Consider the following 108,812-nt stretch of genomic DNA (forward strand, 5'->3'; position numbering starts at 1 on the left):
TTCCCGCGTCAGGCAAGCCTAGGCAAACCGGTAACCGCCGCCAATCCAGTTGCTGACAAGCCTTGCATAGGTCGTCGACGCGTCTTCCCAGACAAAGTGCCCTGCTTCGACCACTTCGGCCTTGCAGTGCGGCAGGTTGTCCCTAAGGAACTCGCCGTTCGACGGTGGAACGAACGGGTCGTCGCTGCCCGAGATGGCAAGCACCGGCGTCTTGATGCCGGACAAGGCTGCAGCGAGGCGCGGCAGTTCGGCCGGATAGGCGCGCACAAATTCTGCCGCGTCGTTCCAGCGCTGGCCCTTCGACGCTGCCCGATAGTCTTCAAGCACCTCAGGGGCAATCGGAACGCGGGCGGTCGCCGACACCAGTGCTACAACCTGGTCACCGCCGTCGCCACCTTCAAAGTCGCTGTGTCTGGACGCGACAATCTGCGCGAGCGGGTCGCCCAGCAAATCCATGCTCACCGCCCCGCTACCGGCAACGATGCTCTCGAACAGGTCCGGGCGCTTGGATGCGGCAAAGAGCACAGCAAGCGTTCCCACGTCCGGGGCGACTACATGGGCGCGGGTCAGGCCGATCGCCGGCATGAGTTCCATGACAAAGTCGCCCATGGCTTCCGGCGACATCAGTGCCTTGCTGGCCTCCGATTGACCAAAGCCCGGGAGGTCGACAGCAATCACCGGGCCGAGGCGACACATGTCTGCCCAGATGAAATTGAACGCGAAAATACTCTCGGGCCACGGGCAGGTCAGAAGAAGCGGAATGCCGTCCCCCTGCCGTGATGCAATGAACCGCACTCGCACGCCTGCGACTTCGAGAAACGAGACTTCTTCTTTGAGCAGTACCTTGACCATGTCGTTCAAACTCGTTTGATGGGCCGGCACAAATGGCATGCCGGTCCCGTTTTCAATGTTCCGGAGACCAGACAGACCGTGGAGCCGGCCCGACGATGCGGCCTTGAAGGATGCGTGTCACACCTGCTGGAGGAACTCGCGAACGTGCGCAACGTACGTCGATGCGTACTGGTAAATCGCACCGTGCCCCGAATTGGGATAGACGATCAGCGTCGCGTTGGGCAAACCGGCTGCCAGCACAAACGAATTTTTCGTCGGAATCATCGTGTCGTTGTCGCCATTGGTCACGAGGACGCGGTGCGGAATGCGGGCAAGCTTGCCCGCAACGTCACCTTTCCAGTTCGCCCATGCAATCATGGCGCTGAGCTGTGCGGGGGCGACGTCGGGGCCGGCCGGCGGATCGATGTCTGCCGTGCGCATCCCGAGCCGTGCGACAAAGGCATCCGCTGCGGCCTGTCCTGCGGATGTTGCCGGGAAGAAGAGATGCTTGAGCTTTTCGCTCATGGGCATGGTTGCGTCGACATAGATGGCCACGAGCTCCGGCCGGTCCATGCCAGCACCTTCGCCGCCTTCCGGCGCGCTGCCTGAGATGACCATCCGGTCGATGAGGTCAGGCCGGGCAATAGCCATGTTCTGGGCGAGGAAGCCACCGAGCGAGAAACCCAGAATGTGGAGCTTTGGGAGACCGAGGGCATCGACAAACCTCAGCGCATGCTGGGTCATGCCGTCGATGGACGTCGGAACCGCACCACTGGATCCGCCGATGCCCGCGTTTTCAAACAGGATGACCTCGCGGTCTTTGGCCAGTTCATCAATGATGGCCGGGTCCCAGTTGTCGAGCGTGCCAGTGAAGTGCTGCAGGCAGACCATGGGCGTGCTGCCAGTGGCACCAAAGCGTCGGTACGCATAGCGGTTGCCGTCGACGTCGAGGTGCTGCGTCGGCGCGGTGGCCGAAGTATGAGCGGTGGAAGTCATGGTCTGTCCTTGGTGGAAGTCGTCGGGCGATTGCGCCCTTCAGGTAAACCGGATGTCGAACAGGTCCACGCCGACGATGAGCGGCTCGGCAAGGGACGTGTTGTCGGCAGTGCGGGGGAAAATGCGAAACCGCGTCGGCATCTTCAGGCCCTGGACTTCGACGTAGTCGGAGATGTAGCGCGCCGCCTGGTTCTTGCCCTGGATATCGACTTCGTAATCGTGGCGACGGCAAAGACCATCGGCATCGAAGTAAAACGTCTGCACCGCGCTGTGGGTGGCGAATGCTTCCGGGAACGTCGCCCGCAGCCGACGCCAGGGCTGCCCGTCGACCACCCAGGGCTCGATTTCCTCGATGAGGATGCCGTCGCCCGCAAGCACAAACGGCGCGCGGAGATACGTCGACATCGTGTAGCCGGCAAAATAGGCGAGCTGCGGGTTCGACCATGGCGTCTCGAGCTCATAGCCTTCAAACGAGGCCCTCGGGTTGTCGAGAACTTCGACGACCGCGTTGTCGGGGGCGACAATCTCCACCCGCTTTGGTGTGAACGACGAGCGATTGGGGGTCGGAGCAAACGGCGAGTGGGAGACGTGCTGCGTTTTGAGGTCGACGGAGACTTCAGAGTCGGTAAGCACACCGATCCGCTGCTTGAGTGCCCAGAGCACGCCTGTGTGGTGGAGCTTCGCAGAGACTTTGGAGAACGCATCAAAGCGCTCCAGGCCACCTGCAGCGTCCATCGCAAGTCGGAGAAGGTCGTTCATGGCGTCGCTGTTCCATTCGTCATGCTGTCAAACCAGCCTTGTCCTGAGCGTGGCGGATGGGCGTGGTTTGTTCTTGGACCGCACCACTTTCGGACCGCGGGTTTGAGTCAAAAAAACGGACACGGCAAGCCGCCGTCTGGTTTCAGCCGGTCTGGTTCTGTGATGCTTGCGCGGTTGTGGTTGAGTGCGCGCTGGTAGCCGACCGAGCCATCGGCATGCGGGCGGATGCGACCCATGCGGCCACGAGCACGCGCATTGCCAACGCATCCGTCTTTGATGCCATCCTGACCCTCTCCCGCGTTTACCCCCTTGCAATATCAGGCAAGAAAAAGAGAAGGGCCGCTCCCGCCTGGACGCGGCCTTTTTTTCGCAGCCGGAAAACCGGAGGGCATCAGCCCCGGGGAATGGGATTGTCCACAAGGGCCTGGTTGCGACTGGCGATGCGCTCGTATTCCTCACTCCGCGGCACCTTGAGCATGTCTCGGACACGCTCAACGTAAATGCCGGTGCTGCCGGTCGCCAGCTGCGCCATCGTGTCTTTGATGTAGACATCGAGCGGCATCGCACGCGGGTCATCGCTCTTGTGGATGAGGTCGGTGTTGACCCAGGGCGGCGCAATCTCGATGTCCTGAAAGGGAAGAAGAGCCCTGGCTCTGGTTGCCAGACCCCGCATCAATGGGGGCCGTGGGCGCGTCATCGATGACCAACTGGCTGCAAATCCGGACATCGTGGTGCTGGAAGACCAGGTAGTCCGACCGGACAGGGTGTCCGGTCGGCCACCGGGACTCGCTCAGGCTGCCGGGAAGTCCGCGTCGAGCACGACGCGGTAGTTGGCCTTGCCGGATTTCAGATGTGCAATGGCGTCGTTGATGCGGCTCATCGGGAAATGCTCGGTCCGTGGTGCGATACCGTGGTGTTCGGCAAAGCGCAGCATCCTCGCCATGGACCCGCGAGCACCGGCCGGCGACGACGAGACCGACGCCTGGGGCAGCAGGAGTGACATGACATGTAGCGGGATCGGTTCGGCCGGAATGCCCACAATGTGCAGGCGCCCCTTCGGACCCAGCAACTGCAAGATGGCGTCCCACTCAAGGGTTGCACCCACCGTTACGATGATGAGGTCAAAGGTACCCCGGATGGCGTCCCACTCAGCCCCTGGGTGGGTGGTGACCACGTGGTCGGCACCGAGCGACAGAATGTCCTTGCGCTTGTCGGCGTTCGACGAAAAAGCCGTGACTTCACAGCCCCAGGCATGCAGGAACTGGAGCGCCAGATGGCCGAGGCCGCCGATCCCGATGACACCGACCTTGTCGGTCGGTCGCACATCAAATTCGACGAGTGGCGAAAAAACCGTGATGCCCGCACAAAACAGCGGCCCGGAGGACGCGGGGTCGAGGCCTTCGGGAAGCGGGATAGTCCACAGCCAATGGACTTTCATCCGGCTGGCAAAGCCGCCGTGGTGGCCGATGATGGTCCCCTCGAGCTCGCGGCAGAGGTGATTGGCCCCGTCCAGGCATGGGTCGCAGTGCAGGCAGCTTGCCCGGTTCCAACCCACGCCAACCCACTGGCCTTCCTCCAGGCCCTTGCTTTTGGCCGTTTCGCCAAGCCGCACAACCCGTCCCACCACTTCGTGGCCGGCAACGAGGGGAAACGTGACAAAACCCGGTTCGTTGTCGATGAACGATAGGTCGGTGTGGCACAGACCGCAGTAGACGACCTCAACCTCGACTTCCTCAAGGCCCAATTTGCCGAGCTCATAGCGGAACGGCTCAAGGGCCTGACCGGCTTCGTTTGCGACCCATGCGTTTACTTGTGACATGACAATCTCCAGGTGCCAGGCGAGTCTCTGGTTGAAGCCGCCGGAAAAATGGGAGCAGCAACACCGCCTGCGCCCATCAGGCGTCGGTCAGACGCCGCGATAGACAAGGGTTGTAAAAAGAGCGGGGCTGATGACCGCCTGGCCCCACCGGGCGTCAAACGCCTGGGTGGGTTTGGCGGCGATGACCTGCTCGAGCGAGAGTCCCTGCTTTTTCAAGCCGGCGACCTTGTCACGGATGGAAACGAGCATGTCGCGGTACGCGATGAGGTCGGCCTTCGTTCCTTCCGGTCCGTGGCCCGGAACAACGATGGTATGCGCCGTCACCAGACTGACGTTTTCGTCGGCGGCGGCAATCATGCCGTTGATGCCACCGCCTTCGGCGTAGTCAATGAACGGATAAAGACCGTTCCACCATGTGTCACCGGTAAAGAGCACATCCGCCTGTTTGAAATAGACCGACAAGTCGCCGTCCGTGTGGGAAGCCACGTAGGGCCGGATGAGGACGCTTTCGCCATCGAACGGCATGGTCTTGTCACCTTTGACAATCAGCGTCGGCCGGGCGTCCTTCTCCACCGGCTCGAAGGTATGCCCCCATTCTTCTACGCGAATGCTTTCGCCGAGGTGCTTTGCCGTCTGCGCGCTTGCGATGATGGTCGCGCCATCCTGGTGGACCCAGCCGTTGCCGTCCGCATGGTCCCAGTGCCAGTGGGTGTTGACCATGTAGCGCAAAGGCCCTTTTGACAGCTTTTTGAGCACGTACTCGATTTTCGGGCGCGACACGGCGATGCCAGCGTCGACCATGAAAATGCCGTCCTGGCCAACGAGTGCCCCGATGTTGCCGCCCGAACCGTAAAGGGCGCTGACGCCACCACGAAGTTCCTTGACGGTAACCGGGGCTGTCGCGGTTGCCTCGTTGATTTTCGCATACGGGGTGTCATCGCTCGCCGCCGCGCCCATGGCGGCCAGGGAGAGAAACAGTGCCGCGGCAAGCGCGCGCATGTCGATGGTTGCCTTCGGTTTCATGAACCCTCCTCGCAGGAATAAAAAAGAACAGGTGTTGCCAGCCTTGCGGTCGGAACGCCCCTGTCGGCCGATCCGCACCTCCTCGAAAAAATCGTCCGTCCTGGTCCGCCGCCCTCTGGCCGCGCCGCACGGGATGGTGATGCGCTCATCACCCAGTGACGTGCACGTTCGACCCGGCGCCATCCGACTCTTTAGCCGAGCGTGATGTGCGACAGCTCGATGGAGACCACGAGGGGCTCTGCCATGCGCTGACCGTCCGGCTGGCGCGGGTAGATGGCACGCTTGGTCGGGAACTTGATGCCTTCGACCGTCGTGTAGTCGGAAACGTAATGGGCGCCGGGGGTGTTGCCGGCAATTTCCACGTCGTAATCCAGGCGGCGCACGAGACCGTCGGGCCCGATGTAGAGCGCCTGGGCCTTGCTGAATACCTCGAGGGAATCGGGGTACCGCACGTTGACCTTGCGCCACGTTTCGCCGTTTTCCTCCCAGGGACCAGCGTCCTCGCATTCGACGCCGTCCCACGCAAGAACGAACGGCGTGTTGAGGTACGTCCACATCGCGCACCCTGCAAAGAAGGCGAGCTGCAGGTCATCCCACGGGGTATCGAGCGCGTGGCCGGCGAACGATTCGCGTGGATTGTCCAACGCGGTGATGACCTCGTCGTTCCCATCGAGCAGTGCAATGCGATGGGTCGCGAAATCGCTGCGGGCCGCAATGCTGCCAAAGGGCGCATGCGACGCCCACTGGATGTCGGTTGCGACCGTCACGGTCGTGTGGTCGAGAATGCCGCCCTTGCCCTTCAGGCCCCACAGCGCCCCGCCCTGGTCGAGCGTTGCACTGACCTGACGAAACTTGAGCCACGTGTGGAGACCACCGTGCGCGTTGATGATGTCTTCGGAAATCTTGTTCATGGAACACCTCAAAAGTGAGAAACCGGCCCTGGCGAAATGGATGCCGGCCGTGTCAGACCGGGCGTGACTCAAGCGTGTTCGGAGAGGACAAAGGCGGCAATGTGGCGCGCGGCCTCATGCGGGTACTGGTGCTGCGGTGCGTGACCTGCGCTGGGAAACGTGACCAGGCAAAGCGTCGGAAGCTGGGCATTGAGCGCGTACCAGTTCTCGACGGGGAAGGCGATATCGTGGTCTGCGCCGAGGTGGAGCACAGGCACCGCCGTGTTCTTGAGCACGTGGAGGACGGCATCGACCGGGAACATGGGATTGCGAGGGGCACCACCGAGTTGCTCAGCCGCCCATTCATGCGGCACGTCGGGGCTGGATCCTGTAGTCCTCAGTGCAAGCCGGGCAAGTGAGCGGTGCCCAGCATTGACGCTTGCTGGCGCACCCGGTTCGAAAAAGAGCCGGATGGCATCGTCGGCATCGTTCTGCCGACGGGCAAGGTCGTAAAACAGCTGCTCGCTGCTCTTGACCAGATGCCCGGGTGGCGTCGTGGCCATAAGGACAACATGGCTTACCAGCGCCGGTGCCTGGGCGAGGACGATTTGCGCAGCGATGCCACCGAGCGACCATCCCCCCATGGCCACGTCGCGCAGCTGGAGGGCGCTGATGAGTTCGATGGCATCTTTGGCGAGTGAAGCAGGGTTGTAGGTTGGCGTGCCTGTCGACTGGCCGAGGCCGGTGTAATCGAACACCGTGACCTGAAAACCCTGAGCGGCGAGCGCGTCAAGAAACAACGGGTCCCAAGAATCCATTGTCCCGCGAAAACGCACGGCGAGGACCAACGGCTTGCCACTGCCGATGGTGCGGTAGGCAAGGCGCCGGTCGGCGAGTTCGACAAACTTCGTTTCCGATGTGACGCTCTGGAATGACTGTGTCATTGGGGGCCTCTTTGTTGTCAGGGGTGAGAGCACTGCTTGCGTGGCAGCGGGGGCCGAGGCCGTGGCCGACACGTGAGAGCCGTTGACCGGACAAAGACGTTGGCCCGCCACCTTTTCCCAAACCGTAGCGCGGGCGCACGCACAGCTCTTGAAGCGGGCGGTGGAAATTGACCAATGCCATACAGAAAGTGCGCAACCGGATTGGTCGGCCCATCCGACCACCTTGGGGGTTTCGACAAAACACGTCTTCGACGCGCGTCATTTGCGGCTCCGACAGACCACATGCACTGGCGATGTCGCCAACGACGATGCTCCGCCCCGCTTGCCGGTCCATGTAGGCCAGCGCGCGCCGTTTTCGGCTGCATCGATACCCTCCAGAGACTTAGTGTGCGGAGACTACCGAAGGCGTTCACATTTCGAAGGTCGAAAATCCATCAAATACGGACAAGGATTCGTGGAGACCGGTCGAAAGGTGCGTGCCATGACCCGGCAAACGCGGTCCGGATGGTAATGTTGAGGGTTTCACGAGAGAGGTGTTGTGATGCGGCGGGTTGGCATGATTGTTTACCCTGATTTCCAGGTCCTCTGCTTTGCTGCCTTTTCCGTGTTTGAAGTGGCCAACCGCGAGGCCGGCAAGCGCCTTTACGATCTGGAGGTCCTCGGCAACGGTGGCGGAGCGGTCCGCAGCTCGTTTGGCCAGGATGTCACTTGCGCCCCTCTTGTCGACACCGGCTTTGACACGATGCTGGTGGGCGTGGGCATCGACGTTCCCGACCACGACCCCGCAGTCTCCGAGTTTCTCGTCGACACCAGCGCGCGAACGCGACGCATCGCCTCCATCTGCCTTGGCAGCTTTGTCCTCGGGGACGCGGGCCTGCTCGACGGGCACAAGGCGACAACGCACTGGAACTTCGGCGACCGGATGCGGGCGCGCTTTCCCAGGTGCACCGTGGACCTCGACCGCATCTACGTGCAGAGCGGCCGCATCTGGTCGTCTGCGGGCATGTCGGCCGGCATCGACCTCGCACTGGGTCTTGTCGAGGAAGACCACGGCCGAGAACTGACGGCGATGATTGCCAAAGGCATGGTGCTCCATCACCGGCGTGCCCCAGGCCAGTCCCAGCACTCAACCCTGCTGGACATCGATGCACGCTCCGACCGTATCCAGGCAAGCCTTGCGCATGCCAGGCGGAACCTGCGGAACGAGCTCAGCGTCGCGGAACTTGCCGCGATCGCGCACCTGAGTCCCCGGCACTTTGCGCGGGCATTCCGTGCCGAAACCGGCCGGACGCCGGCCCAGGCGGTCGCCGCGTTGCGCATGGAACAGGCCCGCATGCTCATCGCCCAGGGAACCTTGTCGATGGAGACCATCGCCCGCGACACGGGTTTTGGCGACACCGAGCGGATGCGACGCGCATTCGTGCGAGGACAGGGCACAGCCCCGACCGAATTGCGTCGGCGTTTGCGCATGGATCGCGAGACCGAGGGCGAATAGACCGGAGACAGGGCCGGGAACATGCGGCATGCCGCCAGCTCGGGACCGACGAAGACGAACTCATCGCGTCACTGGGGCGCGGGCCGCGTCACAGGCCAGCCGTTACCCGCTGCCAAGGGTGGCAACGTCACCGCAAACCGGGTCGACCACGCGGCGGGAGCGAGCTCAAGTGCGATGGTTCCCCCATGCGCTTCGATGAGCGAGCGGCAAATGGGAAGACCAATGCCGAGTCCGCCTTCCTTGGTGGTAAAGAAGCTGTCGAACAGGCGCTTTGCCTGCCGGGCGGTAACACCCGCGCCCATGTCATCGACCACCACGCACACGCCACCCTCCCGCTCCAGGGTCGTGATGCGGATGTTCCTTAGCCGCTCCGGGGTATGCTTCATTGCCTGTGCGGCATTGAGAGACAGGTTGATGACGACCTGCTGGAGCTGGACATCATCGCCAATGACCAGTGGAAGCCCCTCCGCCAGAACCGTCTCGATTTCCGTACCCATGCGGCGGCACTCGTCCCTGACCACCGCTACCGCGTCGAGCACCGTCCGGTTGATGCCTAGGGGCTGATAGATCGGTTCGGCGCGCTTGGCCATGCTGTGGATGCGGGCGAGGATTTCCGTTGCCCGGATGGCCTGGGCTGACGAGCGGGACGCGAGCTCGCGCAGCTCGGCATGGTCGGGGGCCGGATGGTTGAGCGTTCGCAGCACGGTCTGTGAGTCGAGCATGATGGCGGTCAGCGGCTGGCTCACCTCGTGGACAATCGACGCGGCAAGTTCGCCAAGAACCGCCACGCGTCCTGCATGAGCAAGGTCCGAGCGCGTCCTCGCGAGCACCTGCCGCGCTCGTGACATTTCACTGACGTCGGCCAGGCTCGCAATCATTACCCCTGGACGGGATGTCATGGGTTGGTACACCGACGACACCAGGCAGTTGAACGTCGTTCCCCCAGGCCGCGTCATCAGCACCTGGGACTCGTACGTCGTGAGACCTGAAAACCGCGCCAAAAGGAACTGACGGTATGCCGGCAGCGCCCGTGCCCAATAGCGACGAAGGCTGATGAATGCGTCTTCCCGGGTCGCCACGCGCATCAGGTGCACGAAGCTCGCGTTGACGGCGACGACGGTGCAGCTGTCGAGCGCCTCTTCGACAAAATCCGGATGGGCGTCCATGTAGGCGCCAAGGTCGTCGACGCCGGAAAGGCGCAGCCGGGCGAGAACGTTATCAAGCTGCGAGCAGTCAATTTCGACGTTGGCCGCGGGACTGGAATTGAAAAGCTCGAGGTAGCGTTGCTCGCTCGCTTCTGCCTCTTTTCGGGCGCGTCGGGTCTCCGAGATGTCGACAACGCCAACGAGAACCTGGCCGCGCTGCACTTCCGGCCACGGCATGCTCGCGGTAAACAGTGCGTCGAAACGGGCGCCGGACAGGGTCAAGAAAGTGCATTCGGCGCTGTAGGTCTCGTGACGATTCAACGCCGCAAGCACGCTTGAAGCGAACACATGCAGGCTTTCGTCGGGCCAGACCTGATTGAGGTCTTCAAACAACGCGTCTCGCCGGCCTTCCCCGAAAAGCTCAACGGTGCGTTCGTTGAACGAGAGGATTTTCATCTGTCCGATGAGTGTGCGGACCGCAGCCGGGTTTCCTGCAAGGTACCCATGTAAGTCGACAATGCCCTCTTCCCGCCATTGGCTGACGATAGCTGTCGCGCCGAGCAACTCAAGATGCCAGAACGATGCCGGCATGGCGTTGAAGAGATTTTCGTAGCGGTGGCTGACCTTCTCGAGCACGCGCGAGGGCTGAATGTTCTGCGTGATATCGCGCCCAAACTCCACAATCCCGCTCGGCGTTTCTCCCGTGGCGCCATAGGGCATGCGAAAGACGTCGACGCGGCGCATCGACCCGTCGCGGGCAAAACGCCGGAAGACGCCGCGAAAGGGATCGAACAAGGGCGGAGGCGAATCGGCGGGAATGCCTTCAATGGTGCAGCGCAGACGGTCACGCATGTTGCTGCCGACGACATCATCGCTCGACCAGCCGTAGAGGCGTTCGCTCGCTGCATTCCATGCGAGAACCTCGCCCTTTGCGCCGAGCAGAACAATGCTCTCCGGGGAAAGCTGGAGCATGTCGTCATTTTTCGGCATCTGGAACCTCAGATCGTGCTGGTCATCAAGCGGTCAGAACGTGCTGGCGCCGGCGCCAGGCGCCCGGCGGGACGCCTACAAGGCGGGAGAACTGTCTGGTGAAATGGCACTGTTCGCTGAAGCCGCAGGCAGCGGCAACCGTCTCGAGACTGGCCGAATCATTGGTCAGCATCCTCTGGGCGAGCTCGACACGACGCTGGATGACCCACTGGCGTATCGACGCGCCGAAGCTCAGGCGAAATGCGATGGAAAATCGTGCCGAAGACATCCCGCACTGTGCAGCGACGTCCGCCGTGGTAAATCCTTCCTGCATTCTTGCATCCATGAAGGCCACGGCTTGCTCGCTTTGCCACGTGGCGAGCTTGCGGACGTCTGCGCCTGCGGATGTCCCCTTTGCGTGCTCCCCGTGTGCGAGCCTGATTGCAAGGGCCACTTCCACCAGTGCCGGGGCCGGAAAAGGACGCTGTTCAAGCATCCGGACCAGGATGGCGGCAAGGCGTGCTGCCACGGACATGCCCTCTGCCGGCGCGTCAACGGGACGCAGCACAAGGCCCAGATCCACGTTGCCCAACGCATCATTGAACGCGATGAGGATGGGCCGGTCGATGACACCCGGAAAGTGCACGGCGCCGAGCGCCTGACGGGACCACAGTGCATCGATGGTTCGCTCCAGCGGCAAACCCGAGTGGTCGGCTACGCTGGAGTGAAGGGCGTCGACCACGACTCCCGCGAGGGGGAGCGGCATGAACTGGGCTGACATGTCTTCTCGCACGGTATTCTCCTGCATGTTGCGTCTCACGACTCACGTCTGGTCGTCGGCGGTCCTGCCATTGAGGTCTGGAGCCAGCCAAACACAGCGGGCGCGGCCCCTTTGGGCCACATCCGAGAGTCGCTCTACGTTACGTCTGGCCATGGAAGACACCTGTCGGGAATGTCCCGCGTCTACGCCCACACCCTCACACTGCCCCGGCTCACGGTTTGCGAGCATTTGCCTGACGTTGACGCGTCGGCGGTCCGACGCTCAGTCATTCGTGGATGCATCCGGGCTGCACAGGCCGAGGTCATGCCGCTAGAACTACGGCGCCACCCTTGGTTGTCATTAGACCGAACCCTTCACACAGTCGATACCCTCGATATGGGCAAAAACGGCGGCGTGTCCGTTTTTGCCCTGCTTATGACCGTCGAGGCGTCCGCTACATCAGGCATCCACTGCAGGCAGCGAAAAACTGTCAACTTTCTTTGCGTATTTCACCCTTTCGAGCGTTGCGCTGCCGATTTCGCTTCCCGCATCATGCAGGTCGTTTGCCTCCGGCAAGCCAGCCCGGGGCTGCTCTCCGCGATTAGGAAGACGCTGTGACCAGGCCATCAACGATTCGCGTGCTTATTGCCGATGACCATCCCGCCATGCGGGAAGGCCTGGCCCATGCGGTCTCGCAGGAAGCCGACATGGCCGTGGTCGCGGAAGCCGGCGACGGTGTGGAGGCGGTCGACCAGTTCCGGGCAACGCGCCCGCACGTGGCATTGATTGATTTGCAAATGCCGCGCATGAACGGACTTGAGGCTATTGCGGCCATCCGTGAAATTGACCACGACGCCATCGTCGTTGTGCTGACCACTTATCCCGGGGACGCCCGCGTCGTGCGCGCGCTCACCCTCGGGGCCACTTCGTATCTGCTGAAGTCGTCGTCGACCGCCGAGATTCTGTCCGCCATCCGCTCGGCCATCGACGGTCGCCAGGTGCTCGGCGCCGATGTGCGGCAGGACATGGCGACGCACGCCGGCTCGGAAAGCCTGACCAAGCGCGAGCTCAGTGTGTTGAAGCTGGCTGCCATGGGTTATGGCAACCGCGATATCGGCGAAGCGCTCGGTGTGTCTGAGGAAACCATCAAGTCCCGCATCCGCAGCATCCTTGGCAAGCTCGACGCCAGTGACCGGACCCATGCCGTAACCCTCGCCATCCAGCGCGGCTTCCTGGAAATCTGAGTTCGAATCGCGTCGCGTGGCGGTGCGGCCATTGACCGAAAAGCGTCGCACCCGCAGGGCACACCTGCAAGACGCTGGGGTCGACTGTCCATAGCATCGTCCCTGCGTCGTTCCGGAACGCTCTCGACCTCACCGAATTCGCTTCGACGAATGTCGCGGACGACTCCGGCTGTTCGGATTTCAGGCGATCGAGGCGCCTGGACTGAAGAAGAGCCGGCTAAGCGTTCAAGCGCCGCCGGACTTGCGCAACCCTATCCCTGTCGCCGACGGCCACTGGACCGAGGCCCAACCAACCGGAGCAATCCATGAACACCACACTGAAAAGCGCACTGACCGCTTTCGTCAAGACCGAGCGACTCGGACCGAACCTGATGCGCATCGCCATCGCCGTCGTCTTCATGTGGATTGGCGCGCTGAAATTCGTCCCCTATGAGGCCGACAGCATCACGCCGTTCGTCGCCAACAGCCCGGTCATGTCGTTTTTTTACAACCACCCTACCGAATACAAGGCCCATCTGACCCATGAAGGCCAGCTGGTCCCCGAGCAGCGCGAGTGGCAGACCGCCAACAACACGTATGGTTTTTCGACCGGCCTTGGCATCGTCGAGTGGACCATTGCCCTGCTTGTCCTGGCGTACCCCGTGTCCAAGCGGGCTGCGCTCCTCGGTGCATTCCTGTCGTTTGCGACCACGTTGGTGACGCTGTCTTTTCTGTTCACCACGCCGGAAGCGTGGGTGCCCGCGCTCGGTGACGCCCAGCACGGCTTTCCGTATCTGTCAGGCGCAGGACGACTCGTTTTGAAAGACACCATGATGCTTGCCGGCGCCTGGATCATCGGCATCGATGCGGCCAAGGCCATCCTTGCGCGCCGTGAGTCGTCCATTCGCGAAGCCCGGTCTGTCGACGTTTCCGCTGTGCGCGTCGGCGGGGCTTAACCGCCCGCCCGTTTCTGACAACCCATCCCTCCGACGGCCCCGCCGTCCAAACCAAGGTGAACGTCATGCTTGACTGGATTGCTTACAAGAAAGAGCTCGGCCCGCGCATTGGTGAAATCGGCGCTTTGAGCCCCGATACATTGAAAGGCTACCAGACGCTGTCGGGTGCAGGAGCAAAGACAGGGCACCTGGATGCCAAGACCCGTGAGCTCATCGCCCTTGCGGTGTCGGTGACCACGCGGTGCGACGGCTGTATTACCGTGCACACGGCTGAAGCCATCAAGTTTGGTGCGACGAAGGAAGAAATCACCGAGGCACTCGGTGTTGCCATCGCCCTCAACGCCGGCTCTGCCATGGTTTATTCGGCACGCGTCATGGACGCGTTTGCGGCGCACAGCAAGGCCTGATCCATCGAAACGGGCCAACCTAAAGGGATCTACCCATGACGATGCATCCCGCACGACCTCCCGTGCACTACTCGATCGCCTCATCGAGAAGGCGGCAGCGCAGGGGGACGGCTAACCCACGCGCGCGATGTCGGACGACCTTTCCGGAACGGAGCCTGTCGGCGCTCACGAACCCGCCTCGTCCTTGCCGACACACCGCGTCGTAGGTCGAGCTCTTGCAACACAATGTCGCTGTTGCATGGCTGGACGCTACATGTGTAGCATGCCTTTCCCGCCCGTGTGAACGCCCATGCAACTTTCCGATAGCGAACTGGAAGTCCTCAAAGCCTTGTGGGAAAAGAATCCCTTGAGCGCCCGGGAGCTTCACGACGAACTCGCCGCCCGTACCGGGTGGGCCGTGTCGACGACGCGCACCGTGCTCGAGCGTATGCGCGCAAAGGAGCTGGTCACACGAAGCGAGGCGCACGGTCTTGCCGTCTTCACCCCGGCGACGACCAAGGTCGAAGTACTGGGAAATTCGCTGTCGCATCTCTTCCGTCACGTGCTTGAAGTTCCCGGCAGTCTGCCTGTCTCGGCGTTGACGGGTAGTGCCATCCTCAACGCGGACGAACTCGCCGAGCTCGACCGCATGCTCAACGGGCGCAAGCGCAAGTCGTGAACCCGATTGCGACGGTGATCGCCTTCTCGGCATCGCTGCTGGCGGGAGCCGGCATGCTCGTGGCGTTGAGGTGCGTCCAGGATGGCTTGCAAGCGGCAACGCGTTACCGCCTGACGACCGTAGCCTTCTGGCTGACGGCGGTGCTGCCTGCGGCGCTGCTCATCGTGAACGGCTTTCCAGGAATCATGGCGGAGCAGTTGAGTACGCAGGCGATGACTTACCTCACCGCACTCCTGCCGGACGCACTGTCGGCACAGACCTGGTTGCTGTGGGTTGCCAACGGCCTGCTGATGGCGTCGTCACTTTGGGGAATGCGCGCCATCGCGCATCTCGTCCGTGCCCTGCGTAGGACACGGACGCTCAGGCGGGCAGCCGTACCGTCGATGCAGGACGATATTCCGGTGTTGGTGGCGGAAGTACCTTCTCCACTCCTGATCGGTTACCGCGATCCCGCCGTAATCGTTCCCGCATCGGTGCTCGCATACCCACCGGCGGTGATCGCCGCGCTCGTTCGCCACGAACGCGCCCACGCGCACAGGCGCGACAACTGGCATCTCCTGCTCGAATCGTGGGCCATGGCGCTGATGCCCTGGTGCCTGCCACTGCGTTCTCTGCATCAAGCTTTGCTGGCCGCGCGGGAAGAGTTATGCGACGAGGCCGCTCTGCTCGGTACCGACGACGCGACGCGACGTGGATACGGCCAGGCGTTGATCGATGCTCTGCGGCAGTCGCAGATCCCGTCCGCAATGGGATCGACCGTCGCTGGCCCGCTGCCCGCCTTGCGCAGAAGGATGGCCGCCATCCTCGATCCCGGGCAGTCGTACCGCGCGCCTGACTTTCGTCACTGGATTGCCGCCCTGCTCGCTGTCGCCCTGGGATGGGCAACGGCAGTCTCGGCGTGGCGCGTCCATGCCGGTATCGAAACGGTGGCTGGCCTTCACGGCATGACATTGCGATTCCTTCCCTTGAGCAGCAGCGCTACGAATCGGTTCCACGTCACGACGCTGGGGGCGCCAGTGACGCCTGATTTCCAGCCTTTTCATCCGGGCGACTACCGCGTCTCGTTCACGCGCGCGCAGGATGGGAGCTGGGTCGTGGCGACGTCGCAGCCATAAAACGACGCTTCAAGGCTACCGTTGTAACTTGCACGCTACATGTGTAGCGTAAGAGCTCCCGAAGCAGCTCCCTGGAAGCCGTCGTGGCAAAATTTCTTTGTGTCTTCGCTCTTTGCTGTCTGAGCAGCCTCTCCATGGCCGACACCCGGTCCGATCTCGCAAAGGACTTGCTGCCTAAGCCCTTCCTCGATCAGCTTGGTATCCCGGGCGATTACCGGACTTCTTTCGAAGACGAGGCGGGGAACCCGATCTCGTACGAACGCTTTCAGGCCGCCATGGCCAAGCGGCCGTTCGATCTTGAGAAGGACGCTACCGGTCACCGGGTGACGTTCAAGCTCGAGAATGACGCAAAGATCGCCAGGCAGGCCGCGGCAAAGACGAAGCCGAAAGCGCTCGCCATTCAGGACCATCCCTTCCCGACCTTCCACGCGACCACGCTGGACGGGGCGCCGGTGTCAACCGCAGTGCTGCGCGGAAAGCCCTTCCTGGCCAGCTTCTTTTTTGCGCAATGCGGTCCATGTATCGCTGAAACCCCCGTGCTTTCCGCTTTTCACCAGGCACATCCGGACATGGCGGTCGTGGCATTTACGTTCGACGATCCGGCTACGGCACGAGACTTCGTGATCACCCGCAAGCTCAACTGGGCCGTCGTGGCGGATCAGGCCGAACTGGCCGACCGTGCAGGCGTGAAGGTCTACCCGACACTCATGCTGGTCGATGAGAAAGGGGTGGTACGCAAAGCGGTGCACACGGACGATATCGCGCCTGGTGGGAAGCCACTGGACCTGCCCTCGCTGAGTGCATGGGCCATGGACACGCACTGAGGCGGGGAAATGTTACGTACGGCCGGCGCGAACCGCCGTTTCAGAGGCTTGGGGATTGTCCGCCGTCGACGCGCAGATTGACGCCAGTGATGTACCCCGCCATGTCGCTGACCAGAAAAGCTGCCGCTGCGGCGATCTCATCCAGTCGGCCCACACGCCGCATCGGGACTTCGGCAAACAACGGAAGCGCAGCGCGTTCGATCGCCTCCCACGGGGCGCCCTCGTCGACAAGTCCTTGCTCGAGCGCCACCTCCCGAAACCTGGCCTCGAGCGCATCGCTCTTGACCGTGCCAGGAGAGATGGCATTCACTGTGATGCCCTCTTCGGCGACTTCCTTGGCCAGCGACGCCACCATGGCGTTCATTGCTGCCTTGCTCGCGGAATAGTCCGGCGTGCGCGCCGGCGGCATCGTCGCCGCGGTGCTCGACACGAAGATGATACGACCCCATCGCGCCGCGCGCATCGCCGGAAGCACCGCCGTGGTCACACGAAGTGCGGCCAGCACGTTCCGGTCAAAGGCTTCTGTCCATGCACCGGCATGTGTGTTGCTCCACCGCTGCGTCGACTTCGCCGATCCGCCTGCGTTATTGACGAGGATGTCGATGCTTCCCACGGCGCGCAGGCCGTGGTCCAGCATCCGGCTGACGTCCTCATCCCTGGTCAGGTCGCCCACGATCGCCGTCGCCCTTCCGCCGGACGCAACGATCGACGCCGCCACCGCGTCAGCCCGGGCGCGCTGCCGCCCATGTACAAGCACGTGGGCACCCTCGGGCGCCAGCGTCCGTGCGATGGCCTCGCCGATACCCCTGCTGCTGCCCGTGACGAGTGCGGTCTTGCCTTCCAGTTGCAGATGCATGTCGGTATGGTCGCCTCTGTCTTGTGAACCACAAGGGTGGCGGGCGATGTCGAAAGTAACAACTACGCACTTAAAAGTGCCCACCACGCGACGCGACGAGTGTCTCGGCCCCGACGGCTCCGCCGCGCACGTCGGGCGAGTATTTCGCATGCTCCAGGGACGCTGGAAACTACCCATCCTGTTTCGTCTTTATGCGGACACGACCCTGCGCACGCTCGAACTGAAGCGTTCGCTTGCCGGCATCTCGCAGAAAATGTTGACCCAGCATCTGCGCGAGCTTCAGGCGGACGGTCTTATTCATCGGATGGAGCTTCCGGGAACGGTACGCGGAGTCGCTTATGCCCTTACAGAGATGGGCCAGGGCCTCGTGCCCGTCCTCACCTCCGCCCGCGAGTTTTCAATACGATTCGCCGCCAGGCACGCTACGGTCACCCGATCAGCCCGTTCCGAAGCAGGCTCTCGCCAGCATCGATAACCGAGGTAACTGCCGGACGGGTCTTCCACCCCAACACACGTGCCACCTTCGAGGTGTCCACCGTTTGTCCACACCCAGATTGGTCGCGGTAGCAGCCGGCTGGGTGCTCCGTACCGGAAAGCCTCAGACGCAAACGCGCCTCAGTACTTCGCACCAGGGATGAGTGCAATGCCCGATGCATGCAATACCTCTGTTCGCATCGCCGCGAATGCCTCACCTTCGCGCTGGAGCCAGTCACAGATCAGGTCCACCTGCACCGTATGCGCCGGCGTGGTGATGAAGTGATAGGACGCCGGGGAGCGGACCGCGAAGGGAAAGGGAGCCACCAGCGTCCCACGTTGCAGCTCTTCCATCACCATCGCGGTACGCCCCATCGCGATGCCCTCGCCTGCGACGGCGGCGCCCACGGCCAACATGGCCAGATTGAAGCGCTTTCCAGCTATCAGATCGGCGCAGCGCAGGCCGGTCTCGTCAAGCCACGACTGCCACTCTTGGAGCTCCGACGCTCCCACCCATGGGCGCGCGTCGTGCAAAAGCCACTCGCCGGCAAGGAGTCCCTTCGCCCCGATATCCGGATGTGCGTCCATGAACGCAGGACTGGCAACGGGGATGAGGTATTCGTCGAGGAACCCGCGCGCGGTGAGATTTTCGTAGTCGCCAGGGTCGTAACGAATGGCGGCCTGAAGTTGTTCACTGGCCATCCCCGCCATGTCCAGCCGGTGGAACTCGCCGAAGACGCGAATGTCGACCCGGGGGCGACCGCGGCGCAATCCGCTGAGGCGCGGTGTGAGCCATTGCATCGCAAACGACGGCGAGCAACTCAGCGTGATCGGCGTGGCGCCGCCGGGCGCGGCGATATCGGCGAGCGCATGGCGGATCTGCGCAAACGATGCTTCGACCACGGACGCGAGGCGCTCCCCTTCACCGGTAAGGCCAAGCGGCCGCGTGCCCCGCTCGATCAGGCGGAAGCCAAGCGCTTGTTCCAGGCGCTGGATTTGCTGACTGGTGGCGCCCTGGGTGATGTGCAACTCGTCGGCCGCACGGGTGAAGTTGCCATGCCTGGCCACCGCTTCGAAGGCGCGAAGCCAGGTGAGCATCGAGGATGAAAGCGACCGGGGCATGGCGTGTTCGGAGGGCACGAGCGCTTCCAGAAGGTCAGGGTCGGGGGACAGGAGAACGGGCTCACGGGGCATTAGTCTAACTAATGATGCATCCGCGAAGCTGATTTCCCCACAGTCGATGCAATCGGAACAATGGCCACATCCCCTCAGTGGACCTCACCGATGACTGGCCAATGGATTCACGACGGAAACGAGGCGGCGCACTCGCTTTCGGCCCGCAAGCCCACCTTTTTCCGAAACGTATCCCGCGATGGCGTGGTGTTGCCGGCGCAGCGAGCCGCTATCGCCGGGGCGGAGGCGCGGATGGAGCGCTTCGCCCCGGTGGCGGCAAAAAAGTTCTTTGCCCTCCAGGGCACCGATGGACGCATCCGCTCGCCCCTGCTCAACGCCGATGCGTTGGCCGCGCCATCCGGGTTCAGCGGGCATCCCTCCTCGCTCTTCGTCAAAGCGGACCACGTCTTGCCGGTGGCAGGATCCATCAAGGCACGCGGGGGTGCTCATGCCGTCGTTGAGATCGCTGAATCCGCCGCAGGCGGCCCGCTCACCGTAGGGTCGAGCGCTCACGAGGCCCGGGTGCACGCGCAAGAAATTTCGGTCGGCTCGACGGGCAACCTCGGGCTGAGCATCGGTACGTTCGCCACGGCACTGGGATTTCGCGCGACCGTGCACATGTCGTCGCAAGCAAAGGCATGGAAAAAAGACCGCCTGCGCGCCCAGGGGGTGACGGTGGTGGAGCACGAGGGCGACTACCTCGACGCCCTGGCGGAGGCCCGTCGTTCCGCGCTGAAACGTCCTCACCACCATTTTATCGATGACGAATCGTCGGAAGCCCTGCTGTATGGCTATGCGGCAGGAGCACGGGAGCTGGCCGGGCAACTCACGCGTGCCGGACGCACTGTCGACGCGGATCGCCCGCTCTTCGTCCACGTGCCTTGCGGCGTCGGCGGAGCACCCGCAGGCATCGCGCTGGGGCTGCATGCGATCTACGGCCCCGACGTGCACTGCTTTTACGCCGAACCCACGGAAGCCCCTAGCGTGCTCCTGGCGCTGGCCACGGGTGAGGCCATGCGTTCGGTGTACGAGCTGGGCTTGACTGGCGTCACACAGGCCGACGGGCTGGCGGTCCCGCGCGCGTCGCCACTGGCGGTCGGGTTATCGCGCCATGTTGCCGCCGGGGTCCTTACCGTGACCGATGCCCAGCTGCTGCGCGCGCTGCGTTGCGCCCACGACGCGATGAACCTGCGTCTGGAGCCCTCCGCGGCGGCCGGCTTCGCAGGCGCACAGGCACTCTCGGGACGCCTGGGCGAAGACTACCTTTCGAGCATCGGCTCGTCCGCCCGCCTCAACGCGGTGACCCACGTCGTGTGGACCACCGGCGGCGCATTGGTACCCGATGACGAGTTCGAGCGTTACCTGCAGCACCCATCGATCCATTCTTAGGAGAACGATATGCCACTCGCACGCATCACTTTGCTCAAGGGGCGCTCACCGGAAACGCTCCGAGCCATCGCGGATGGAGTCCATGCCGCACTCGTCGACACGTACTCGGTGCCTCACGACGACCGCTTTCAGATCATCGAGCAACGTGAACCCGGAGAGATCATTTACAGCCCGACCTATCTGGGCATTGAACGTACCGACGACCTCGTGATCGTCCACATCGTTGCAGGCCACTGGCGTGATGAATCGGCCAAGCGCGCCTTGTATCGCGCCATCGCCGATCGCCTGACGGTTAAGGCAGGCCTTCGACGGGAGGACATCCAGGTGATCATCACCTCGAACGATAAGCCGGACTGGTCGTTCGGCAACGGCGTGGCTTCCTACCTCCCGGCTTGAACCGTGATCGACAGCATCTGGAGAACGCAATGATTGTTCTTGTAACTGGCGCGACCTCGGGGTTCGGCGCCGCGATGGCACGGCGATTCGCGACAACAGGCCATCAGGTGATCGCAGCGGGCCGTCGACGTGACCGACTGGAGTCGCTGATTAATGAGCCGGGTATGGACACGATTCATCCGCTCCAGCTGGACGTGCGTGACCGGGCGGGCATCGACGCGGCCCTGGCCAGCCTCCCCGATGCGCTGACCGACATCGATCTGCTCGTCAACAACGCCGGCCTGGCGATGGGCCTCGACCCTGCACAGTCCGCCGACATGGCCGACTGGGAATCCATGGTCGACACCAACATCAAAGGCGTCATGTACATGACCCGGGCCGTGCTTCCCGGCATGGTGGAGCGAGGTCGTGGGCACGTCGTCAACATTGGTTCCATCGCCGCGACCTACCCTTACCCGGGCGGAAATGTTTACGGCGCAAGCAAAGCCTTCGTCCGGCAATTCTCGCTGAATCTGCGCGCCGATCTGGCGGGCACGGGCGTTCGGGTCACCGACATCGAACCAGGCCTCGCAGGTGGGTCGGAGTTCTCGGTGGTGCGCTTCGGCGGCGACCGCGATCGCGCGGAGAAGCTGTATGCCGGAACCGACCCGCTCACCCCGGAGGACGTCGCGGAGGCCGTGTTCTGGGCCGCGAGCTTGCCACGTCACGTCAACATCAATGCCATTGAGCTGATGCCCGTCACCCAGTCCTTCGGCGCATTGCCGATCCATCGAACCCCTTGAGGTCATACCATGAAGGCATTCTCTACGACCCTGCTGCTTGCAGCCTCCGCCGTCTCGGCCCATGCGGCCACCTTCCCGCCACTCGAGCGCAAATCCGTGCTCGAAGCGACACTCCCGGATGCCAATCCTCCGGTGCGCCTCGTGCGCGGTGCGAGCATCCGCTTTGCGCCAGGCCAACCGACCGGCGTGCACCTGCACCCGGCATCCACGGTAGGCGTGGTCACGGAAGGCAGCTTCGTGTTTCAGCCGGACGGCGAGCCGTCCCGCATCCTGCATACCGGTGACTCATTCTTCGAGCCTGCGGGCCACCGGATCACGCATTTCGATAACGCGTCCTCGACGGAGTCAGCGGCCATCACCGTCTTTTACCTGACGGACACGGCGGACCGCCCGCTCATCAAGGCGCTAGGCGGCCAATGACGCCGGGCGCTCCCTGCAACCGAACGCGACGTCAGCTCATAGGCTGGGCTGCGCACCTGCCGCTGCTGGCTTTTCTACACGCCGCGCCGCCCATCGCCCGCGGAGCCAACCCTTGGAAAGAGACTATGCCGAACCGTTCAAACACCGATGCCACACTGCCTGAAGGAATACGGCGGCGATCGCTGGCGGGCATCAATGGACTGACGGTCGGTTTGCTTGAGGCAGGTTACGAGCAGGCGAACCGCCCGTTGGTGTTGCTGCTCCACGGATTCCCGGAGCTTGCATACAGCTGGCGGGCGACGATGCTGCCGCTGGCTGCCGCGGGGTATCACGTCGTCGCCCCCGACCAGAGGGGGTTTGGTTCGACGACGGGATGGGACGCCCGTTACGACGGTGACGTGGCCTCGTTTCGGACGCACAACTACGCAAGGGACGCACTGGGCGTGGTCGAAGCGCTTGGGTACCGCGCCGTCCACGCCGTGGTGGGCCATGATTTCGGCGCCATGGTGGCGGCGTATTGCACATTGGTCCGTCCGGATATTTTCAAGTCGCTCGTGCTGATGAGTTTTCCATTCGATGGGCCGCCGCCCATCCCGTTCGATATGACCCGGTCGCCGCCGGTGCGGCATACATCGTCACCCGCGGAGCAGCTCGCCCAGCTGTCGCCGCCGCGGGAAGACAGCATGGCCTGGTTCGGCTCGTCCGGGGCGAATGCCGACATGCTGCACGCACCGCAAGGCCTGCACGATTTCCTGCGCGCGTACTTTCACGTGAAGAGCGCGGACTGGGCGGGCAATCACCCGCACCCTCTAAGCGGGTCGATAGCCGAGCTGGCGACCCTGCCGACGTACTACATCATGGAGAAAGACGTCGGCATGGCAGCGACGGTGGCTCCCCTCATGCCGACGCCGAGCCAGGTCGCCAGCAATCGCTGGTTTACCGAACACGATCTCGATGTCTACACCGCGGCGTTCCAGCGCACGGGGTTTCAGGGCGGGCTCAACTGGTTCCGATGCCACGCGGGTCCGATCGGGCGTTCCGAACTCGAGTTGTTCACCGGGCGCACCATCGATGTACCCTCCGCTTTCGTTTCCGGGGAGTCCGACTGGGGTGCCTACCGAAAGCCCGGGGCACTCGAGCGCATGCAAACCAGCGCGTTCACACGTATGGAAGGCGTGCATTTCATCGAGGGCGCGGGGCACTGGGTCCAGCAAGAACAACCCGACCGCTTCAATGCCCTGTTGCTTGAGCTGCTGGAACGCAACGGTCGCTCATAAGGCGCGTTGCGCGGATGGTGTCTGAGGCGCTGCGCAACGCTTCGATCAAAAAGGACGGATCGGTCGGCCGCTTGCCCGAGACAGGGCCTCCGGTTTGAATTCCTTCGTTTCGATGGAACTGGAAGAGATGGAAGTAGAATAGTCGGAACCATTTCGAGGACACACGGCCCGTGCACACCGATCTGCCCCATCTGGATCTGGATCACCTGTCTGCGCCCGACGGGGCGCAGCTGCGCCATCCGGATGACCTCGGCCACGCACCGCGGATCCTTATCCTCTACGGGTCGCTGCGGCCCCAGTCGTTCAGTCGCAAGCTCGCCCTGGAAGCCGAGCGCATTCTCAGGCATCTGGGTGCGGAGACGAGGGTATTCGACCCGCACGAGCTGCCCATGCTTGACGCCGTGCCGGCGAGCCATCCCGAGGTGCAGCGTCTGCGCGAATGGTCCACCTGGTCGGAAGGCCAGGTCTGGGTGAGCCCCGAACGGCACGGATCGGTCACGGGCGTATTCAAGAACCAGATCGACTGGCTGCCACTCGAAGACGGCAGCGTTCGCCCGACACAGGGCCGGACGCTGGCTGTCATGCAGGTGTCGGGCGGTTCGCAAAGCTTCAATGTCGTCAACGCGCTTCGCGTGCTCGGCCGCTGGATGCGCATGGTCACCATCCCCAACCAGTCATCGGTAGCGAAGGCATGGCAGGAGTTCGAGGCAGACGGACGCATGAAACCGTCAGCCTTTTATGACCGCGTCGTCGATGTCATGGAGGAACTGATGAAGTTCACTCTCATGGTTCGAGGTCGCAGCGACTATCTGGTCGACCGTTACAGCGAACGCAAAGGCGATGCGCAACAGCGGGCGCTGGTGCAGGCGGCGGGTGCGGTCGAAAAAGAGAGCTGACGGTTCGGCTGGGCGCCAAAAGGAAACGACACGCTGACGAGCACCGCAATTTCTTGCGCAAACTTTACGGGTACAGGGCCACAGCGGCCACCGTCTTTACGGCGCCGTCCCTATTGTCTTCGGTTCCGCTCCATGGCCACAGCTGGCAGGAGCCGCATCTGGAACCACTGTGAAGACACCTGCGTTCATTGCCGCCTTCGTCGCGCTCTCCCTGTCTGGCCTTGCGCACGCACAGACCACCGACGACAGCCCTCTGTGTACCGACCGCCCGACCAAAGCCAATGCCACCTGCCCCGTTCCCCAAGGCCATTGGCAGCTGGAAACGGACATTGGGAACACCGTTCATGACGCTCAAGGGGCGAACAAAACGGATACGTCGTATCCACTCAATCCGACGCTGAAATACGGCCTTGGGGGCGCCACCGACCTGGAAGCCACATGGGCGCCCGACGTGCGGGTCCACACTCGTGCAGATGGCAACCACCAGCGTCGACACGGTCAGGGGGACCTGGTCGTTCGCCTGAAAACCCGGCTCTACAGTTCCGACCAGGCCTCGGTGGCGATCATCCCTTTCGTGAAAGCACCTACCGCGCGCTCCGGACTGGGGAACGATCGGTGGGAGGGCGGGTTAGCGGTACCCGTCGGCGTCACGCTACCGGCCGGCTTTTCGCTCACGCTGGGTCCGGAGGTCGACTACCTTGCGGACGCCGACGGGGATGGGCACCACACGGCGCTGAGCAATCTGGTGAACGTGGCGCACGCCCTCTCGGACCGGCTGACACTGGCCGTGGAGTATTGGGAGCAGCGTAACTGGGACCCCGCCGGGACGATCAAGCAGCAATCGGCTGATGTGGCTTTGAGCTTCGCGATCGCGCCTCGCTTCCAGATGGATGTGGGCGCGAATTTCGGACTGAACGATCAGACGCCAGACCAGCAGTTTTACCTGGGCTTTGCGCATCGGTGGTGACCCATGGTGCTGGATCACCCAGTCGACGCCTGAGCGTCACGCACCACACGTGCATCGACGTGTCGGAATGCGTGGCCGCGGTTCGTTGAGGGGTCGTCCCCAACGAGCCGTCGCGTCAAGCCAAAGGTGCCACGAGACTCTGCAGGCCCGAAGCTTAGTCGCTTGATGCCCGGGATACCGTGTGGTCCTTCGCTGCAGCTACGGCTTTGGGGGCGTCGCCAGGAGGAGCGCTCACGGCTAACTTAATTTGGTCTTTTGGAACCGTGATCGCATGGCCACCTCCGAATAACGCACAGAAGTCTGCACCGCACTCGACGAGCTTGAATGACGATGCAGCTTTACCATCCAGGACCAACGCTACGTCCGGCTGTCCCGAGAATCCATCCTTGGCATCACGTGAAGCGGCATCTTCGCCCGCGTGCTGAAAAGGCAATACCAGCGCGACGAATACAAGACCTACGAGAACGAGAAAAACATAGGCGCCGTAGAGACCTAACATCGCTTGGTAAAAGCGCTCGACCAGCCGAAACTTTTCCTTAGGTGGAGCGATCCATCTGAGGAATGCGAGCACCATGCGCCCGGGGCCACGCAAAAGCGCAATTAGCCCCGTCATCCGCCTTCTCTTGCCGGCGGGTGACACTTTGCGCCAGATCGTCCATCGTGGCGCGTCGCGAATGACTGCCAGGGTCACGACGAATAGAAGAAGACCCAGCGTTGGCCCGAGGACCATTCCCAAATGGTGCCGGGCGACCGTTCGGGATATCAGCGATATGAGGGAAGTGACCACGTCACCCCAGGCGATAACGGCGTCGAACGACCGCGCCTGCGCGTCATCGGGGAAAACAGACCCATTCAGATGCAAATGTGCGTAATAGCTCAGGCGATACGCGCGGCCCGTAAAGAGGAAACCGCCCGCAAGTATCGCGAGGCCGAACGCTCCTACCGAAACGCGTAACCTTTTCGGCGGATCGGAACCATTCGGACCGTTTACCGTGTCCCTGGCGCTTTCATCCATATCACTGAACCAATCGCTTTCATCTGAGTTGTTTTGCGCCTCCCGCACTACGTCGCCGAGAGGCCTGTCATCTAGGCTATATCGGCCGTTCGAAGTAGTTCTGGACGCATGGGCTGGTTGAATCGATACGCAAATTCGGCGAGTAAAAGCAGTGGCGACCCGCAATTTCTTCAGTGGCACGTCGGTTGCTTCGGAGCGGATTGCGGGCTTCTCCGCATGACAGGCACTGCGCATGATCCGCCAGATTTCCTTCTCGCTCCTCGCCTTGCTGCTGCTCGCTCCCCATTTAGCGAATAGCGAGGCTGCGACTCAACCGCGGGAGCCCAAGACCGGCACTCCAGTACCTGCAACGCTGGTCGAAGACGGGTATTACACAAGCCGAAGCGGCGTCCAAGTCCATCGTCCGGCGCACACGACAGATAACCATGCGCCGGCGGGCGCATCAGCCCAATGTCGCGACGGAACATTTAGTTTCAGCGTTAACCGGAGAGGCACTTGTTCGAGGCACGGAGGAGTCGCGTCCTGGCTTTAGCCGAGACGCGCAACGTCACTATCTGTCGCGCTGCGGCTTCAGTGCGAAAGTTGGCCGGCATGAGCATTTGTATGCGCTACTCACTACTATTGCGCCAGAGACAACTAGCAAGGCCCCAGTCAACTTGCAAATGAGGTCGAAAAGGTGAACGGCATCAAGTGGTCAAGTATCCTGAACGACCGTGAATACATCGGGTTTCGAATTACGATGAGCGGGGTGACCATAGGATTCATCGGATTTGTCATCGCAATTTTCGGCTTCATGGATCTGGGTGTCTCGGTGTTCGTTGTCGGGCTCTCGACGGCTGTGACAGGCATCTTGGTCAATGTGTCACATGTAAATCGCCGGAAAGGACGGTGACATGCCTGCCTGTCTAAACTGGACCGCGCAACTCTTCGTAGGCACTCAGGAGTCGGTTTGCGCGTAACGCCGTTCGTCAATACCTGTGAACTGCGCGTACCGACACGGCTCGTTTACGGCTTCGTTGCTTCAGGATCCTGGTCAAACCACGCAGGACCAAACAGTTCTCGCTGCGGACGGACATCAGTGAGATACGTGCATCACAGTGAGGGCCCTTCGATTCCGCGCGATGGCTTCCGGCATTCCGGACAACGTGTTTATTCAAAGCAGCCAGAATAATTCAGGGCGACGAAACTTCCCTGTTCATCACTATCTAGCTTTTTGGCAACTGCGTTCCGGCGAACCACTCCGCGTAGGCCGTGTTCTTCACCATGTGCCGGTTGAGGTCTTCGGCGCCATCGGTCCACCACACCGGGCCCCGCTCCCCCAATCCAACCTTAGCGTCGTTCACGGCGCGGCGTGCGGCGGCGAGACCCTTCGCGTCCTGATTGGCCTTTGCCACTTTGACGGCACGCCGGGCGTCCATCAGTTCGTTGACCAAGCACCCCCGTTGCTGCTCATCCAGGCCTGGATTGGACGTGCGCCAGAGCCGTCCTCTCACGATCAGATATCGGCCGTCTGGGGTTATTAGTGTATTCATTGGCTATCGTGGAGTTAGCGCGTCAGTAATGGTGCTTGCTGCTGGCCCTTTCCATAGTATGCGGCCACTGCGCACTGCTCCGAGCGATCGAGGTATTAGCCGAGTCCGACAGAGCGCTTAGCCCCGGCCCCGGTAGAGGTAACCCTCGCCCAGCCCATTGCTTTCATTGCCGCCATACATGAGTTCCGCCAGTGGCTTCGAATCGCCATTCATGGCCGCTCGCTGTGCGGCCGGGCCTTCGGGACTCGCGCGCGCGGAGCGGACCGGAACGGTATCGACGCCCCGAGGGTAACGAAAGCCCTCCCCCAGATGGGTCACGCCACCCGACTCCTGGGTCACCTGGGCCATCAAGTTGGCCAGTTCCTTAGGGGAGGTCATGCCGGCGCGTAGGCAGCGGCAAGCAGATCGGCTTCGCGTTGAGTCGTCATGGGGCCGTCATTTGATGGAGAGTGTTACAGGGCGTCGGGTACAAACTTCGCCAAACACTCATGCTTGGCCCGCTTGGCCTTCGGAATGGGCACTGCAGCAGTCATGCCATACGGATCGCCCGTCCGCTGGTCCAGCAGATCGAGGAAGGCACCGGCGTGGTAGTCCACGTCACAGTGCTCGTATTTGTCGCAAACCTTCAACTTCGTACAGATGACTTTCCCATCCCGCTCGTAGACGTAATAGGTGGCTTCCGAATACGGCGGTCGGGGATAGGACTGGGTACGGATGGTCACGGCCGGCGACTGGGCGGCACAAGCCGAGCTGGACAACGCAACGGCGAACAGAAGGAGCCAAGTGGTCCCGTGCGCGCGTGAAGGCATGGCATGGTCCTTGAGTGGAAAATCCAAGGGTCCGATGGTGCCGCATGCTCGGGCCGCCGCCAACTCGGCACGACATGCCAAATCGCAGACAAAATATCCGAGCCCACCGCTATGCGTGGTTCGGCCGCGGCGCCAGCCCGCACGACGGGCAGTCTGAGCCTCCTCAAGAGCACTCGAGTGCCACGGCGACATGCCGGGGTAGCGGACGGATATTCGCGCCAGCGAAGCCGCCACAGCAAAGACAACAAGTTTTCGTTCCTGCACGGAAGCGCCACTGTTGATGCCATGTGGAAAAGTCAGGCGGGTGACTGCAACCCCAAGGACTGCACCATCCTCGTGCAAGAACAGGACGGCTGTATTTCGCTAGTACGCGACGCGTCTTCGCGCCCGTTCGGGGCCGCCACACCTGATCCGAAAGACGAGGACGCCGCTACGACCCAGGCGATGAGGGCTTCAATTGCCTCCGTCTATGCGTATCCCTGTCGTATTAGCGGGTCGGCCATATATCGGATGAGTGTCGTATGATTTTCGACACCCTGGGAACGGAAGCGAATTTAAGCATGGACGGCATTTCACTGATACGAAAAGGTAGTCTACGAGCCATCACCCTGGCTTGTATGTTCGCCTGCACACCCACTCTGGCCTCCTCGGCTCCGGCTGCAAGCAGGCTGCCTGTGGCTGAGCAACCATGGCCAACCAACGGCCCCGCCCAACGCGATTTTCCTACTGCCCAGTTCTATCTCGACAAGACTTCAAGGCCTGCTCGCATCTGGCTGATCTCCGCTCCCCTGGGTGGCGTGGCGCGCGCCGTCGAGTTCTTCAGCGGTGAACAGGTAGATACCGTGAGTGTCACCACCGATGGAAAACGCGTCACATTCTTCGACTCGCATGGGTATCGATATAGTGAAGTCAAGACCTTTGCCTATACCGTCAATCTTGATCAACCGTCCACTTATGCTGCATGGCAGAGCGGAGACGCGGGTCACGACGTCGTTTTCGGTGCCGCATTGGGGGTCGGCTATGTCAGCAACGGTGAACGCGCTTTACTAGACGCATCACCCGGCAAGGAGAAGAAGTATTTCTCGGGGCAAGCATCGTGCGAGCCCCAGCCATACGTCGTCGAGACCCGCGGGACGAGGTATCAAGATACCGAGAAGGACTTCATCGAACGAGCCAAAATCCTCGCCGACTTCGACCGCACGCGAGCCTGCTGGACGAGTAAACCTCTCCAGGTAGTAGACCTGGAGGACAACACGTTCCTACTGTCGACTCAGGACCGGGTCTTTCGAATCAACAGCAAAGATGTTACTCCATCCGGACTTGCGCCCGACCTTAAGATTGTTGACGTGCCAACTGGCGATTTGAGCACGTCATTCTATGCATGCGTCGAAGCGTCGAACGGTGTGACCGCAGCGCTGAACGATTGCATCGGCACCGAACACGATGCGCAGGACAAACGCTTGAATGTCGCCTACCGACGGCTACGCGATTCACTCGCGCCTGAGCTTCGCACTTCGTTGCGTGACGAGGAACGAGGATGGATTGTGGCACGCGATCGCGATTGCGCAGCCGATGGCGGTGGGACAGGCAGCTTGCTCGATGCGAACCAGTGCGTATTGAATCAGACAGCGAGGCGGGCATCCGTGCTTGAGGCACGGCTGGCTCGTTAGGACCAGTCATCCCCGGGGCTAGATTCGGTGAATCCAGGACCCCGCCAATGAAGTCACTGAGTAAACCGCAGACCTCAAGCAGCGATGACGCGAACCTCTCTCCAGGCCAGCCTCTGCCTCCCCACGTCTGTCGCCGGAAGGCCGGACTGGGACACGGACGCGCCGTCAGGCAGCCAGGGCGCGAAGGATTTGCCCATCGCCAACTTCGAGTACGAAGACGGCGGGCTCCGCATGATCAAAGGTCAACCTGTCCAAGTGGTAGCCGGGCTTTTTGGGTGGAGTGGCCACGTGGGTCGCGACCGCGGTCGCGGACCTGCCTCTGCGGATGGGTGCCCCCACCTCCCCGTTAGCCGACGCTCCCTTGGTGGTCATGGGGCTGGGGACGGTGATCACGGCCGGCCTGGTCGCTTGGCAAGGGTGGCGCATCCGCCAGTGGATGAACGGCGAGGGCCCTACCTGCCCGCATTGCGGTTGCCTCATGGGGGAGGCGAAACAGCGTCGGTGGAGCATCTGCCACAGATGCCTCGGGTGCGGCCGATACACCCGGCCCAACTGAAAGGGCCCGGTTTCCCGGGCCCTTGGGTTTACTTCTTCTTTTTATCGGGCCGCTGGGTCATCGCCGACGCTGCTGCGGTCTTCGCATCCTTCGATGCTGAAGAACTCTTCAACGTCTTGCTCGCGGCGGTGCCCGCTTTCTTACCCGTGGTTTCGTTCTTGGCCATGACCTGTTCCCGAAACACGCCGCCCATCGCGGCACCTGACGATGCTCCTGATCGAGCCTGCGCCGCAAGGTCCTGGATCGCCCGGCCTGGCCGCTCGTTGCCGTTCCTTCATTCGGGAATCTCGGACGGCGGAGCCCAATAGTGGCTCGCGATCAGCAGTCGCGGCAAGCCTCCACCGCCGATGCTGCGCTCGTTATCGGCCCCGGAGCCGTGCGCCGGTGAACATGGCTGGCGGCATATGCTGCAGCGCTCGCCAGGAGCAGGATAACGAACGCCCCCACGAACGTGGCAATGGCCCCCCTCGAATCGAACACCATTCCCCCCGCCGTCGCCCCCACCGTGATGCCCAACTGGATGATGGCGACCATCAAGCCGCCCCCGGCTTCGGCATCGTCAGGCACGGTCCTGGTGAGCCATGTGGACCACGCGACAGGACCGGCTGCCGCGAGCACGCCCCAAGCGGCCAGCAAGACAGCCATACCTCCAAGGAAGTGGCCCGCCCAGGCCATGGCCAAGGCCGTCACGGCCATGCCCAAAGGGACCGCCGCCAAGGTGGCATTCAACCGGCCATCGAGGAATCGGCCCACCATCGAGGTGCCGACGAAGCCAGCAACGCCCACCACCAAGAGCAACCCCGACAGCATCGAAACACCGACGCCGGTGACCTGCTCCAGGAAGGGGCGCAGATACGTGAACAGCGTGAACTGACCCATGAAGGCCAACATGACAGCCACCATGCCGATACTGAAGTGGCGGTTGCGGAACAACGCCCACATGCCCCCGGCCGTAGCCTTCTCCTTCACCGGCAACCGCGGCAGCGTGACCGCCTGCCAGATGAGGGTGACAAAGGCCAACGGCACCACGCTGAAGAATGCTCCCCGCCAACCGATCAGGCCGCCCACGAAACTGCCCAAAGGCGCGGCGACGGCCGAGGCGACCGCATTGCCGCCGTAGATGATGGCGAGGCCCCGTGGCACCGACTCGGCGGGCACCAGGCGCATCACCGTCGCGGCCGACATGGACCAGAACCCGCCGATCGCGATGCCGACCAGGGCGCGGCCAATCATCAGAATCAGGTAGTTCGGTGCCAAGGCCACGGTGGTGCCGGATACGATCATGACCGCCGTAAGCCCAAGCAAGACCACGCGCCGGTCCAGCCGCCCAATGAGCACCGTCATGAACAGGCTAGTGAGCACCGCGAAGATGCCCGAGATGGCAATGGCCTGGCCGGCTTGGCCCTCGGTAAGACCCAGATCGTGCGCGATGGGGCTAAGCAGGCTCACCGGCATGAACTCCGACGCGATGAGCACCGCCACGCACAGGGCCATCGCGAAGACGGCGCCCCAGCGGGGCTCGTCTTGAAACGGCGTGAGTTGGCGGGGGGAAGACGGGGACCGCATGACTGCTCCAACGATGATTCGGCTGACCGATTCATCATAGGGACGCCGATTGGGCCCGATAACCCGCCTCCTATCACTTGCTTGACTGAAATAGGCTCATCAATCCCGAATACCCGGGCGGAGCGCTTGGCCGTGATCGCCGGCCTACCCTCGGAAGCGGATGGCTTCCACGAACCGAGCAAAGGCCGGAGATGGGTTACGCCGGTTCGGGTAGTAGAGATGGAACCCCTCGAACATCGGGGACCAGTCGGCGAGCACTTCCATCAAGCGACCGGCAGCAATGTGCGGGGCGGCCATCGGCTCGGGCACATAGGCCAACCCGATCCCATCGAGCGCACCATTTAGCACGTGAACACTGCTGTTGAAGACCAGCGGGCCCTCCGCTTTCACAGTAAACGCGCGCCCGTCCCGTTCGAACTCCCAGGCGTATATGGGTCCCGAGGCTCGGTGACGGATGTTGACGCACGTGTGCTGGGGAATGTCGTGAGGCGTCGCCGGCGGTGGGTGGCGCGCGAAGTAGCCGGGTGAGGCGACCAAGGCCATCCGCCAGTCGGGACCGATGCGCACCGCGATCATGTCTTTGCTGATGGCCTCACCCAGGCGGACGCCCGCGTCAAACCGCTCTTCGATGAGGTCGGTGAACCCGTAGTCCACAAACAGTTCAACCGTAACTTCCGGATACGCCGCCAGGAAGTTGGCCAGCATGGGTCGGATACACAGCTCGATCGAGTCATCCGTGCCAGTGATCCGCAGGGTGCCCCGGGGCTTGTCGAGCAGGTCGCCCAAAGCCTCGACCTCGGCGGTGATCTGGTCGAACAGCGGGGCAATCGCTGCGGCGAGTCGCTCACCCGCCTCGGTGGCCGAGACATTGCGCGTGGTGCGTGCCAGAAGCCGAACGCCCAGGCCCTCCTCCAGGCGGCGGATCGTATGACTTAGCGCCGACGAGGTGACCCCTAGCCGCACGGAGGCTTTCTTAAAACTCCGGTCGCGCGCAACGGCCAGGAAGGCCTGGAGGTCGGCGGATTTCGGCGCGCTCATGAACAGACCTCGCCGAATGGATGGGTGCCCGACTGCTGAATGAGTTCCATGGATGGCATGGCTGGAGCGTGACGCATCTGGCAAAAGTGTCAACCGCCTCGCCTGCGCACCGGCGCTTCCGTGCCCGCGCGCCGCCCTTGGGAGCGATGCGCGGGCCGCTGATCAGGTCCGCAGGAGGACCTTGATGGCCTCACGCTGGTCCATCGCGCGGTAACCGTCGGCCGCGTCTGCCAAGGGCAACTCCAGGTCAAACACGCGCCCAGGATTGATCTTGCGGACCAGCACCAGGTCCAACAGGTCGGGCAGAAAACGGCGCACCGGCGCGGGACCACCCAGCAGGCCCTTTTGGTCGAAGAACATCTGGGCCCCGTCGAACTGGACCCCATGGGGCACACCGACATACCCGATCATCGAACCCGGCCGGGCACAGGCGATCGCCTGGGCCATGGATTCTTGGGTACCCACACACTCCAGAACCGCATCGGCGCCCACATTGCGGGTCAGGACCTTGAGAGCGGCCACGCCCGCATCGCCGCGCTCGGCGATGATGTCGGTGGCGCCGAACTCCAACGCTAAGTCCTGGCGGGTTTTGTGACGACTCATAGCAACGATCCGCGCAGCACCCATCTGCTTGGCCGCCAAAACGCCCATGAGTCCCACGGCGCCATCCCCCACGACCACCACGGTCGAGCCAGACTGGACGCGCGCCGCATCGGCCGCATACCAGCCAGTGCCTAGCACGTCGGACACCGCCAACAGACTCGGGATCAGATCGTCGGCCGGCTTCTCGTCTAGGGCAACCAGCGTGCCGTCGGCCAAGGGAACCCGCGCAAGCGTGGCTTGCGCCCCGCTCATAAACTCACGCTGCTCGCACGACGATTGAAATCCGTATTGGCAGTGGGGGCAGGTGTTGTCCGAGATACAGAACGAGCCCACGACGAACTGGCCCGGCTTCACGGTAGTGACGGCGTCACCCACCGCAACCACCTCACCGCAGTATTCGTGCCCCATGGCTTTGGCGCCGTCGAAGGGCTCATGCCCGCGATAGGGCCACAGGTCAGATCCGCAAATACAGGTCGCGGCTAGGCGAATGATGGCGTCCGTCGGCTTGAGGATTTGAGGCTCGGCTATGTCCTCTACACGCACATCGCCGGGGGCATACATCAAGGTGGCAAGCATGGAGGTCTCCAAAGAAAAATGAGTGGGCGCGTGCCTGCGTTACATGAGGTTGGTGCGGAAGAACGCGGTCACCCGCTCCATCGTGACCTTGTCGCTCTTAAAAAAGTTGTCTGCCCCTGTTGGGGACTTGGCCGCGATGGTCGTGGAGGTACCGGCGAGTAGGCCCGCCATCTAAAGAACCTTGCGCATGGGAATCACCACTGGAACAAGTTGAAGGACGCCGTTGCCATTCCCGTTGCTGCTCGAATGGCGCGCGTTCCAGTGTTGCCCCATGCCCACGGATTGATAAGGCCGCCAATTGTGAATGCGTCAATGATCTGCCTTCAGCAATCGTCCGCAGATCTGACCGGCTTACGCCCATATCAACGGCCTTTCAAGAAGGTTTCCCTTGCCTTGGCGATGGCCGACATGGCATTGGGCCAGCCACTGTAAAACGCCATGTGCGTGATCACTTCGACCAGTTCCTCGGACGTCACCCCGTTCTCGATCGCACGAGGAAAATGGAAGCCGAGTTGTTCGGACTTGCCGGTGGCGATCAATGCCGCGCAGGTGATCAGGCTGCGATCGCGCTTAGAGAGTTCGGGGCGCTCCCAGACATCATCAAAAAGAACCTCATCGCTCAACTGGGCGAGTTTGGGCGCAATGTCACCGAAGCCTTTGCGGGCGGCCGTCGTAGGAGTTTTCGCAGTCATGTGTGAGCCTTCGCTAAGTAGGGGTATGGGCAGCCGAGGGCCTAGTCGCTTTCGACCGGCGCGGTGTAATCCTCATCGCTGACCGGTTCCAGCCAGGTCACGTTGGACCCGTCCAGCGCTTCGGTAATCGCCAAGTGAGTCATGGCCGTCGTCTCGGCCGCGCCATGCCAGTGGCGCTTGTTACACCCGCAGACCACGATGTCCCCCGCGCGAATTTCCTTCTTTGGGCCGCCCTCGCACTGCGTCCAGCCGAGCCCGGCGACGACGACCAAGGCTTGGCCCAGAGGGTGGGTGTGCCAGTTGCTCCGGGCGCCTGGGGCAAAGGTCACCACGCCGACGCTCGCTCGGCTCGGTTCAGGGATCTGGGCGATGGCATCAATCCGGACTTGACCGGTGAAGAAGTCGGCAGAGCCTTGGACGGCGGGTTTGGATCCGTTGCGAATGATCTGCTGCATGGCTGGGGCCGCTCTGAACGTGGGATGTCGACTATAGGCCGCCGCCAATCCTTGAATAAGACGGCCTTTACTTCATGGAATATTGAGATAGCCTCAATAATCTCCGTCGCTTGACGCTCAACCATGCCCCTCCCCAACCTCAACGATCTGGCCGCCTTTGTCGCCGTAGGCGCCGAACAGAGTTTCACCCGCGCGGCGGCCAAACTGGGCGTGACTCCTTCGGCACTTAGCCATACGGTGCGCGGGCTAGAGGAACGGCTCGGCGTCCGCTTACTGGCCCGAACCACCCGCTCGGTGGCCCCCACGGAGGCCGGGCAGCGGCTCCTCGCTTCCCTGGCGCCGATGCTCGATGAAATCCAGGCGCAGATCGCCGCCCTAAGCGACCTGCGCGATCGGCCCTCTGGAACGGTGCGGATCACGGCCGATGAGCACGCCCAAGAAACCTTGCTTTGGCCGAGGTTGCGCCCGGTCCTCCGCGATTACCCCGACATACAACTGGAGTTGATCACCGATTACGGCCTCTCGGACATCGTGGCCGAACGCTATGACGCGGGGGTGCGCCTGGGAGAACTGGTGGCCAAGGACATGATTGCGGTCCCGATAGGGCCATCCATGCGCATGGCCGTTGTGGCTTCACCCGGCTACCTGGAAGCCCACGGGACGCCCGCCGCTCCGAGCGATCTGACCCGGCATCGGTGTATCAACCTGCGTCTGCCCACCCACGGCGGGCTGTATGCCTGGGAGTTTGAGGACGGCGGCCGAGACATCCAGGTGCGTGTAGCCGGGCAAGTGACCTTCAACAGCATCCATCCGATGCTTGAGGCGGCGCTGGACGGCTTCGGCTTGGCCTACCTCACCGCCACGATGGTTCAACCTCTCGTGGACCAGGGCCGATTGGTCTCGGTGTTGTCCGAGTGGCTCCCGCCCTTCTCGGGTTATCACTTGTATTACCCGAGCCGACGCCAGATGACACCGGCATTCCGGCTGGTCGTGGACACCCTTCGTTATTCAGGGCAGTCCGTTTTCTAACCCGCGATCGTCCGACACCAGGGCAAAGTGCCACGAGTAACGCGTCCGCATCAGAACCTCACCACGGACTCGATGGCTCAAGACAGGCCCCGAAACGATGGGACCGCCGTGGAAGGTCACAGGTGATTCAACTAATCTGCTTCCATCAGGATGGGGAGCCAGGATGGCGCTGACCGATGAATATGTTCGATTTCGGCAATGGCTGGATGCGCAGAAGCCAGCCGCCGATGTGCGCACCGTGTGTGCCGTCGTGGAGCAGAACATGGGCGATATCGCCCAAACCACTCACCACAGTGGCCAGCGGTCCAAGCGGCAGCGGCAAGAGCAGTCTGTGCGAGGCGCTGGAGTTCGCGCTGCTGGGAAGCGTTCAAGAGGAGGACGAACGGAGCGTCAGGCGTTACTTGGACAATGTCCATGAAGGCAGGCACGTCCTCCCCCGGCTGATCTGCGAGGTCAACGGAAAGGAACACGAGATGTTCCCCGATGAAGAACTCCACCGCTTCATCATCGTCGAACGAAACCGCATCGAGGGCTTCGCCCGCATGGGGGCCCGGTCTTCCTCCGCGGCCACGAAGATGTTGGCCATGCTGTTCGGCATCGCTCCCTTCAACGACTTTGTCTCCAACTTTGGCGCGTCGTTGGAAACCTATCTCGACTTGGCCTTGCCCAAGGCCACCGAACTCAAACTTAAGCAAGCCGGAACCGTCGAAGATCAGTTCAAGATTGCCTCCGTCAAGGAAGCGCACGAAGGCTTTGACGAACGGCGCGGGCGTGTTGTGGAAGGGTTCGAGCCGGGACTTTCCTATGCCGATCTGCGAGCCAAAATCGGGACCAAGGAGGCGCCGGGCCGGCCGTTCATTCCCGGATGGGCTGGCAGGCTCGGATAACGACGTCATCGCGCGCAAAACGGCGACACGCCATCCGTGATCCCGTGGAGTATGCACCGGGCAGACAGTTCGAGGTCTGGAGGCGAACACGTTGCCCAGGAGCGCTTCGTTTTGCACCTTCAGGACACGGCGCAGTTCCCGGACGCTTTGCGCCGCACTGTCCCAGGCTCACTGCCGTCACATCCCCTCCCGACATGGTGTGTCAATCGGTCAACAGGCCGTCGAATCGCGAATGGCCAGGTGATGAATCGGCCATCGCCAGACGCGATACGAACCCTCCGTTTCCGTTCATCGCCGTTGCATGGCGCGCCGGGTCAAAGGCGCAGCGGCCTCCCCGCCGGCGACTGAGCCGCCGCAACTCATGAAGCGGCGATGGAGCGGTATATCCAGAGCGATCCGATTGGACTTGGAGGCGGTGCTGCGACCTACGCCTACGTGGGAGACGCTCTACTTTGGTGGATCGACTGGTTGGCGCTGTTCGACCCCAGCGCCTACGCACACGTCATGGATCAACACGCAAGAGGCAGGTCTCAGGGCCATGCGCCCGTTACGTGCGGCAAGGCCTGGAAGCAGACACGAACGGACATCCTGTCGATGCGAAAGACTTTGGGCCTACACTCGTCAACAGTGGATTCACCCCGGTTGCTGATGATGGCTACACGCCCCAAGTTGGCGATACTGCTGTCTTCCAGCCGCCAGGCGGCGGCAGTGCGGCCGGTCACATCGAAACCTGGGACAGGGGCGACTGGGTTTCTGACTTTAACCAGCACAGTTTTTATGCAAATCACGGCTACAAGACTGAATCCCACCAGGTCTACCGTCCGCCGGCAGAGCGACAACATCGAGAGAAAGTGAGAATGACGAAACCGACCCGATTTTGGATGTTGATGCTTCTTTTCGGAGCCGGCTCCATGTCTTCTGATGACGTGTTCGCCGTCGAAAGAAAATCTGGGCCAGGCGCCGTCCAGGCGGTCGCCCACCTGTATCGGGACCACGCGTGGGAGGCGATGGCATCGTCCTCAGGTCCGACCGACACTAGCTTTGGCCCACCCATCGCTCAGGCACCACGGCGGGTACTTGAGCAATATTTCGAGAAACACCTTGTGGATCTTCTCGAACTTGATTCACGTTGCGTGGATAAACACAAGGGGGACGTATGTAACCTCGACTTCAACATCCTCTTTTCCTCGCAAGACCCAGCTGCTACCGACTTGACCGTCGAGGCAACCGGAACGAACCACGTAATGGTGTCGTTCACTTACCCGAGCAACAGCGAAAAAATTCGCATCGAATACCTGACTGTGGAGACACCGTACGGCTGGAGAATAAAGGACATTATTTTCCATAACCGGAATGACTCGAGCCTCGCCACCATCCTGGCTCGACCGACGGCTCTTTGACCAAGCGCCACTCCAAGACCCGAGTGGCACATCTGCCAATTGTGAGCAGTACAGCTGAGACAGGTCTGCGGGTCCGGCAAACGGCAAGTCCGGAGCGTTCAAGCCCTTGCGGTCGTAGCCGCTGGTCGCTTGGACCCCCAAGGCCTTAAGCTGGCCTCTGGTCACACCAGTCCATGTATGAGCAAGCTCACTCCGGCAGCCGAAATTGCCTCTCTCCTCGAACGCACTGAAGCGTTCGAGGCCGCACTTCTCGCTCCGATCAACCGCGTGCCGTTCCAGGACACGGACCGTGCAAAGCTCAGCATGGTTTTTCTCGGCCTTGCCCACGAGCACTGGGTCGCGATTCGCAGCCTTGCCGGCGTGGGACTCAACCATTCGGCCATCGCACTCATCCGCCTTCAGTTTGAAGCGACACTGAAAGCTTTCTGGGTCTGGCACGCGGCGACGGACCACTGGATACAGCTGTGTGCGCAGGTAAACAAACGTCCCGACGGGTCGGTCATCGAGCCGCCCCGGCAGAATACGAGTGATTATTTCAAGGACATCGAGCGCACGGCACCACCTGGCATCCATGCCTTGCTCACGCAGTTCAAGCAGGTTGCCTGGAATGAACTCAATTCTTATGTTCACGGCGGCGTTCACGCATTGGCCAACGTCGGGCGCGAGCAGCCGCCTTTGTTCATCGTCGAGCTCGTCTGCAACTCGAACGGTGTGGCAGGCCTTGGCGCGATGCTTGCTGCGAGCCTGACCGGAGACGCGAACCGCGTTGACGCGGTCCTGGCCGCCCAGTACGCGCACATCGACGTTTTGCCGAAGGGACCGCCAACGGGCCAGACCGGCGTTGATGCCATCAGCGGGCCGCACTGACAACACCAGCGGGATACACAAGAATCGGGGCTCCCCATGGTTACCCAACATGTCTCCGCTTCCGACTGACAGGCAGAGGTCGTCGGCCGGATGGCGCACGTCAAAGTCGCCGCCTTGGCAAGGCGAGCCTGATGGCATCGCCGGGCCCTTGGGAGCACGGACGGAAGACGACGGGGCTGCCAAGTTCGGGAGCGGGCACTGGCGCCAGCCAGCTCGAAGAATCCGGCCGCCCAGCCGAGCAACACAAGCCGATTGGCGCCGTCATTGAAATGACTCATTTTGAAATGAACAACGGTTACAGACACGACACTGGACGAGCCCATTCTCCAGAGACACACAACCGGAAGGACTCCGCACATGAAAGCGACCCGCCCTTTGCACCCACTCTTGATGTTGCTCGTTCCGTTCGCAGCTCAAGCGCAGGGCGGCTTGTCACCGTGTCTGCAGCGAGCCCCATCTTCAACACGAGCTGTGCCGCCGACGTCTATGCCAAGCCGATTTCCGGCCTGCCCGCCGTCAGCCACGGCACGTCGACGGTGTCTCGTGTCGGGTACAACAGCGGTCGGGGAATCTCCAACAACTGCAGCGTCTCCTGGGTCGGCACGACGGATGTCGCGGTGGGTGCGGAGCCTTACGGCGGACACGTCGTCGTCGCCTTCGCTTGTCAGGCGCTCAAGCCCGGGAGTATCGGCACGGCCATGTCCCTTCGCTATGCCGATGCGACGTATTCGCAGTGGGCCACATCCCAAAGTGACGTTGCCAGCGCAATCGGATAACCATCCAGTGATTCGTATGCCAAACGCTTTCCTGGCAGATCTCGGGGCCCTGGTTCTTGGCGGATGTGCCGGCGAGGCACGGCCGCCTTCGCTGCCGGCCAATGTTCCGCAAGTTCGGCTGACCTGCCAGAGCGACCATCCCGAAATCGAGCCCTGCATCTCGTAGGCCCGCCGCACGTGCCCGGCTCCCGGATTCGCGAAGCGCGTTACCAGGTGACGCCCTACACCACGTCGGTGGACGGTTACGGCAAGACGCTTTACCAGTACGACACCGTTTACGTCTGCCCGGCCAAACAGGCGGCCGGCTGACGAAGCATGGCGCTCGGCCAACAGGCCGGGCGCCAACCGGTTGCCCGGGCTCGCCTACTTGCCCAGATGGCGCTTGACGGCTGCCGTGCCGTGGCCCACGGCCTTGACGGCAGCGCGAAGCGCCGCCTCCGTGACACCGAGGGCCTTGCACCAGTAGCGGATTTCCCACGGTTCGGTGAGGCTGATTTTCGTTGCGTCTTGCGGCCGACGCTTGTCGAGATCGTCTGACATCGCTTGCTCCTGTGGTACCGGAATTGTCCGGCAGCAGACCACCCCTGGCGGCCGACGCCATGGTGCCATCCGTCCCGTTTCACCGCCGATTAGACGATAAGTCGAATCGGCACCTACGGTGTCAAAGTACTTTTGAGGACATTCCGAGGATAAACAGCCAGCGTTGACTCACCATGATTTCCCACCATGTCCCCGCCCCCGACCGACAGGCAGAGATCATCAGCCGGGTGGCGCAGGTCATAGTCGCCGCCTTGCTCAGGAGACCCAGGTGGCATTACCGGACCCTTCGGAACACGGACAGGGACGTACGTGTGGTAGCGGAAGACAATGGGGCTTCCCGGCTGGCGGGCAGGAACCGGCGCAAGCCGGCTCGAAGCGGTGACACGCCCATCGTCGCCAAACAGCCTGGCGGTGGTGAGCTCTCGCCCGGCCTTTCCTTTTCCGCACCAGCGAAGCCGGACGTAAACATTCAATTCCCGCCGCCGGACGAGCCGGGCGTAGTCGATGTCGGAGTCAAAATCGAACCGCATCCACTCGCCCTGGACGTTGTGCAAAGAGCGGACGTCCGGTACCGGCATAGCCTTGCCATCGATTCCAGCGACAGAAACGTGGCGCAACGTGCCCATCGGCACCGTGCAACCGGACAGTGCTCCCGCCAGCGCGGCGACGAGGACAAGCATTCTCGTGGGCGTGTTGCACGCTGGTTCCAATGCTGCCGCTCATGTGGCCGGTATCGAGAGGCCACGATGCCTGATTCAACCGGCGTTCAATGGACGAATCCGGCGACAGTCGAGCCTCGCCAGTACCCTGTTGCTTTCAATCGTTTCCTGAGGGTCCGGCCGAACCGCTCCATAGACGAGGCACACGCCTGCAGCCAGTCTTCCAGTTGCAGGGGGTAGAGCCGTATGAGACCGCTTTCGACTTGCGACACGTAAGGCTGCGACACACCCGCAGCGCCGGCGAACCCACTTTGCGTCAGCTTCGCTTTCTGCCGTGTCTCGACAAGCAAGTCGAGCAGGATCCCCAAGCGCCTGACGTTGAGATGCAACTCATCATACGCACGCCACCAGCGGAGGGCGAGGTCACGCGCTCACCGGAGTTCGCGGGTTGAAAGAGACTTCGCGACCACGGTCCGGCCAACGAGGGGAATGAGACATGCGGGAATGCGCTGGCGGTAATGCCAGACACCACTGGGGGCAAGTTGGAGGTAGTGCGGGATGCGCATCGAGGACCTTTTGTGTCCCGATGAGTGTCCTGACGCAGATTTTTCCTAAATTACCCAATTGATTGATTTTTAATCATAAAAACCAGCTTGGCGGAGAGAGTGGGAGACCGTACGACGCTCCACCCTACCCCGCAAAACAAGCCTTTTTCGGTGGCGACCGCCCGCGGTTGAGTGCCTTGGGGAAGTGTCCAAAGCGGAACGTAGCACATAGCGAAAACCATGGGCATGGTGGCTCGGGCCCAAGTCCTGATGTCAGTTAACGTTAAAGGCGGTAAACGTCAGGACCGAAGGGACGGCGACGAGGCTGGTCCGCTTCGGAAAAAGCCTGTTCCGGTACAATGAGTGGGTCGCAGCATGACGGCTCCCGCTCACTCGACATCCTGGATGGGTAGCCTCGGATGTCGGTAAGGAAATCCTCATAACCAGGGGCGACGGCTCCGAACAGCTCGGCGTCAGCCACAGGCTTTTTGCCTCCCCTCTTCCGCAAACGTGTAGGCGAACCCCTACAGACCCTCCCGAATTCGACTGGCATCATTTACTTCAGATTATGGGTCTTCAGGGGGAGACAATGGCTACGCGTAAACTGGCGAAGAAAAAACCTCGGCCGAAAGCCGCGTCGACTGACCAGCTAGGTGACCGATCGATTCCCGTAAGTCGTCTGCACTTGCATTTAGAAAATCCCAGGCATGAACCCGTCGAAAGCGAAGCCGAAGCCATCGCGCAGCTATGCGACGAGGAAATGGTCACCGAACTGGCCAAGGACATCGCCCAACGGGGTGCATTGAGCCCTCTGGAGGTGCTCGGCGTCATGCCCATGCCGGGGAATCCTGGACACTTCATTTCTCTAGAAGGCAATCGAAGGACATGTGCCCTCATTGTCGCTAACGACCCCCAGCGTGCACCCGCCGCCTTCCGCGAGCAACTTAAGCGCATCCCAGGGCTGGACCAAGTTCCAAGACTGGTCAAAGCGCATGTGTTCAAAGGCACCAGCGATGCCAAACAGTGGATTGAGTTGCGCCATCTCGGATTGCAAGGCGGAGCCGGCACGAAGGACTGGGATACCACCCAAAAGCAGCGTGCGGCCGGCGAGAATGTCAAAACAAGTGCCCGGGATAACACCTTGGCCGTGCTAGTCCTCGACCGCCTAGTCGCTCGCGGGCTCTTGAGTGCCGAGGACCGCCGTCGAGTGAGCGTCACGACCCTGACCCGTTATCTCGGCTCGCCCGGCGTGCGCGCTATAGTGGGCTTGGGCAGCGCCAAGGACCTGATTTATACCCATGAGGTCGACGAAGTAGACCAAGCACTGCTGCACCTTGTGCTGGACAGCCTCAACCCACAGGCAGACGGCACCTACGCGGTCCATTCCCGAAGCGACGCCAAGGAGCGCGTTCAATATGCAAACGACCTGAAGGCCACGGGCCACGCGCCGTCCACCCCACTCGCCAAGGCCACTCCAGCCCCCGAGCCGACACTGATGCGCAGCGCGGGTGCCGAAGCAAAAAAACCTACCGCTAGCAAGCGAAGCGCCAATCATCCCGACACGCGCAAGTTTCTTATTCCCACGGATTTCAAGGTTGCCCTCAAAGACCCAGTGCTGCTCCATCTTCGTAAGGAGGGCACGGAGTTGGAGCTGGAGCGCTTTTCCTTCTCTGGGAATTACCTGCTGCGTGCGTTCGTAGAACAAATCATGACCCTGTTTGCTAAGAAGAACGGGCGTCACAATGCTGGGATGTCCGACAGTAAGCTGACGCAGGCATGCGCCGATTTACTTCGGACAAAGGGTCTGACGGGCAAGGTCGTCACCAACGTAGAGAAGGCGGCGGGAGACCAAAACACCGGTCACGGCCTTCACAGCCTGGGCCACGCCGTGCACGGTGGCACTATCCCGACCCCTATTGACCTGAAGCGTCATTTCGACACATGGCGTCCTTCGCTCGAGGCCATGCTCAACGACCTGGCTCAACCGAAAAATTAAGTAACCGCTTCCATCGGTTGACATCCACGCGACGCAAGGCAAGAGTGCACGATGCCTACGACCTATTCCCCTCTGCGCTATCCCGGCGGGAAAACGCAGCTGACACCCTTCGTCACCGAGCTGGCGAAAAAAAATAATCTCTACGGAGGCGTCTACGCGGAGCCATTCGCCGGAGGCGCTGGTGTCGCATGGCGGCTCTTGCTCAACGGCGACATGACGGAGGTGTGGCTCAACGACATTGACCCTGCCATCTTTGCGTTCTGGGATGCCGTGCTCAACACCCCTGATGCTCTATGCGAGCGGATGTTGCGGACGAAGGTCACCATGCGCCAGTGGAATATCCAGCGCAAAGTCCTCCAAGATGAGAATTCTTCAGGTCTCGATTTGGCCTTTGCTACGTTGTTCTTAAACCGAACCAATCGGTCAGGAATTTTGAAAGGTGGCGTCATCGGTGGAAAGCAGCAGGACGGCGATTACAAGCTGGATTGCCGCTTCAACAAAGAAGGCCTCATCCAGAAAATTCAGCGTATCCATCGCTATCGCGAGGTGGTGACGCTGACGCGCTTGGACGCCGAGACCTGCCTTAGGCGATGGGCGAAGAGGCTGCCGAACCGAGGGCTGATTAATATTGACCCGCCTTATTACCGGCAAGGCAGAGATCTGTATCTGAGCTTCTACGAGCCGAGAGACCACGCACGCTTGGCCAAACTGGTCCGCGGACTGACAGTGCCGTGGATGCTCACCTACGACGACGTGCCAGAGATTGAAGCGCTCTACGCAGGCATGCCTACATACCGGAAGGGCCTAACCTACTATGCACAGGTGAAGCGTCGTGCATCTGAATTGTTAGTGCTGTCACCGACGTTGACGCCACCCGACGGTCTTGTCCTCCCTGTGGCAGCTTAGAGTAGTTGAACGGAGCGGCTTGCTGCTAAGCCTAACGTCCGCTAATCGTGCTCCATCAACCACCGTCTACGACGAGGCGCTCCCTTGGCCATCACTTCCACAGCCTACACCGCGCTACTTCAGTATTGCGCGGAGGCCAAGGCGCTTTCTTCGCCTCACCGCGCGACGATTCGCGGTGCTGTGGTGCTGACCGGAAGCCAACAACAGTGCATTGCGCAAGTGCTTTCTGCCCTTTGGGGCAAAGCCATGCCATGCCCACTCGTGCTCGACCTCAAACCCCAGCATGGATACCAAAGCCGCGTGCACAAGGACGGCTTCGGTGGCGAACAATATGCAGAATGGCTCGCCGTGGGCTGCGCCGACGTGGCAGTAGTAGGGACCGATAAACGGGGGCGCCCACACTTGATTGTCAACGGCATTAACGACGGCCGCGGGACGATTTACGACATCATGGTGCCTGTGCGCTCGACCACGGAGGGAGTGGTCTACATCGATGATGTCATCCCGCTTGGCCTGCCTGCCAAAAAACGGGCATAAAAAAACAGCCCTCTCGGCTTTCCCCTAGACCGCCGAACTAGTCGACGCTGAACTATGGGGCGCTGTTGGGCTGCCTAGTAATTATCGGGTCGGACAGTAAGGATGTCAACGCCTGTCAACGCGAACTTTTCACGCGTTGACTCCATCCTGCCCAGGAACACCGGCTTGAGTAGCTGCAACTCGGCCGCGGATAGGTCCAGGGCTTCGCCTGTGGCTCAAGGTTAGCGGCATCTGCGCTGTCTCGTCCAGGGTGACGTCGCCCGGACTCGGCCCATTACTGCCCAGGAACCACGCTCACCAGTGCATCCACGGCGCTGCCGAAATCCCCCAGCGAGTGACCGCAGACCCTACTCCAGTCAAGCAACTGAAGCCCATCCAGCCGCTTTTGCCCCGTTTCGGCCTGCGACACATAGTTCTGCGACCGCCCCAACCGGTCCGCCAGGTCTACCTGCGTCAGCCCCGCCTCAACTCGAAAAGCACGCAGCGTTTGACCGATGACCGCGTATTCCGGCCGGGCGTGCGACTTCTTGGCAGTCGTCCTGGGCGCTTTGGGGGTGAGACGTGGCATGGCTAGAGACCCGCGAGGTGGCGGGCTCTAAAGCTATACACCGAGTCACGATACGCCCACTCGGTTTATCGCTATTTCGACTATTTGAACTGACTATACGTTACGGTCACATCATACCGCCCACCGGCTGGCCCGGCGCTCAACGCCAATCCAAACAAACAGCGGTTTGTCCATGGAAGCACGTTTTCCTCGCCGCCCTGCTAGCACTCGCGCCGTCCGCAACAGGCTGCGCCACGACCGCCGGCCGGCCCTATAACGCCGAGGCGGCAAGTCAGTTCGGTGACGGCAAGACCACTCAAGGCGAGGTGCGCGCTGCCTTGGGTGAGCCCGAAACCGTGCAGGACCGGGGGGATGGCACAACTATGTGGGTCTACAGCAGTAGCAAAAGCGGAAGTGACTGGCGCACTCATGTGCCTTTTGCCGCGCTCGGCACCCATGGCTCGTCGCAGCTGCAGGCGCTTAGCCTGGTTTTCGACCGGCGCGGGGTATTGGAGTCGCACACCGCCATGCAGTCGCGCTGACGGCCTGCGACTGATTCTTCGGCAACGCCGACCGTGCGTCGACGTTGTGCATGTATCGAGTTCATTGGCCAAGGAGCCGCCATCCATGATTGGACTTATCTTGCTACTGGCGACCCTCGTCGCCGTTGTTGCCACCCGCCGGTCCCCATCGCTGTGGGTTGGCGGGGCACTGCTAGGCACCGCCATTGGTGTCGTTGCCGTTCTGACAGGGATTGTCGGGCTTGCGGGGCTACTTAACCTTGCCGGCATTTGTGCACTCATCAGCACCGTTGTCGACTTGGCAACGCCTCGACTGAAGCAAAAACTACCCTTCGAGTCGACCCACTCTCACGACCACCTCGCACTCAATGAACACACCGGGCAGCTATGGGTCCGCGACGTCAGTGGGCGCGAGGTCATTCTACGCTAGAACGAGGTGCAAGAATGGCTATACCGGTATGTAGCAAACGGCCAATACAAAGCCCGCAATGCACTGGAGCTTCGCTTGTCGTCGCTCGACTTGCCGACGGTCACAGCAAAGTTCAATCGGCACCCGGATACGGTATGGGGCGCTCCGAGGAACGCGGCGGAAGCACAGGAATGGTTTGCACGGCTCAATACCTTTCTGCGTTAGTCTCGTCAGCCACGACCATGTAACAGTTCGGCGCTGGCAGGCTCTTCCGATAGTCGACGCATTTGAAGGGCTGGCACGTCTCGGTAACAGGGAAAAACGACCATGGAAGATACGCTGGCTGCAATTGCTGACGACACGGCTTCACTCGTGCAGACCTGGCACCAGGGCGACCTGCTCGCATCGGTCCAGCTCTGTCGGCGGGTGGTCGATTTAGCCGGACTGGAATACCCCGCCATCGCCGCAGCAGCGGACCACTGGGAACGCCTGACGACGACTTCTTCATCGGAAGACGCGGTGCGGTGCGAAGCAGCACTCGCGCTGTTGGTCAGTGCCGTCCGTCGGGCCAGGACCGTCGCAAACGCTTAAGCCTCTTATTGCAGGATTTGACCGCGACTGGAATGGTGCAGGCCGGGCGGCCGCTTCCCGACGGCTTGCTGCATATTTATTTATATCACCCGCACTGCGCCCAGCGACACGCGGTGCGGCATCTAAAACGTGCCGCGATAGACGGGTGGGCCGTAAAGGTCCGAACGCAGAAGTGGAACCTCCGGCAGCAGCGCTCGCACCCGTCTCTCGATATCATCGCGAGCGTCACTTTGCACTCGCGGTCCCGTCATCACGCTGTCTACGCAGGACCAGTCAATAGGGAGCCTGATAAATTGAGGTAGTTGCTCGCTACGGTTCGAGATGACGTAGTCTTTCATCATATCTAATGAAAGCAATTCGGCCTCTCCAACCTCTTTCGCCTGTTCGGAAACAAAAGTCTCACTTTGAAAGAGTAAGCGGACTTCTGCCTCATGGCTAAACGGCGTGCGCTTCAAAAGAAACGTCGAAGCAATGTCTTTCCCCGATGTCGCCAGCTTGCTCTGGACCTCGACCTCCATCGCGGTGCGAAAGTCCGTCTCATTTAAATAGTCGACCGTCCCTATAAAGAGCGTATTGCTCGCCCACGGCCGATAGGCGGGATGACGCCGCACCCGGCAATCAAATAAAGACTGCATCAACTTCCGCGGAGTCGTTTCAATCCGCACGGACATCCCGTCAGGATTGTAGATGCGCCACATCGCGTCGGACTCGGCAAGCACTGACCAGCATTGGCCAAACCAAGTCCGCGAAATCGATTCAAGATTTACAGAGGCCGTTTCACCCGGAAGAGCTACGGAACGACGAAAATAAGCGGCTTCGTGTGTGTCCTCCCATCCGATGACGCGGTTCAGCGTAGTGTGGGCATTGGCCACGTCTGCCTCGAAGTGTTCGACCTTTAGAATCCGGTAAATCGGCTCGTCAAGAGCTACTTCGAACGAGTTTGCCTCGATGGAGTAAGCGTTGTCCGTCATATTGATGTCTGGAGGATAGAGGTCTCCATCGTCGCGTAGCGGGGAACCAACTGGCAAGTGGTGCCCGCACCATCATCGCCCACGCCCTCAAAGCACGAATGATTTCTTCGCCGAGCTGCCGCTTTCTATAGTCGTGCCAGGTGTCCGTGCGTTTGTCGTAGAGCCGCAACCCGAGGCGGTAAGCCACGCCCGCGACGGCGGAGTGCCCAGCAGAGCGGGAGTGGGTTTCCAGATGAGGGCGAGCGTGTCGAGACATCAATCCTCCTTGAAGTAGCCACCGCGCCCAGCGCGATGGCAAAGCGGTCATCCTGACCTAACAACAGCAGCGTGCCCCCGGCCCGCCGGACAGCTCGCCCCCTTACCGACATAAAAGCACAAAGCGACAACATGTCAAGTAAACTTGACATTCCCTTTCCAACACAGATGAGGAAGAGATTTGGGCATAGCTCATGCTCGGCTTGGACGCTTAGCGTTGGCTCCGCAGGACGCGTTGCAATCGTAGAATGCTAAGACGCGCTCTGCCGTTTGCTCCTTATCCAAGCTGCTCATTCGATACCCGTGGGAGAAACACTCGGCGCTCCTTGCAAAGCAGGCCGTGCAGATGGAGGGTTCATCGCGGCAAAGGCCTGGATTCCTGCTGCAACGGCAGATATGAACGCGACGATGATTAGAAATACTTGAATACGGGTAGCAGAACGGTGCCTTTGCTGATCAATATCCAGTTGTTCCAGAGTATGGATAATTTGAGGCTGCACGGTATACCGCAAGCCATCCTTCTCGCGCTCGAGGTCCTTCGTCGCTACCAGTGACTCCAGCAGAGCGTGCTCGCGGTTCAACATGATGCGCCATTTGGGGTGTCGGCTTAAGTTCCTACGGGGTTCTGCCTTCAAGCGGGTGAACGGATAGAGCAGGAAATCTCTATCTTTCAGCCACTGCTCGACAATGAAACGAACCATGTGATGACGTTGGATAGACGGGAGACTTCGCTTGTTCGCTAACCACTGCATCAACTCGAGCCGCCAGAAACTGACCATATGCCTCCCGGTAGCAATGAACCGGTGCATTTCCCGAACTGATGTAAAGGTATATTCGTAATGCCCGTGGTAATACTTGCATTGGATAGACAGGCCGACCGCCCTTTCCACGGTCAGAATCGCGGGGTGGACATATCGCCGCTCCGAGTCGTCAAACACCAGAATCTCCGCGCGTCCGTCGGTCAGCTGCCGAAATAGGAAGTCTTCCCCGTCGGCCCCGCGGAGATAGAGGGAGAAGTAGTCTCGGTTCTCTAGCCCTGATGACAGCGGTATCTCTTCCGGGGAGTGCTTGCGATTGACCAACTGAAACAACCACAACATCAATCGTGCATCGTTGTCCATATTTGTTCTTCCTCTCCCAGGCAGGCATGCGCAAATGTTGGGCGGCTGTTCACCGAGCGCCGCGCTCGGCACGAGGTTCAGCAATCATCGGCTTCCCGGCCATCATCAGCATACAGTCGTCCAAAGGCGCTTCGGGCCAACGTTGCGGCGGAACCGCCTGAAGGTCGATGATCAACGCAGCGCTATCGTCGTTGCTTAGCCGGCGATAGCGGGCCAAGTCCTGCATCCGAAAATTCCAGGTCGGCACGTCCCGCTCCCATGTCAGCATGAACGACAGCGGATAGAATTTCAGCAGTTTGAAGAACAGCGGTGGATGACCGCCCAGTCGGCCCAGGGACACATCCCGAAGAATGACCTGGTCGCTGAATGGATAGGGCCAATAGAAGCATTCCATCTGCCGCGGCGGCGGGAGCCGGGTGTCTAGAAAGAACTCCACCATGGCCTCTTCCATCGGCCCCAACGGCCCTCGCCCGGACTGGGTAGCAAGCGTGTGGCCCACAATGGACCGCAAGACGCGCATCGGGCGCACCTCGACCGTGAAGCTCGGTGGGAGTGCCAGTGGCGAGCGCATTACCGTGCTGGCGTGGTTGCACAACTTCAGCAGCTCGGGGTCGCACTCGGCGCCCAGCCGCTCGTTATTGCAGCGTGGACAGAGGGACCGGAACTTCACCCCATCCTGGGATAGCTGAAATTTTCCCTGGACCTTATCGGTGGAAAGGCGGTCCATCAGGTCACGCATTTCCATAGCTGTGCCTTTGGCGATGCCCTTCGGCGGCACATGGTCCACCGTGAGCTGGGCCGGAGTGCCACAGATGGAACAAGGGCCGCGTAGTGGGCCATGAACGAGGAATGGGTCTTTCATATGAAGACGTTCGGCATTAAAAATATTACATGTAATGGATAAAAGACGAAACCGTCAGCACAGACGGTTGACGAAGTGCGCGACACTGTTAACGTCCGTTACCACATACGGAAGACCGGAGAGCAACGCTGTGAAAACCGAGCTGAAGTTGGCCAAGCTTTGGCTCGCAATTCTTTGCGCATCGGTCGTATTGTCGGCAATCTATGCTGAATTCTTTCGGTTCAAGTAAATTTACGTTGTGCAGTAATGCACGCCTTGCACCGAAAAATAGAACGCTTTCCAATACAACATAAAAAACACGATACCAACGATCGCTATTGCCGAAAACATAAACAACAGGAAGCCACCGATATACGAGTTCCGTGACATGTCGGCAATCACTCTGACGCCGAAAAAAATCAAGGTGACGATGAATGCAGCGACGGCGATCGTTACAATTGCAGGTTTGGCGCATCGATGTGTAAGGATGTAACAAACAAGCCCTGCAAGCAGCAGCAACACGGAAAACAAGTAAAACAGCTTCTCAGCTGAAAAGACTATACGGTCAGACGCTCTTTCAAGAACCACATCTTTTGCTTTTCCGAAATATAGTCCTGCTCCTGCACAAACACCTGCTGCGCAAGGCAGCTCATAAGACAAAAAGTCCCAAAAATCTTTGAGCTCCAGAGAACCAGAAACATAAATGATCGGGAGTATTGTTAGGGTTGCAGCTAACGTCCAAAGAAGTAAACGTATTGATGTATCGGCTTTCATTTCTCAAAACCGTTAGGAAATTAGAAGTCGAAGCTAACAGCTGCGTGCGCCTTGTTCGCCAACTCAAGCATGGAATACCGCCTGGAATAGGCAGCATGGTGCTCATCGCCTAGCTCGTGCCCAACGAACTGTGCGCGATACTCCGACGGCACTCCCGCGCTTTGCATGGTCTGCACCACCGTCTTTCTTAAGCTGTGAAACCCGACCTTGCCTACTCGTGGCTCAATACCAACAGACTTGATGTAACGACCAAACGCGGCAGACAAGAAATTGCCGTGTCCATTGACCGAGCCAACTTTGGTTCGGGGGAACAACCTCGTTTGTCCATCCTTCCGAAGAGACTCTACATGGCGCAACACGCCCCACTCGATAAGCCTAGGATGCAACGGGACCGAGCGCTCACTTGCATCCGTTTTGAGGCTCTGGCCTAAACCCTCGGCAGAAATTCGGATGCACGGCAATCCGTCTTGGAAGACAAAATCATCCAAGCGAAGTTGGCCGAGTTCTGACACGCGGGCACCGGTGTAAAGCCCGAGCAGCGCGCCCAACTGAATGTCCTTTCTAAGCGTTGCGAACGCAGGACCATAGATGACGGCCAACTGCTCCGGATTGAACGCTTCAAAGCCCAGCTTTCGCCGTAGCCGTTTCTCACGCACGCCATATTTGACCTGCCCCTGCGCGGGGTTATCCCCGACAGGCACATGTCCGGCCGTCTGCGCCCACGCAAAAAAGGCTTTGAGATAGGACGTTTTGTTGGCGAGTGTCGGGGTTGCCAGTTGTGCCGCCCGAAGGCTCTGCACCCATTCCGACACATCGGTGCGCGTGCAGTCCGCCAATGGCGACTTGAGCCCTTTCCATGTCGCAAAGCCGTTGACCGCGGCCCTCTTCTGACTGCGGGTCTTATCCGGCAGCAGCGCGGAATCGAGCGTCAACAGATATTTCCGTGCGGCTTCGCCAACCGTGATGCCTGCCACGGTGCGCAACACTCGGCCTTTCGGTCGATGGGTGCGCCGACCATCGATGGCGACACCGCCATGGCCTGGTTGCCCATCAACACACGCAGGACCTCGACGGCCTGGGCATGTTCTTCGTCCGAGTTGTTCTCGGTCGCCAGAGTGAATCCAGTGCGGGTGTGTTCGAGCTTCCAAGGCTCGATATGCAGCGGGTGTCCGGGGTCGTCCACATCGAGCAGGAATGCGTCGTTGGGTGCCAGTTGCTTCATCCCTTTGAGCCTCCTTGCCTGGTCGAACAACGCCGCGTAGCGCGCGGACAAGGCATACGCGTGCACCTGCGCCATCCGCGGGTCCCTTGTCCCAAGACTACGCTTAATGACGCGTTGGCGGAGCGTCACCTGAAGGTCTAACGCCACCTTCTGCCGAAAATGAAGCATGCCGGTCGACGACCGAACCAAGTGATGAGGTAACCGCATTGAAGTGTCCAAGCGGGCGTCCACACACCGAAACTGGTGATCGCAAGGAAAGTACTTGCGTATCAGTTGCTTGGCTTATGCTGGCGGAGAGAGTGGGATTCGAACCCACGGTAGGCTCACACCTACGGCAGTTTTCAAGACTGCTGCCTTAAACCACTCGGCCATCTCTCCGTATTTTTACCGCGCGCCACCAAGGCATTGCACCCCAGCGGCGCGCCATTGTACCCGACCAACCCCCGATCAGGTCACGCAATCGCTTCCAAACCCGCCATATAAGGCCTAAGCACCTCAGGCACCTCAATCGACCCATCCTTCCGCTGGAAATTCTCCATAACAGCAACCAGCGTCCGCCCCACAGCCAACCCCGACCCATTCAGCGTATGCACCAGCTCCGGCTTCCCGGTAGCCGGATTCCGCCACCGGGCCTGCATCCGCCGTGCCTGGAAGTCCGTGCAGTTCGAGCAGCTGCTGATCTCGCGGTACGTGTTCTGCGACGGCAGCCAGACCTCGAGGTCATACGTCTTTGCCGCCGCGAAGCCCATGTCCCCCGTGCACAGCTGCACCTTCCGGTACGGCAGGCCCAGCTTCTGCAGGACCGTCTCGGCGTGCCCCACCATCTCCTCCAGCTGAGCCATGCTGGTCTCGGCGGTGGCGATCTGCACCATTTCGACCTTTTCGAACTGATGCTGGCGGATCATGCCGCGGGTGTCGCGGCCGTAGCTGCCGGCTTCGGCGCGGAAGCACATGGAATGGGCGGTCAGGCGCATGGGCAGCTCGTCGGCTTCGACGATGCTCTCGCGGACCAGGTTGGTCAGGGTCACTTCCGAGGTCGGGATGAGGTAGCGCTTCGCGTCGCCGATCTGGGTCGCGAACAGATCCTCCTCGAACTTCGGCAGCTGGCTGGTGCCCTCCATCGCGGCCGGGTTCACGATCAGCGGCACGTTGTGCTCGAGGTATCCGTGCTGCGTGGTGTGCAGGTCGAGCATGAACTGGGCGAGCGCGCGGTGCAGGTGCGCGAGCTGGCCGCGCAGGACGGTGAAGCGCGCGCCGCTGAGCTTGGAACCGGCGTCGCCGTCCAGCCAGCCGTGGCGGACGCCCAGGTCGACATGATCCTTGACCTCGAAGTCGAACGCACGGGCGTGGCCCCAACGGAGAATCTCGAGGTTGTCGTTCTCGTCCTTGCCGATGGGAACGGAATCGTCCGGCAGGTTGGGCAGGCCCAGCGAGATGTCGGCCAGCTTGGCCTGGACGTCGGCCAGGGCCTGTTCGTTGGCCTTGAGCTTGTCGCCAATACCGGCTACCTCGGCCATCAGCGGGGCGACGTCTTCGCCCTTGCTCTTGGCCTGGCCGATCGCCTTGGAACGCGTGTTGCGCAGGTTCTGCAGCTCCTGGGTCTCGGTGGCGAGGGCCTTGCGCTCGGATTCGAGGCGCTCGATCGTGGCGACGTCGAGGTCGAAGTTCCGGGCGGCGCGCAGGCGTTCCGCCGTTTCGGCGAGTTTGCCGCGCAGGAGAGCAGGATCCAGCATGGGTCGGGTTCCGTGGGTGTTCGAGCGGAGGATTATCGCAAATTCGGGGGGTCTCATGCCCGCCCGATGCCAGATCCTCGTCGAACCCCACCACGGGCGCCTTAGGGAAGGCGCCATCAGCCCGTCGATGACACGGGATACCTCCGTCCCGTGTCAGGGTATCAGGCGGCCTTCTCAGCCCGCATCTGCTTCGACAACTGCTCGGACAATAGCGTCAGCTTCTCGTCGGCCGCCTTCTCCTCAGCCAGCGTCGCGACGAGCAGCGGCACGGCATCGGTGTAGCCAAGCTGCTTGGCGAGCGCGATGAGAGTGCCGTAAGAGGCGATCTCATAATGCTCCACCTTGTTTCCGCCGCCGATCAGGGCGGCATCACGCAGCGGGCCTTCTTCGACGCCGTCGATCACTTCCTTGCCCTCTTCCACCAGCCCTTCCATCGCGGCGCACTTGATGCGCTTCAGACGGATACCCAGAAGCTCGACAACCTGATCGATGCGCTCGACCTGGCCCTGCGTTTCCTCAAGGTGAGACGTGAATGCTTCTTTGAGCTCCGGAGCCGTCGATGCACGTGCCAGTCGCGGCAGCGACTTGGTGAGTTGCTTCTCGGCGCTGTAGATATCGGATAGCTCGTGGATGAAGAGATCTTCGATGGTTTTGATAGTCATGGCGCTGTCTCCCGGATAAGACTTCCGAAACTAGCGCTATGGATGTTTGCGCGCACCGCAACGCGGGTGAAGAGAGCGAACACCTGAGTGAACGCGGCTCCCGAAAGCTACTTAGGTATCCACCCGTTGCCCGCAATGCTTACCAGGCCGATTCCGGAAACGCATCCAGCGGAATCCGCAGGTAGCGCCGACCGTTAGCCTCAGGCTCCGGCAACCGCCCACCGCGCAGATTTACCTGCAACGCAGGCAACAGCAGCTTCGGCATGGGCAGCACCCTGTCCCGCCCATGGCGCAACGCGATGAACCGAGCTTCATCCAGGCCGACCACATGCGTATTGGTGGCCAGTTGCTCGGCCACCGTACTTTCCCAGCGTGGCTCGCGACCGCCAGGCTGGTAATCGTGTCCGGTGAACAACCGCGTCTCCGGCGGCAGCGACAGGATCCGCTGGATCGAATGCCACAGCACGCTCGCATCGCCGCCGGGAAAATCCGCGCGGGCACTGCCGCTGTCCGGCATGAACAACGTATCCGCGACGATCGCCGCGTCGCCGATCACGTACGTCACCGATGGGGCGGTATGACCCGGCGACGAGATCACGCGGACTTCCAGCGAGCCGATGGAAAACGTATCGCCTTCATTGAACAACCGGTCCCAGTAACGCCCGTCCAGCTGATCCAGTGGCAACCCGTAGATCTCGCCCCAGATGCGCTGCATGTCCAGCACGCCGGCGCCCATCGCCATCGGCGCACCGGTCTTCGACGACAGATACGCCGTGGCGGAGAAATGGTCCGCATGCGGATGCGTGTCGAGAATCCACGCGACCGTGAGCCCCTGCGACACCACCGCATCGAGCAAGGCGTCGGCGGACGTCGTCGCGACGGAGCCCGACTTCTCGTCGAAGTCGAGCACCGGATCGATGATGGCGCAGTGCTTCGTGACCGGGTCGGCGACGATGTATTGCACCGTGCCCGTCCGCGGCTCCCAGAACCCCTGGACGTGCGGCCCGGATGTGTCGGTGTTCATGGATCACTCCTTGCGTGCGACGCCCTCGCGCTGCAGAGGAGTCCATTGTAGACGACGACCGACCGAGCGCCAGAACGTCGCGCCGAGCATCACCGCGAGGCCGATGTTGACCACGACCTCGCCCGGCCAGACGTTGCCGTAGCTGATGTCCTGAAAACCGATCCGGTCCGCCACGATGCCAAGGATGTTGGCAAAGGCACCGGCGGCGATACAGGCGTGACACGTGCGGTTGATGCGCCGCAGGCTGAGATCGGTCAGCAGCCAGCAGGCCGAGACCATGATGACCGCACTGCAGGCAAGGTCGGTGTAAAGAAAGAAAAGTGCGTTCACGGGTTATCGCCTCCAGCGATACGGTCGATGACGCGATTGGCCAGTGTTTCACCGCGCGAGTCGATCAGTCGCTGCACGATCATCGTCAGGCGTAAACCGAAACAACCGATGAGAAAAGAGACGCCAGCGTGTACCTCCGCCGGCGAGTCGGGAAGAAAACGCCGCTCCAGCGCAGGCCCCAGGAAGATCGCCATCATCGCCCCGCATACCACCTGGACGACGGCCCGCTTGCGCGATGCCTCGTTGCCAAGCGCCACAGGCAGGATGGCGCCGCCCACGGCCGCCAGCAGCAGCCAGAAACGGGTGAAGAGAACCACGGAATCCATGATGGCGACCTCGCTGTGGTCAGGGGGACGTGACCGGAGCCAGACGGCCGTGCCATGTCGAGCGCGGACCGTCGAAGACCAGATCCAGCTCACGTTTCGGCTCGGCGGCTACCTTGATCCGAAGATCGTGATTCAACACGCCGTCGCAGAACCTGCCGCCGTTGACGGACGGGGCGAAGCGATAGATCAACGTGTCGCCGTCGGCCTTCAGGAATCGGGCCGGCACGTCGCACGACAGCGGCTCGTTGAAATGCAGCCTGACCAGCTGCGGTGCGAACGTCAGCCGCAATGCGACATCGGAGTTTGCCTGCTGGATAAGGCCTTGCCATACCCCCTGCGGCTCGGCGGCGACGGCCAGGGTCGGCAGCGCCGCGATGAGAGCGGCAAGGCTCAGGCACTTCATGGTGTTCAGATGCATCGTGATCTCCTTACATGTTGGGTGGTGGGCTCACGCTACCGAGCAAGCCACACCGCGAAGCCGGCTAAGCCGGCAAGAAACAGTACGTGTGCCGTGATCCGTACGGCGCTGCGGCCGCGACGCGACCGTGGAGGAACCTCGGTACTGGCGATCAGGGCGCTTTGCCAGGCAGTCGACACGCGCAGGCCGGAGAGTCTGTCCATCAGGACGCTCCCGCCTGGGACACGACGACCGGACGTCCATCGAGCGACACGTCGGCCCGCCAGGCGTCGGCGGCACGAAAGCGGATCACCATGCGGTGCAGTGGGCGTCGCCGGAACCAGCGAGGTGGGGGTGGATTCATGTCGATGATCAGTGCATCGGCCGCACCGCGCACCCGCTCGTAGCGCAGGCGACAGTCGAACGCCACCGACAGTTCGGTGACCTGGGGCAGGCGCGGATCGCGGAACCAGCTCATCGGTATCACCACGGGATCCAGCGTCGCGTCGTCGCGGGGACCGCGCGGAATGTCCACGTGCAATGCCTCGTTTCCGGCACGATCGTGTTCGTAATGCAAGCCCCGGCGACGGCGCAGACCGTCATTGGCCGCCTCCACGGAAACACGCAACGCGAACAACAACTGATCGAAGCTGCACTCGGCCATGGCACCCTACCCCTCGGTCATCCACGACGGCTTCCGCGGAAAGCCCACGTGGTAGCAAAGCCACTGCAGCACGACCTGATGCTCGCCGACCTGCAGAATGGTGAAACTCTTTTCCGTCCCGATGATCGAGCCCTTCGGCGAATCGGTGAGGCAGCGATTGAGCAAGGCGCGCGCTTCTTCCACCTGCGCCTCCGTACTCATCTGGTTGGGGTTGTCGCTGCCGACAACCACACGCTTGACGAACTTGACGTCAGTCAGATCGAACATCCCTGGGTCTCCTGGAGAGAATCGCGACGGCCTTGCGGACGCCGCGACTCGAGGTGTGGAACAAACCGCTTACGGACCCGGGCCCGGACCCGTTGCCGGAGCCGGAGCCGGCGCCGGAATGGCCGTGGGTGCGATCTTGGTCTTCTTCGGCAAGGCGTTACCCGGCACGGCCACCGGCGCGCCGACCTTGCGCGGCGCGCAGGCGGTCTGCAGGATGTCCAGCACGCGCGACAGGCCTTCCGGCATGCCACCGTCTTCCGCGTGTACTTCGACGTGATAACGCGCCGAGTTGTCGGACTTGCGGGTGTTTTCCTTGTGGGTGGCGACCGAACCGGACACCTTGGCGGAGGCCTTGAAGATGCCCCAGCCGATCGACATCTCGGCGCTGAACTCGCCCTTCTTGTCTTCGCTTTCGGTGCTGCTGAAAGACGACTTCACTTCCATGTCGAAGGTGATGTCGACCTTGGTGATGCTGAGGCTGGGCACCTTGACGATGGCCAGCAGCGGCACCACGATCTCGACGTCTTCCTCGGCGGTGCCGCCCTGGACATTGGGATCGTCGACGGGACGCTTGAAGCGGAACGTGGCGGTACGGGTATCGCCCACGCCATTGGGATCGTTCGCGGCCGGCGGCAGAAAGCCGATGACCTTGATGAAATCCGCGGTGGCCTGGGCCAGCTTGACCTGCGCTTCGCAGGCGGCGCTGAGCGGCGAACCGATCAGGTCGCCCATGGGCAGACCCTTGAACTGACTCGACATGTTGACGAGTTCGTCAGCCATGATGTGACTCCTGGTGAGATGTGACGCGACACGCGGAATGCGCGTCGCGGTTCAGCGCGACCGACGTGTTCAGTCGCCCGGCTTGAACGTCTTGAAGACCCCCTGGGTCTGCGCGAGGTGATTCATCAGCCGCGACGCGCCGTCGGTCGGCTCGCTGCCTTCCACGCGCAGCACCACGTGCACGGACCCGCCGCGACGATCGCTGCCACCGACCGAGGGATCGACCCGCAGGTGGGGGCGCGACGCGGCGCTCGCCCCCTTCCAGCCGGGCTCATGGGGCGCGTCGTCACCCGGTGGGTCGCCCTCGATCAGCGGACCGAGGTCCGCGTCGAAGGTGATCTCGACATCCTTGATGCGCAGCACGTTGGTCGAGACCAGGGGAAGGATCGGCGCGCGATACAGGTCTTCATCGTCCTCGCCGGCCTGCGGATGCAGGGACGGCATGCGGATGACGACGCTCCTGGGCCGGTTGTCCTCATCGAAAAAATCGCTGAGGTGGGAGATCTGGTGTTGCTCGATGCGGTCCTGCGCATCGACCACCGCGCCCGCGATGGCTTCGATCAGGGTATTGAGCGAGGTCTGCGCGGCCATGGCTCAGGGGCCTCCCGTGGCGGCTTGCGGCAGATCGGGAAAAGAGTCGACACGGTTGAGCCAGCCTTTCAGGAACTTGCCCAGCCCCGGCCGCTGGGCGACGAGGTTCTTGTAGTAATCCTTGCGACCCTGCTTGTACGCGGTGTAAACCGCGACGTTGTCGACCTTGCCCAGCGCGGCGAGCGTACCGGCGCCGATGACGCCATCGACCGCGATTTGCGGCGTAATCCCCTGCGCATTGAGCACGCGCTGGAGCAGCCTGGATGCGTTGCCACCGGCGTTGACCTGAAAGTCGAAGACGATGTTCGCCAGATCCTGCAGCGCGATCTCGTCGCCGCGCACCTTGTCCCAGTACAACGCCTTGTAGATCCTGCCCGCGTCCGCGTCGCTCAGCGCACGCAGGTTATCGAGCGTAGGCTCGACACCCAGAAGGCGTTTGGCGCACTGCTGAAACGTGCCCAGCGTGATGCCTTTGTTGGTCGCGCCGCCCGGATCCGCGGGGTCGTTGACGAACCCTCCCTCATGTCTGAGTAGCGTGGGAAAGAAGCTGTTGAAGTCGGCCATGGTGTGAGCTCCTGAAAAGACGCGGTGGCGTCCGTGGAGTCACTATCCGTGGGTGGTGGCAATGGCGGCATCGGCAAAACACTGAATCGCGCGGCCGCCGTTGCTGACCTGCGGGACTCACGGATCGAGCGTGGTGAGTCCTTCGCGCAAGGCGTATCGCGTGAGCTGCGCGATGCCGTTGATGCCCAGTTTCGCCATGATGTGTTCCCGGTGCGTGCCGACGGTCTTGATGCTGACGTGCAATCGCTCGGAAATGTCGCGTGCACTGAGCCCTTCGGCGAACAGCTGGGTGATTTCGCGCTCGCGCGCACTCAGCGCTCCGGTCGTCGCAAACGACGGTCCATCCTGGCGACGCAGACCATCCACCAGCAGATGCCCTATGTCCGGACTGATGAAGTAACGCTGGCGCATCACCGTATCGATCGCCTCACGTAGCACGTCGAAGCCGTCGCGCTTCAGCACGTAACCGTGGGCGCCCGCGTCGAAGGCGGCGCGTACCCATCGGGAGTCCTCGTAGCCGGAAAGGCAGAGAAGCCGGGTTTGTGGACAGCGCGGTGCGATCCGCCGGATCGCTTCCAGACCACTGAGTCCGCGCATGGCACAGTCGAAGACGATCAGTCCTGGCTGCTGTCGCAACGCCAGACGCACGCAGTCGCGACCGTCCGCGGTACTGCCGATGACCTGGTAGCGCGTGGAGTGACTCAGCAGCGCCGCCACGCCGTCGCGCAACAGCGCCTGCTCGTCCGCAAGCAGGACCGGCACGGGCATCATGCGAGCCGCCCACGGCAAAAGCCGCCATCGATGGCGGTGAAATGATGCTGCGAATCCATCGTCGGTCCCCCGATTGACTACCCTTACCGGCGGACGCTTCGCTGCCGGCTGGCGGCCACGGGTGCTCCCGGTGGCCGCGCCACGACGGCACGGCCGCAGCGTGCCGTCGCGTACACGGGGTCGGGTTTGGGACGCAGGTAATCGCCAGGCATGACACGATCCGGTCGGTGGAAGGAGTGGTCACGGTATGTCGTGACGCCCCACCAGCCGTATCGGCCAAATGCTGATTTTTCGAGCCGAAGCCGCTGCGGCGGCTAAGCCGTACCGATGCGCGTCGCTTCCGGGGGAAGCACGGTCAGTTCCCGCCAGTCGAGTTGCTCGAGCAGGAAGTTGTAATCGTCGTCGCTTAGCTGAAATTCCAGACGGCAGCGTTCGAGCTCCGCCCGCTGCGCGGCGATGGCGGCGAGCGACAAGGCACAGTGCCGCTGATGCGCATCGCCGCGTGGCGGCTCGTCCAGCGCGTCGACCTCGATGCGGAACAGCGCCGCCAGCCGCGCGCCCTCTTCACTGGCTTCGTCCTCCAGCCGATGCAGGGCTGCCCGGGCCAGACCGCGACGGACCGCGACGAGCTCGCGCTCGGTCACCGCGCGATGATCCAGCCCCAGCAGCCGGATTATCGGCGCGAGGGTAAGCCCCTGCACCACCAGCGTGGCCAGCACCACGCCGAAGGCGGCGAGAACCACCGTGTCCCGCTGCGGGAAGTCCGCCGGCAGGATGAACGCCGTCGCCAGCGTCACCAGCCCGCGCATACCGCACCATCCGGCCAGCGTGGCCTGCCGCCAGGTGGCGGGCTCCTCCCGTCCCGAACGACGGCGGTACCACGCCACCGCGCGATTGAAGCCGAGCGCGACAACCAGCCGGACGACCACGACGATGGCGATCACCAGCCCGGTGAAGGCGAGCGCGTGGCGCAGGTGCTCGCCGCTCATGTCGCCGATGATCCGCCGCGCCTGAAGGCCCATCAGCAGGAAGGCGAGCACATTGAGCACGAACACCACGACGTTCCACACCGCGTACGACTGCACGCGCATGCGCGGCGAGGTCGGTCGCGCCGTACGCGACGCGAGCGTCATCGCCAGCGCCACCACGGCGAGCACGGGCGATACGTGAAGGTGCTCGGCGATGATCCAGACGAGGAAGGTGTTGACGAACTGCAGCAGGTTACTGTCCAGCGCGCCCGTGACGAGCCGGCTCATGTACGGCATCAGCCAGGCGGCGACCATGCCGAATAACACACCGCCGGGCGCCGCCAGTGCGAATCCGCCGACCTGGGCCGCCGTGAGTCCGCCGGACATCTGCGCGGTCAGCGCGGCGCTGAACAGCAACAGCGCGGCCGCGTCGTTGAACAGGCTCTCGCCGCGCAGGATCGCGTCGGTGGCGCGCGGAATCGCCATGCCGGAAAGTATCGCCGTGGCCGCCGCCGCGTCCGGCGGCGCCACGATCGCACCGAGCACCAGCGCCGCGGCGATCGGCAGGCCCGCGAACGCCCAGCCCACCCACGCGACCAGCAGAGCCGTGATAAGCACCCCGCCGAGCGCGAAGATGACCAGCGGTACCCAGAAACGCCTGGCGGTGGTCACGGGGAAATCGAACGCCGCATCCATGAGCGCCGGCGCGATGAATAACGGCAAAGCGGTCCGCGGATCGATCGGAAAGTCCGGTGCCCCCGGCAGAAGCGCCACGCCCACGCCCGCCAACGCCAGCATTGACGGATACGGCAACGACAGATGCCGCGCCACCTGCAGCAATACGATGGCCGCCAGCAGCAGCAAAAGAAGGCTTTCGAATAACGTCACGGGCGGGACTTCCCCAAGTCGGTCCGCGCAGGCTACCCGGCAATAACGCTCTTGGGTAGGAGTCGGACTTGCTGGCGCTTGCGGTTGCCTTGGTCAGATGCTCTTCGTGCGAACTGGGTCGCGCGCGGGGCGCGCTCCTACAACGGGCCGGTGGGATCCGGGCCTGCTGGCGATGCTCCCCGCTTCAACCACCATCCGATAGAGGCACCCGCGAGCAACCACCCGAACGCGATCTCCAGCAGCGACCCCACCGTGAACGCGTCCGGAAACCGGTACCAGGTCCAGTAGGGCACGCTGATCGACAACCAGCTGAAGACGCCCATCGCCAGGCCAAGCACCAACCCGCGCGTCACGCCCACCCCGGCGCGGAGCATCACCAAGGCGAGAATCCAAGCCCCGAGCGTGTTTGTCAGCCACTGATGAAATAGGTTGCCGCCCATCTGCATGGAATCGCGCCCATGCGGCTCATAAACGATGAAAGCGAACGGGCTGGCCACCGCCTTCGCGGAGAACGCGGCGCGGGCCTTTTCATCGCCTGCGCCCCCCCTGTCGAAGTGCGGCAGCACATAGATGCCAGCCTCGGCCGGCAGGCCTTGCTTCAGGGAGGCAATCACCCTGTCTTCGTCCAGTGGTGCCCGCATGGACATCTCGCCCAGCGGTAACACCATGTGCGCGAACGCACCCCAGAGAAACATCACGAGACCACCGATCAGCGTTGCCATCGCGATACGCATGAGCCGTCTCCACCCGGGCTGTTGGTCCGAGCGTACGACTCGTCAACGCACGATGGTAGTGGCTTTCGGCAGGGGTTCTTCAGTGCCTGTCGAGCACGTATCGCTCGATGGCGACGGCCACGCCGTCCTCGTTATTGCTCGTCGTGACGTGGTTCGCCACGGCCTTCACGGTGTCGATCGCGTTGCCCATCGCCACGCCGACGCCCGCGAACTCCAGCATGACCAGATCGTTTTCCTGATCGCCGATCGCCATGATGCGATCGCTGGGGACACCCAGGTGCGCGGCCAGCGTGGCCAGCGCCCTGCCCTTGCCCGCGTCCGGATGCAGGATCTCGAGGAAGTCGTAGGCGCTCTTGACCACCGTGTAACGCTCCGTCAGTTCCGGCGGCATATTGGCGATGGCGCGATCGAGCACGGGACCGTCATCCACCATCATGAACTTCCGGAAGCGCCACGCCGGGTCCAGCTGTTCGATGGAGCGGTAAAGCAACGGCGTGCGTGAGATGTACGCGTCACGCACGGTGTGCGAGCTGATGTCCGCGTTCGGCGTCATCATGCTGCGCTCGTACAGTGCATGGAAGTGCACACCCAGGTCGCGCGAGACTTCTTCGCAATAAATGAAATCGTCATAACCGAGGGTCGTCTCGGCGATGATTTTCGTGCCCGCGGCGTTCTGCACGACCGCACCGTTGAAAGTGACGCAGTAGTCGCCCTCGCCGTTCATGCCGAGCTCCGCGAGGTATTCCTCGACACCCGAGAAAGGCCGGCCGGTGGCCAGCACGATGCGGATACCCCGGGCCCGGGCCGCCGTGATGGCCTGCTTTACCCGCGGCGTGATTTCGTGCGCGGCGTTCAACAGCGTGCCATCCATGTCGATGGCAATCAGATCGATCATCGGGAGAGTCTCAGCGTAGATGCTCCGTATCGTACCGCAATGCAGCAAATGCCGTCCGTAGCGTCGCCAGGACTCCCGCGGCAGCGGCAGAACTACTTCCGCGTCCGGGCTTCCGCACGCGCGGCGCGTAACGCATCCAGTTTCTCGCGCAATTTCGTTTCCAGTCCGCGATCGACCGGCTCATAAAAGGTCGTTCCCACCAGTTCATCGGGCAGGCACTGCTGATCCAGCGCAATGCCACCTTCGACGTCGTGGTCGTACTGGTAACCGGTGCCGTAACCCAGCCCCTTCATCAGCTTGGTCGGCGCGTTGCGCAGATGCATCGGCACGTCGAGCGTGCCCATCTGCTTCACGGTGGCCCTGGCCTTGTTGTAAGCCATGTACGCTGCGTTGCTCTTCGGCGAAATGGCCAGCCAGATCGCCAGCTGCGCCAGGCCCAGCTCGCCCTCGGGACTGCCGAGGCGCTCGTACGTATCCCACGCATCCAGCGCCATGCGCCACGCGCGCGGCTCGGCCAGACCCACATCTTCCACCGCCATCCGCGTCATGCGCCGGGCCAGATACAGCGGATCGCAGCCCCCGTCGAGCATGCGCGTCAGCCAGTAAACGGCGGCATCCGGATCGGACGAGCGCACGGATTTATGCAGGGCCGAGATCTGGTCGTAGAACTGCTCGCCGCTCTTGTCGAAACGACGCGTGCGATCCGCCAGCACCTGCTCCAGCGTCGCATCGTCGATCCGGCCGTTTTCGGCGAGCTCGGCGGCGATTTCCAGCAAGGTAAGCGCACGACGTACATCGCCATCGGCGGCACTGGCGATGAGTTTCAGCGACGCTTCGTCGACATCGAGTTCGAGATCGCCCAGACCGCGTTCCTTGTCGGCCAGCGCGCGATGCAATGCGGCCACGATATCGTCCGGGCTCACCGCGTCCAGCACGTGCACACGGCACCGTGAGAGCAACGCGGAGTTGAGCTCGAACGACGGGTTCTCGGTGGTCGCGCCGACGAAGATGATCACGCCCCGCTCGATATGCGGCAGGAAGGCGTCCTGCTGGGCTTTGTTGAAGCGATGCACCTCGTCGACGAACAGGACGGTGCGGCGCCCCTGCGCGAAGTTGCCTTCCGCCTCCGCGAGCGCCTTTCGCACGTCCGGCAGGCCGCTCATGACAGCGGAAATGGCGCGGAAGTCGGCGTCGGCGTACCGGGCGACCAGCAGGGCCAGCGTGGTCTTGCCACACCCCGGCGGTCCCCACAGGATCATCGAATGGACCTTGCCTGCCTCCAGCGCACGGCGCAGCGGCTTACCCTCGCCCGCCACCCGCTGCTGCCCCACTATCTCGTCGAGGGCACGCGGACGCATACGCTCGGCCAGGGGCTTCAGCGCTTCGGGTTCGGCAAAAAGGCCGGGGGACTGAAAAGACATGGGACTCGCGGGAGGGAGTGAAGGCCCATTATCGCGCGTCAGGCGTGCAGATGCGCTCAAGGCCTCGGAGCCGCCCTCAACTCTCGCCCTTGCCCTCGTCCTCGCCACCCGCCTTCGGCTTCCGCAGCAAACTGCCCGCCATCCCTGCAATCAAACCCGCCCCCAGCAACAACACCACCCAGAGCAAAGGCCGGGTCCAGTCGAACGGCGCCGCCGGCGAACTCAGCGCTTCGCGTCCACCCAGCTCCTGTCCGGGACCCAATGTGGTTTCGTCAGGCCGCCACGCCGCGCCTTCGCTCTTACGCAAGGCCGTCACCGCATCGCCCACGGGCCACGCCGGACGCCGCTCGCGCGCACTGCCCACCAGCAACCGATACGGCCCCTTGCCTTCGGGCAGGAAGACGAAGCGATCCGGCCGCCAGCCCACCGACAGATGCGGCGCTTCGCGCAGCGGCGTCGCCGAATGCAGACGCAGCAGATCGCGGCGGCGCGCATTCACCTCGAGCGGCCGACGACCTTCCGTACCATCCGGGGTGACGACGAGCGTGCCCAGCGCCTCGCTGCTCATCGTGCCCTCGACCGCCGATGCATCCAGACGGGCCACACTGTCGCTCTTCCCCAGCGTGACGCGCACGGAGTTCACCGGCAACGCGGCCGGCAAGCGATAGTCGTAATCGACGCCCTGCCCGCTGCTCTTCGTGTCACCGACGGGAACGTCCAGCCAGAGCAGCTTCGCTTCGTCCTTTGCCGCCGCGTCTTCGACACTTCCCGACAAGGTGACGGACGACGTGCTGTCGATCGCCCACGGTGCTTCGCCACTCATCACACGCACGCGGTAGTAACGTGCCGGCGAACCGGACAGCTTGATCACGCGCGCATCCACCGCGCCATCGCCCTTGCCGAGCGTCACGATCGACGCGCCGCGCACGCGCGTGTTCCAGTCCTGCAAGTCGTTACTGGTATCGACGTCGACGCCGAGGTTCACGTCGTGGTCGATCGCCGCAAACTCCAGGCGCTCCGGCGCGATCGCCGAGCGCGCGTCGAACAGCCAGACGCGCGGCGTGGCGGTCGGCGCCACCGGACCCGGCTCGATCACGATGTCGCCGTTGGTGCTGCGCTGGATGCGCGCACCAGGCACGCCGTCCACCGCGGCGGGCACGGCGCGCAACGGCGCATCGAGCGTCACGGGATGCGAGGTCGGCGCGGCGGCGGTGTACGGGCCGGCGGCGACCTGCCGCCCCTCCGCATCGACCACGACGACATCGGCGAGCCCGGCATCGCGCGATGCCCAGGCGTACGCGTCCTGAGGCAGTTCGACGAGGTAGGCCTTGCCACCCTGCGGCGCCGTGATGGGCCACGCATAAGCGAATGCCTCGGGCGCCTCGGCACGGGCGCCTGCGGCAAACAGACCAAGAACAAGCAGACAACCCACATCACGACGCATGCGGTGACTCCGGAGCGATGACCGCGCCCTCTTTGGGCGGCGCGGGAGCGAGATAGCCGATAACCGTGCACAGCAGGCCATAGGCGATGAAGGACGCGATGCCGAACAGGTTGCCCAGATGTCCGCGATCCACCAGCAGCAGCTTCAGCAGCACCACGGCCATCGTGCCCGCACCGGCCATCCACAGCAGGCGCTGGCCGCGACGCGAACCGAGCACCCAGGCGACGACGCCGATCACGCTCCAGACCACGGTGAGCGAGAGTTCGGCAAGACTGGACGAAGGCATCGACGAATCCCACGGCACGCCGCCAAGGTGATGCACGGCGCGCAGCGTCATGCTGGTCGCGACGATGAAGAAGGCGACCGCGAGCGCAGCGGGCCGCGTGCGCCTGATCGCCGGCGGAACGGCCTCGTCGGAAATCGCACGTGCGGTAAACAGAAGCACCGCGATGAGCAGAAGATCCAGCGGATTGAGGACGGGAACGAAGGGCAACGGCTGCGGGCTGCCCGCGGCGGTGAGTGCGATCAGGCCGACGACGGCCATCGCCAGCACCATCGCGCCCCCGACACTGACGCGGATTTCGCGCAGGTAAATCGCCAGTGGCGACGCAAGCAGACGAGGCCACCACACCGTGATTGCCGCGATCAACAGGGTCGGCACCGAACAGGCGACGATCTGCCAGCCCTGCCCCACGCCCGCCACATGATCCAGCGCGAGCCCGATGGAAAAGGTGAACAGGGCCAGCCAGCGAAGCCACCAGACGGTGCTGGTCGCCACGCCGGCGACACGGTGCGTACCTTCGCCGCGCATCGCGAGCCAGCCGGTCACCGCCATGACGACGACTGCACCCAGGGGCCAACCGGCGAGCCATTGCACTCGCTCGTTGGCGCCTTGCAGCACGATCAGCAGCGAGAACAGGAAGGACAGCGGCACCGAGAACGCCAGCACGGCGCCGAGATCCAGCTTGCGTGCCCGCGGGCAGGCTTCCGCGAGCAACCAGCCGGTCACGCCGACCAGCGCGAGCCACGCGGCATCCACGTTCGCCGGGATGCCTGTGTCACCGGCATCGCGCACGAATCGCCCGATTTCATTGCCGAAACCCACGAACCACCATAGCCCCGCCCAGAGCAGGAGACCGACGCGCGCGAGACTGGAAACGCCCCGGGACGTGCCATGACGATCGAACTGCCATACCCCCACACCCGCGCCGACCACGAGCAGCAAGCTGCCGATGAACTCGGGATTGAGGAAGGCGGTGTCCCGGTAGCGTGTGCGGAACGCAAGAGCCAGGCACCAGGCCACGCCAGCGACAAGTTGCAGGAACACACCCGACCAGCGCGGCAGTCGACGTCCCTGCCGGAAGCCGAGCCAGATCAGGCCCGCGCCTTCGAGCGCGAAGACACTGGCGGTCACAGCGGCACTCAGCGCCAACGGCACCGCGATCGTCGCGAAGGCCACGGCCAGGACGGCCCAGGTTTCACGCAGCAGGCCCATATCCTCGCGTTTGCGGATGGCGAACGCGATGGCGATATAAAGGCCCGCGGCGATCAGCGCGGAGAGGGCCAGCGGCATCGGCTCCCAGTCGAGCAACGCGCCCTGCAAGAGCAGGCTGGCGATCGGATTGCCGAACATCAGGCAGCCGTCGAGGATGGCGCGGCGGCCCTTCGGCGAACGCAGCACGTGCAGCCACGGCACCACGAGAAAGAGCAGGAAGTGGAAGATGAGGAACGGCTCGGTGCTTTCGAACAGCGACGGGCTGTACTTCAGCACCCCCCAGGCCGTGCCGACCCCGAAGGTGGCGACGAAGCCGAGCACGTTGAGCACGCGCCACGCCTTTTTCCATGCGATGCCGAGGATGCCCAGGTTGAGCACCGCGTAATAGCTGAAAAGCGCGACGTGATTGCCCTGCCCCGACGACGCCATGATCGGCGCGGCGAAACCGGCGATCAGTCCGAGCACGGCCAGCGCCAGCGCATCCTGCAGCACCGCCAGCACACCCATACCCGCGACGAAGATCAGCAGCAGCGCGAAGGTCGGACCCGCATCGAGCAGACCATAAAGTCGGTACGCGGCGAACACGATCATCACCAGCACGCCCAGGCCGCCACCCTGCAAGGCCAGCCCGAACGAACGCCGCTTCTCGCGCTGCACCCAGCCAAACGCCACGCCAGCGATCGCCACCAGCGCCACGATGCTCAGCCGTACCGATACCGGCACCCGGAGCAAGCCGTTATCCGAGGCGTATTTCAGGAACGCGCCCACGCCGGCGATCAACACCAGCATGCCGACCTTCACCGGCACGTTACCCTCGGTAAACCAGCGCTTGCCCGCCTCGATCCACCGATCGACCAGTGAAGGCCCGGCTGGCTCAACGGGCACGGAGGGCTCGCGGGACACTGCCGGTTCACCCGACGTCCCCGGCTCTTGCCTGGCGCCAACCCTGTTGGCGATCGGCGCCTGCGAAACGGCCCCAGGCACCGACAAAGGCACCGGCGGCGGCCGTGAAGAAAACATCCCCGGCTGCCCCTCCGGTTCCGCAGCAGGCACCGGAAGTCGCGTCACACGCACCGGGTCGGCGTCAGGCCAGTCCGCCGGCGTCAGTGGCTTCGGCGTCGCAGGCACTGGCGTCGCGGACGTTGACTCCGCCGCGCCCGGACTCACCGCATCCAGCCGCGTTCGCAGTGCATCCAGCTCATCGCGAAATTGCGACTGCCGCCCCAGTAACCAGCCGATGACAGCCCCCGCGACGGCGCCGGTCCACCCCTGATCGACAAGGGCGCCGATCACCGCGCAGACAATGGCCCAGATGACGTACATACCGTTGGTCTCTCCGTAACATCCTGTGTGACGGGCGGAGTCTGGCATGAATGCCAGACGCGTAGGAGCGCGCCCTGCGCTGTAGGAGCGCGCCCCGTGCGTGTAGGAGCGCGCCCCGCGCGCGAAAAGCCCACAGAGCGGTGAAGCCGTACCCTTCCTGCTTCCTCGCGCTGTTGGCTTTTCGCGCGCGAGGCGCGCTCCTACAGCGCGCGGGGCGCATTCCCGCAGTTATTTCACCGGCTGGGTCTGGAGCACCGGGGCGTCACCGATCACGTCGGTGCCCTGCGGGGGGACGAACTCGAACGTGCTGGCCGGCACGGCGGGGTTCTTCTGCCATCCGGCGAACGAAATCTGCGTCGTGTTGCCGAGCTGATCCTTGAAGGCCATGCGGGCGAGGCCGCTGGCGTCGAACCCCAGGTCGGCAAAATCGAACTGGGGGTCCTTCGAGGTGGACTGCAGGCGCAGCCAGACCAGGCCGTCGTGCTCGCCCTGCTCGGTGACCTTGAAGTCCTTGTCCATCTGCGACAGGTCGGTCAGCACCGTGAGCGGGCTCTGCGCTTCCTCGCTGCTCTGCTTGCGCACCGTGACCTGCTCCAGGTCAGGGTCGTACAGCCATACGCGGCTGCCGTCGGCGACGATCGTCTGCTTGTACGGCGCCGTGGTCTCCCAGCGGAACTGGCGCGGGGCCTGCAGAGCCAGGGTGCCGGAGCTGACCTTGCCCTGGTCGCCATTGGCGTTGGCCAGGGTCTGACTGAAGCGGCCGGTCAGCGAATGCAGGCCCTTCGAGAACGCATCCAGGCGCTCGCGAGCCGCGCCGGTGGCGGCGAAAGTCGGCAGGCTGAGGAGGGACAGCGTCGCGGCGAGCAGGAGGCGTTTCATGGGATGTCTTCCGTAGGGTTCGGCGCGATTGTCAGCGATCGGTTTCGAACAGCGACTTAAGCATGTCGATGGCTTCTCCCGGCGAGATCTCGCCGGCCTCCATCTTCTCGCTGATGTCGGCGATGGCCTTACCGTCGCGGTGCCAGAAAGGCGCATCGCGGGTGGCGGTGTGTGCGGGGCGCGCTTCCTGACCCAGCACGACGATCTCGGCGATCTCGGTCTGTTCGGCGAAGATCACTTCCAGCGCGTCGTCGACTTCGGCGGTGTGTCCGCTCGGGTACTCGCGCGTGACGAAACAGGCGCGGCCGTCGTCGGCGCGCAGCTCCAGACCCGGGATGGACGGATTGAGTTCGAACACGCTCGTGACTTCGTCGAGCACCTCGGCCGTAGGCACGAGGTCGCCGGTGACGAGCAGGCTCCAGGGGCGCTGACGTAGCGCGCCCGGCTTCATGGTGTTCATGGGGCGATTAATCCTTGGGGGGCGGCGGCGCCAGCACTTCACGGTTACCGTTGTGCTGCGGGGCGCTGACGATGCCTTCCTGCTCCATCTGTTCGACGAGGCGGGCGGCGCGGTTGTAGCCGATACGCAGATGACGCTGCACGCCGGAGATGGACGCGCGACGCGTCTCCGTCACCACGCGCACGGCGCGGTCGTAGAGAGCGTTGTCGCTGTCGCCGTCACCGTCGGCATCCTGCGGAAGACCGGCGTCGTTGATGATCTTGCCATCGGCGGTGGACTGGACTTCTTCCAGCACGCCTTCGATGTAGTTGGGCGCACCCTGCGCACGCAGCCACTCGACGACGTTGTGCACCTCGTGGTCGTCCACGAAGGCACCGTGCACGCGCTCCGGCGTGGCCGTACCCGGCGGGAGGTAGAGCATGTCGCCGTGACCGAGCAGCGCTTCCGCGCCGGACTGGTCGAGGATGGTGCGCGAGTCGATCTTGGACGACACCTGGAACGCGATACGCGTCGGGATGTTCGCCTTGATCAGACCCGTGATGACGTCGACCGACGGACGCTGCGTGGCGAGGATCAGATGCACACCCGCCGCACGCGCCTTCTGCGCCAGGCGCGCGATCAGCTCTTCGACCTTCTTGCCGACGATCATCATCATGTCGGCGAACTCGTCGATGATGATGACGATGTGCGGCAGCGGCTCGAGCGGATCGGCCGTCATCGACGGCATGTCGGGGTTGGCGCGGAACAGCGGGTCGAGCAGCGGCTGCCCGCTGTTCTCCGCGTCCTTCACCTTCTTGTTGAAGCCACCGAGGTTGCGCACGCCCACCGCGGCCATGAGCTTGTAACGGCGCTCCATCTCGGCGACGCACCAGCGCAGCGCGTTGGCGGCTTCCTTCATGTCGGTGACGACCGGCGCCAGCAGATGCGGGATGCCCTCGTAGACCGAGAGCTCCAGCATCTTCGGATCGATCATGATCATCCGCACGTCCTTGGCGCTCGACTTGTACAGCAAGCTGAGCACCATGGCGTTGACCGCCACGGACTTACCGGAACCGGTGGTACCGGCGACGAGCAGGTGGGGCATCTTGGCGAGGTCGGTGACCACGGCCTTGCCGCCGATGTCCTTGCCCAGGGCCAGCGCCAGCGGCGACTTCACCTGGTCGTAGCGCTCGGAACGAAGGATCTCCGAGAGGTAGACGATCTGCTTCTTGGTATTCGGGATTTCCAGGCCGATGACGTTCTTGCCCGGAATGACGTCGACCACGCGCACGCTGACCACGGACAGCCCGCGCGCGATGTCCTTGTCCAGGCTGGAGACCTGGCTGCCGCGCACGCCCGCGGCGGGTTCGAGCTCGAAGCGGGTGATGACCGGGCCGGGATAGACACCGACCACACGCGCCTCGACACGGAAGTCCTTGAGTTTCAGCTCTACCTGGCGCGACAGCACCTCGAGGGTTTCCTCGGAGTAGCCGGGACCCTGCGGCGGCGCTTCGTCCAGCAGCGACAGCGGCGGGATCTCACCCTCGATGGATGCGCCGGTGAACAGCGGGATCTGGTTCTCGCGGGACGCACGCTCGCTCTTGACCACCATGGGGGTGGGCGTCTCGATGCGTACGGGCTCGCGTCTGGCCTGCTTGACGGCCTCGGCCTTCTTCACCACTTCGCGCTCGGCGCGTGCGGTGCGGGCCGCCATGACGTCCGGTGCGCGGCGCATCTTGCCGCCGAACCAGCCGCCCAGTCGCACCACGCCCTGCCCCGTCAGGTCCATCAGGCGGAACCACGACAGGCCGGTGGCGAGGGTGACGGCGATGAGGAACAGGGCCAGCAGCAACAGCGGCGCGCCCTTGTCGCCGAACGCGGCATGCACGCCGCGCCCGACCCACTTGCCGACGATGCCGCCCGGGCCTTCCGGCAAGACGGGCGAATCGACGTTCAGATACACCAGCGCGGGGCCGGTGATGAAGAAGAACACGAACCCGATCAGGCGCAGGGACGGCTCCCACGGGGCGACATTGCGCTCGCCCCGCTGACGGATCACCTCCACGCCGAGGGCCAGCAGCAGCAGCGGAAAGAAGTACGAGACCAGGCCGAAGATGTAACGGAGCAGATTGGCGATGTTGGCGCCGACCGCACCACCGAAATTGGTGGCGTGCTCGGCGACCCCCATATGGCCCCAGCTCGGGTCCTGATCGTTGTAGCTGATCAGGCAGACGAGCAGGTACAGGGCGAGCGGGAGCACCAGAAGGGCTCCCGCTTCGCGCAGGCGACGCTTGAGTTCGTCACTCAAGCCTTCGCGTTGGGCCTTGATCTGCGTCCTGGCCTGTTTCTTGACGACTTTCGCGCTGCGCGCCACTTAGCAAACGACCTCGGATCGGGTTTTCGGCATCATGCCACGCCCTGAAGCGCCGGGTGGACGAGCTTGCCGCCCTCGATATTGATACCGGCGGCCAGCGGGGCGTGATCGCGCCACGCGTCGCCGGCGGCCAGGCGCTGCACGTACGGCAGGATGGCGGCCGAAATGGCGGTCGACGAGGTCTGCGGCACGGCGCCCGGCATGTTGGTCACGCAGAAATGCGTCACGCCGTGGACGTCGTAGGTCGGCTCCTTCCAGGTGGTCGGACGCGAGGTCTCGAAGCAGCCGCCCTGGTCGATCGAGATGTCGACGAGCACCGAGCCCTTCTCCATCGTCTTGACCATCTCTTCCGTGACCACGCGCGGCGCCTTGGCGCTGGGGATCAGCACGGCGCCGACGACGATGTCGGCGTTGCGGACTTCTTCGGCCACCGAGGACTCATAGGCGTAGAGCGCGGTGACGTTGGGGCCCATGGCCATCATCTCGGCCAGACGGTCCTGGCGCTTGTCGAAGACGACGACGTTGGCACCGGCCGAGGCGGCGAGCGCGGCGGCGTTGCCACCGGCGGCGCCCGCACCCAGCACGACGACCTTGCCGCGCGGCGTGGAGGCCATACCGCCCAGCAGCTTGCCCTTGCCGCCGTTGGGCTGGTGCAGGAGCGTGGTGCCGATCTGGGTGGCGATGCGGCCGGCGATGACGGACATCGGCAGCAGCAGCGGCAGCACGCCGTTTTCGTCGACGGACTCGAACGCGATACCGGTCAGGCCGATATCCAGCAGGCTCTTGGTCAGCGCCGGCTCGGCGGCCAGGTGCAGGTAGCAGAACAGCAGGTGGTGCTTCTTGAGCAGCTTCAGATCGCCTTCGATCGGCTCCTTGACCTTGACGATCAGCTCGCCCTTTTCATAAAGGGCGGCGGCGTCGGGCACCACGGTGACGCCCAGCACGGCGTAGTCGGCGTCCGCATAACCGGACTTGGTGCCGGCGCCGGACTGGATGAAGACCTCATGGCCACGGCGGACCAGATCGGCCGCGGCGGCCGGAATGAGGGCCACGCGGCCTTCGAGGGTCTTGGTTTCGGAGGGGATACCGATGCGCATCTTGAGGAGGATCCTGAATGAACCGAGAGAAGTCGGACGAACAAAAGCCACCATGCGGGGACATGGGAGGCACCATCATGAAGCGAATGTCTTGAATCGCACCCTCGTCTTCCCCATTCTTCCGGGTCGACAACGATCTTGCGCAACCTCGAAACACGTCGCAGCAAACCTCAAGGATTATACATGAGCACCCCCAAGCACAGCCGTCTGCTGATCCTCGGCTCCGGTCCCGCCGGCTACACGGCCGCCGTCTATGCGGCGCGCGCCAACCTCAAGCCGACGATGATCACCGGCCTGCAGCAGGGCGGCCAGCTGATGACCACCACCGAGGTCGACAACTGGCCCGGTGACGAGAAGGGCGTGCAGGGACCGGAGCTGATGCGCCGCATGGCCGAGCACGCCGAGCGCTTCGAAACCGAGATGGTCTTCGACCACATCCACAGCGTGGACCTGGGCAACCGCCCGTTCCGCCTGAAGGGTGACAGCGGCGAGTACACCGCCGACGCGCTGATCATCACCACCGGCGCCACCGCCAAGTACCTGGGCATCGCCTCGGAAGAGAAGTTCAAGGGCCGCGGCGTCTCCGCCTGCGCCACCTGCGACGGATTCTTCTTCCGCGAGCAGGACGTGGTGGTGGTCGGCGGGGGCAACACCGCGGTCGAAGAAGCCCTGTACCTCGCCAACATCGCCCGCAAGGTGTACCTCGTCCACCGCCGCGACAAATTCCGCGCGGAAAAGATCATGCAGGACAAGGTGTTCGAGAAGGTCGCGGCCGGCAAGATCGAGCTGCTCTGGAACCACCAGATCGACGAAGTGCTGGGTGACGACTCCGGCGTCAATGGCGTCCGCGTCAAGGACGTCAACACCGGCGCGAAGCGCGACCTCGACGTCCAGGGCTTCTTCGTCGCCATCGGCCACACCCCGGCCACCGGCATCTTCGAAGGTCAGCTCGACATGAAGGACGGCTACATCCAGATCCAGTCGGGCACCCACGGCATGGCCACGGCGACCTCGGTCCCGGGCGTGTTCGCGGCGGGCGACGTGGCCGACCACGTCTACCGCCAGGCAATCACCTCGGCCGGCTTCGGCTGCATGGCCGCACTGGATGCCGAGCGCTGGCTCGACCAGCAGCACCTGCTGACGTGATGGCACCGCCCCGCGCCTCCCGACGCGCGGGGCACCGCGCCGCATGAGCGAGATCCGCTTCCTCGACGGACTCGGCGAGATCCCTGCCGCCGACTGGGATGCGCTCGTGCCCGACGGCAACCCTTTCGTGTCGCATGCGTTTCTCAGCGGCATGGAGACCAAGGGCTGCCTGCGTGAGGATTACGGCTGGAAGCCTTACCACCTTGCCATTTTCGACGGCGGCCGGCTGGTCGCCGCCGCCCCGACCTACCTCAAGGGCAACTCGCACGGCGAGTTCGTCTTCGACTGGAGCTGGGCCTCGGCCTGGGAACGCGCCGGTGGGGACTATTACCCCAAGCTGCTAGTCGCCTCGCCCTACTCTCCCGTGCCCGGTCCGCGCTTACTGGTGCGTGAGGGGCCCGGGGCCGACATCCATCGCAATCGACTGACCGCCGCGCTGGTGGACGAAGCCGATCGCCTGGGCCTGTCCTCCATCCACGCCAACTTCCTCGCCGAGGCCGATCTTCACGCCTTCGACGACCGCTGGCTCATCCGGGCGGACTATCAGTTTCACTGGCATAACCGCGGTTATGCCGATTTCGACGGCTTCCTCGATGCGCTGGCGCGCAAGAAGCGCAAGAACATACGACAGGAGCGCGCGCATGCGGCGGCCTCCGGCCTGACCCTGGAAATGCGCGGCGGCGACACGCTGTCCGATGCCGAGTGGAGGCAGATCCATGGCCTCTACGAGCTCACCTTCGACATGAAGGGCAACCATGCCGCACTCACGGCGCGGTTCTTCCAATACCTGGGACGCACGCTCGGTTCGAATGTGCAGGTCGCGCTTGCACGCGACGACCGTGACATCGTGGCGATGGCGCTCTTCCTCCGCAGCGCCGACGCGTTGTATGGACGTTACTGGGGCGCCAGCGTGGAGTTGTCCGGCCTGCATTTCGAGCTCTGCTACTACCGCGGTATCGACTACGCGATCCGCGAGGGTCTGGCGCGTTTCGAACCCGGCGCGCAGGGCGAACACAAACTGGCTCGTGGCTTCCTGCCGACGCTGACCCACTCGCGGCATTACATTGCGCATGAAGGTTTCCGCCAGGCCGTGGCCGATGCCCTGGTCCACGAAGCGGCTCACCGTGAAGCCTATAAAGACGAACTGATGACTCACTCGCCTTACGCGGACCGATGATCCAGCTGCCACAACTGCATCCCCAGCGCACTGGCCTGTTCCCCGACCCCGAGTCGGCACTGGCCGAGCCCAACGGCTTGTTGGCGTGGGGTGGCGATCTGTCCGCCGATCGCTTGCTGGCAGCGTATTCACAGGGCGTCTTTCCCTGGTTCAACGAAGACGAGCCGATCCTGTGGTGGTCACCCGATCCGCGCTGCGTGTTCCGCACGGACGAAGTCCACATCAGCCGCAGTCTGCGCAAGCAGCTCAACAAGTCGAACTGGCGGATCACCGCGGACACCTCGTTCGCGCGGGTGATGCGTGCGTGCGCGGCACCGCGTAACGGCCAGCCGGGCACGTGGATCGGACCGGACATGATCGCCGCTTACGAAGAGCTGCACCGGCGCGGGCATGCGCACAGCGTCGAGGTGTGGGATCGCGGGTCGCTGGTCGGCGGTATTTACGGCGTGGCGGTGGGACGCCTGTTCTGCGGCGAGTCGATGTTCAGTGCGCGCACGGGTGGATCGAAGGTGGCGCTGGCGGGCTTATGCGGTTTGCTGCATGGGTGGGGGTTTCCGTTTCTCGATGCGCAGGTGACCAACGATCATCTGCTGAGCATGGGAGCGGTGGAGATTCCAAGGCGGCCATTCATCGCGCAGGCGAGGCGGCTGGCGGCGATGCCGGGGAAAGTGGGGAGCTGGATCAGTGAGGCGATTGCGCTGCCTTGACGGGTCGCGGGTCGCGGGTCGCGCGCAGGGCGCGCTCCTACATTTGAGCGAGGGCGTTAGCGGCAGCGGTGTCCGCTCATCTCCGCGCCGGCATTCTTTGGCAGCAGCAGACACACCGGTGCCGCCAGCAGTGACACGAAGGTCACCACCAGGAACGCCACGCTGAAGTCCGGCAGCTGCGCATGCTCGCGGCCGTGCCAGCTCACCGACACGTGCAAGGCCGCGGCGGCCACGCAGATGCCCAGCGACAGCATCAGCTGCTGGAACGTCGTGTAGAAACTGGTCGCGCTGGAGAATCGCTCACTCGGCACATCCGCGTACGCCACCGTGTTGTACGCACTGAACTGCAGCGACTGGAAGAACCCGCTGAAGAGCAGCACCACGTAGATGATCCATAGCGGCCACTCCGGCCGGAACGCGGCACACAAGGCCACGCAGACCATCGACAGGACGCCGTTCCAGACGAGCGTCGCGCGGAAACCCCACCAGCGCAGCACCGGCGCCGCGGTCGCCTTCATCAACATCGCGCCCAGTGCGGACACGAAGGTGATCACGCCGCTGTGCGCCGCCGAAAGACCGAAGCCCAGCTGCATCATCAGCGGCAGCAGGAACGGCACCGAACCGGCCGTGATACGCGTCAGCGAGCCTGCGATCACGGACAGGCGGAAGGTGGTGAAACGCATCAGCGACAGGTCGAGGATCGGGTTGGTCGTCCGCTTCGAATGCCATACATAGATCGCACCGACGATCAGGCCGCCCACCATCAGCCCTGTGGAACCGGCCATCGACGTCGCGCCCCGGCTGGCCATTTCCAGCCCGAACACCAGGCACGACAACGACACACCCGACAGCACGAAACCGAGCTTGTCGAAGCGCACCTTGTCCGGTATGCGGATGTCGGGAATGAATTTCGTTGCCAGCCACATCCCGGCCAGACCGATCGGCACGTTGATGTAGAAAATCCAGCGCCAGGACACCCAGGTGACGATGAAGCCACCCAGCGGCGGCCCGACCACGGGCCCGATCAGTGCGGGGACCAGCAGCCACGACATCGCGCTGACCAGTTCGGACTTGGGCACCGAGCGGAGCAGCACCAGGCGTCCCACCGGCACCATCATGGCGCCGCCGATACCCTGCAGCAGGCGCGACAGCACCAGCAGCGGCAGGTTGCCGGACAGACCGCAGAGAATGGATCCCGCCGTGAACAGCGCGATGGCGGCGCGGAAGACGTTGCGCGAACCGTAACGATCGGCGATGGCGCCACTGGCCGGGATGAACACGGCGAGGCTGAGCATGTACGAGGTCAGCGCCACACTCATGTGCAGCGGGGAAACGTCGAAGGACTCCGCCATGGCCGGCAGCGCGGTGGCCAGGATGGTGCCGTCCAACTGTTCCATGAACATCGCGCTGGCGATGATCAGGGCAACGGTGCGGAAGCCAGGAGCGGAAGTCATCCGGAAAGGAGCGGCGAGGAAGCGCACAGTTTGCGCCCGCACGCCTCAAAGGTCGAGTGAACGCTTGCTTAGAAACGAGCGGTCCTGTCCGGTGACGGGGTCGACGAAGCGCAGTTCGCGGGCAAGCAGCCGCAACGGCTCGCTGAAGTCCGCAGGCTCATCGCGCAGCTCGGGATAGACGTGATCGCCCAGGATCGGCGCACCTAGTGCGGCCATGTGCAGACGTAACTGGTGCTTGCGTCCGGTCACCGGCTGCAGCCGATAACGCCAGAGGTGTTCGCCCCGCTCCAGCACCTCGACGCGGGTGCGTGCATTGGGCTCGCCCTCGGCTTCGCGAACGCGGAAGAACGGCTCACCGCGCTCGATCCGGCTTTCCCGGACGTGCGGAAAGACCAGGCCCGGCAGAGGACCGGCCAGCGCCTCATAAACCTTGCCGATCCGGCGTTCGCGGAACAGGCGTGTATAGGCGTCCCGACTCTCCGGCCGGGCCGAGAACACGACCAGCCCGGCGGTGCCCCGGTCCAGCCGATGCAGCGCGATCAGCGCCGGGTTATCCAGCCGGCGCATCAGGCGTACGGAAAGGGTCTCCTCGACGAAACGACCGGCCGGCATCGTGGGCAGGAAGTGGGGCTTGTCGGCCACGACGAGGTCGTCGTCGGCATGGACGATGGTTTCCTCGAAGGGAATGGTCGGCTCCGCCAGCACCTCGCGGCGGTAGGCCAGCCTGGTTCCCGGCCGGTAGGGCGCGAGCCGGTCGATCGCCACGCCGTCGATCTCCACCATGCCGCGCTCCATGCGGTCGATCCAGACCGGACGGCCGATCGCCGGGAAGCGGTCGCACAGGAAATCCAGCACGGAAGGCCACGCGCCGGCGGGCAGGACGAGTCGGCTGGGCGGAAGCGGTTCCATCGTAAGATTGTATCCCTCAACTCGTTCGCCTCACGGCCGCCATATACTGTGTCTTCCTCCCTCCCCAGCCTCGAGGCTTCCCCGTGATCGGCCGGTTTTTCAGGAAGTGGTTCGGCGCTCGCGGCGCGACTCCCCCGGCGGAGGCCAGCAACGCATGGCCGCTTGTGTCTGCGCCCGCGCCGGTTGCCGACGAAGGGGTGGAGGCGATCGTCGAGGTGCCCGCCGGCGCGCTGCCGGCCGACGAGGTGGAAGACCGTTTTTACCGGTTGATCCTCTCGGCGGCGCCATCGTTCGAACCCGCCATGACGCCGGCCGAGCAGAGCCTGCTGCGCCGCCTGAAGGACGTCTTCGGCGGCGAACGTTTCGACGTCGGCCTGCTGCCCCGGTTGCCCTCGGTCGTGCCGCAGCTGATGCGCTCGCTGCGCAGCGACGACACCGACAGCCGCATGCTGGCCGAACAGGTCTCCCGCGACAGCGTACTGGTCGGCGAAATCATCCGCGTGGCCAACAGCGCTTTCTTCCGTTCGACCAAACCCGTGACGGGCCTGCAGCAGGCGATCACGCTGCTCGGCCAGAACGGCCTGCGCCGGGTGGTCATGCAACTGGTGATGCGGCCGATCCTGCGCACGGGCGAAAACGGCATCCACCATGCCGGCGAACGCCTGTGGGAGCACGCCGAGCGCTGCGCCCGCGCCTGTTCCCATCTGGGCCGTCCGGCCTGCGACCCGTTCGAGGCCTTTCTGGCCGGACTGGTCAGCCATACGGGCTCCCAGGCCATCCTGGCCGAGCTCGAGAAATACGGCGACGCGGTACCGCAGTACAGCCGCTCTTTCATCGCCGCGCTGGCCCAGCAGATGGAGCGCCTGTCGCTGCATGCGGCGCGGCACTGGGACTTCCCATCCCGCGTGGTGCAGGCCCTGTCCGAGCGCGCCGATCCCGCCGACGCGGGCGCGCGCACGCCGCTGGGCCGCGCCCTGATCGCGGCCAGTCGCGTGGCGATGATCGACGTCCTCATCGACCAGGGCGGTGCCGAGGCCGATGCCGTGCTGCTGGCCGTGCCCGGCCAGAGCTTCACCCAGGCTCAGCTGGTGGAGTGTCAGGACGCCGTGCGGGCGGCCAACACCGTCGAGGCTTAACGGGTCGTCGCTTTCACGTCCGCCCAGAGCTGATCCGCCAGCTGGGTCGACGCACCGTCGATCAGGCGCGGCACCAGCGTATCCAGGCGCGGCGCGTCCGGCTGCACCGGCAGCGACTGCTGAATGCGATAGGCCTTGGCGGTCACCACGCCGCGATTGACGATCCGGCAGTTCACCGCGAGGGTGAGACTGGCGGCCGGCGGCTCAGCCTCGGCGGCGACCGAGGTGGCTGTCTCCAGCCCACGGCAGTTGATGATCAGGTCGGTGATGTACTTCGGCTGCAGTGTCGTACGCAGGCGGGCCTCGACGGCCGTGGCGATGTCCGGGCTGACCTGAACCTTGGGCTTGCCCTCGAGTCCGGAAACGACGACGACGCTTTCACCGCGGTTTTCGACAGTGAGCCACGGCGACGCCGGGCTGGCGGACACCAGGCGACTCATGTCGCTCTCGATCATCGACTTGCCGCCACAACCGGACAGCGCCAGGGCCGCGGCGGCGGCCAATACGTGCTTGATCACAGACAAACCCCGAATTCCCCCGATACAACCTCCCAATTTACCGGGCGAAACCACCGTCGGCAACCCGGACAACGCAGGGTGGAGAGCACGGCGGGCGCCATGCCATGGCGGAAATCCGCCGTTGCGGAAATCCGGCGTCCCGTCCGGGTACAATGCCGGTTTGAACCTTGGCAGGGTTTTTTCCGAACGATGTTTGCGGCACGACAGACGCCAGCCCAAGCCGGTGACGCCCTCGCGCGCCTCGCCTGGCAGGATTTCGAGCATCTGCTGGCCGAGCATTATCGTAGCCAGGGTTACCTCGTTGAACACCATACGCCTGCCACGTCACTCAAGACATTGACGGCTGGCGTCGATCTCCGGCTGCGCCGCGGAAGCGAAACCGTCATCGTCCAGTGCAAGCACTGGGACACCGAGGAAGTGCAGCTGCAGGATGTGAACGAGCTGCTTGGCAACATGCTCAACGAGGCCGCGAGCAAGGGCGTCTTCGTCACCCGTGGGCGCTACAGCAGCGAGGCCAGGGCACTGATGCGCCGCCAGCCGCGCCTGCAGCTGGTCGACGGTGACGTCCTGCGCGTGATGCTGAAGCTGCCCGATCATCTCGACATGTCGCTTCCGGGTGCGGCCTCGGCCCCATCCGCCCGGGGCGGCAAAGGCGCGAAGCACGAGAAAACACGTGGCGCGGCGCTCCGTCGCCGGTCGTCCGGTGACGCCTCGCGTCTCGGCCCGGCCTTGCTCGTGATCGCCATCCTGGCGCTGCTAGCGTTATTCGTCTGGCACAGCATGTCGCGCCGGGAAGAAGCCGCCGCACCGGCGGATGATGCGACGCCTCCCCCGTCCGCGACGCCAGTGTCGACGCGGACGCCCGCCATCGCACCGGTGGCCGCACCCGCCCCGCCTGTCGACCCGGCGGCGTCCGCCGTCGCGCCGGCGACCGGCACGCCTCCGCTCAGTGGTGCATCCGGCATCGTCAGCACGCATGGTGCGCTCGATCCGCCCTCCGCCGCGCGCGAAATCGCGGAGCGCGAACGCCTGCGCCAGCAGTCCGAGGACGCACGTAACGCACGCAGGCACGAAGACGGCATGAAGGTGCTCGAACAGAGCACGCGCGAACTGGGCTCGCACGAGTAACCGATCCGTCATCTGACCGGTTCGTCATCGCGTCGCGGCGTTCCGCCGCACGATTAAACGAAGTCAGGGCCGTTCCGTTCACGCCGGGACAATCCTCGCGCGCTTAGCCTGTTTGGCGACCCCGTCGCCTGGAAGCACTCATGACGCTCGCGCCCGACCTGCTCCGTCGCATGCACGCCTATTGGCGTGCCGCCAACTACCTCACCGTGGGACAGATCTACCTTCGCGACAATCCGATGCTGGCCGAGCCGCTGCGCAAGGAACATATCAAGCACCGGCTGCTTGGACACTGGGGCACGACTACCGGCCTGAACTTCATTTACACGCATCTCAATCGCGCGATCGTCGAACGCGATCTCAACATGATCTACGTCATCGGTCCCGGCCATGGCGGTCCCGGCCTGGTCGCGCATACGTATCTGGAAGGGTCGTACACCGAGATCTATCCGCACATCGACCGCAGCGAAGCGGGCATGCGCGAACTGTTCCGCCAGTTCTCGTGGCCGTACGGCATTCCGAGCCACGTCGCACCCGAAACGCCGGGTTCGATCCATGAAGGCGGTGAACTCGGCTACTCGCTGTCACACGCGTTCGGCGCGGCGTTCGACAACCCGGACCTCATCGTCGCCTGCGTAGTCGGCGATGGTGAAGCCGAGACCGGCGCACTGGCCACGGGGTGGCATTCGAACAAGTTCCTCAACCCCGCACGCGACGGCGCGGTGCTGCCGATCCTGCACCTCAACGGCTTCAAGATCGCCAATCCCACCGTGCTCGCGCGCATCGAACCGGAGGAACTTCGCGACCTGATGCGCGGCTACGGCTACGAGCCGCACTTCGTCGAAGGCCACGAGTTCGAGCCGATGCATCAGGACTTCGCGGCGGCGCTCGACACCTGCCTCGACGAGATCCGACGCATCCAGGAGGCCGCCCGCAGCGACGATGCCGCCGATGCCGTGCGCCCGCGCTGGCCGATGATCGTGCTGCGCAGCCCCAAGGGCTGGACCGGCCCGAAGGTAGTGGATGGGAAGCCCGTGGAAGGCACGTGGCGCGCTCATCAGGTGCCCATCGCGAAGTTCGAGACCGATGAGCATCTGAATATCCTCGAAGACTGGATGAAGAGCTACGACGCGCACGAACTCTTCGACGAACACGGCCGTTTCCGGGACGAATTCGCTTCGCTGGCACCCACGGGTCAGCGCCGCATGGGCATGAATCCCCATGCCAACGGCGGCCAGTTGCTGAAGCAGCTGCATATGCCGCACTTCCGCAGTTTCGCGGAAGACGTAAAGACACCGGGTGACCACAAGGCCGAAGCCACGCGCGTGCTCGGCAGGTTCCTGCGCGACGTAATGCGGCAGAACATGCAGACCTTTCGCCTGTTCGGGCCCGACGAGACCGCGTCGAACCGGCTCGAAGCCGTCTACGAAGCCAGCGGCAAGACCTGGCTGGCGGAATACGAAGAGGTGGATGAGAACCTCTCCCCCGCCGGCCGCGTCATGGAGGTACTGAGCGAGCACCAGTGCCAGGGCTGGCTCGAAGGCTATCTGCTCACCGGCCGCCATGGTTTCTTTTCGTGCTACGAGGCTTTCATCCACATCATCGATTCGATGTTCAACCAGCATGCGAAGTGGCTGAAGGTCACCCGGAAGATGTCGTGGCGTCCGCCGATCGCGTCGCTCAACTACCTGCTGAGCTCGCACGTCTGGCACCAGGACCATAACGGGTTCTCGCATCAGGATCCCGGCTTTATCGATCATGTGGCGAACAAGAAGTCCGAGATCGTGCGCATCTATCTGCCACCCGATGCCAACTGCCTGCTCTCCGTCGCCGACCACTGCCTGCGCAGCCGCCACTACGTCAACGTGATCATCGCGGGCAAGCAGCCGGACTGGCAGTGGCTGGATATGGAGAGTGCGATCCGTCACTGTGCCGCCGGTGCGGGCGTCTGGGAATGGGCCGGTCGTGGCGGGGAGGACCCCGATGTGGTCATGGCCTGCGCGGGTGACGCGCCGACCGTGGAGATTCTCGCCGCCGTCATGCTGCTGCGCGAGTACGTGCCGGACATCCGCATCCGCGTGGTCAACGTGGTCGACCTGATGTCGCTGGAACAGCCGGAAGAACATCCGCACGGCATGGACGACGATGTCTTCGACGACCTGTTCACCAAAGATAAGCCGGTGATCTTCGCCTTCCATGGCTATCCGGGCATCATCCACAAGCTGACGTATCGGCGGCACAACCACGACAACATCCATGTGCGCGGTTACAAGGAAGAAGGCACGACCACCACCGCGCTCGACATGATGGTGCTGAACAACATGGATCGCTTCCAGCTGGCCCTCGACGCGATCAACCGCATCCCGCGTCTGGCCGGCGAGCGTGAGAAGGCGACGCAGCGTTACTGGTCGGATATCCAGCGACACAAGCTGTACGTAAGTGAACACGGGCAGGACCTGCCGGAGGTGCGCGACTGGCAGTGGAAGGCGGAAGAGACGGCAGCGCACGGGAAGGATCCCTCGTGAGTGGCGCCGGCCATGTCCTGGCGCTCAACACGGGGTCGTCGTCGCTGAAATACGGCCTGTACCGCGTCGATGGCGACCGGTGCGAGGCGCTGCTTACCGGGCAGACGGACGGCCCCGCCGATGCCGATCCGCTGGCGGGCATCGTCGATGCGTTATCGAAACAGTCCCTGCCCTCCCCCGATGCGATCGGTCACCGCATCGTGCACGGCGGACCTCGTGTGCGGAAGCATGCGCGTATCGACGAGGCGATGATGACGCATCTCGACGAGGCGCGCGCGTTCGCGCCACTGCACGTGCCGCCCGCGGTGGCGATGGTGAAACGCTGCAGGGAACGTTTCCCGGACCTGCCGCAGGTAGCGTGTTTCGACACGGCCTTTCACGCGTCGATGCCGCTGGTCGCGAAGACCCTGCCCTTGCCGGCGGATCTGCGTGAGGGTGGTATCGAGCGGTATGGGTTTCATGGGCTCTCGTACGAGTCGATCGTCCGACAGCTGGGCGATGGCATTCCGTCGCGGGTCGTCATCGCCCATCTGGGCAATGGCGCGAGCCTGTGCGCGGTGCGCGACGGGCGGTCGGTCGATACGACCATGGGGCTCACGCCCACCGGCGGCATCGTGATGGGGACGCGACCGGGCGATCTGGACCCGGGCGTGTTGCTCTACCTGATGCGCGAGCGTGGCTACGATGCGGAGCGGCTTGAAAAACTGGTCGATCGGGAGGCCGGCCTGAAGGGGCTCTCCGGCGGTACCAGCGACATGCGGAAGTTGCATGCGATGGATAACGAGGCGTCGAAGCTCGCGCAGGATGTGTTCGTACATGTGGCGCGGAAGCAGATCGCGGCGATGGTCGCATCGCTTGGCGGCATCGATCTGCTCGTGTTCACCGGCGGTATCGGCGAGAACGATGCCGTCACCCGCGATGCGATTCTCGCGGGGCTGCAATGGATCGGCGATGTCCCGTCACGGGTGATGGTGACGGAAGAAGATGAGCAAATCGCCCGCCACACATGGCACCTGACCATGTAGGAGCGCGCCTGCGCGCGACCGGTGACTGGCGACCGGGACTGGTACTGGTGACCGGTGACCCGGTGACCGGGACCGGTGCCCCTTGATCGGTCGCGCGCAGGCGCGCTCCTACATGACGACTACGGGAATCTTGCCGATTTTCGACTTCCATTCCTTCGGGCCGGTCTCATGCACCGACGTGCCGGCGCTGTCGACCGCTACCGTCACCGGCATGTCCTTGACCTCGAACTCGTAGATCGCTTCCATCCCGAGGTCTTCGAACGCCAGCACCCGCGACGCCTTGATCGCCTTGGACACGAGATACGCCGAACCACCCACGGCCATCAGGTAAACGGCCTTGTTGTCGCGAATGGCCTCGATAGCGGCCGGACCGCGCTCGCTCTTGCCGACCATGCCGAGCAGACCGGTGGTCTCGAGCATCTGACGGGTGAACTTGTCCATGCGCGTCGCGGTGGTCGGACCGGCCGGGCCCACCACTTCGTCACGCACCGGATCGACGGGGCCGACGTAGTAGATGAAGCGGTTGGTGAAGTCGACCGGCAGCGTCTCGCCGCGGTTCAACATGTCGATCATGCGCTTGTGCGCGGCGTCGCGACCGGTGAGCAGCTTGCCGTTGAGCAGGATCGTTTCGCCGGGCTTCCAGTCGAGCACGTCCTCACGGGTGATCGTGTCGAGGTCGACGCGACGGCCCTTGGACGAGTCGTAGGTGAGTTTCGGCCAGTCTTCCAGCGACGGCGGATCGAGCGCCACCGGGCCGGACCCGTCGAGCACGAAGTGCGCATGACGCGTGGCGGCGCAGTTGGGAATCAGCGCGACTGGCAGGTTGGCGGCATGGGTCGGGTAATCCTTGACCTTGATGTCGAGCACGGTGGTCAGGCCACCGAGGCCCTGCGCGCCGATCCCCAGTGCGTTGACCTTCTCGTACAGCTCGAGGCGCAGTTCTTCGGCACGGTTGGACGGACCGCGCGCGATGAGGTCGACGATGTCGATCGGCTCCATCAGCGCTTCCTTCGCCAGCAGCATCGCTTTCTCGGCGGTGCCGCCGATGCCGATACCGAGCATGCCCGGCGGGCACCAGCCGGCGCCCATGGTCGGCACGGTCTTCAGCACCCAGTCGACGATGGAATCGGAGGGGTTGAGCATCGCGAACTTGGACTTGGCTTCCGAACCGCCGCCCTTGGCGGCGACGATCACGTCGACCTTGTCGCCCGGCACGATCGACACGTTGACCACGGCCGGCGTGTTGTCGCGGGTGTTCATGCGCTTGCCCGCCGGGTCGGCCAGGACCGAGGCGCGCAGCTTGTTGTCCGGATGGTTGTACGCGCGGCGCACACCCTCGTTGACCATGTCCTCGACGCCCATCGTCGCATCGTCCCAGCGCACGTTCATGCCGACCTTGAGAAACACCGTAACGATGCCGGTGTCCTGGCAGATCGGGCGGTGGCCCTCGGCGCACATGCGCGAGTTGATGAGGATCTGGGCGATGGCGTCCCTGGCGGCCGGCGACTCTTCACGCTCGTATGCGGCGGAGAGGTTTTTGATGTAGTCGACCGGGTGATAGTACGAGATGTACTGGAGAGCGTCGGCGACGCTGGTGATGAGGTCGTCCTGCTTGATCGAGGTCATGGCGCTTCGGCTGGCTCGCGGGGGCTGGCAAAGCAGCGATTTTAGCGCACCCGGCCGGTGTAAGGTGCCGGGCGATCGACCGGTCTTCTTCCGGTACCCAGGAACCACGGAGTTTTCATGCGTCAGCTACGTCACACCTTTTTCGCCCTGCTCGTCGCGCTGACCGCCTTCGCGGCGGCCACGCCCGCCATGGCCGCCCAGACCGCCCCGGAATTCGCCGGCATCGCTAACTGGCAGAATTCCAGGCCCCTGACCATGAAGAGCCTGCGCGGCAAGGTCGTGCTGATCGACTTCTGGGCATATTCCTGCATCAACTGCCTGCGCACCCTGCCCCACGTCACCCGCTGGTACGACCAGTACAAGGACAAGGGTCTGGTGATCGTCGGCGTTCACTCGCCGGAGTTCGCCTTCGAGAAGCAGGACGGTAATGTCCGCGACGCCATCGCGAAGTACAACATCAAGTACCCGGTGGCCCAGGACAACGATCTGGAGACCTGGGACGCCTGGGATAACCAGTACTGGCCGGCCGAGTATCTGGTCGACCAGCGCGGCAACGTCATCGCCCATCATTTCGGCGAGGGCAATTACGCCGAGATGGAAAACGCGATCCGTACCCTGCTCGGCCTGCCCCGTCTCGAGGCCACCGCCGAAGCCGACAAGGACGCGCCGGACTTCACCCAGCTGGGCTCGCCGGAAATGTATTTCGGCAGCGACCGTGCGAAGAACAATGCCAGCCCGGGCGGCGACAGCGCCGGTACCCGCGATTTCACGGCGCCGTCGAGGCTGGAGCTCAACCAGTTCGCACTGATCGGCAAGTGGGAGATCGGTCGCCAGAACGCCACGCTGGTGGGCGCCAACGGTGAGATTCGCCTGCATTTCAAGGCGAAGAAGGTGCATATGGTGGCGAGCGCGAACGATGCCGTGACACTGGAGATCGCGGTGGACGGCAAGCCGATGGCGCCGGTGACCGTCCAGAAGAGCCAGCTGTACACCCTGTTCGATGGCGACGGATACAAGGACCACGTGCTGACGATCAAGATTCCGAAGGGCGGGTTCCACGCGTTCACGTTCACCTTCGGCTAGGAGGGGCGCCAGCGCGGGTCTTGCCAAGAGTGTTTCTTAAGATATATCGTACGACCACTACGTACGATATATCTGGAGCACCCCCATGCACTTTTTCCACCACGCGAAACACCGCTTCCACGACAAGATGGCGGCCATGGCCATGGGCCGCGGCGGTCCGGGCGGTCGCTTCGGCGGCGGCGCCTTCGGCTTCGACGACCGCGGCGACGGTATGCGCGGCGGCCGCGGCGGCGGTCGTTTCGGCGGCCGCATGTTCGGCACCGGCGACCTGCGCCTCCTTCTGCTCGCCCTGATCGAAGAACAGCCGCGCCATGGCTACGAGCTGATCCGCACCATCGAGGAGATGTTCGAGGGCCAGTACAGCCCGAGCCCGGGCGCCATCTATCCCACCCTCACCATGCTCGAAGAGCTGGGCTACGCCCGGGTCGAGGCCGAGACCGGTGGCAAGAAGCTCTATGCGATCACCGAAGCCGGCAGCACCTTCCTTCAGGAAAACCGCGACACGCTGGAAGCCCTGACCGAGCGCCTGCAGGTCATGTCGCGCCACATGCGCCGCATGAGCGTTCCCAACGAGGTACGCGAGGCGATGCACACGCTGAAGCACCAGCTGATCAACCACCACAAGGCATGGGACGAGGCCGAGCTGCATCGCGTCGCAAAGCTGCTCGAAGCCACCGCCAGGGCCATCGCGGAGCGCAGCGCATGAGCGATATCACCGAGCGCCACGCCATCACCCGCGTCCGCCACGAACTGAAGATGCGCAAGCTCAGCGTGTCCCGCGTGCAGAACCTGACCCCGCACATGGTGCGGGTGACGGTCACCGGCCCGGACCTCGAGGGCTTCGTCACCGCCTCGCCCGACGACCACGTCAAGCTGTTCTTCCCCGTCGACGACGGCGCGATCAACACGCCGACGATGACCCCGGAAGGCCCGGTGTTCGCCGAGGGTGTCACCCCGTCGCCCGCCCGGGATTACACGCCGCGCCGCTACAACGCCGCGCATAACGAGCTCGACATCGACTTCGTTCTGCACGGGGAAGGCCCGGCCTCGACCTGGGCGGAGCGGGTGAAGGTCGGTGACACCCTCGGTGTCGGCGGGCCGCGGGGATCGATGATCGTGCCCCACGACTTCGATCATTACGTGCTGGTCGGCGACGAAACCGCGCTGCCTGCGATCGGCCGCTGGCTCGAGGAGCTGCCTGCCTCGACACCCGTGACCGTACTGGTCGAGATCGGCTCCAACGAAGAGAAGCAGATACTCGCGCGGGATGTGCACTGGTTCGTGCGCGATCGCTCGTTGCCCTCACTGGACGACACTCTGGCGGCGCTGCCGATCCCGCGCGGCGATACATTCTGGTGGGTGGCCACGGAGTCGAAGCGTGCGCGATCCCTGCGTTCGCTGCTCGTCGAAACGCGCGGGATCGACAAGGACTGGGTGAAGGCGACGGGGTACTGGCAGGCCGACTGATGCCGCGGGGCCTCCGATACTCCCGCAATCACCTCCCCTGCACGACGCTTAATCGCCGCCTTCCGTGAACACATAACGTTGGCGGCGATCACGTTACCTCTGTCTCCGTTATGGGAGTGGAGAAGTGACGATGCGACGTGGAAGGAAAATACTGGCCTGGGTTATCGGGATCTTCGTCCTGCTGATCGTTGCGATCATCTTGTTCATCGCGTTCTTCGACTGGAACCGGTTGAAGCCGACGATCAACGAGAAGGTCTCGGAGGCCATCGGCCGTCCTTTCGCGATCAATGGCGACCTTTCAGCGCACTGGTCGCGCGAGCCGGGTGAAAGCGGGCTGGTCAGCCTGATCCCCTGGCCGCACTTCGAAGCGCGTGACATCACCGTCGCCAATCCCGACTGGGCGAAGACGAAGCAGTTCGCTACGCTCGACTCCCTCCAGTTCCGCCTCTCGCCCTTCCCGCTGATCTCGCACCGCATCGTGGTGCCGGAGATTCGTCTTGGCCAGCCGAAGATCGATCTTCAGCGAGTGAAGAACGGTGACAACACGTGGACCTTCAAGCTGCCGGAAAGCACGGGCCCGTCCGAGTGGCAGCTCGAACTCAACGCGATCGCGTTCGACAAGGGTCACATCGATTTCAACGATGCGCAGACCCAGATCGCCATGGGCATCGACGTGACGCCACTGAGCAAGGGCATCCCGTTCGACGAGATCATGGCGCAGCAGGAGACCGACTCGCGCGCGCAGGCAAAGAAGACCACGGGCGCCAGCGCCAAAGCGATGTCGAAGAGCGACGCGGACGAGAAGGACCGCAACGACGAGACCAAGAAGAAGCAGGTCTATCAGTTCGCGTGGGAAGCCAAGGGCACGTACAAGAAGTCGACGGTGACCGCAAAGGCGAAGACCGGCGGCGTGCTCGCGCTCCGCGACTCGAACCGTCCCTTCCCGGTCGCGGCCGACGCGCGCTTCGGCGATACGCATATCGCCTTCGTCGGTACCCTTACCGACCCGATCAACATGGGCGCGCTGGACGTCCGCCTGTGGTTTTCCGGCACGAGCATGTCGCATCTGTATGACCTGACCGGCGTGACCCTGCCGGACACGCCGCCGTTCGCCACCGAGGGCCACCTCAAGGCCAATCTGAAGAAGGGCGCAAGCGTCTTCACCTATGACCACTTCACCGGCAAGGTGGGAGGCAGCGACCTGGGCGGGAGTCTGACGTTCAACACGGGCGCACCGCGTCCGAAGCTGACCGGCGCGCTGAAGTCCAACCAGTTGCTCTTCAGCGATCTGGCCCCGCTCATCGGCGGTGGCTCGAACGAAGAAAAGGCCGAGCGCGGCGACGCGGTGAAGCAGCCCGCTGACAAAGTGCTGCCCGTCGAGCCGTTCAAGACCGATCGCTGGAACGCGATGGACGCGGATGTCGAGTTCACCGGCGTGAAGATCGTCCACGGTGAGCGTCTGCCGATCGACAACCTCTACACCCACCTCATCATGAAGGACGCCGTGCTGATCCTCGACCCGCTGAAGTTCGGCGTGGCCGGCGGCACGGTCGGCAGCAACATCAAGCTGGACGGATCGAAGACGCCCTTAAGGGGTGGCTTCAATCTGGGCGCCCGCCATCTGAAGCTGAAGGAGCTCTTCCCGACCTTCGCGCCGATGCAGACCAGCTTCGGCGAGCTCAATGGCGATGCGTCCCTCACCGCCACGGGCAACTCGCCCGCCGCCCTGCTGGGCAGCTCGAACGGCGAGGTGAAGCTGCTGATCAACGACGGCGCCATCAGCAGTTCGCTGCTGGAACTCGCCGGCCTGAATGTCGGCAGCTACGCGGTGAACAAGCTCTTCGGCGATGAGGTAGTCAAGATCAACTGCATGGCCGCCGATCTGGTGGCGACCAATGGCGACATGGAGTCACGCCTCTTCGCGCTCGATACCGAGAAGGCCTTGATCAACGTCAACGGCAATATCAACTTCCGGGATGAAAAGCTCAATCTCGACATCGTTCCGCATACGAAGGGTTTCCGTCTCTTCTCGCTGCGCTCGCCGCTGTATGTGCACGGGACGATGAAGAACCCCTCGGTCGGCGTGCACGCCGGGCCGCTGATCCTGCGTGCGGGCGGTGCGGCGGCGCTGGCGGTGTTTGCCGCTCCTGTCGCTGCTCTCGGTGCGCTGGCTGTGCCGGAGAGCGGCAAAGCGGATGCGACGCAGTGCAAGCCGTTGCTCGACGACATCCGGAACAACCCGCCTAAGGCCCCGCCGGCTGGGAAGACCAAGGGCCGGTAACCCACCGTAGGAGCGCGCCCTGCGCGCGATGCTTTTTTTTGCCCTGACGGGCGTTGACCAAGAGCATCGCCCGGAAGGCGCGCTCCTACGGGTGCGCTGTGGCGCTTGTGGATGCGCCACGGCCCCGGCAAGCTTCGCGCATGTCGCCTTCCCGTAAAGCCCATCTCCAGATCCACTTCTGCGTCCTGCTCTGGGGCTTTACCGCCATCCTCGGCAAGCTGATCACCCTGGCCGCCCTGCCCCTGGTCTGGTGGCGAATGTTGCTGGTCTCCGGAACCCTGCTCTGCGTGCCCCGGGTGTGGCGAGCGATACGCGCGCTTCCGCCAAAGCTGCTGCTGTCCTATGCGGGGATCGGCGTCATCGTCGCGCTGCACTGGCTGACGTTTTACGGCGCGATCAAACTGGCCAACGCCTCGGTCGCCGCGACGTGTATCGCGCTATGCCCCGCATTTCTGGCCGTGGTCGAGCCATGGGTGGCCGGACGACGCTTCGATCCACGCGAATTGCTGATCGGTGCCGCCGTCGTACCCGGCGTGGCGCTGGTCGCCGGCGGCGTGCCGGGTGAGATGCGGATCGGCCTCGCCGTTGGCGTGCTGTCCGCGTTGTTCGTGGCGTTCTTCAGCGCGTTCAACAAGCGGCTCATCGATAAGGCCGATTCGCTCACAGTGACCTGTATCGAGCTGGGCACGGGCACCCTGTTCCTTACCGTGCTTGCACCGTTCAGGCCGGGCACGGCATTCCCCGTGCCCGATCTGCACGACGGGGCACTGATCGTTTTGTTGGCCTATGGGTGCACGCTGCTGCCCTTCGTCCTGGCGCTGACGGCGTTACGGCATCTCACCGCCTTCGCGACGCAGATGGTGACGAATCTGGAGCCGGTGTATGCGATCGTCCTAGCCATTCCGCTGCTGGGAGAGCAGAAGGAGCTGGGCTGGGCGTTTTATATGGGGGTGGCGATCATTCTGGGCGCCGTGTTTGCTCATCCTTATCTGCATAGGGGTGAGAAGGCGGAGACGTCGGATCTGGTGGTGCCTTAGGGTCGCGCGCGGGCGCGCTCCTGCATGGGGCGTCGCGCGCGGGGCAGGCTTCTGCAAGGGATGTCGCGCGCGGGGCGCGCTCCTACAGGAGCTTTGCGTGGGGGATGGCGCTGTTTATGCCCGGCCGCGTGCGCGCATCGTGCGCTGGCGGCGCACGCGCTTACCGGAGGTGCGCACGCTGCCCTTGGTGGAGGCGGCCTTTTTTCGGGTAGACGACGGCTTGGCCGGCGTTTGCTGGCTGGATGTCTTCACGAGGTACTCCGGAACGAAAACCGGGAGGGTCCATCGTGGGACCCTCCCGGTGAAAAAGCCGCTAAGGCGGAGTCAGATCAGTTTGATCTCGCGCAGACGTTCCTGAAGATACTCGTGCGCCGTGATCGGCTCCGGGTAGCGCTTCGGGTTCTCGGGCGTGATGCAGGACGGCAGCACGTCCAGCACGACATCCGGGTTCGGATGCAGGAAGAACGGCACCGAATAGCGCGGCTTGCGGGCGTTGGCGTTCTGCGGGTTGGTCACGCGGTGCGTCGTCGACGGGTACACATGGTTGGTGAGGCGCTGCAGCATGTCGCCGATGTTGACGACGATGGCGTCACCCTCGGTGGTGATCGGCAGCCACTCACCTTCACGCGTGAGTACCTCGAGGCCCTCCGCGCTCGCGCCCACCAGCAGCGTGATGAAGTTGATGTCCTCATGCGCACCGGCGCGCACGTTGGGCACGTCGTCCTGCACGATCGGCGGGTAATGGATCGGACGCAGGATGGAATTGCCCGAGTCGATCTTGTCGTCGAAGAAACGCTCCGGCAGGTCGATGTGCAGGGCCAGGGCGCGCAGCACGCGCGCGCCGAGCTGGTCCAGCGCGTCGTAGATGCCGTAGCCCTTTTCCTTGAAGTCCGGCACCTCGGACGGCCACACGTTGGCCGGCATCACGTCGGCAAACTTCGAGTCGCGCGGGATCTCGCGACCGATGTGCCAGAACTCCTTGAGATCGGCGAACTTGCTGTCCTTGGCGGTCTCGACCTTGAACGGCGTGTAGCCGCGCGCACCGCCACCGCCGGAGATGTGGTACTGCCGCTTGGTCTCGTCGGGCAGCGCGAAGAAGCGCACGAAGGCGTCGTACGCGCCGTCGATGGCTTCCTTCGGGATGCCGTGACCGCTGATGCCGCAGAAACCGAATTCGCGATAGGCCGCGCCGAGCTCGGCGACGAAGGCGTCGCGGTCGGTCTCGTAACGACGGATATCGAGGGTGGGAACCTTCTTCATGCTGCTTCCGGATTTCGTTCAGGCGGTTGCCTGGGCCGCCGATTTTACGGCCTCGGCCAGCTGCCCCGCCAGACGTTCCACTTCGGCCGCGTCGGCGGCCTCGATGGTGACGCGGACCAGCGGTTCGGTACCCGAAGCCCGCAGTACGACGCGCCCGCGTCCTTCCAGTACGGCTTCCACCTCGGCAAGCGCCTGCTTCACCGTGTCGCTGCCCAGCGCCGCCTTGGCGCCCTGCACGCGCACGTTGAGCATCGTCTGCGGCAGCTTGACCAGACCGGCACGGGCCTCGCCGAAGGTCTCCCCCGTCTCGGCCAGGCATTCGAGCAGGGCCAGCGCGGCGACGATGCCATCGCCCGTGGTGAAGCGGTCGAGGCACAGCACGTGCCCGGACGTCTCGCCGCCGAGGATGCCGCCGTGTTCCTTGAGCTGCTGCAGGACGTAGCGATCGCCCACATTGGCGCGCACGAAGGGGATGTCCATCGCCTTCAGCGCACGCTGCAGGCCATAGTTGCTCATCAACGTGCCGACGACGGGACCCGGCAGGGATGCCTTGCGCTTCCAGTGGCGCGCGATCACGTACAGCATGTCGTCGCCATCGGTGACCGAGCCGTCGGCATCGACGATGCGGACGCGGTCGCCGTCACCGTCGAAGGCGATGCCCAGGTCGGCCCCGCGCTCGACCACGGCCCTGGCCAGCGCCTCGGGGGCCGTGGAACCGACGCCGCGGTTGATGTTGAGGCCGTCCGGCTCGGCACCGATGGTCGAGACCTCGGCCCCCAGCTCCGTGAACACCTTGGGCGCGACCTGGTAGGTGGCGCCGTGGGCGCAGTCCAGCACCAGACGCATGCCGCGCAGCGAGAACTCGTCGGCCACGGTGGACTTGCAGAACTCGGCGTACTTGGTCACCGCGTCGTCGACGCGGCGGGCCTTGCCCAACGCTTCGGACGCCACGGTGGCGAAGTCAGCCTCGAGCTCGGCCTCGATCTCGGCCTCGAGCGAATCGTCCAGCTTTTCGCCCTGCCCGGAAAAGAACTTGATGCCGTTGTCCTGGTGCGGATTGTGCGAGGCGCTGATGACGATACCGGCGTCGGCGCGCAGGGAACGCGTCAGGTAAGCCACGCCCGGTGTGGGCATCGGGCCGAGCAGGCGGACGTCGGCACCGGAGGCGACCAGACCGGCTTCCAGCGCGGCTTCGAACATGTAGCCGGACACGCGGGTGTCCTTGCCGATGACCACCAGCACCTTGCGGTTGGGGTCGCGGCGATCGGGACCGGCACCGGCCCCGCGGCGGTCGGCGGCGCGGCGGCGCGCCAGCACGGCACCGGCGGCACGGCCCAGTCGCAGGATGAAGTCGGCGCTGATCGGGTACGAGCCGACGTGGCCACGGATGCCGTCCGTACCGAAGTATTTGCGTTCGCTCATGGCTAATTCCTTTCCGGGGTTGGAAGGATACCTCCGGATGGGGGATGCCGCGTCGTCGCCTTGTCGGCTTTTCGCGCGCAGGGCGCGCTCCTACAAAAGCCGCCTGTAGGAGCGCGCCCTGCGCGCGACCCCGGCGCCCGCGCGCGACCCCGGCTCAGTCGTCGTCCGGCCAGCGCGGCATCGTGGGTTTGTCGACCCGGGCGGCGGTGTCGCCGGCCTGGACGGCGTGCTGCACGGCCAGGGCGTCCACCGTGGCGGCCACGTCGTGCACCCGGACCAGGATGGCGCCACGCTGCACGGCGATCAGGGCGGCGGCGACCGAGCCGGACACCCGGGCGCGCGGATCGTCACGACCGGTGATGGCGCCGATCATCGACTTGCGCGACAGACCGACGTACGCCCCGGCGCCGAGTTCCGCGAAGCGCCCCGTGGCGCGCAGCAGGGCCAGGTTGTGCTCGAGGTTCTTGCCGAATCCGAAGCCCGGGTCGACCAGCACCCGCCTGCGATCGATGCCGGCCAGTTCACACGAGAACAGCCGGTCGGTCAGGAAGCGATGGACCTCGCCGACCACGTCGTCGTAATCCGGCGCGTCCTGCATGCCCCGGGGCTCGCCCTGCATGTGCATCAGACAGACCGGCACCCGCAGATCGGCGGCGGTATCGAGCGCCCCCTCACGACGCAGCGCGAAGACATCGTTGATCATGCCGGCGCCTGCGCCGACGGCGGCACGCATCACCTCCGCCTTGGAGGTGTCGATCGAGAGCGGCACGGTGGTCGCCGCGGCCAGCCGCTCGATCAACGGGACCACGCGACGGATTTCTTCCGCGGCGCCGACGTCGTCCGCACCGGGGCGGGTGGACTCACCGCCGATGTCGAGCATGTCGGCGCCTTCTTCGACCAGGCGCAGGGCGTGCTCGTAGGCGGCGTCGAGCGTGTCGTACCGGCCGCCGTCCGAAAACGAATCCGGCGTGACGTTGACGATGCCGACGACACGCGGCCGGTCGAGGACCAGTGCGCGCCCGTTGCAGTCCAGCGAGGTGGCGAAGGGATTCATGGCTCAGCCCTGCTGCGGGCCGCCCATCGGGCCCATGAAGCGACGGTAATAGCGAAGCTCTTCGATCGAATCGCGGATGTCGGACAGCGCGGTGTGAGCGGAGTCCTTGTTGAAGCCGCGCGCGATGTCCGGCGACCAGCGACGCGACAGCTCTTTCAGCGTGGATACGTCGAGGTTGCGGTAATGGAAGAAGCGCTCCAGCTTCGGCATCTCGCGATGCAGGAAGCGGCGGTCCTGGCAGATGGAATTGCCGCACATCGGCGACTTGCCGGCGGGCACCCACTGCCTGAGGAATTCGATAGTGGCCGTTTCGGCTTCACCCGGTGCGGTGTCGGACTCGACGGCCCGACCCCAGAGGCCCGAGCGCATGTGCTGGTTACGATTCCAGGCGTCCATCTGCTGCAGGCGCGCGTCGGCATGCGAGATCGCGAAGACCGGGCCCTCAGCCAGAACGTTCAGATCCTTGTCGGTCACGATCGTGGCGATCTCCAGGATGGAGTCGTTGTCCGTGTCCAGACCGGTCATTTCCAGGTCGATCCAGATGAGGTTGTCGTCGTGCGCTGCGGTCATGGGGGCTCCTAACGGTGTCGCCCAGTCTAACGGCAGTGCGCGTGGAAAGCAGGTCGACCCATGAGATGATGTGCCGATGGCCGAACCGACCTTCTTCTGGCACGACTACGAAACCTTTGGCTCCGACCCGCGGCGGGACCGTCCCAGCCAGTTCGCCGGCATCCGCACCGACGCCAACCTGGAGATCGTCGGCGAGCCGCTGATGATCTACTGCCAGCCGCCGCGCGACATGCCGCCCCAGCCCGCCGCCTGCCTGATTACCGGCATCGCTCCGCAGCTGACCGCACGTGAAGGCCTGCGCGAAGCCGACTTCGCCGCCGCGATCCACGAGCAGCTGTCCGTGCCGGGTACCTGCACCGTGGGCTACAACTCGCTGCGCTTCGATGACGAGTTCACCCGGCATCTCCTGTACCGCAATTTCTACGAGCCGTACGGTCGCGAATGGGAGAACGGCAATTCCCGCTGGGACCTGATCGACCTCGTGCGCCTGTGTCAGGCGCTGCGCCCCGAGGGCATCGTCTGGCCGACCCGTGAGGACGGCCTGCCCAGCTTCAGGCTCGAGCACCTGGCCACCGCCAATGGGCTCAAGCAGGACCGCGCGCACGACGCGCTGTCCGATGTCGAAGCCCTGATCGCGCTCGCCCGCCTGATCCGCCGGCACCAGCCGAAGCTGTGGGACTGGTACTTCGCCCTGCGCCGCAAACAGCGTGTCTTCGAACTGCTGGACGTAGCGGCGATGACGCCGGTGGTGCACGTGTCGTCGCGTTACCCCGCCAGCCGCCAGTGCCTGACCGTGATCGCGCCGCTGGCGGCGCATCCGTCGCGCGCCGGAGAAATCATCGTCTACGACCTCACGGCCGATCCCGCCGACCTGCTCGCGCTGGACGACGGCGATGTGGCCGACCGCGTGTTCACGTCGCGCGCCGACCTGCCCGAAGGGGTCGAACGCATCGCGTTGCGCACGATCAAGGCGAACAACGCGCCGGCGCTTGCGCCGCTTTCCGTCCTGAAGGGTGCCGACCACACCCGCCTCGGCCTGGACATGGACGCGGTCGAACGCCATCTCGCCCTTTTGCGCCAGGCGGAAGGCCTCGCCGAAAAGGTGCGGCGCATCTACGGTCAGGCCGGCCAGTTTCCGCCGGCCGAGGATCCGGAACTCGCGCTGTACGGCGGCTTCCTGCCCGATGCGGACAAGCGGCTGCTCGCCGAAGTACGTGCCACGCCGCCCGACCAGCTGGGCTCGCGTGGCTTCACATTCCGCGACCCGCGCTACGCGGAACTGCTGTTCCGTTATCGCGCGCGCAACTGGCCCGAAACCCTCTCGGTACAGGAGCACGAGCGCTGGGAGGCGTTTCGCGTCGCGCGCCTCACCCGCAGGGGCCCGCTGACCTCGCTCACGCTCGACGAATACCAGCTCGAACTCACCGCCCTCCGCGCCCTGCCCGGCTCCCCGCTGCCCCTGCTCGACGAGCTGGAAGCGTGGGGCCACGAACTGCTCTGACACCCATGGCCCAGACTTATTTCACGCCTGCGACCTTTCGTTTCTTCAAGTCGCTCATGCGCAACAACAACCGCGAGTGGTTCCAGGATCACAAGGCGGATTACGAGCGTCACGTACGCGAGCCGTTCCTTCAGCTGATCGGCGACCTCGACGCGCCGCTGAAGAAGATCAGCCCGCATTACCGCGCCGATACGCGCAAGGTCGGCGGCTCGCTGTATCGCATTCATCGCGATACGCGCTTCGCCAATGACAAGCAGCCGTACAAGGGCTGGCAGGGATCGCGCTTCTTTCATGAGCGCCGGCATGAGATCCAGGCGCCCGGCTTTTATCTGCATATCCAGCCGGGCGAATGCTTCGCCGGTGGCGGCATGTGGCATCCCGAGCCGCCCGTGCTGAAGAAGCTGCGCGACTTTCTCGCGGACAACCCGGATTCATGGAAGCGGGCGACGCACGGGAAGGCGTTTCGCGAGCGCTTCGAGTTCTGGGGTGAAAGCCTGACGCGGCCGCCGCGCGGGTTCGATCCGAACCATGAGCTGATCGAGGATCTGAAGCGGAAGAATTTCGCCGCCGGGCAGAATTTCGATGAGGAGATGGCGTGCTCGTCGGAGCTGCTGCCGTTCGTGGTGGACAGCTTTAAGCGCCTGGCACCGATGGTGGATTATCTGTGTGCGGCGCAGGAGCTGGAGTTTTGAGGGGATCGCGCGCGGACGGGCATCGCGCGCGGGGCGCGCTCCTACATAGGGTATCGGCACCGGGTGCCGCCGTACCTGTAGGAGCCCGCCTTGCGGGCGATTCAACCCGCCTCAGTTCTCATACAACTCAATCGGCAAATCATCCGGGTCGGCGAAGAAGGTAAACCGCTTCCCCGTAAACTCGTCCACACGAATCGGCTCGCAATCCACGCCACGCTCCGCCAACGTCGCCACGACCGCATCGATATCGCCTACCGAAAACGCGAGATGCCGCAGGCCCTGCGCCTCCGGCCGTGACGGCCTCTTCGGCGGGGACGGAAACGAAAACAGCTCGATCTGCACGCCTGGGCTCACTTCCAGGTCCAGTTTCCACGAGTCACGCGCTTCGCGATACGCCTCGTGCACCACGCGAAATCCCAGCGTCTCGGTATAAAACGCCTTCGACTTCGCATAGTCCGAACAGATGATCGCGACGTGGTGAATGGCCTCGAGCATCCCCATCGTCACGCCTCCGAAAACGGGAATGCCAGCACGTCGGCAATCGCATCCGTACCGGCCAGCACCATCAGCAGGCGCTCGACGCCCAGCGCGACGCCCGCGCAATCCGGCATATCCGCGAGCACACTCAGCAAGCGCTCGTCGATCGGCACTTCGCGGTCGCCCCGCTCCCGCCGCTTCGCGTTGTCACGCTCGAAGCGTGCCCTCTGCTCGTCGGGATCGTTCAGTTCGTGGTACCCGTTGGCGACTTCGTACGGCCCGACATAGGCTTCGAAACGTTCGGCCACCGGCGGGTCGTCGTGACGGATCTTCGCCAGTGCACACTGGCTCGCCGGGAAGTCATACACCACCGTGATGCGATCGCGCGGAAAAAACGGCTGGATGCGATGGGTCAGCACGACGTCGAGCCAGTCGTCGCGTTCGAGGCCTTCGCCGTCGATCTCCGTGCCGCTCATGGCCGCCTGAAGTTTCTCGACCGGATCGACCAGCGGATCGATGCCCAGCGCGTCGTGAAACAGTCCGCGATACGTCGTCTCGTATACGCCGAACGTCTTGCCCGCCTGCACCAGCAGCCGCTCCAGCAGATCGATCACCTCGCGCGCCAGCTTCACGTCATCCCAGCCCACGCGATACCACTCGAGCATGGTGAACTCGGGGTTGTGCCTGCCGCCGGCCTCGCCGTTGCGAAACACGCGCCCCAGCTCATAGATGTCACCCGCGCCCGCCGCGAGCAGGCGCTTCAGCGGAAACTCCGGCGACGTACGCATCCAGCGCTCACGCGCACCGGCATCCACGTGGCCGGTGAAGCTGGCCGTAAAGCTCTGGATATTGGGATCCGTGTTTCCGGCGGCGGAAAGCATGGGCGTCTCCACCTCCATCACGCCGCGCTCGAGGAAGAACGCGCGAATCCGGCCCAGCGTCTCCGCCCGCAGTCTCAAAGCCTCGCGCCCCCGCGGGAGCCAGCCCTTTCGGCGATGGTCCGCTGTCACGGCGCCGCCCCATGCTCGGCCAGCAACGCCACCAGATCCGCCTCCGTATAAACCGGCACGCCCAGCTCCTTCGCCTTATCGAGCTTCGACCCCGCGGCCTCACCGGCGAACACCGCCGTCGTCTTCTTCGAAACCGACCCCGCCACCTTGGCGCCGAGACCTTCCAGCCGCTCCGTCGCGTCATCGCGCTTCAGCGCTTCCATCGTGCCAGTGATCACATAGGTCAGCCCTTCCAGCGGCAAGGCCGCCGCCGCCTTCGCAGGCAAGGCCTCCGCCAGCCGGGCCATCGCCTCCGCACTGGCACGCAGAGCCGCCGCGCGATCGCTGTCGGCGAGGTAAGCACTGAGATTCGACGCCGCCGCCTGCGGCACACCGGCGACGATCCACTGGTGCTCGCCGGCCTTGATCAGCGCATCGAGGTTCGCGTAGTTCTTCGCCAGCGTCGCCGTGCTCTTCGGCCCCAGCTTGGGCACCTTCGCCGCATCGAGCAGCACATCCAGCCCCAGCCGCTCACGCAGCTTCGGCGACGGCGCGCCCTCGTCGGCGAAGACGATTCCCGCACCGATCAGGGCATCGACGACCTTCTGGTTACCTTCCTGCTCGAAGAAGGCGGCGATCGACGTCGCCACTTCGTCGCCGATATCGGGCAGCACTCGCAGCACCGGTGCCGGCGTATGTCGCACGAACTCCAGCGAACCGAGCCAGGACGCCAGCGTTTTCGCCGTGCTCTCGCCGATATGCATGATGCCGAGACCGAACAGGAAGCGCGGCAGCGTCGACTGTTTGCTGGCCTCGATGGCGGCTACGAGATTCTCGGCCCACCGGGTCGCGACCTTGCCCTGCTTCACCGTCTCCGGTGTCGAACCGTCGCGCTCATCGGCCAGCGTCTTCATCTGCACGAAGCGGTCGACGGTCATCGCATACAGATCGGCTGGCGTGTGCACCATGTCGAACTCGACCAGCGCGTCGACGAAGCGATCGCCCAGGCCATCGATGTCCATCGCGCGACGCGAGGCGAAGTGAATCAGCGCCTCCTTGCGTTGCGCGGCGCAGATCAGGCCACCGGAGCAGCGATACGCCGCCGCGCCCTCTTCGCGGAGCAGTTCGGATCCGCATACGGGACATGTCGCAGGCATCCGCCAGGCGACGGTCCCCGCAGGCCGGCGCTCTTCCACCACGCGCGCGACTTCGGGAATGACGTCGCCGGCGCGGCGCACGATCACCGTATCGCCGATGCGGACGTCGAGGCGGGCGACCTGGTCGGCGTTATGCAACGTCGCATTGGTCACGGTGACGCCACCGACCTGCACCGGCGTGAGACGCGCCACGGGCGTTGCCGCACCCGTGCGACCGATCTGGATCTCGATCGCCTCGACGGTGGTCATCTGCTCCTGCGCCGGATACTTGTGAGCGATCGCCCAGCGCGGTGCGCGCGAGACGAAGCCCATTTCCTGCTGGCCTTCGTAATCGTCGAGCTTGTAGACGACGCCGTCGATGTCGTACGGCAGACTGTCGCGCTTCTCGCCGATCTTGCGGAAGTAGGTGATGAGACCCTCGAAGCCTTTCGCTGTCGATACTTCCGGCGATACGGGAAACCCCCATTCGCGCAGCTTCGCCAGCGTCGCGGAATGCGTATCCGGCAGCTCGCCGTCCTCGACCAGACCGATCGCATAGGCGAAGAACGCCAGCGGACGCTTCGCTGTGATGGCGGGATCCAGCTGACGCAGCGAACCCGCGGCGCCATTGCGCGGATTGGCGAGCGGTTTCTCACCGGCTTCGCGGGCACGCTCGTTGAACTTCTCGAAGCCGGCGCGCGGCATGATCACCTCGCCACGCACTTCCAGCACGCGCGGCCAGTCCGAACCGCGCAGGCGCAGCGGAATCGCCTTCACCGTGCGCAGGTTGGCGGTGACGTCCTCACCGACCGCACCGTCGCCGCGTGTGGCGCCCTGTACGAAGACGCCGTCCTCATAACGAAGACTGATGGCGAGGCCATCGAGCTTGGGCTCGACGGAAAACACGGGTTGCTTGCGGCCCAGGGTCTGTTCGATACGGCGCTCGAAGTCGGCGACCTCGCGGTACTTCTCGCGGTCGGTGTCGCCCTCCTGTTCGAAGGCGTTGCCCAGCGACAGCATCGGCAAGGCATGTATGACTTCGGCAAAACCGCCATGGGCTCGCGCACCCACGCGACGCGTCGGCGAGTCGAGTGCGGCCAGATCGGTGTATTCGGCTTCGAGCGCCTCCAGCTCGCGCATGAGACGGTCGTACTCGGCGTCGGCAATATCGGGATCGTCGAGGACGTGGTAGCGGTAGTTCGCATCCTCGATGCGGCGGCGCAGCTCGGCGGCGCGCGCGACTTCAGCTTCGGGGGCGGTGGCTTGAGGCATGTGCAGGGTCCGTGATGGCATGAGCGAAGCAGACGCGACCCTGAACTGTCGGCCGAAGGCGCGTCAAAAGCAAGGTTTCGATCCGCTATAATCGCCCGGATCATGCCCCCGACCGACGTCATTGACACCCCCATTTCGACCGACGTCCACGCCTTACCCACCGATCGACCGGCCCTCGCTCCGGCAGAGCCGTCCAGCAAGGCGCGTTATCGCGGCCTGATCTGGCTGGTGTCGGCCGCATTCTTCATGCAGGCGCTGGATTCGACGATCGTCAACACCGCGGTGCCCGCCATCTCCCACGCGCTGCAGGTGACGCCGCTGAGCATGCGCACCGCCCTCACCAGCTACGTGTTAACGCTGGCGATCTTCATCCCGATGAGCCCGTGGCTGTGCGATCGCTTCGGCACACGCCGCGTGTTCGGCGGCGCGATCCTGGTCTTCGCGCTGGGCTCATTGCTGTGCGGTGTGGCCCAGAGCCTGCCGCAGCTGGTCGCCTCGCGTATCGTCCAGGGCCTGGGCGGCGCGGCGCTGATGCCGGTGGGTCGCTACGTACTGGTGCGCAGTATCGATCGCCGGGAGTTCGTCAGTTCGATGACGACGGTAGCCACCTTCGGCCTGCTGGGATCGGTGGTCGGCCCGCTCGTCGGCGGCGCGCTGGTCGAGTTCACCAACTGGCGGCTGATCTTCCTTATCAATGTCCCGGTCGGCATCGTCGGTCTGCTGCTGAATCGCCGCGAGATGCCGGACTACCGGCTGGATACCGCGCACCGTTTCGATACGCTGGGCTTTATCCTGTTTGCCGGCGCATCGGCGCTGCTGCTGATGGCCGCCGAGACCGCCGGTGGCGACGGCCACTGGCCCCTCGTGCTCGGTTATGCGGTTGCCGCGATCGCGACGGGCATGCTTTACGTCCGGCATAGCCGTCGTACCGAGTTCCCGGTGAGCGACCTCTCGCTGCTGAAGGTGCGCAGCGTGTGGGTTTCGCTGGCCGGCAACCTGTTCACGCGGCTGGGCGTTTCCGGCATGTATCTGCTGCTGGTGCTGTTCCTGCAGATCGGTTGCGGCTGGTCGCCCCTCGTAGCCGGCATGATGATGGTGCCGCAGGCGATCGGCTCGATCTCGGTCAAGCCTTTCATCAACCGTCTGCTCACTCAGTTCGGCTATCGCCGCCTGCTGCTCGGCAACACCATCGCCGTCTCGGCCGTCCTTTGCTCCTTCGCGCTGCTTTCGGCCGACACGCCGGCCTGGGTCACCGTCATTTTCGTCTACGTCTACGGCGCGGTGATGTCCTTGCAGTACACCTCGATGAACACGCTGGCCTATGTGGACCTGGACGTGCAGTACGCCTCGCAGGCGTCCTCGATGGCCTCGACCGCGCAGTACCTGTCGATGAGCTTCGGCATCGCACTGGCATCCTTGCTGATGGCCGGCTTCCTCGGTTCGCATAACGCCCAGGGCTATGTCTGGGCGTTCCGCTGGTCGGTCATCGTGCTCGGCCTGATCACCCTCAGTGCCAGCTGGATCTTCAGCCGTCTGCACGATCCGCGGACGGCGCCCGATCGCTCTTCGACGCCTGGTAAGCGGTAAGCGCGTCGTCGCGCGTCGCCTTCAGATCGACCAGCGGGCGCGGGTAGCCCGACGCCTTCAGGAACGCTTCGTCTTCCCACGGCGCATGCACCAGACGTCCGGGCGCATCGCGAAGCTCAGGCACCCACCGCCGGATGTATGCCCCGTCCTTGTCGAATTTCTCCGACTGCGTCACCGGGTTGAAGATACGGAAGTACGGCGCGGCATCGGCGCCGCTGCCCGCCACCCACTGCCAGCCCAGCGCGTTGTTGGCCAGGTCCGCGTCGACCAGCGTGTCCCAGAACCACTTCGAGCCCAGCACCCAGTGCTGACGCATGTTCTTCGTCAGCAGGCTGGCGACCAGCATGCGCACGCGGTTGTGCATCCAGCCGGTGGCCCAGAGCTGCCGCATGCCCGCATCGACGATGGGGATGCCCGTCTTGCCCTGCTTCCAGCGGCGCAACGCATGCGCATCGCGCTTCGCCCAGGGGAATCCGTTGAACTTCGGGTTGAAGTTTTCTTTCGGGGTTTTGGGGAAGTGGAACAGCAGGTGATGCGCGAACTCGCGCCAGCCGAGCTGCCGCAGATAGGGCTCGATGTCGGGCTTTTTCTTCGTCCTTGCCGCGTGGGCGCGCAGACCCGCGGCGATCTGGAGGGGCGATATCTCACCCCAGTGCAGATGCGGCGACATCCTTGACGTGCCATGCCTCGCAGGCAGGTCGCGACCTTCCACGTAGTGGCCCACGGCATCATCGGCAAAGAGTTCGAGCATCTCGTGAGCGCCCCGCTCGCCCGGCGTCCATTCGTCGAAGCCTCTGGCCCAGTCGAGTGTCGGCAACAGCGCCAGGTCGTCCAGCGCCACCGACGTCGGCAGGCTCGCCAGGTGCATGGGGGACGGCGCCTCGACCGGCCCGACCTCGTCGATCCGCGTGCGGAGGTTGCGCCAGAACGGCGTGAACACCCGGTAGGGCTCGTCCTGTTTCGTGGCGATGTCCCAGGGCTCGCACCACAGCGACGCGTTGAACGAGGCGACGTCGATACCGTCCTCCTCCAGCGCCTTGCGCACGGCCTTGTCGCGACGGATGACCTTCGGTTCGTAGAGCCGGTTGAAGTACACGGCCGTGGCGCCGGTCGCCTCGACGGCGGCGCGCAGCGAATCGAGGCTCGACCCATGCAGAATCTGCAGCGACCCGCGGTGTGCCCCAAGCGAGGCATCCAGGGCCGCCAGTGAATGGTGCAGCCACCAGCGCCCGGCGGCGCCGGGTGCCCACTCGCCCTCCTCCTCCGGGGCGTGGATGTACAGCGGCACGACGTGGTCGTGCGCCTTCATCGCCTCGACGAGAGCGGGGTTATCTGCAAGACGAAGATCGCGGCGGAACCACAGGATGGCGGTAGTCATGCCCCTAGTATCCAGTCTTTGTGTGAAGTGTGAATCGTGCTCGCCATCCATTCAGCAGCGATGCTTAGACTGGTCCCACTACGGCACCGTCCCCGCCGTTCGAATGAGGAGTTTTCCATGAACGTCAAGACCGTCCTCGGCCTTCCCCTGGCCGCCCTGCTCGCCACGGCGGCAGTCGCGCCGGCCTCGGCCGCCACGCTGACCCGCAGCGACGGCATCTACGTCCGCTGCGACCAGTGCGGCGTCGTCCAGAGCATCGAACACAACGTCGTCCAGGGCCGCGACCACGGCACCGCGGGTGCGGTCATCGGCGCCATCGCCGGCGGCGTACTCGGCAACCAGGTCGGCAGGGGCAACGGCCGCAAGCTGGCTACCGTCGGCGGCGCGGTGGGCGGCGGCTTCGCCGGTAACGCGATCGGCAAGGGCGGCGGCAGCGAGAGCTACACGCTGCGTCTGAAGATGGGCGGTGGTGGGTACACCAATGTCCAGGTGAAGGATGCGAGCGCCATTCGCCAGGGCGACATCGTGGTGGTGGACGAGAACGGGAACGTGTCGCGGGTGCAGTAACAGGCGCTCCGACTTCTTCGCTGTTCGAAGGCCGGTCTTTTGACCGGCCTTTTTTGTGTGCTTTAAGCTGAGGGCTCGGCTTCGCCATCGCGTTTGGCTCTCCGCGTTCGTGCGGCACGAGCAAGAGCCGGCGGGTGCCACCCTCGCGCCCACGCCTGCGGCGACCCCTCAAGGAAAGGCCGCTACCGCGGCCGTGTATCAATGGCCTTCGGCCGGGTCGGGCTCCGACTGGGGGTTTTCGAGTCGGCTGTCCCTGCCTCCCCGAAAACGGCCGG

112 protein-coding genes, 1 tRNA gene and 1 pseudogene (1 of these 114 only partly in view) are annotated in these 108,812 nt (G+C 63.6%); 45 read left to right on the forward strand and 69 right to left on the reverse strand.

Translation table 11 applies throughout. The annotated features are described in order from the left end of the window. Positions 1 to 22, forward strand: the final stretch of a protein-coding gene (locus B5X73_RS01240) for a sensor histidine kinase (RefSeq protein WP_176167678.1). The gene continues 2,957 nt to the left of window position 1, outside the view; the window shows 22 of its 2,979 coding nt (coding positions 2,958-2,979); its start codon lies beyond the left edge, outside the window; its stop codon occupies positions 20 to 22. Here the strand turns inward: B5X73_RS01240 and B5X73_RS01245 are convergent. The 8 genes from B5X73_RS01245 to B5X73_RS01280 all read right to left on the reverse strand — a co-directional run bounded on the left by B5X73_RS01245 (position 19) and on the right by B5X73_RS01280 (position 7,262). Continuing rightward, positions 19 to 852: an alpha/beta fold hydrolase gene (locus tag B5X73_RS01245; RefSeq protein WP_079520190.1), complete on the reverse strand. Its 834-nt coding sequence runs from the start codon at positions 850 to 852 to the stop codon at positions 19 to 21. The two genes, B5X73_RS01240 and B5X73_RS01245, sit on opposite strands and share 4 nt — an antisense overlap. Before the next feature lie 117 nt (positions 853 to 969). Beyond that, positions 970 to 1,827 carry an alpha/beta fold hydrolase gene (locus B5X73_RS01250; RefSeq protein ID WP_079520192.1) on the reverse strand — a complete coding sequence of 286 codons (858 nt, stop codon included), beginning with the start codon at positions 1,825 to 1,827 and terminating at the stop codon, positions 970 to 972. A gap of 39 nt (positions 1,828 to 1,866) precedes the next feature. Then, a complete protein-coding gene (locus B5X73_RS01255; protein ID WP_079520194.1) occupies positions 1,867 to 2,586 on the reverse strand; it encodes a hypothetical protein in 720 nt (239 codons plus the stop codon). 391 nt (positions 2,587 to 2,977) lie between these two features. After that, positions 2,978 to 3,259, reverse strand: coding sequence for a Rossmann-fold NAD(P)-binding domain-containing protein (locus B5X73_RS20850; protein ID WP_079520196.1), 282 nt, complete (start codon positions 3,257 to 3,259; stop codon positions 2,978 to 2,980). A 117-nt stretch (positions 3,260 to 3,376) separates the two neighbouring features. Further along, complete coding sequence (locus B5X73_RS01265) at positions 3,377 to 4,405, reverse strand: NADPH-dependent aldehyde reductase Ahr (protein ID WP_079520198.1); 1,029 nt, start codon at positions 4,403 to 4,405, stop codon at positions 3,377 to 3,379. An 87-nt stretch (positions 4,406 to 4,492) separates the two neighbouring features. Next, positions 4,493 to 5,428: an MBL fold metallo-hydrolase gene (locus B5X73_RS01270; RefSeq protein WP_079520200.1), complete on the reverse strand. Its 936-nt coding sequence runs from the start codon at positions 5,426 to 5,428 to the stop codon at positions 4,493 to 4,495. Positions 5,429 to 5,619: 191 nt separating this feature from the next. Beyond that, complete coding sequence (locus tag B5X73_RS01275; RefSeq protein ID WP_079520202.1) at positions 5,620 to 6,339, reverse strand: hypothetical protein; 720 nt, start codon at positions 6,337 to 6,339, stop codon at positions 5,620 to 5,622. Positions 6,340 to 6,407: 68 nt separating this feature from the next. Further along, positions 6,408 to 7,262, reverse strand: coding sequence for an alpha/beta fold hydrolase (locus tag B5X73_RS01280; protein ID WP_079520203.1), 855 nt, complete (start codon positions 7,260 to 7,262; stop codon positions 6,408 to 6,410). 556 nt (positions 7,263 to 7,818) lie between these two features. Between B5X73_RS01280 and B5X73_RS01285 the strand changes: the two genes are divergently transcribed. Then, positions 7,819 to 8,757, forward strand: coding sequence for a GlxA family transcriptional regulator (locus B5X73_RS01285; RefSeq protein ID WP_254857192.1), 939 nt, complete (start codon positions 7,819 to 7,821; stop codon positions 8,755 to 8,757). Positions 8,758 to 8,825: 68 nt separating this feature from the next. Here the strand turns inward: B5X73_RS01285 and B5X73_RS01290 are convergent, their stop codons facing one another. Together B5X73_RS01290 and B5X73_RS01295 are read right to left on the reverse strand one after the other, a co-directional pair. Then, positions 8,826 to 10,874, reverse strand: coding sequence for an ATP-binding protein (locus B5X73_RS01290; RefSeq protein WP_217699716.1), 2,049 nt, complete (start codon positions 10,872 to 10,874; stop codon positions 8,826 to 8,828). Between the two features lie 43 nt (positions 10,875 to 10,917). After that, complete coding sequence (locus B5X73_RS01295) at positions 10,918 to 11,679, reverse strand: helix-turn-helix domain-containing protein (RefSeq protein WP_079520209.1); 762 nt, start codon at positions 11,677 to 11,679, stop codon at positions 10,918 to 10,920. Positions 11,680 to 12,245: 566 nt separating this feature from the next. On the opposite strand from B5X73_RS01295, the gene B5X73_RS01305 reads away from it, so the two are divergent. From B5X73_RS01305 to B5X73_RS01330, 6 genes are all read left to right on the forward strand, one after another. Beyond that, on the forward strand, positions 12,246 to 12,875 hold the full coding sequence (locus tag B5X73_RS01305) for a response regulator transcription factor (protein ID WP_090351637.1): 630 nt from the start codon (positions 12,246 to 12,248) through the stop codon (positions 12,873 to 12,875). A gap of 305 nt (positions 12,876 to 13,180) precedes the next feature. Then, entirely contained in the window at positions 13,181 to 13,810 is a 630-nt protein-coding gene (gene rclC / locus B5X73_RS01310; RefSeq protein WP_079520214.1) for a reactive chlorine resistance membrane protein RclC, read from the forward strand. A 65-nt stretch (positions 13,811 to 13,875) separates the two neighbouring features. Continuing rightward, positions 13,876 to 14,217 (forward strand): carboxymuconolactone decarboxylase family protein, encoded by a 342-nt coding sequence (locus B5X73_RS01315; protein WP_079520216.1) that lies wholly within the window; start codon positions 13,876 to 13,878, stop codon positions 14,215 to 14,217. 289 nt (positions 14,218 to 14,506) lie between these two features. Next, positions 14,507 to 14,875, forward strand: coding sequence for a BlaI/MecI/CopY family transcriptional regulator (locus B5X73_RS01320; protein WP_043694347.1), 369 nt, complete (start codon positions 14,507 to 14,509; stop codon positions 14,873 to 14,875). Then, positions 14,872 to 15,990, forward strand: a complete 1,119-nt coding sequence (locus B5X73_RS01325; RefSeq protein ID WP_079520218.1) for a M56 family metallopeptidase — start codon at positions 14,872 to 14,874, stop codon at positions 15,988 to 15,990. The genes B5X73_RS01320 and B5X73_RS01325 overlap by 4 nt, the downstream gene beginning before the upstream one ends. 134 nt (positions 15,991 to 16,124) lie before the next feature. Continuing rightward, positions 16,125 to 16,814 carry a TlpA family protein disulfide reductase gene (locus B5X73_RS01330; protein WP_079520220.1) on the forward strand — a complete coding sequence of 230 codons (690 nt, stop codon included), beginning with the start codon at positions 16,125 to 16,127 and terminating at the stop codon, positions 16,812 to 16,814. 40 nt (positions 16,815 to 16,854) lie between these two features. On the opposite strand, the gene B5X73_RS01335 is transcribed toward B5X73_RS01330, so the two are convergent. The 3 genes from B5X73_RS01335 to B5X73_RS01345 form a co-directional block, all read right to left on the reverse strand. Continuing rightward, complete coding sequence (locus B5X73_RS01335; RefSeq protein ID WP_217699717.1) at positions 16,855 to 17,757, reverse strand: SDR family NAD(P)-dependent oxidoreductase; 903 nt, start codon at positions 17,755 to 17,757, stop codon at positions 16,855 to 16,857. An 82-nt stretch (positions 17,758 to 17,839) separates the two neighbouring features. Further along, positions 17,840 to 17,971 carry a hypothetical protein gene (locus B5X73_RS21470; protein WP_303048745.1) on the reverse strand — a complete coding sequence of 44 codons (132 nt, stop codon included), beginning with the start codon at positions 17,969 to 17,971 and terminating at the stop codon, positions 17,840 to 17,842. Positions 17,972 to 18,285: 314 nt separating this feature from the next. Next, positions 18,286 to 19,284 (reverse strand): LysR family transcriptional regulator, encoded by a 999-nt coding sequence (locus B5X73_RS01345; protein ID WP_217699719.1) that lies wholly within the window; start codon positions 19,282 to 19,284, stop codon positions 18,286 to 18,288. Between the two features lie 144 nt (positions 19,285 to 19,428). Between B5X73_RS01345 and B5X73_RS01350 the strand changes: the two genes are divergently transcribed. The 7 genes from B5X73_RS01350 (at position 19,429) to B5X73_RS01380 (ending at position 25,444) form a co-directional block, all read left to right on the forward strand. Further along, positions 19,429 to 20,706 carry a D-serine ammonia-lyase gene (locus B5X73_RS01350; protein ID WP_079520228.1) on the forward strand — a complete coding sequence of 426 codons (1,278 nt, stop codon included), beginning with the start codon at positions 19,429 to 19,431 and terminating at the stop codon, positions 20,704 to 20,706. 9 nt (positions 20,707 to 20,715) lie between these two features. Continuing rightward, a complete protein-coding gene (locus B5X73_RS01355; RefSeq protein ID WP_079520230.1) occupies positions 20,716 to 21,102 on the forward strand; it encodes a tautomerase family protein in 387 nt (128 codons plus the stop codon). A gap of 29 nt (positions 21,103 to 21,131) precedes the next feature. After that, positions 21,132 to 21,884, forward strand: coding sequence for an SDR family NAD(P)-dependent oxidoreductase (locus B5X73_RS01360; RefSeq protein ID WP_079520232.1), 753 nt, complete (start codon positions 21,132 to 21,134; stop codon positions 21,882 to 21,884). Positions 21,885 to 21,893: 9 nt separating this feature from the next. After that, a complete protein-coding gene (locus B5X73_RS01365) occupies positions 21,894 to 22,304 on the forward strand; it encodes a cupin domain-containing protein (protein WP_079520234.1) in 411 nt (136 codons plus the stop codon). Between the two features lie 125 nt (positions 22,305 to 22,429). Then, positions 22,430 to 23,581: an alpha/beta hydrolase gene (locus B5X73_RS01370; protein WP_079520236.1), complete on the forward strand. Its 1,152-nt coding sequence runs from the start codon at positions 22,430 to 22,432 to the stop codon at positions 23,579 to 23,581. A 191-nt stretch (positions 23,582 to 23,772) separates the two neighbouring features. Continuing rightward, positions 23,773 to 24,477 (forward strand): arsenical resistance protein ArsH, encoded by a 705-nt coding sequence (gene arsH, locus B5X73_RS01375; protein ID WP_343123892.1) that lies wholly within the window; start codon positions 23,773 to 23,775, stop codon positions 24,475 to 24,477. A gap of 169 nt (positions 24,478 to 24,646) precedes the next feature. Further along, positions 24,647 to 25,444 carry a transporter gene (locus B5X73_RS01380; RefSeq protein ID WP_254857193.1) on the forward strand — a complete coding sequence of 266 codons (798 nt, stop codon included), beginning with the start codon at positions 24,647 to 24,649 and terminating at the stop codon, positions 25,442 to 25,444. Between the two features lie 154 nt (positions 25,445 to 25,598). Here B5X73_RS01380 and B5X73_RS01385 read toward each other — a convergent pair whose 3' ends face one another. Continuing rightward, positions 25,599 to 26,693, reverse strand: coding sequence for a hypothetical protein (locus tag B5X73_RS01385; RefSeq protein ID WP_139382607.1), 1,095 nt, complete (start codon positions 26,691 to 26,693; stop codon positions 25,599 to 25,601). Between B5X73_RS01385 and B5X73_RS21550 the strand changes: the two genes are divergently transcribed. Continuing rightward, positions 26,692 to 26,991 (forward strand): DUF3761 domain-containing protein, encoded by a 300-nt coding sequence (locus B5X73_RS21550; RefSeq protein ID WP_079520244.1) that lies wholly within the window; start codon positions 26,692 to 26,694, stop codon positions 26,989 to 26,991. The genes B5X73_RS01385 and B5X73_RS21550 overlap by 2 nt on opposite strands. Before the next feature lie 144 nt (positions 26,992 to 27,135). Beyond that, positions 27,136 to 27,351, forward strand: a complete 216-nt coding sequence (locus B5X73_RS01395; protein WP_079520246.1) for a hypothetical protein — start codon at positions 27,136 to 27,138, stop codon at positions 27,349 to 27,351. A gap of 313 nt (positions 27,352 to 27,664) precedes the next feature. Here B5X73_RS01395 and B5X73_RS01400 read toward each other — a convergent pair whose 3' ends face one another. The 3 genes from B5X73_RS01400 to B5X73_RS01410 all read right to left on the reverse strand — a co-directional run bounded on the left by B5X73_RS01400 (position 27,665) and on the right by B5X73_RS01410 (position 28,800). Beyond that, on the reverse strand, positions 27,665 to 27,991 hold the full coding sequence (locus tag B5X73_RS01400) for a hypothetical protein (protein WP_079520248.1): 327 nt from the start codon (positions 27,989 to 27,991) through the stop codon (positions 27,665 to 27,667). A gap of 117 nt (positions 27,992 to 28,108) precedes the next feature. After that, a complete protein-coding gene (locus B5X73_RS01405) occupies positions 28,109 to 28,369 on the reverse strand; it encodes a hypothetical protein (protein WP_139382608.1) in 261 nt (86 codons plus the stop codon). 74 nt (positions 28,370 to 28,443) lie between these two features. Then, positions 28,444 to 28,800, reverse strand: coding sequence for a hypothetical protein (locus B5X73_RS01410; protein WP_079520252.1), 357 nt, complete (start codon positions 28,798 to 28,800; stop codon positions 28,444 to 28,446). A 521-nt stretch (positions 28,801 to 29,321) separates the two neighbouring features. On the opposite strand from B5X73_RS01410, the gene B5X73_RS01420 reads away from it, so the two are divergent. After that, positions 29,322 to 30,470: a lysozyme inhibitor LprI family protein gene (locus B5X73_RS01420; RefSeq protein ID WP_079520255.1), complete on the forward strand. Its 1,149-nt coding sequence runs from the start codon at positions 29,322 to 29,324 to the stop codon at positions 30,468 to 30,470. Positions 30,471 to 31,054: 584 nt separating this feature from the next. Here the strand turns inward: B5X73_RS01420 and B5X73_RS20855 are convergent. The 7 genes from B5X73_RS20855 to B5X73_RS01450 all read right to left on the reverse strand — a co-directional run bounded on the left by B5X73_RS20855 (position 31,055) and on the right by B5X73_RS01450 (position 35,956). After that, positions 31,055 to 31,192, reverse strand: a complete 138-nt coding sequence (locus B5X73_RS20855) for a hypothetical protein (RefSeq protein WP_176167679.1) — start codon at positions 31,190 to 31,192, stop codon at positions 31,055 to 31,057. 152 nt (positions 31,193 to 31,344) lie between these two features. Further along, positions 31,345 to 32,508 carry an MFS transporter gene (locus B5X73_RS01430; RefSeq protein WP_254857194.1) on the reverse strand — a complete coding sequence of 388 codons (1,164 nt, stop codon included), beginning with the start codon at positions 32,506 to 32,508 and terminating at the stop codon, positions 31,345 to 31,347. 228 nt (positions 32,509 to 32,736) lie between these two features. Then, positions 32,737 to 33,630 carry a LysR family transcriptional regulator gene (locus B5X73_RS01435; protein ID WP_079520261.1) on the reverse strand — a complete coding sequence of 298 codons (894 nt, stop codon included), beginning with the start codon at positions 33,628 to 33,630 and terminating at the stop codon, positions 32,737 to 32,739. Between the two features lie 162 nt (positions 33,631 to 33,792). Next, a complete protein-coding gene (locus tag B5X73_RS01440; protein WP_079520263.1) occupies positions 33,793 to 34,809 on the reverse strand; it encodes a zinc-dependent alcohol dehydrogenase family protein in 1,017 nt (338 codons plus the stop codon). Positions 34,810 to 34,848: 39 nt separating this feature from the next. After that, positions 34,849 to 34,980 (reverse strand): hypothetical protein, encoded by a 132-nt coding sequence (locus B5X73_RS21475; protein WP_303048746.1) that lies wholly within the window; start codon positions 34,978 to 34,980, stop codon positions 34,849 to 34,851. A 191-nt stretch (positions 34,981 to 35,171) separates the two neighbouring features. Then, the gene (locus tag B5X73_RS01445) at positions 35,172 to 35,501 is read right to left on the reverse strand and encodes a carboxymuconolactone decarboxylase family protein (RefSeq protein WP_079520265.1); all 330 of its coding nucleotides are present in this window, start codon (positions 35,499 to 35,501) and stop codon (positions 35,172 to 35,174) included. A 41-nt stretch (positions 35,502 to 35,542) separates the two neighbouring features. Then, complete coding sequence (locus B5X73_RS01450; protein ID WP_079520267.1) at positions 35,543 to 35,956, reverse strand: (R)-mandelonitrile lyase; 414 nt, start codon at positions 35,954 to 35,956, stop codon at positions 35,543 to 35,545. A gap of 123 nt (positions 35,957 to 36,079) precedes the next feature. Here B5X73_RS01450 and B5X73_RS01455 point away from each other — a divergent pair, with 123 nt between their 5' ends. The 6 genes from B5X73_RS01455 (at position 36,080) to B5X73_RS21480 (ending at position 41,224) form a co-directional block, all read left to right on the forward strand. Beyond that, complete coding sequence (locus B5X73_RS01455; protein ID WP_079520268.1) at positions 36,080 to 36,985, forward strand: LysR family transcriptional regulator; 906 nt, start codon at positions 36,080 to 36,082, stop codon at positions 36,983 to 36,985. Between the two features lie 176 nt (positions 36,986 to 37,161). Further along, the gene (locus B5X73_RS01460) at positions 37,162 to 37,872 is read left to right on the forward strand and encodes a hypothetical protein (RefSeq protein WP_079520269.1); all 711 of its coding nucleotides are present in this window, start codon (positions 37,162 to 37,164) and stop codon (positions 37,870 to 37,872) included. A 551-nt stretch (positions 37,873 to 38,423) separates the two neighbouring features. After that, a complete protein-coding gene (locus B5X73_RS20515) occupies positions 38,424 to 39,272 on the forward strand; it encodes a CHAP domain-containing protein (protein WP_139382609.1) in 849 nt (282 codons plus the stop codon). Between the two features lie 177 nt (positions 39,273 to 39,449). Beyond that, a complete protein-coding gene (locus B5X73_RS01475) occupies positions 39,450 to 40,139 on the forward strand; it encodes a DUF6988 family protein (protein ID WP_079520272.1) in 690 nt (229 codons plus the stop codon). A 437-nt stretch (positions 40,140 to 40,576) separates the two neighbouring features. Beyond that, on the forward strand, positions 40,577 to 40,915 hold the full coding sequence (locus B5X73_RS01480; protein WP_079520273.1) for a hypothetical protein: 339 nt from the start codon (positions 40,577 to 40,579) through the stop codon (positions 40,913 to 40,915). 177 nt (positions 40,916 to 41,092) lie between these two features. Beyond that, complete coding sequence (locus B5X73_RS21480; RefSeq protein WP_303048747.1) at positions 41,093 to 41,224, forward strand: hypothetical protein; 132 nt, start codon at positions 41,093 to 41,095, stop codon at positions 41,222 to 41,224. A gap of 54 nt (positions 41,225 to 41,278) precedes the next feature. Here the strand turns inward: B5X73_RS21480 and B5X73_RS01485 are convergent, their stop codons facing one another. Continuing rightward, positions 41,279 to 41,455 (reverse strand): DUF3606 domain-containing protein, encoded by a 177-nt coding sequence (locus B5X73_RS01485; protein WP_079520274.1) that lies wholly within the window; start codon positions 41,453 to 41,455, stop codon positions 41,279 to 41,281. A gap of 113 nt (positions 41,456 to 41,568) precedes the next feature. Beyond that, positions 41,569 to 42,135, reverse strand: coding sequence for a hypothetical protein (locus B5X73_RS01490; protein ID WP_079520275.1), 567 nt, complete (start codon positions 42,133 to 42,135; stop codon positions 41,569 to 41,571). Positions 42,136 to 43,248: 1,113 nt separating this feature from the next. Here B5X73_RS01490 and B5X73_RS01500 point away from each other — a divergent pair. From B5X73_RS01500 to B5X73_RS01510, 3 genes are all read left to right on the forward strand, one after another. Continuing rightward, entirely contained in the window at positions 43,249 to 44,655 is a 1,407-nt protein-coding gene (locus B5X73_RS01500; RefSeq protein WP_079520346.1) for a ParB N-terminal domain-containing protein, read from the forward strand. Between the two features lie 51 nt (positions 44,656 to 44,706). Then, the gene (locus B5X73_RS01505) at positions 44,707 to 45,561 is read left to right on the forward strand and encodes a DNA adenine methylase (protein WP_079520277.1); all 855 of its coding nucleotides are present in this window, start codon (positions 44,707 to 44,709) and stop codon (positions 45,559 to 45,561) included. 84 nt (positions 45,562 to 45,645) lie between these two features. Next, positions 45,646 to 46,098: a hypothetical protein gene (locus B5X73_RS01510; RefSeq protein WP_079520278.1), complete on the forward strand. Its 453-nt coding sequence runs from the start codon at positions 45,646 to 45,648 to the stop codon at positions 46,096 to 46,098. A gap of 274 nt (positions 46,099 to 46,372) precedes the next feature. Here B5X73_RS01510 and B5X73_RS01515 read toward each other — a convergent pair whose 3' ends face one another. After that, complete coding sequence (locus B5X73_RS01515; protein ID WP_079520279.1) at positions 46,373 to 46,666, reverse strand: helix-turn-helix domain-containing protein; 294 nt, start codon at positions 46,664 to 46,666, stop codon at positions 46,373 to 46,375. A 606-nt stretch (positions 46,667 to 47,272) separates the two neighbouring features. On the opposite strand from B5X73_RS01515, the gene B5X73_RS01520 reads away from it, so the two are divergent. Together B5X73_RS01520 and B5X73_RS01525 are read left to right on the forward strand one after the other, a co-directional pair. After that, a complete protein-coding gene (locus B5X73_RS01520) occupies positions 47,273 to 47,596 on the forward strand; it encodes a hypothetical protein (RefSeq protein ID WP_079520280.1) in 324 nt (107 codons plus the stop codon). Positions 47,597 to 47,902: 306 nt separating this feature from the next. Beyond that, positions 47,903 to 48,166, forward strand: a complete 264-nt coding sequence (locus B5X73_RS01525; protein ID WP_079520281.1) for a hypothetical protein — start codon at positions 47,903 to 47,905, stop codon at positions 48,164 to 48,166. A 122-nt stretch (positions 48,167 to 48,288) separates the two neighbouring features. Here B5X73_RS01525 and B5X73_RS01530 read toward each other — a convergent pair whose 3' ends face one another. From B5X73_RS01530 to B5X73_RS01665, 29 genes and pseudogenes are all read right to left on the reverse strand, one after another. Next, positions 48,289 to 49,137: a DUF2971 domain-containing protein gene (locus B5X73_RS01530; RefSeq protein ID WP_079520282.1), complete on the reverse strand. Its 849-nt coding sequence runs from the start codon at positions 49,135 to 49,137 to the stop codon at positions 48,289 to 48,291. A 545-nt stretch (positions 49,138 to 49,682) separates the two neighbouring features. Then, complete coding sequence (locus B5X73_RS01535; RefSeq protein ID WP_079520283.1) at positions 49,683 to 50,513, reverse strand: hypothetical protein; 831 nt, start codon at positions 50,511 to 50,513, stop codon at positions 49,683 to 49,685. 49 nt (positions 50,514 to 50,562) lie between these two features. Then, positions 50,563 to 51,375 carry an HNH endonuclease gene (locus B5X73_RS01540; protein ID WP_139382610.1) on the reverse strand — a complete coding sequence of 271 codons (813 nt, stop codon included), beginning with the start codon at positions 51,373 to 51,375 and terminating at the stop codon, positions 50,563 to 50,565. A gap of 231 nt (positions 51,376 to 51,606) precedes the next feature. Beyond that, complete coding sequence (locus B5X73_RS20520; protein WP_139382611.1) at positions 51,607 to 52,128, reverse strand: hypothetical protein; 522 nt, start codon at positions 52,126 to 52,128, stop codon at positions 51,607 to 51,609. 20 nt (positions 52,129 to 52,148) lie between these two features. After that, positions 52,149 to 53,060, reverse strand: a complete 912-nt coding sequence (locus tag B5X73_RS01550; RefSeq protein WP_139382612.1) for a site-specific integrase — start codon at positions 53,058 to 53,060, stop codon at positions 52,149 to 52,151. Then, entirely contained in the window at positions 53,057 to 53,557 is a 501-nt protein-coding gene (locus B5X73_RS20525) for a DUF6538 domain-containing protein (RefSeq protein WP_343124635.1), read from the reverse strand. The genes B5X73_RS01550 and B5X73_RS20525 overlap by 4 nt, the downstream gene beginning before the upstream one ends. 81 nt (positions 53,558 to 53,638) lie before the next feature. Next, positions 53,639 to 53,728 (reverse strand) — tRNA-Ser (locus B5X73_RS01555). Positions 53,729 to 53,802: 74 nt separating this feature from the next. After that, entirely contained in the window at positions 53,803 to 55,083 is a 1,281-nt protein-coding gene (serS, locus tag B5X73_RS01560; protein WP_079520287.1) for a serine--tRNA ligase, read from the reverse strand. A gap of 161 nt (positions 55,084 to 55,244) precedes the next feature. Continuing rightward, positions 55,245 to 55,745: a YciE/YciF ferroxidase family protein gene (locus B5X73_RS01565; protein WP_036112688.1), complete on the reverse strand. Its 501-nt coding sequence runs from the start codon at positions 55,743 to 55,745 to the stop codon at positions 55,245 to 55,247. 139 nt (positions 55,746 to 55,884) lie between these two features. Beyond that, positions 55,885 to 56,769 (reverse strand): MBL fold metallo-hydrolase, encoded by an 885-nt coding sequence (locus tag B5X73_RS01570; RefSeq protein ID WP_079520288.1) that lies wholly within the window; start codon positions 56,767 to 56,769, stop codon positions 55,885 to 55,887. Positions 56,770 to 56,772: 3 nt separating this feature from the next. Beyond that, entirely contained in the window at positions 56,773 to 57,099 is a 327-nt protein-coding gene (locus tag B5X73_RS01575; RefSeq protein WP_036112685.1) for a hypothetical protein, read from the reverse strand. Continuing rightward, complete coding sequence (locus B5X73_RS01580; protein WP_036112683.1) at positions 57,096 to 57,425, reverse strand: hypothetical protein; 330 nt, start codon at positions 57,423 to 57,425, stop codon at positions 57,096 to 57,098. Before B5X73_RS01580 ends, B5X73_RS01575 begins: the two co-directional genes overlap by 4 nt. Before the next feature lie 19 nt (positions 57,426 to 57,444). Next, positions 57,445 to 57,843 carry a hypothetical protein gene (locus B5X73_RS01585; protein WP_036112681.1) on the reverse strand — a complete coding sequence of 133 codons (399 nt, stop codon included), beginning with the start codon at positions 57,841 to 57,843 and terminating at the stop codon, positions 57,445 to 57,447. Positions 57,844 to 58,045: 202 nt separating this feature from the next. Next, positions 58,046 to 58,486: a hypothetical protein gene (locus B5X73_RS01590; RefSeq protein WP_079520289.1), complete on the reverse strand. Its 441-nt coding sequence runs from the start codon at positions 58,484 to 58,486 to the stop codon at positions 58,046 to 58,048. A gap of 6 nt (positions 58,487 to 58,492) precedes the next feature. Further along, complete coding sequence (locus B5X73_RS01595) at positions 58,493 to 58,753, reverse strand: hypothetical protein (protein WP_036112678.1); 261 nt, start codon at positions 58,751 to 58,753, stop codon at positions 58,493 to 58,495. A gap of 162 nt (positions 58,754 to 58,915) precedes the next feature. Beyond that, positions 58,916 to 59,533: pseudogene (locus B5X73_RS01600) on the reverse strand (DUF2589 domain-containing protein); the annotation flags it as partial. Between the two features lie 69 nt (positions 59,534 to 59,602). Beyond that, positions 59,603 to 60,124, reverse strand: coding sequence for a DUF2589 domain-containing protein (locus tag B5X73_RS01605; protein ID WP_079520291.1), 522 nt, complete (start codon positions 60,122 to 60,124; stop codon positions 59,603 to 59,605). Positions 60,125 to 60,127: 3 nt separating this feature from the next. Next, positions 60,128 to 60,688: a glycoside hydrolase family 108 protein gene (locus B5X73_RS01610; protein WP_079520292.1), complete on the reverse strand. Its 561-nt coding sequence runs from the start codon at positions 60,686 to 60,688 to the stop codon at positions 60,128 to 60,130. Positions 60,689 to 60,805: 117 nt separating this feature from the next. Further along, positions 60,806 to 61,450, reverse strand: coding sequence for a response regulator (locus B5X73_RS01615; RefSeq protein WP_217699720.1), 645 nt, complete (start codon positions 61,448 to 61,450; stop codon positions 60,806 to 60,808). Between the two features lie 323 nt (positions 61,451 to 61,773). Further along, entirely contained in the window at positions 61,774 to 63,315 is a 1,542-nt protein-coding gene (locus B5X73_RS01620) for a cation:proton antiporter (protein ID WP_079520293.1), read from the reverse strand. 137 nt (positions 63,316 to 63,452) lie between these two features. Further along, a complete protein-coding gene (locus tag B5X73_RS01625) occupies positions 63,453 to 64,049 on the reverse strand; it encodes a hypothetical protein (protein WP_079520294.1) in 597 nt (198 codons plus the stop codon). Positions 64,050 to 64,128: 79 nt separating this feature from the next. After that, on the reverse strand, positions 64,129 to 64,944 hold the full coding sequence (gene yidA, locus B5X73_RS01630) for a sugar-phosphatase (protein WP_079520295.1): 816 nt from the start codon (positions 64,942 to 64,944) through the stop codon (positions 64,129 to 64,131). Positions 64,945 to 65,036: 92 nt separating this feature from the next. Next, entirely contained in the window at positions 65,037 to 66,365 is a 1,329-nt protein-coding gene (locus B5X73_RS01635; RefSeq protein WP_079520296.1) for a replication-associated recombination protein A, read from the reverse strand. A 76-nt stretch (positions 66,366 to 66,441) separates the two neighbouring features. Further along, entirely contained in the window at positions 66,442 to 67,809 is a 1,368-nt protein-coding gene (locus B5X73_RS01640) for a DUF3999 family protein (RefSeq protein ID WP_176167681.1), read from the reverse strand. Further along, positions 67,799 to 70,627 carry a DUF2339 domain-containing protein gene (locus tag B5X73_RS01645; protein WP_079520298.1) on the reverse strand — a complete coding sequence of 943 codons (2,829 nt, stop codon included), beginning with the start codon at positions 70,625 to 70,627 and terminating at the stop codon, positions 67,799 to 67,801. The genes B5X73_RS01640 and B5X73_RS01645 overlap by 11 nt, the downstream gene beginning before the upstream one ends. A gap of 228 nt (positions 70,628 to 70,855) precedes the next feature. Then, entirely contained in the window at positions 70,856 to 71,506 is a 651-nt protein-coding gene (lolA, locus tag B5X73_RS01650; RefSeq protein ID WP_036112657.1) for an outer membrane lipoprotein periplasmic chaperone LolA, read from the reverse strand. Between the two features lie 31 nt (positions 71,507 to 71,537). Then, complete coding sequence (locus B5X73_RS01655) at positions 71,538 to 71,966, reverse strand: hypothetical protein (RefSeq protein WP_036112654.1); 429 nt, start codon at positions 71,964 to 71,966, stop codon at positions 71,538 to 71,540. A gap of 7 nt (positions 71,967 to 71,973) precedes the next feature. After that, positions 71,974 to 74,253, reverse strand: a complete 2,280-nt coding sequence (locus B5X73_RS01660) for a DNA translocase FtsK (protein ID WP_217699721.1) — start codon at positions 74,251 to 74,253, stop codon at positions 71,974 to 71,976. A gap of 98 nt (positions 74,254 to 74,351) precedes the next feature. Continuing rightward, entirely contained in the window at positions 74,352 to 75,416 is a 1,065-nt protein-coding gene (locus tag B5X73_RS01665; RefSeq protein WP_079520300.1) for an alanine dehydrogenase, read from the reverse strand. Positions 75,417 to 75,599: 183 nt separating this feature from the next. On the opposite strand from B5X73_RS01665, the gene trxB reads away from it, so the two are divergent. From trxB to aat, 3 genes are read left to right on the forward strand one after another with little or no spacing between them, the layout of a single operon-like run. After that, positions 75,600 to 76,562: a thioredoxin-disulfide reductase gene (trxB, locus tag B5X73_RS01670; RefSeq protein ID WP_036112649.1), complete on the forward strand. Its 963-nt coding sequence runs from the start codon at positions 75,600 to 75,602 to the stop codon at positions 76,560 to 76,562. Positions 76,563 to 76,605: 43 nt separating this feature from the next. Beyond that, positions 76,606 to 77,739: a GNAT family N-acetyltransferase gene (locus B5X73_RS01675; protein ID WP_079520301.1), complete on the forward strand. Its 1,134-nt coding sequence runs from the start codon at positions 76,606 to 76,608 to the stop codon at positions 77,737 to 77,739. Continuing rightward, positions 77,736 to 78,446 carry a leucyl/phenylalanyl-tRNA--protein transferase gene (aat, locus tag B5X73_RS01680; RefSeq protein ID WP_036112640.1) on the forward strand — a complete coding sequence of 237 codons (711 nt, stop codon included), beginning with the start codon at positions 77,736 to 77,738 and terminating at the stop codon, positions 78,444 to 78,446. The genes B5X73_RS01675 and aat overlap by 4 nt, the downstream gene beginning before the upstream one ends. A gap of 56 nt (positions 78,447 to 78,502) precedes the next feature. Here the strand turns inward: aat and B5X73_RS01685 are convergent, their stop codons facing one another. Continuing rightward, positions 78,503 to 79,900 carry an MFS transporter gene (locus tag B5X73_RS01685; protein ID WP_079520302.1) on the reverse strand — a complete coding sequence of 466 codons (1,398 nt, stop codon included), beginning with the start codon at positions 79,898 to 79,900 and terminating at the stop codon, positions 78,503 to 78,505. Positions 79,901 to 79,945: 45 nt separating this feature from the next. Continuing rightward, positions 79,946 to 80,809 carry a pseudouridine synthase gene (locus B5X73_RS01690; RefSeq protein ID WP_079520303.1) on the reverse strand — a complete coding sequence of 288 codons (864 nt, stop codon included), beginning with the start codon at positions 80,807 to 80,809 and terminating at the stop codon, positions 79,946 to 79,948. Positions 80,810 to 80,892: 83 nt separating this feature from the next. Here B5X73_RS01690 and B5X73_RS01695 point away from each other — a divergent pair, with 83 nt between their 5' ends. Further along, the gene (locus B5X73_RS01695) at positions 80,893 to 81,945 is read left to right on the forward strand and encodes an HDOD domain-containing protein (protein WP_079520304.1); all 1,053 of its coding nucleotides are present in this window, start codon (positions 80,893 to 80,895) and stop codon (positions 81,943 to 81,945) included. On the opposite strand, the gene B5X73_RS01700 is transcribed toward B5X73_RS01695, so the two are convergent. Continuing rightward, positions 81,942 to 82,469, reverse strand: coding sequence for a hypothetical protein (locus tag B5X73_RS01700; protein ID WP_139382614.1), 528 nt, complete (start codon positions 82,467 to 82,469; stop codon positions 81,942 to 81,944). The two genes, B5X73_RS01695 and B5X73_RS01700, sit on opposite strands and share 4 nt — an antisense overlap. A 183-nt stretch (positions 82,470 to 82,652) precedes the next feature. Here B5X73_RS01700 and B5X73_RS01705 point away from each other — a divergent pair, with 183 nt between their 5' ends. The 3 genes from B5X73_RS01705 to B5X73_RS01715 all read left to right on the forward strand — a co-directional run bounded on the left by B5X73_RS01705 (position 82,653) and on the right by B5X73_RS01715 (position 87,138). Beyond that, positions 82,653 to 83,591: a restriction endonuclease gene (locus tag B5X73_RS01705; protein ID WP_176167682.1), complete on the forward strand. Its 939-nt coding sequence runs from the start codon at positions 82,653 to 82,655 to the stop codon at positions 83,589 to 83,591. Between the two features lie 140 nt (positions 83,592 to 83,731). Next, positions 83,732 to 86,113 carry a phosphoketolase family protein gene (locus tag B5X73_RS01710; RefSeq protein WP_079520306.1) on the forward strand — a complete coding sequence of 794 codons (2,382 nt, stop codon included), beginning with the start codon at positions 83,732 to 83,734 and terminating at the stop codon, positions 86,111 to 86,113. Then, positions 86,110 to 87,138 carry an acetate/propionate family kinase gene (locus tag B5X73_RS01715; protein WP_079520307.1) on the forward strand — a complete coding sequence of 343 codons (1,029 nt, stop codon included), beginning with the start codon at positions 86,110 to 86,112 and terminating at the stop codon, positions 87,136 to 87,138. The genes B5X73_RS01710 and B5X73_RS01715 overlap by 4 nt, the downstream gene beginning before the upstream one ends. A 108-nt stretch (positions 87,139 to 87,246) precedes the next feature. Here B5X73_RS01715 and B5X73_RS01720 read toward each other — a convergent pair whose 3' ends face one another. After that, positions 87,247 to 88,764 (reverse strand): fumarate hydratase, encoded by a 1,518-nt coding sequence (locus B5X73_RS01720; protein ID WP_079520308.1) that lies wholly within the window; start codon positions 88,762 to 88,764, stop codon positions 87,247 to 87,249. 117 nt (positions 88,765 to 88,881) lie between these two features. Here B5X73_RS01720 and B5X73_RS01725 point away from each other — a divergent pair, with 117 nt between their 5' ends. The 5 genes from B5X73_RS01725 to B5X73_RS01745 all read left to right on the forward strand — a co-directional run bounded on the left by B5X73_RS01725 (position 88,882) and on the right by B5X73_RS01745 (position 94,632). Beyond that, entirely contained in the window at positions 88,882 to 89,847 is a 966-nt protein-coding gene (locus B5X73_RS01725; protein ID WP_079520309.1) for a thioredoxin family protein, read from the forward strand. A gap of 85 nt (positions 89,848 to 89,932) precedes the next feature. Continuing rightward, a complete protein-coding gene (locus B5X73_RS01730) occupies positions 89,933 to 90,553 on the forward strand; it encodes a PadR family transcriptional regulator (protein WP_079520310.1) in 621 nt (206 codons plus the stop codon). Then, on the forward strand, positions 90,550 to 91,314 hold the full coding sequence (locus B5X73_RS01735) for a siderophore-interacting protein (protein ID WP_079520311.1): 765 nt from the start codon (positions 90,550 to 90,552) through the stop codon (positions 91,312 to 91,314). Before B5X73_RS01730 ends, B5X73_RS01735 begins: the two co-directional genes overlap by 4 nt. A gap of 130 nt (positions 91,315 to 91,444) precedes the next feature. Beyond that, positions 91,445 to 93,595 (forward strand): AsmA family protein, encoded by a 2,151-nt coding sequence (locus tag B5X73_RS01740; RefSeq protein ID WP_079520312.1) that lies wholly within the window; start codon positions 91,445 to 91,447, stop codon positions 93,593 to 93,595. Between the two features lie 140 nt (positions 93,596 to 93,735). Continuing rightward, the gene (locus tag B5X73_RS01745; RefSeq protein ID WP_079520313.1) at positions 93,736 to 94,632 is read left to right on the forward strand and encodes a DMT family transporter; all 897 of its coding nucleotides are present in this window, start codon (positions 93,736 to 93,738) and stop codon (positions 94,630 to 94,632) included. Between the two features lie 114 nt (positions 94,633 to 94,746). On the opposite strand, the gene B5X73_RS20860 is transcribed toward B5X73_RS01745, so the two are convergent. The 5 genes from B5X73_RS20860 to orn all read right to left on the reverse strand — a co-directional run bounded on the left by B5X73_RS20860 (position 94,747) and on the right by orn (position 98,938). Next, positions 94,747 to 94,884 (reverse strand): hypothetical protein, encoded by a 138-nt coding sequence (locus tag B5X73_RS20860; protein ID WP_176167683.1) that lies wholly within the window; start codon positions 94,882 to 94,884, stop codon positions 94,747 to 94,749. A 72-nt stretch (positions 94,885 to 94,956) separates the two neighbouring features. Next, positions 94,957 to 95,892, reverse strand: coding sequence for an isopenicillin N synthase family dioxygenase (locus B5X73_RS01750; RefSeq protein ID WP_079520314.1), 936 nt, complete (start codon positions 95,890 to 95,892; stop codon positions 94,957 to 94,959). 18 nt (positions 95,893 to 95,910) lie between these two features. Then, the gene (glmM, locus tag B5X73_RS01755; RefSeq protein ID WP_079520315.1) at positions 95,911 to 97,314 is read right to left on the reverse strand and encodes a phosphoglucosamine mutase; all 1,404 of its coding nucleotides are present in this window, start codon (positions 97,312 to 97,314) and stop codon (positions 95,911 to 95,913) included. A gap of 154 nt (positions 97,315 to 97,468) precedes the next feature. After that, positions 97,469 to 98,368 carry a dihydropteroate synthase gene (folP, locus tag B5X73_RS01760; RefSeq protein WP_079520316.1) on the reverse strand — a complete coding sequence of 300 codons (900 nt, stop codon included), beginning with the start codon at positions 98,366 to 98,368 and terminating at the stop codon, positions 97,469 to 97,471. 3 nt (positions 98,369 to 98,371) lie between these two features. Then, complete coding sequence (gene orn, locus B5X73_RS01765; protein WP_036112618.1) at positions 98,372 to 98,938, reverse strand: oligoribonuclease; 567 nt, start codon at positions 98,936 to 98,938, stop codon at positions 98,372 to 98,374. Between the two features lie 76 nt (positions 98,939 to 99,014). On the opposite strand from orn, the gene sbcB reads away from it, so the two are divergent. Beyond that, the gene (gene sbcB, locus B5X73_RS01770) at positions 99,015 to 100,439 is read left to right on the forward strand and encodes an exodeoxyribonuclease I (protein ID WP_079520317.1); all 1,425 of its coding nucleotides are present in this window, start codon (positions 99,015 to 99,017) and stop codon (positions 100,437 to 100,439) included. 5 nt (positions 100,440 to 100,444) lie between these two features. Beyond that, positions 100,445 to 101,131, forward strand: a complete 687-nt coding sequence (locus B5X73_RS01775) for a DUF2461 domain-containing protein (RefSeq protein WP_043694491.1) — start codon at positions 100,445 to 100,447, stop codon at positions 101,129 to 101,131. A gap of 111 nt (positions 101,132 to 101,242) precedes the next feature. Here B5X73_RS01775 and B5X73_RS01780 read toward each other — a convergent pair whose 3' ends face one another. The 3 genes from B5X73_RS01780 to ligA are packed head-to-tail and all read right to left on the reverse strand — an operon-like array spanning position 101,243 to position 105,005. Further along, complete coding sequence (locus B5X73_RS01780) at positions 101,243 to 101,632, reverse strand: SMU1112c/YaeR family gloxylase I-like metalloprotein (protein WP_079520318.1); 390 nt, start codon at positions 101,630 to 101,632, stop codon at positions 101,243 to 101,245. A gap of 2 nt (positions 101,633 to 101,634) precedes the next feature. Further along, positions 101,635 to 102,567, reverse strand: coding sequence for an EF-P lysine aminoacylase EpmA (gene epmA, locus B5X73_RS01785; protein ID WP_254857195.1), 933 nt, complete (start codon positions 102,565 to 102,567; stop codon positions 101,635 to 101,637). 47 nt (positions 102,568 to 102,614) lie between these two features. After that, a complete protein-coding gene (ligA, locus tag B5X73_RS01790; protein WP_079520320.1) occupies positions 102,615 to 105,005 on the reverse strand; it encodes an NAD-dependent DNA ligase LigA in 2,391 nt (796 codons plus the stop codon). 102 nt (positions 105,006 to 105,107) lie between these two features. On the opposite strand from ligA, the gene B5X73_RS01795 reads away from it, so the two are divergent. Further along, positions 105,108 to 106,592 (forward strand): MFS transporter, encoded by a 1,485-nt coding sequence (locus tag B5X73_RS01795; RefSeq protein WP_079520321.1) that lies wholly within the window; start codon positions 105,108 to 105,110, stop codon positions 106,590 to 106,592. On the opposite strand, the gene B5X73_RS01800 is transcribed toward B5X73_RS01795, so the two are convergent. Then, positions 106,531 to 107,970: a cryptochrome/photolyase family protein gene (locus B5X73_RS01800; protein WP_079520322.1), complete on the reverse strand. Its 1,440-nt coding sequence runs from the start codon at positions 107,968 to 107,970 to the stop codon at positions 106,531 to 106,533. The two genes, B5X73_RS01795 and B5X73_RS01800, sit on opposite strands and share 62 nt — an antisense overlap. A 117-nt stretch (positions 107,971 to 108,087) precedes the next feature. Here B5X73_RS01800 and B5X73_RS01805 point away from each other — a divergent pair, with 117 nt between their 5' ends. Next, positions 108,088 to 108,537, forward strand: a complete 450-nt coding sequence (locus B5X73_RS01805; RefSeq protein WP_036112607.1) for a glycine zipper 2TM domain-containing protein — start codon at positions 108,088 to 108,090, stop codon at positions 108,535 to 108,537. Positions 108,538 to 108,812 lie beyond the last annotated feature (275 nt).

This window comes from Luteibacter sp. 22Crub2.1 (assembly GCF_900167995.1).
In the GTDB taxonomy this organism is placed as follows: Bacteria; Pseudomonadota; Gammaproteobacteria; order Xanthomonadales; family Rhodanobacteraceae; genus Luteibacter; species Luteibacter mycovicinus.

What these genes read in the sequence shown, in the direction of transcription:
- B5X73_RS01705 (WP_176167682.1), top strand. Translation starts at nt 82,653, where the DNA reads ATGTTTGCGGCACGACAGACGCCAGCCCAAGCCGGTGACGCCCTCGCG.
- B5X73_RS01645 (WP_079520298.1), bottom strand. Translation starts at nt 70,627, where the DNA reads ATGTACGTCATCTGGGCCATTGTCTGCGCGGTGATCGGCGCCCTTGTC.
- B5X73_RS20525 (WP_343124635.1), bottom strand. Translation starts at nt 53,557, where the DNA reads ATGCGGTTACCTCATCACTTGGTTCGGTCGTCGACCGGCATGCTTCAT.
- B5X73_RS01275 (WP_079520202.1), bottom strand. Translation starts at nt 6,339, where the DNA reads ATGAACAAGATTTCCGAAGACATCATCAACGCGCACGGTGGTCTCCAC.
- B5X73_RS01440 (WP_079520263.1), bottom strand. Translation starts at nt 34,809, where the DNA reads ATGCTTGCCACCTTGATGTATGCCCCCGGCGATGTGCGTGTAGAGGAC.
- B5X73_RS01535 (WP_079520283.1), bottom strand. Translation starts at nt 50,513, where the DNA reads ATGGACAACGATGCACGATTGATGTTGTGGTTGTTTCAGTTGGTCAAT.
- B5X73_RS01245 (WP_079520190.1), bottom strand. Translation starts at nt 852, where the DNA reads ATGGTCAAGGTACTGCTCAAAGAAGAAGTCTCGTTTCTCGAAGTCGCA.
- B5X73_RS01285 (WP_254857192.1), top strand. Translation starts at nt 7,819, where the DNA reads ATGATTGTTTACCCTGATTTCCAGGTCCTCTGCTTTGCTGCCTTTTCC.
- B5X73_RS01735 (WP_079520311.1), top strand. Translation starts at nt 90,550, where the DNA reads ATGAGCGATATCACCGAGCGCCACGCCATCACCCGCGTCCGCCACGAA.
- aat (WP_036112640.1), top strand. Translation starts at nt 77,736, where the DNA reads ATGATCCAGCTGCCACAACTGCATCCCCAGCGCACTGGCCTGTTCCCC.
- B5X73_RS01280 (WP_079520203.1), bottom strand. Translation starts at nt 7,262, where the DNA reads ATGACACAGTCATTCCAGAGCGTCACATCGGAAACGAAGTTTGTCGAA.
- B5X73_RS20855 (WP_176167679.1), bottom strand. Translation starts at nt 31,192, where the DNA reads ATGGCCAAGAACGAAACCACGGGTAAGAAAGCGGGCACCGCCGCGAGC.
- B5X73_RS01460 (WP_079520269.1), top strand. Translation starts at nt 37,162, where the DNA reads ATGAATATGTTCGATTTCGGCAATGGCTGGATGCGCAGAAGCCAGCCG.
- B5X73_RS01605 (WP_079520291.1), bottom strand. Translation starts at nt 60,124, where the DNA reads ATGGCCGCGCAGACCTCGCTCAATACCCTGATCGAAGCCATCGCGGGC.
- B5X73_RS21470 (WP_303048745.1), bottom strand. Translation starts at nt 17,971, where the DNA reads ATGAATAAGACCGTCCGCCTGAAGCTCGCGCAGATGCTGGGTCAACAT.
- B5X73_RS01805 (WP_036112607.1), top strand. Translation starts at nt 108,088, where the DNA reads ATGAACGTCAAGACCGTCCTCGGCCTTCCCCTGGCCGCCCTGCTCGCC.
- B5X73_RS01320 (WP_043694347.1), top strand. Translation starts at nt 14,507, where the DNA reads ATGCAACTTTCCGATAGCGAACTGGAAGTCCTCAAAGCCTTGTGGGAA.
- B5X73_RS01355 (WP_079520230.1), top strand. Translation starts at nt 20,716, where the DNA reads ATGCCACTCGCACGCATCACTTTGCTCAAGGGGCGCTCACCGGAAACG.
- B5X73_RS01475 (WP_079520272.1), top strand. Translation starts at nt 39,450, where the DNA reads ATGAGCAAGCTCACTCCGGCAGCCGAAATTGCCTCTCTCCTCGAACGC.
- B5X73_RS01610 (WP_079520292.1), bottom strand. Translation starts at nt 60,688, where the DNA reads ATGGCCGACTTCAACAGCTTCTTTCCCACGCTACTCAGACATGAGGGA.
- B5X73_RS01580 (WP_036112683.1), bottom strand. Translation starts at nt 57,425, where the DNA reads ATGGATTCCGTGGTTCTCTTCACCCGTTTCTGGCTGCTGCTGGCGGCC.
- B5X73_RS01370 (WP_079520236.1), top strand. Translation starts at nt 22,430, where the DNA reads ATGCCGAACCGTTCAAACACCGATGCCACACTGCCTGAAGGAATACGG.
- lolA (WP_036112657.1), bottom strand. Translation starts at nt 71,506, where the DNA reads ATGAAACGCCTCCTGCTCGCCGCGACGCTGTCCCTCCTCAGCCTGCCG.
- B5X73_RS01500 (WP_079520346.1), top strand. Translation starts at nt 43,249, where the DNA reads ATGGCTACGCGTAAACTGGCGAAGAAAAAACCTCGGCCGAAAGCCGCG.
- folP (WP_079520316.1), bottom strand. Translation starts at nt 98,368, where the DNA reads ATGAATCCCTTCGCCACCTCGCTGGACTGCAACGGGCGCGCACTGGTC.
- B5X73_RS01540 (WP_139382610.1), bottom strand. Translation starts at nt 51,375, where the DNA reads ATGAAAGACCCATTCCTCGTTCATGGCCCACTACGCGGCCCTTGTTCC.
- B5X73_RS01360 (WP_079520232.1), top strand. Translation starts at nt 21,132, where the DNA reads ATGATTGTTCTTGTAACTGGCGCGACCTCGGGGTTCGGCGCCGCGATG.
- B5X73_RS01570 (WP_079520288.1), bottom strand. Translation starts at nt 56,769, where the DNA reads ATGAACACCGACACATCCGGGCCGCACGTCCAGGGGTTCTGGGAGCCG.
- ligA (WP_079520320.1), bottom strand. Translation starts at nt 105,005, where the DNA reads ATGCCTCAAGCCACCGCCCCCGAAGCTGAAGTCGCGCGCGCCGCCGAG.
- B5X73_RS01505 (WP_079520277.1), top strand. Translation starts at nt 44,707, where the DNA reads ATGCCTACGACCTATTCCCCTCTGCGCTATCCCGGCGGGAAAACGCAG.
- B5X73_RS01530 (WP_079520282.1), bottom strand. Translation starts at nt 49,137, where the DNA reads ATGACGGACAACGCTTACTCCATCGAGGCAAACTCGTTCGAAGTAGCT.
- B5X73_RS01400 (WP_079520248.1), bottom strand. Translation starts at nt 27,991, where the DNA reads ATGAATACACTAATAACCCCAGACGGCCGATATCTGATCGTGAGAGGA.
- B5X73_RS21550 (WP_079520244.1), top strand. Translation starts at nt 26,692, where the DNA reads ATGATCCGCCAGATTTCCTTCTCGCTCCTCGCCTTGCTGCTGCTCGCT.
- B5X73_RS01750 (WP_079520314.1), bottom strand. Translation starts at nt 95,892, where the DNA reads ATGAAGAAGGTTCCCACCCTCGATATCCGTCGTTACGAGACCGACCGC.
- B5X73_RS01405 (WP_139382608.1), bottom strand. Translation starts at nt 28,369, where the DNA reads ATGACCTCCCCTAAGGAACTGGCCAACTTGATGGCCCAGGTGACCCAG.
- B5X73_RS01800 (WP_079520322.1), bottom strand. Translation starts at nt 107,970, where the DNA reads ATGACTACCGCCATCCTGTGGTTCCGCCGCGATCTTCGTCTTGCAGAT.
- sbcB (WP_079520317.1), top strand. Translation starts at nt 99,015, where the DNA reads ATGGCCGAACCGACCTTCTTCTGGCACGACTACGAAACCTTTGGCTCC.
- rclC (WP_079520214.1), top strand. Translation starts at nt 13,181, where the DNA reads ATGAACACCACACTGAAAAGCGCACTGACCGCTTTCGTCAAGACCGAG.
- B5X73_RS01365 (WP_079520234.1), top strand. Translation starts at nt 21,894, where the DNA reads ATGAAGGCATTCTCTACGACCCTGCTGCTTGCAGCCTCCGCCGTCTCG.
- B5X73_RS01265 (WP_079520198.1), bottom strand. Translation starts at nt 4,405, where the DNA reads ATGTCACAAGTAAACGCATGGGTCGCAAACGAAGCCGGTCAGGCCCTT.
- B5X73_RS01720 (WP_079520308.1), bottom strand. Translation starts at nt 88,764, where the DNA reads ATGACCTCGATCAAGCAGGACGACCTCATCACCAGCGTCGCCGACGCT.
- B5X73_RS01450 (WP_079520267.1), bottom strand. Translation starts at nt 35,956, where the DNA reads ATGCAGCAGATCATTCGCAACGGATCCAAACCCGCCGTCCAAGGCTCT.
- B5X73_RS01445 (WP_079520265.1), bottom strand. Translation starts at nt 35,501, where the DNA reads ATGACTGCGAAAACTCCTACGACGGCCGCCCGCAAAGGCTTCGGTGAC.
- glmM (WP_079520315.1), bottom strand. Translation starts at nt 97,314, where the DNA reads ATGAGCGAACGCAAATACTTCGGTACGGACGGCATCCGTGGCCACGTC.
- B5X73_RS01290 (WP_217699716.1), bottom strand. Translation starts at nt 10,874, where the DNA reads ATGCTCCAGCTTTCCCCGGAGAGCATTGTTCTGCTCGGCGCAAAGGGC.
- B5X73_RS21475 (WP_303048746.1), bottom strand. Translation starts at nt 34,980, where the DNA reads ATGGCGGGCCTACTCGCCGGTACCTCCACGACCATCGCGGCCAAGTCC.
- B5X73_RS01455 (WP_079520268.1), top strand. Translation starts at nt 36,080, where the DNA reads ATGCCCCTCCCCAACCTCAACGATCTGGCCGCCTTTGTCGCCGTAGGC.
- B5X73_RS01780 (WP_079520318.1), bottom strand. Translation starts at nt 101,632, where the DNA reads ATGGGGATGCTCGAGGCCATTCACCACGTCGCGATCATCTGTTCGGAC.
- B5X73_RS01435 (WP_079520261.1), bottom strand. Translation starts at nt 33,630, where the DNA reads ATGAGCGCGCCGAAATCCGCCGACCTCCAGGCCTTCCTGGCCGTTGCG.
- B5X73_RS01625 (WP_079520294.1), bottom strand. Translation starts at nt 64,049, where the DNA reads ATGCGTATCGCGATGGCAACGCTGATCGGTGGTCTCGTGATGTTTCTC.
- B5X73_RS20850 (WP_079520196.1), bottom strand. Translation starts at nt 3,259, where the DNA reads ATGCGGGGTCTGGCAACCAGAGCCAGGGCTCTTCTTCCCTTTCAGGAC.
- B5X73_RS01525 (WP_079520281.1), top strand. Translation starts at nt 47,903, where the DNA reads ATGGAAGATACGCTGGCTGCAATTGCTGACGACACGGCTTCACTCGTG.
- B5X73_RS01690 (WP_079520303.1), bottom strand. Translation starts at nt 80,809, where the DNA reads ATGGAACCGCTTCCGCCCAGCCGACTCGTCCTGCCCGCCGGCGCGTGG.
- B5X73_RS01515 (WP_079520279.1), bottom strand. Translation starts at nt 46,666, where the DNA reads ATGCCACGTCTCACCCCCAAAGCGCCCAGGACGACTGCCAAGAAGTCG.
- B5X73_RS01385 (WP_139382607.1), bottom strand. Translation starts at nt 26,693, where the DNA reads ATGCGCAGTGCCTGTCATGCGGAGAAGCCCGCAATCCGCTCCGAAGCA.
- B5X73_RS01740 (WP_079520312.1), top strand. Translation starts at nt 91,445, where the DNA reads ATGCGACGTGGAAGGAAAATACTGGCCTGGGTTATCGGGATCTTCGTC.
- B5X73_RS01795 (WP_079520321.1), top strand. Translation starts at nt 105,108, where the DNA reads ATGCCCCCGACCGACGTCATTGACACCCCCATTTCGACCGACGTCCAC.
- B5X73_RS01745 (WP_079520313.1), top strand. Translation starts at nt 93,736, where the DNA reads ATGTCGCCTTCCCGTAAAGCCCATCTCCAGATCCACTTCTGCGTCCTG.
- B5X73_RS01710 (WP_079520306.1), top strand. Translation starts at nt 83,732, where the DNA reads ATGACGCTCGCGCCCGACCTGCTCCGTCGCATGCACGCCTATTGGCGT.
- orn (WP_036112618.1), bottom strand. Translation starts at nt 98,938, where the DNA reads ATGACCGCAGCGCACGACGACAACCTCATCTGGATCGACCTGGAAATG.
- B5X73_RS01675 (WP_079520301.1), top strand. Translation starts at nt 76,606, where the DNA reads ATGAGCGAGATCCGCTTCCTCGACGGACTCGGCGAGATCCCTGCCGCC.
- B5X73_RS01255 (WP_079520194.1), bottom strand. Translation starts at nt 2,586, where the DNA reads ATGAACGACCTTCTCCGACTTGCGATGGACGCTGCAGGTGGCCTGGAG.
- serS (WP_079520287.1), bottom strand. Translation starts at nt 55,083, where the DNA reads ATGCTGGATCCTGCTCTCCTGCGCGGCAAACTCGCCGAAACGGCGGAA.
- B5X73_RS01775 (WP_043694491.1), top strand. Translation starts at nt 100,445, where the DNA reads ATGGCCCAGACTTATTTCACGCCTGCGACCTTTCGTTTCTTCAAGTCG.
- B5X73_RS01565 (WP_036112688.1), bottom strand. Translation starts at nt 55,745, where the DNA reads ATGACTATCAAAACCATCGAAGATCTCTTCATCCACGAGCTATCCGAT.
- B5X73_RS01685 (WP_079520302.1), bottom strand. Translation starts at nt 79,900, where the DNA reads ATGACTTCCGCTCCTGGCTTCCGCACCGTTGCCCTGATCATCGCCAGC.
- B5X73_RS01640 (WP_176167681.1), bottom strand. Translation starts at nt 67,809, where the DNA reads ATGCGTCGTGATGTGGGTTGTCTGCTTGTTCTTGGTCTGTTTGCCGCA.
- B5X73_RS01490 (WP_079520275.1), bottom strand. Translation starts at nt 42,135, where the DNA reads ATGCTTGTCCTCGTCGCCGCGCTGGCGGGAGCACTGTCCGGTTGCACG.
- B5X73_RS01655 (WP_036112654.1), bottom strand. Translation starts at nt 71,966, where the DNA reads ATGAACACCATGAAGCCGGGCGCGCTACGTCAGCGCCCCTGGAGCCTG.
- B5X73_RS01350 (WP_079520228.1), top strand. Translation starts at nt 19,429, where the DNA reads ATGACTGGCCAATGGATTCACGACGGAAACGAGGCGGCGCACTCGCTT.
- B5X73_RS01410 (WP_079520252.1), bottom strand. Translation starts at nt 28,800, where the DNA reads ATGCCTTCACGCGCGCACGGGACCACTTGGCTCCTTCTGTTCGCCGTT.
- yidA (WP_079520295.1), bottom strand. Translation starts at nt 64,944, where the DNA reads ATGATCGATCTGATTGCCATCGACATGGATGGCACGCTGTTGAACGCC.
- B5X73_RS01295 (WP_079520209.1), bottom strand. Translation starts at nt 11,679, where the DNA reads ATGCAGGAGAATACCGTGCGAGAAGACATGTCAGCCCAGTTCATGCCG.
- B5X73_RS01585 (WP_036112681.1), bottom strand. Translation starts at nt 57,843, where the DNA reads ATGCATCTGAACACCATGAAGTGCCTGAGCCTTGCCGCTCTCATCGCG.
- B5X73_RS01520 (WP_079520280.1), top strand. Translation starts at nt 47,273, where the DNA reads ATGATTGGACTTATCTTGCTACTGGCGACCCTCGTCGCCGTTGTTGCC.
- B5X73_RS01485 (WP_079520274.1), bottom strand. Translation starts at nt 41,455, where the DNA reads ATGTCAGACGATCTCGACAAGCGTCGGCCGCAAGACGCAACGAAAATC.
- B5X73_RS01590 (WP_079520289.1), bottom strand. Translation starts at nt 58,486, where the DNA reads ATGGCCGAGTGCAGCTTCGATCAGTTGTTGTTCGCGTTGCGTGTTTCC.
- B5X73_RS01330 (WP_079520220.1), top strand. Translation starts at nt 16,125, where the DNA reads ATGGCCGACACCCGGTCCGATCTCGCAAAGGACTTGCTGCCTAAGCCC.
- B5X73_RS01665 (WP_079520300.1), bottom strand. Translation starts at nt 75,416, where the DNA reads ATGCGCATCGGTATCCCCTCCGAAACCAAGACCCTCGAAGGCCGCGTG.
- trxB (WP_036112649.1), top strand. Translation starts at nt 75,600, where the DNA reads ATGAGCACCCCCAAGCACAGCCGTCTGCTGATCCTCGGCTCCGGTCCC.
- B5X73_RS01725 (WP_079520309.1), top strand. Translation starts at nt 88,882, where the DNA reads ATGCGTCAGCTACGTCACACCTTTTTCGCCCTGCTCGTCGCGCTGACC.
- B5X73_RS01250 (WP_079520192.1), bottom strand. Translation starts at nt 1,827, where the DNA reads ATGACTTCCACCGCTCATACTTCGGCCACCGCGCCGACGCAGCACCTC.
- B5X73_RS01635 (WP_079520296.1), bottom strand. Translation starts at nt 66,365, where the DNA reads ATGTCTTTTCAGTCCCCCGGCCTTTTTGCCGAACCCGAAGCGCTGAAG.
- B5X73_RS01730 (WP_079520310.1), top strand. Translation starts at nt 89,933, where the DNA reads ATGCACTTTTTCCACCACGCGAAACACCGCTTCCACGACAAGATGGCG.
- B5X73_RS01315 (WP_079520216.1), top strand. Translation starts at nt 13,876, where the DNA reads ATGCTTGACTGGATTGCTTACAAGAAAGAGCTCGGCCCGCGCATTGGT.
- B5X73_RS01420 (WP_079520255.1), top strand. Translation starts at nt 29,322, where the DNA reads ATGATTTTCGACACCCTGGGAACGGAAGCGAATTTAAGCATGGACGGC.
- B5X73_RS01595 (WP_036112678.1), bottom strand. Translation starts at nt 58,753, where the DNA reads ATGTTCGATCTGACTGACGTCAAGTTCGTCAAGCGTGTGGTTGTCGGC.
- B5X73_RS01270 (WP_079520200.1), bottom strand. Translation starts at nt 5,428, where the DNA reads ATGAAACCGAAGGCAACCATCGACATGCGCGCGCTTGCCGCGGCACTG.
- B5X73_RS20520 (WP_139382611.1), bottom strand. Translation starts at nt 52,128, where the DNA reads ATGAAAGCCGATACATCAATACGTTTACTTCTTTGGACGTTAGCTGCA.